At 62.2% G+C, this 114,340-nt stretch carries 101 protein-coding genes and 3 pseudogenes (1 of these 104 cut by a window edge); 57 read left to right on the top strand and 47 right to left on the bottom strand.

Going from position 1 to position 114,340, the window contains the following annotated elements:
• Window positions 1-523: 523 nt before the first annotated feature.
• Window positions 524-1,411, top strand: coding sequence for a threonine/homoserine exporter RhtA (rhtA, locus tag HBO05_RS20760; protein ID WP_170042854.1), 888 nt, complete (start codon window positions 524-526; stop codon window positions 1,409-1,411).
• A 169-nt stretch (window positions 1,412-1,580) separates the two neighbouring features.
• Complete coding sequence (locus HBO05_RS20765; protein ID WP_169957217.1) at window positions 1,581-1,862, top strand: hypothetical protein; 282 nt, start codon at window positions 1,581-1,583, stop codon at window positions 1,860-1,862.
• Window positions 1,863-1,866: 4 nt separating this feature from the next.
• On the opposite strand, the gene HBO05_RS20770 is transcribed toward HBO05_RS20765, so the two are convergent.
• Window positions 1,867-2,427: a TetR/AcrR family transcriptional regulator gene (locus HBO05_RS20770; protein ID WP_170042867.1), complete on the bottom strand. Its 561-nt coding sequence runs from the start codon at window positions 2,425-2,427 to the stop codon at window positions 1,867-1,869.
• Between the two features lie 90 nt (window positions 2,428-2,517).
• On the opposite strand from HBO05_RS20770, the gene HBO05_RS20775 reads away from it, so the two are divergent.
• Window positions 2,518-3,249 (top strand): SDR family oxidoreductase, encoded by a 732-nt coding sequence (locus HBO05_RS20775; protein ID WP_172313906.1) that lies wholly within the window; start codon window positions 2,518-2,520, stop codon window positions 3,247-3,249.
• A gap of 36 nt (window positions 3,250-3,285) precedes the next feature.
• Entirely contained in the window at window positions 3,286-3,876 is a 591-nt protein-coding gene (locus HBO05_RS20780; protein WP_169957220.1) for a 2-hydroxychromene-2-carboxylate isomerase, read from the top strand.
• Between the two features lie 44 nt (window positions 3,877-3,920).
• On the opposite strand, the gene HBO05_RS20785 is transcribed toward HBO05_RS20780, so the two are convergent.
• The 3 genes from HBO05_RS20785 to HBO05_RS20795 form a co-directional block, all read right to left on the bottom strand.
• Window positions 3,921-5,729: an aminopeptidase P family protein gene (locus tag HBO05_RS20785; RefSeq protein WP_172313908.1), complete on the bottom strand. Its 1,809-nt coding sequence runs from the start codon at window positions 5,727-5,729 to the stop codon at window positions 3,921-3,923.
• A 37-nt stretch (window positions 5,730-5,766) separates the two neighbouring features.
• Window positions 5,767-6,927 carry an aminotransferase class V-fold PLP-dependent enzyme gene (locus HBO05_RS20790; protein ID WP_172313910.1) on the bottom strand — a complete coding sequence of 387 codons (1,161 nt, stop codon included), beginning with the start codon at window positions 6,925-6,927 and terminating at the stop codon, window positions 5,767-5,769.
• A 221-nt stretch (window positions 6,928-7,148) separates the two neighbouring features.
• Complete coding sequence (locus tag HBO05_RS20795; RefSeq protein WP_172313912.1) at window positions 7,149-7,418, bottom strand: hypothetical protein; 270 nt, start codon at window positions 7,416-7,418, stop codon at window positions 7,149-7,151.
• 254 nt (window positions 7,419-7,672) lie between these two features.
• Here HBO05_RS20795 and ssuD point away from each other — a divergent pair, with 254 nt between their 5' ends.
• From ssuD to HBO05_RS20855, 12 genes are all read left to right on the top strand, one after another.
• A complete protein-coding gene (gene ssuD / locus HBO05_RS20800) occupies window positions 7,673-8,818 on the top strand; it encodes an FMNH2-dependent alkanesulfonate monooxygenase (protein ID WP_170057079.1) in 1,146 nt (381 codons plus the stop codon).
• A 119-nt stretch (window positions 8,819-8,937) separates the two neighbouring features.
• Window positions 8,938-10,125, top strand: a complete 1,188-nt coding sequence (locus tag HBO05_RS20805; RefSeq protein ID WP_170042847.1) for an acyl-CoA dehydrogenase family protein — start codon at window positions 8,938-8,940, stop codon at window positions 10,123-10,125.
• A gap of 8 nt (window positions 10,126-10,133) precedes the next feature.
• The gene (locus HBO05_RS20810; RefSeq protein ID WP_170042846.1) at window positions 10,134-11,237 is read left to right on the top strand and encodes a sigma-54 dependent transcriptional regulator; all 1,104 of its coding nucleotides are present in this window, start codon (window positions 10,134-10,136) and stop codon (window positions 11,235-11,237) included.
• Window positions 11,238-11,392: 155 nt separating this feature from the next.
• Window positions 11,393-11,848 (top strand): VOC family protein, encoded by a 456-nt coding sequence (locus HBO05_RS20815; RefSeq protein ID WP_169957228.1) that lies wholly within the window; start codon window positions 11,393-11,395, stop codon window positions 11,846-11,848.
• A gap of 272 nt (window positions 11,849-12,120) precedes the next feature.
• Window positions 12,121-13,329 carry a PepSY domain-containing protein gene (locus HBO05_RS20820; RefSeq protein ID WP_172313914.1) on the top strand — a complete coding sequence of 403 codons (1,209 nt, stop codon included), beginning with the start codon at window positions 12,121-12,123 and terminating at the stop codon, window positions 13,327-13,329.
• Window positions 13,329-13,868 (top strand): thiamine pyrophosphate-binding protein, encoded by a 540-nt coding sequence (locus HBO05_RS20825; protein WP_169957231.1) that lies wholly within the window; start codon window positions 13,329-13,331, stop codon window positions 13,866-13,868. The genes HBO05_RS20820 and HBO05_RS20825 overlap by 1 nt, the downstream gene beginning before the upstream one ends.
• Window positions 13,865-14,194, top strand: coding sequence for a hypothetical protein (locus HBO05_RS20830; RefSeq protein ID WP_169957232.1), 330 nt, complete (start codon window positions 13,865-13,867; stop codon window positions 14,192-14,194). The genes HBO05_RS20825 and HBO05_RS20830 overlap by 4 nt, the downstream gene beginning before the upstream one ends.
• On the top strand, window positions 14,191-14,766 hold the full coding sequence (locus HBO05_RS20835) for a DUF6162 family protein (protein ID WP_172313916.1): 576 nt from the start codon (window positions 14,191-14,193) through the stop codon (window positions 14,764-14,766). Before HBO05_RS20830 ends, HBO05_RS20835 begins: the two co-directional genes overlap by 4 nt.
• Window positions 14,767-14,800: 34 nt before the next feature.
• On the top strand, window positions 14,801-15,721 hold the full coding sequence (locus tag HBO05_RS20840; RefSeq protein ID WP_172313918.1) for a metal ABC transporter substrate-binding protein: 921 nt from the start codon (window positions 14,801-14,803) through the stop codon (window positions 15,719-15,721).
• On the top strand, window positions 15,718-16,464 hold the full coding sequence (locus HBO05_RS20845; protein ID WP_170042844.1) for a metal ABC transporter ATP-binding protein: 747 nt from the start codon (window positions 15,718-15,720) through the stop codon (window positions 16,462-16,464). The genes HBO05_RS20840 and HBO05_RS20845 overlap by 4 nt, the downstream gene beginning before the upstream one ends.
• On the top strand, window positions 16,461-17,360 hold the full coding sequence (locus HBO05_RS20850; RefSeq protein ID WP_169957238.1) for a metal ABC transporter permease: 900 nt from the start codon (window positions 16,461-16,463) through the stop codon (window positions 17,358-17,360). The genes HBO05_RS20845 and HBO05_RS20850 overlap by 4 nt, the downstream gene beginning before the upstream one ends.
• Window positions 17,360-18,283, top strand: coding sequence for a zinc ABC transporter substrate-binding protein (locus HBO05_RS20855; RefSeq protein ID WP_172313920.1), 924 nt, complete (start codon window positions 17,360-17,362; stop codon window positions 18,281-18,283). The genes HBO05_RS20850 and HBO05_RS20855 overlap by 1 nt, the downstream gene beginning before the upstream one ends.
• Window positions 18,284-18,879: 596 nt before the next feature.
• Here HBO05_RS20855 and HBO05_RS20860 read toward each other — a convergent pair.
• The 5 genes from HBO05_RS20860 to HBO05_RS20880 all read right to left on the bottom strand — a co-directional run bounded on the left by HBO05_RS20860 (window position 18,880) and on the right by HBO05_RS20880 (window position 23,648).
• The gene (locus HBO05_RS20860; RefSeq protein ID WP_032862749.1) at window positions 18,880-19,104 is read right to left on the bottom strand and encodes an MbtH family protein; all 225 of its coding nucleotides are present in this window, start codon (window positions 19,102-19,104) and stop codon (window positions 18,880-18,882) included.
• Window positions 19,105-19,183: 79 nt separating this feature from the next.
• The gene (locus HBO05_RS20865) at window positions 19,184-20,596 is read right to left on the bottom strand and encodes an aspartate aminotransferase family protein (RefSeq protein ID WP_169952533.1); all 1,413 of its coding nucleotides are present in this window, start codon (window positions 20,594-20,596) and stop codon (window positions 19,184-19,186) included.
• 155 nt (window positions 20,597-20,751) lie between these two features.
• The gene (locus tag HBO05_RS20870) at window positions 20,752-21,525 is read right to left on the bottom strand and encodes an N-acetylmuramoyl-L-alanine amidase (protein WP_172313922.1); all 774 of its coding nucleotides are present in this window, start codon (window positions 21,523-21,525) and stop codon (window positions 20,752-20,754) included.
• Between the two features lie 123 nt (window positions 21,526-21,648).
• Entirely contained in the window at window positions 21,649-22,968 is a 1,320-nt protein-coding gene (locus tag HBO05_RS20875) for an ATP-binding protein (RefSeq protein WP_172313924.1), read from the bottom strand.
• Window positions 22,968-23,648: a response regulator gene (locus HBO05_RS20880; protein ID WP_169952538.1), complete on the bottom strand. Its 681-nt coding sequence runs from the start codon at window positions 23,646-23,648 to the stop codon at window positions 22,968-22,970. The genes HBO05_RS20875 and HBO05_RS20880 overlap by 1 nt, the downstream gene beginning before the upstream one ends.
• A 170-nt stretch (window positions 23,649-23,818) precedes the next feature.
• Here HBO05_RS20880 and dsbD point away from each other — a divergent pair, with 170 nt between their 5' ends.
• The 3 genes from dsbD to dsbG are packed head-to-tail and all read left to right on the top strand — an operon-like array spanning window position 23,819 to window position 27,155.
• Window positions 23,819-25,549 carry a protein-disulfide reductase DsbD gene (gene dsbD / locus HBO05_RS20885; RefSeq protein WP_172313926.1) on the top strand — a complete coding sequence of 577 codons (1,731 nt, stop codon included), beginning with the start codon at window positions 23,819-23,821 and terminating at the stop codon, window positions 25,547-25,549.
• Window positions 25,549-26,418, top strand: coding sequence for a TlpA disulfide reductase family protein (locus HBO05_RS20890; protein ID WP_170042838.1), 870 nt, complete (start codon window positions 25,549-25,551; stop codon window positions 26,416-26,418). The genes dsbD and HBO05_RS20890 overlap by 1 nt, the downstream gene beginning before the upstream one ends.
• On the top strand, window positions 26,394-27,155 hold the full coding sequence (gene dsbG, locus HBO05_RS20895) for a thiol:disulfide interchange protein DsbG (protein WP_169952544.1): 762 nt from the start codon (window positions 26,394-26,396) through the stop codon (window positions 27,153-27,155). Before HBO05_RS20890 ends, dsbG begins: the two co-directional genes overlap by 25 nt.
• A gap of 92 nt (window positions 27,156-27,247) precedes the next feature.
• On the opposite strand, the gene HBO05_RS20900 is transcribed toward dsbG, so the two are convergent.
• The 3 genes from HBO05_RS20900 to HBO05_RS20910 all read right to left on the bottom strand — a co-directional run bounded on the left by HBO05_RS20900 (window position 27,248) and on the right by HBO05_RS20910 (window position 44,582).
• A complete protein-coding gene (locus HBO05_RS20900) occupies window positions 27,248-30,622 on the bottom strand; it encodes a hypothetical protein (RefSeq protein ID WP_172313928.1) in 3,375 nt (1,124 codons plus the stop codon).
• Window positions 30,623-30,808: 186 nt separating this feature from the next.
• The gene (locus HBO05_RS20905) at window positions 30,809-43,753 is read right to left on the bottom strand and encodes a non-ribosomal peptide synthetase (RefSeq protein ID WP_172313930.1); all 12,945 of its coding nucleotides are present in this window, start codon (window positions 43,751-43,753) and stop codon (window positions 30,809-30,811) included.
• Window positions 43,754-43,823: 70 nt separating this feature from the next.
• On the bottom strand, window positions 43,824-44,582 hold the full coding sequence (locus HBO05_RS20910; RefSeq protein WP_169952550.1) for an alpha/beta fold hydrolase: 759 nt from the start codon (window positions 44,580-44,582) through the stop codon (window positions 43,824-43,826).
• A 312-nt stretch (window positions 44,583-44,894) separates the two neighbouring features.
• On the opposite strand from HBO05_RS20910, the gene HBO05_RS20915 reads away from it, so the two are divergent.
• Entirely contained in the window at window positions 44,895-45,446 is a 552-nt protein-coding gene (locus HBO05_RS20915; RefSeq protein ID WP_029298131.1) for an RNA polymerase factor sigma-70, read from the top strand.
• A 177-nt stretch (window positions 45,447-45,623) separates the two neighbouring features.
• On the opposite strand, the gene HBO05_RS20920 is transcribed toward HBO05_RS20915, so the two are convergent.
• The 3 genes from HBO05_RS20920 to HBO05_RS20930 all read right to left on the bottom strand — a co-directional run bounded on the left by HBO05_RS20920 (window position 45,624) and on the right by HBO05_RS20930 (window position 48,237).
• Window positions 45,624-46,637 (bottom strand): GNAT family N-acetyltransferase, encoded by a 1,014-nt coding sequence (locus HBO05_RS20920; RefSeq protein WP_172313932.1) that lies wholly within the window; start codon window positions 46,635-46,637, stop codon window positions 45,624-45,626.
• A gap of 81 nt (window positions 46,638-46,718) precedes the next feature.
• Window positions 46,719-47,516, bottom strand: coding sequence for a transporter substrate-binding domain-containing protein (locus tag HBO05_RS20925; protein ID WP_170042834.1), 798 nt, complete (start codon window positions 47,514-47,516; stop codon window positions 46,719-46,721).
• Between the two features lie 97 nt (window positions 47,517-47,613).
• Window positions 47,614-48,237 carry a TetR/AcrR family transcriptional regulator gene (locus HBO05_RS20930; RefSeq protein WP_169952556.1) on the bottom strand — a complete coding sequence of 208 codons (624 nt, stop codon included), beginning with the start codon at window positions 48,235-48,237 and terminating at the stop codon, window positions 47,614-47,616.
• A 157-nt stretch (window positions 48,238-48,394) separates the two neighbouring features.
• Here HBO05_RS20930 and HBO05_RS20935 point away from each other — a divergent pair, with 157 nt between their 5' ends.
• The 8 genes from HBO05_RS20935 (at window position 48,395) to HBO05_RS20970 (ending at window position 57,663) form a co-directional block, all read left to right on the top strand.
• Window positions 48,395-50,173, top strand: coding sequence for an acyclic terpene utilization AtuA family protein (locus tag HBO05_RS20935; RefSeq protein WP_172313934.1), 1,779 nt, complete (start codon window positions 48,395-48,397; stop codon window positions 50,171-50,173).
• Window positions 50,174-50,185: 12 nt separating this feature from the next.
• Window positions 50,186-51,058, top strand: coding sequence for an SDR family oxidoreductase (locus tag HBO05_RS20940; RefSeq protein WP_170042832.1), 873 nt, complete (start codon window positions 50,186-50,188; stop codon window positions 51,056-51,058).
• Window positions 51,059-51,061: 3 nt separating this feature from the next.
• Window positions 51,062-52,678, top strand: coding sequence for a geranyl-CoA carboxylase subunit beta (atuC, locus tag HBO05_RS20945; protein ID WP_170042831.1), 1,617 nt, complete (start codon window positions 51,062-51,064; stop codon window positions 52,676-52,678).
• Window positions 52,679-52,698: 20 nt separating this feature from the next.
• Window positions 52,699-53,856: a citronellyl-CoA dehydrogenase gene (gene atuD / locus HBO05_RS20950; protein ID WP_172313936.1), complete on the top strand. Its 1,158-nt coding sequence runs from the start codon at window positions 52,699-52,701 to the stop codon at window positions 53,854-53,856.
• Window positions 53,853-54,635, top strand: coding sequence for an enoyl-CoA hydratase/isomerase family protein (locus HBO05_RS20955; RefSeq protein ID WP_172313938.1), 783 nt, complete (start codon window positions 53,853-53,855; stop codon window positions 54,633-54,635). The genes atuD and HBO05_RS20955 overlap by 4 nt, the downstream gene beginning before the upstream one ends.
• 147 nt (window positions 54,636-54,782) lie before the next feature.
• Entirely contained in the window at window positions 54,783-56,717 is a 1,935-nt protein-coding gene (locus HBO05_RS20960; protein ID WP_172313940.1) for an acetyl/propionyl/methylcrotonyl-CoA carboxylase subunit alpha, read from the top strand.
• Window positions 56,718-56,787: 70 nt separating this feature from the next.
• Entirely contained in the window at window positions 56,788-57,330 is a 543-nt protein-coding gene (locus HBO05_RS20965) for an exonuclease domain-containing protein (protein WP_169952571.1), read from the top strand.
• Between the two features lie 48 nt (window positions 57,331-57,378).
• Window positions 57,379-57,663, top strand: coding sequence for a pyrimidine/purine nucleoside phosphorylase (locus HBO05_RS20970; RefSeq protein WP_169952573.1), 285 nt, complete (start codon window positions 57,379-57,381; stop codon window positions 57,661-57,663).
• A gap of 63 nt (window positions 57,664-57,726) precedes the next feature.
• Here the strand turns inward: HBO05_RS20970 and HBO05_RS20975 are convergent, their stop codons facing one another.
• The gene (locus tag HBO05_RS20975) at window positions 57,727-58,533 is read right to left on the bottom strand and encodes an MOSC domain-containing protein (protein WP_172313942.1); all 807 of its coding nucleotides are present in this window, start codon (window positions 58,531-58,533) and stop codon (window positions 57,727-57,729) included.
• 91 nt (window positions 58,534-58,624) lie between these two features.
• Entirely contained in the window at window positions 58,625-59,560 is a 936-nt protein-coding gene (locus tag HBO05_RS20980) for a chemotaxis protein CheV (RefSeq protein ID WP_169952578.1), read from the bottom strand.
• 551 nt (window positions 59,561-60,111) lie between these two features.
• Between HBO05_RS20980 and HBO05_RS20985 the strand changes: the two genes are divergently transcribed.
• From HBO05_RS20985 to HBO05_RS20995, 3 genes are all read left to right on the top strand, one after another.
• Window positions 60,112-60,561: a hypothetical protein gene (locus HBO05_RS20985; protein ID WP_169952581.1), complete on the top strand. Its 450-nt coding sequence runs from the start codon at window positions 60,112-60,114 to the stop codon at window positions 60,559-60,561.
• Window positions 60,562-60,893: 332 nt separating this feature from the next.
• A complete protein-coding gene (locus HBO05_RS20990) occupies window positions 60,894-61,787 on the top strand; it encodes a sensor histidine kinase (protein WP_169952583.1) in 894 nt (297 codons plus the stop codon).
• A complete protein-coding gene (locus tag HBO05_RS20995; protein WP_169952586.1) occupies window positions 61,784-62,443 on the top strand; it encodes a response regulator transcription factor in 660 nt (219 codons plus the stop codon). Before HBO05_RS20990 ends, HBO05_RS20995 begins: the two co-directional genes overlap by 4 nt.
• Here HBO05_RS20995 and yegS read toward each other — a convergent pair.
• From yegS to moaB, 3 genes and pseudogenes are all read right to left on the bottom strand, one after another.
• Window positions 62,405-63,329, bottom strand: a pseudogene (yegS, locus tag HBO05_RS21000) (lipid kinase YegS); the annotation flags it as partial. The gene HBO05_RS20995 and the pseudogene yegS sit on opposite strands and share 39 nt — an antisense overlap.
• Before the next feature lie 87 nt (window positions 63,330-63,416).
• Window positions 63,417-64,643: a gephyrin-like molybdotransferase Glp gene (gene glp / locus HBO05_RS21005; RefSeq protein ID WP_169952592.1), complete on the bottom strand. Its 1,227-nt coding sequence runs from the start codon at window positions 64,641-64,643 to the stop codon at window positions 63,417-63,419.
• On the bottom strand, window positions 64,627-65,166 hold the full coding sequence (moaB, locus tag HBO05_RS21010) for a molybdenum cofactor biosynthesis protein B (protein ID WP_029298095.1): 540 nt from the start codon (window positions 65,164-65,166) through the stop codon (window positions 64,627-64,629). The genes glp and moaB overlap by 17 nt, the downstream gene beginning before the upstream one ends.
• A 76-nt stretch (window positions 65,167-65,242) precedes the next feature.
• Between moaB and mobA the strand changes: the two genes are divergently transcribed.
• Complete coding sequence (gene mobA / locus HBO05_RS21015; protein WP_170058942.1) at window positions 65,243-65,845, top strand: molybdenum cofactor guanylyltransferase MobA; 603 nt, start codon at window positions 65,243-65,245, stop codon at window positions 65,843-65,845.
• Between the two features lie 81 nt (window positions 65,846-65,926).
• Window positions 65,927-66,148 carry a YgdI/YgdR family lipoprotein gene (locus HBO05_RS21020; protein WP_029298091.1) on the top strand — a complete coding sequence of 74 codons (222 nt, stop codon included), beginning with the start codon at window positions 65,927-65,929 and terminating at the stop codon, window positions 66,146-66,148.
• 68 nt (window positions 66,149-66,216) lie between these two features.
• On the opposite strand, the gene HBO05_RS21025 is transcribed toward HBO05_RS21020, so the two are convergent.
• The 3 genes from HBO05_RS21025 to HBO05_RS21035 form a co-directional block, all read right to left on the bottom strand.
• Window positions 66,217-67,107, bottom strand: a complete 891-nt coding sequence (locus HBO05_RS21025) for a pseudouridine synthase (RefSeq protein WP_172313944.1) — start codon at window positions 67,105-67,107, stop codon at window positions 66,217-66,219.
• 48 nt (window positions 67,108-67,155) lie between these two features.
• Window positions 67,156-67,491 (bottom strand): transcriptional regulator, encoded by a 336-nt coding sequence (locus HBO05_RS21030; RefSeq protein WP_169952600.1) that lies wholly within the window; start codon window positions 67,489-67,491, stop codon window positions 67,156-67,158.
• 75 nt (window positions 67,492-67,566) lie between these two features.
• Window positions 67,567-67,803 (bottom strand): glutaredoxin family protein, encoded by a 237-nt coding sequence (locus tag HBO05_RS21035; protein ID WP_169952603.1) that lies wholly within the window; start codon window positions 67,801-67,803, stop codon window positions 67,567-67,569.
• Between the two features lie 148 nt (window positions 67,804-67,951).
• Between HBO05_RS21035 and HBO05_RS21040 the strand changes: the two genes are divergently transcribed.
• On the top strand, window positions 67,952-69,688 hold the full coding sequence (locus tag HBO05_RS21040) for a monovalent cation:proton antiporter-2 (CPA2) family protein (protein WP_172313946.1): 1,737 nt from the start codon (window positions 67,952-67,954) through the stop codon (window positions 69,686-69,688).
• On the opposite strand, the gene HBO05_RS21045 is transcribed toward HBO05_RS21040, so the two are convergent.
• Window positions 69,675-70,883, bottom strand: coding sequence for an ammonium transporter (locus HBO05_RS21045; protein WP_172313948.1), 1,209 nt, complete (start codon window positions 70,881-70,883; stop codon window positions 69,675-69,677). The two genes, HBO05_RS21040 and HBO05_RS21045, sit on opposite strands and share 14 nt — an antisense overlap.
• 355 nt (window positions 70,884-71,238) lie before the next feature.
• Between HBO05_RS21045 and HBO05_RS21050 the strand changes: the two genes are divergently transcribed.
• From HBO05_RS21050 to HBO05_RS21085, 8 genes and pseudogenes are all read left to right on the top strand, one after another.
• Complete coding sequence (locus HBO05_RS21050) at window positions 71,239-71,553, top strand: YqjD family protein (RefSeq protein ID WP_029298079.1); 315 nt, start codon at window positions 71,239-71,241, stop codon at window positions 71,551-71,553.
• A gap of 2 nt (window positions 71,554-71,555) precedes the next feature.
• Complete coding sequence (locus HBO05_RS21055) at window positions 71,556-71,942, top strand: phage holin family protein (RefSeq protein ID WP_169952610.1); 387 nt, start codon at window positions 71,556-71,558, stop codon at window positions 71,940-71,942.
• Complete coding sequence (locus tag HBO05_RS21060) at window positions 71,939-72,280, top strand: hypothetical protein (protein ID WP_170042825.1); 342 nt, start codon at window positions 71,939-71,941, stop codon at window positions 72,278-72,280. Before HBO05_RS21055 ends, HBO05_RS21060 begins: the two co-directional genes overlap by 4 nt.
• Window positions 72,281-72,374: 94 nt before the next feature.
• Window positions 72,375-73,538, top strand: coding sequence for an EAL domain-containing protein (locus HBO05_RS21065; protein WP_170042824.1), 1,164 nt, complete (start codon window positions 72,375-72,377; stop codon window positions 73,536-73,538).
• 72 nt (window positions 73,539-73,610) lie between these two features.
• Entirely contained in the window at window positions 73,611-74,942 is a 1,332-nt protein-coding gene (locus HBO05_RS21070; protein ID WP_169952616.1) for a deoxyguanosinetriphosphate triphosphohydrolase, read from the top strand.
• Window positions 74,943-75,189: 247 nt separating this feature from the next.
• On the top strand, window positions 75,190-75,591 hold the full coding sequence (locus HBO05_RS21075) for a response regulator (RefSeq protein WP_169952618.1): 402 nt from the start codon (window positions 75,190-75,192) through the stop codon (window positions 75,589-75,591).
• A gap of 355 nt (window positions 75,592-75,946) precedes the next feature.
• Window positions 75,947-76,573: a response regulator transcription factor gene (locus HBO05_RS21080; RefSeq protein ID WP_169952620.1), complete on the top strand. Its 627-nt coding sequence runs from the start codon at window positions 75,947-75,949 to the stop codon at window positions 76,571-76,573.
• Between the two features lie 8 nt (window positions 76,574-76,581).
• Window positions 76,582-80,204: pseudogene (locus HBO05_RS21085) on the top strand (transporter substrate-binding domain-containing protein).
• A 99-nt stretch (window positions 80,205-80,303) separates the two neighbouring features.
• Here the strand turns inward: HBO05_RS21085 and HBO05_RS21090 are convergent.
• A complete protein-coding gene (locus HBO05_RS21090; RefSeq protein WP_172313950.1) occupies window positions 80,304-80,786 on the bottom strand; it encodes a GAF domain-containing protein in 483 nt (160 codons plus the stop codon).
• On the bottom strand, window positions 80,783-81,673 hold the full coding sequence (locus HBO05_RS21095; RefSeq protein WP_170042821.1) for an ATP-binding protein: 891 nt from the start codon (window positions 81,671-81,673) through the stop codon (window positions 80,783-80,785). The genes HBO05_RS21090 and HBO05_RS21095 overlap by 4 nt, the downstream gene beginning before the upstream one ends.
• Before the next feature lie 166 nt (window positions 81,674-81,839).
• Here HBO05_RS21095 and HBO05_RS21100 point away from each other — a divergent pair, with 166 nt between their 5' ends.
• The gene (locus tag HBO05_RS21100; protein WP_169952863.1) at window positions 81,840-84,164 is read left to right on the top strand and encodes a response regulator; all 2,325 of its coding nucleotides are present in this window, start codon (window positions 81,840-81,842) and stop codon (window positions 84,162-84,164) included.
• Here HBO05_RS21100 and HBO05_RS21105 read toward each other — a convergent pair.
• From HBO05_RS21105 to msrB, 3 genes are all read right to left on the bottom strand, one after another.
• On the bottom strand, window positions 84,148-84,609 hold the full coding sequence (locus tag HBO05_RS21105; RefSeq protein ID WP_169952628.1) for a MarR family transcriptional regulator: 462 nt from the start codon (window positions 84,607-84,609) through the stop codon (window positions 84,148-84,150). The two genes, HBO05_RS21100 and HBO05_RS21105, sit on opposite strands and share 17 nt — an antisense overlap.
• The gene (locus HBO05_RS21110; RefSeq protein ID WP_169952630.1) at window positions 84,606-85,091 is read right to left on the bottom strand and encodes a glutathione peroxidase; all 486 of its coding nucleotides are present in this window, start codon (window positions 85,089-85,091) and stop codon (window positions 84,606-84,608) included. The genes HBO05_RS21105 and HBO05_RS21110 overlap by 4 nt, the downstream gene beginning before the upstream one ends.
• A 134-nt stretch (window positions 85,092-85,225) precedes the next feature.
• A complete protein-coding gene (msrB, locus tag HBO05_RS21115; protein ID WP_029298046.1) occupies window positions 85,226-85,618 on the bottom strand; it encodes a peptide-methionine (R)-S-oxide reductase MsrB in 393 nt (130 codons plus the stop codon).
• Window positions 85,619-85,821: 203 nt separating this feature from the next.
• Here msrB and HBO05_RS21120 point away from each other — a divergent pair, with 203 nt between their 5' ends.
• Both HBO05_RS21120 and htpX read left to right on the top strand, forming a co-directional pair.
• Entirely contained in the window at window positions 85,822-87,033 is a 1,212-nt protein-coding gene (locus HBO05_RS21120) for a pyridoxal phosphate-dependent aminotransferase (protein ID WP_029298044.1), read from the top strand.
• 313 nt (window positions 87,034-87,346) lie between these two features.
• Entirely contained in the window at window positions 87,347-88,234 is an 888-nt protein-coding gene (htpX, locus tag HBO05_RS21125; RefSeq protein WP_172313952.1) for a protease HtpX, read from the top strand.
• A gap of 57 nt (window positions 88,235-88,291) precedes the next feature.
• On the opposite strand, the gene HBO05_RS21130 is transcribed toward htpX, so the two are convergent.
• On the bottom strand, window positions 88,292-88,948 hold the full coding sequence (locus HBO05_RS21130; protein WP_172313954.1) for a thiopurine S-methyltransferase: 657 nt from the start codon (window positions 88,946-88,948) through the stop codon (window positions 88,292-88,294).
• Between the two features lie 103 nt (window positions 88,949-89,051).
• On the opposite strand from HBO05_RS21130, the gene HBO05_RS21135 reads away from it, so the two are divergent.
• Complete coding sequence (locus HBO05_RS21135) at window positions 89,052-89,819, top strand: class III extradiol ring-cleavage dioxygenase (protein ID WP_172313956.1); 768 nt, start codon at window positions 89,052-89,054, stop codon at window positions 89,817-89,819.
• 97 nt (window positions 89,820-89,916) lie between these two features.
• Here the strand turns inward: HBO05_RS21135 and HBO05_RS21140 are convergent, their stop codons facing one another.
• Complete coding sequence (locus HBO05_RS21140; RefSeq protein ID WP_017136163.1) at window positions 89,917-91,590, bottom strand: DEAD/DEAH box helicase; 1,674 nt, start codon at window positions 91,588-91,590, stop codon at window positions 89,917-89,919.
• Window positions 91,591-92,012: 422 nt separating this feature from the next.
• Between HBO05_RS21140 and HBO05_RS21145 the strand changes: the two genes are divergently transcribed.
• The gene (locus tag HBO05_RS21145) at window positions 92,013-92,804 is read left to right on the top strand and encodes a crotonase/enoyl-CoA hydratase family protein (RefSeq protein WP_169952637.1); all 792 of its coding nucleotides are present in this window, start codon (window positions 92,013-92,015) and stop codon (window positions 92,802-92,804) included.
• Window positions 92,805-92,926: 122 nt separating this feature from the next.
• On the opposite strand, the gene HBO05_RS21150 is transcribed toward HBO05_RS21145, so the two are convergent.
• Window positions 92,927-93,682, bottom strand: a complete 756-nt coding sequence (locus HBO05_RS21150) for a spermidine synthase (protein ID WP_169952639.1) — start codon at window positions 93,680-93,682, stop codon at window positions 92,927-92,929.
• A gap of 142 nt (window positions 93,683-93,824) precedes the next feature.
• Here HBO05_RS21150 and HBO05_RS21155 point away from each other — a divergent pair, with 142 nt between their 5' ends.
• Window positions 93,825-95,171, top strand: coding sequence for a 3-deoxy-7-phosphoheptulonate synthase class II (locus HBO05_RS21155; protein ID WP_169952641.1), 1,347 nt, complete (start codon window positions 93,825-93,827; stop codon window positions 95,169-95,171).
• Window positions 95,172-95,260: 89 nt separating this feature from the next.
• Here HBO05_RS21155 and HBO05_RS21160 read toward each other — a convergent pair whose 3' ends face one another.
• Together HBO05_RS21160 and HBO05_RS21165 are read right to left on the bottom strand one after the other, a co-directional pair.
• A complete protein-coding gene (locus HBO05_RS21160; protein ID WP_172313958.1) occupies window positions 95,261-96,493 on the bottom strand; it encodes a winged helix-turn-helix domain-containing protein in 1,233 nt (410 codons plus the stop codon).
• 43 nt (window positions 96,494-96,536) lie between these two features.
• Entirely contained in the window at window positions 96,537-96,743 is a 207-nt protein-coding gene (locus HBO05_RS21165; RefSeq protein WP_169952645.1) for a DUF1127 domain-containing protein, read from the bottom strand.
• A 70-nt stretch (window positions 96,744-96,813) separates the two neighbouring features.
• Between HBO05_RS21165 and HBO05_RS21170 the strand changes: the two genes are divergently transcribed.
• Window positions 96,814-97,695, top strand: a complete 882-nt coding sequence (locus HBO05_RS21170; protein ID WP_172313960.1) for a LysR family transcriptional regulator — start codon at window positions 96,814-96,816, stop codon at window positions 97,693-97,695.
• Here HBO05_RS21170 and HBO05_RS21175 read toward each other — a convergent pair.
• Window positions 97,685-98,434, bottom strand: coding sequence for a sulfite exporter TauE/SafE family protein (locus HBO05_RS21175; protein WP_169952650.1), 750 nt, complete (start codon window positions 98,432-98,434; stop codon window positions 97,685-97,687). The two genes, HBO05_RS21170 and HBO05_RS21175, sit on opposite strands and share 11 nt — an antisense overlap.
• Before the next feature lie 110 nt (window positions 98,435-98,544).
• On the opposite strand from HBO05_RS21175, the gene HBO05_RS21180 reads away from it, so the two are divergent.
• Together HBO05_RS21180 and HBO05_RS21185 are read left to right on the top strand one after the other, a co-directional pair.
• Window positions 98,545-99,495 (top strand): LysR family transcriptional regulator, encoded by a 951-nt coding sequence (locus HBO05_RS21180; protein ID WP_170042816.1) that lies wholly within the window; start codon window positions 98,545-98,547, stop codon window positions 99,493-99,495.
• A 44-nt stretch (window positions 99,496-99,539) separates the two neighbouring features.
• Window positions 99,540-99,719: pseudogene (locus tag HBO05_RS21185) on the top strand (organic hydroperoxide resistance protein); the annotation flags it as partial.
• A gap of 61 nt (window positions 99,720-99,780) precedes the next feature.
• Here the strand turns inward: HBO05_RS21185 and HBO05_RS21190 are convergent.
• Both HBO05_RS21190 and earP read right to left on the bottom strand, forming a co-directional pair.
• Window positions 99,781-100,353: an elongation factor P gene (locus tag HBO05_RS21190; protein WP_169952655.1), complete on the bottom strand. Its 573-nt coding sequence runs from the start codon at window positions 100,351-100,353 to the stop codon at window positions 99,781-99,783.
• A 49-nt stretch (window positions 100,354-100,402) separates the two neighbouring features.
• Window positions 100,403-101,536, bottom strand: coding sequence for an elongation factor P maturation arginine rhamnosyltransferase EarP (gene earP / locus HBO05_RS21195; RefSeq protein WP_172313962.1), 1,134 nt, complete (start codon window positions 101,534-101,536; stop codon window positions 100,403-100,405).
• Window positions 101,537-101,668: 132 nt separating this feature from the next.
• Here earP and HBO05_RS21200 point away from each other — a divergent pair, with 132 nt between their 5' ends.
• Together HBO05_RS21200 and HBO05_RS21205 are read left to right on the top strand one after the other, a co-directional pair.
• Entirely contained in the window at window positions 101,669-102,037 is a 369-nt protein-coding gene (locus HBO05_RS21200; protein ID WP_170057057.1) for a hypothetical protein, read from the top strand.
• Window positions 102,038-102,050: 13 nt separating this feature from the next.
• A complete protein-coding gene (locus HBO05_RS21205) occupies window positions 102,051-102,533 on the top strand; it encodes a GreA/GreB family elongation factor (RefSeq protein WP_172313964.1) in 483 nt (160 codons plus the stop codon).
• 5 nt (window positions 102,534-102,538) lie between these two features.
• Here HBO05_RS21205 and cysB read toward each other — a convergent pair whose 3' ends face one another.
• The 5 genes from cysB to HBO05_RS21230 all read right to left on the bottom strand — a co-directional run bounded on the left by cysB (window position 102,539) and on the right by HBO05_RS21230 (window position 106,410).
• Entirely contained in the window at window positions 102,539-103,513 is a 975-nt protein-coding gene (cysB, locus tag HBO05_RS21210) for an HTH-type transcriptional regulator CysB (protein ID WP_010176165.1), read from the bottom strand.
• Between the two features lie 104 nt (window positions 103,514-103,617).
• Entirely contained in the window at window positions 103,618-104,118 is a 501-nt protein-coding gene (locus tag HBO05_RS21215) for a universal stress protein (RefSeq protein WP_169952663.1), read from the bottom strand.
• A 70-nt stretch (window positions 104,119-104,188) separates the two neighbouring features.
• Window positions 104,189-105,106: a 5'-nucleotidase gene (locus HBO05_RS21220; RefSeq protein WP_169952665.1), complete on the bottom strand. Its 918-nt coding sequence runs from the start codon at window positions 105,104-105,106 to the stop codon at window positions 104,189-104,191.
• A 9-nt stretch (window positions 105,107-105,115) separates the two neighbouring features.
• Window positions 105,116-106,078, bottom strand: a complete 963-nt coding sequence (locus HBO05_RS21225) for a putative 2-dehydropantoate 2-reductase (RefSeq protein WP_172313966.1) — start codon at window positions 106,076-106,078, stop codon at window positions 105,116-105,118.
• Window positions 106,075-106,410, bottom strand: coding sequence for a thioredoxin (locus HBO05_RS21230; protein ID WP_346266478.1), 336 nt, complete (start codon window positions 106,408-106,410; stop codon window positions 106,075-106,077). The genes HBO05_RS21225 and HBO05_RS21230 overlap by 4 nt, the downstream gene beginning before the upstream one ends.
• Window positions 106,411-106,597: 187 nt before the next feature.
• Here HBO05_RS21230 and HBO05_RS21235 point away from each other — a divergent pair, with 187 nt between their 5' ends.
• Window positions 106,598-107,674, top strand: coding sequence for a 3-deoxy-7-phosphoheptulonate synthase (locus HBO05_RS21235; RefSeq protein WP_099169512.1), 1,077 nt, complete (start codon window positions 106,598-106,600; stop codon window positions 107,672-107,674).
• Window positions 107,675-107,730: 56 nt separating this feature from the next.
• Here the strand turns inward: HBO05_RS21235 and HBO05_RS21240 are convergent, their stop codons facing one another.
• Window positions 107,731-108,012 (bottom strand): GNAT family N-acetyltransferase, encoded by a 282-nt coding sequence (locus tag HBO05_RS21240; protein ID WP_029297992.1) that lies wholly within the window; start codon window positions 108,010-108,012, stop codon window positions 107,731-107,733.
• A gap of 614 nt (window positions 108,013-108,626) precedes the next feature.
• Between HBO05_RS21240 and oprI the strand changes: the two genes are divergently transcribed.
• Window positions 108,627-108,878 carry an outer membrane lipoprotei OprI gene (oprI, locus tag HBO05_RS21245; protein WP_003172710.1) on the top strand — a complete coding sequence of 84 codons (252 nt, stop codon included), beginning with the start codon at window positions 108,627-108,629 and terminating at the stop codon, window positions 108,876-108,878.
• 134 nt (window positions 108,879-109,012) lie between these two features.
• On the opposite strand, the gene HBO05_RS21250 is transcribed toward oprI, so the two are convergent.
• Genes HBO05_RS21250 through HBO05_RS21260 form a run of 3 tightly spaced genes read right to left on the bottom strand, consistent with a single transcriptional unit; the run spans window position 109,013 to window position 110,999 of the window.
• Entirely contained in the window at window positions 109,013-109,981 is a 969-nt protein-coding gene (locus tag HBO05_RS21250) for a L,D-transpeptidase family protein (RefSeq protein ID WP_169952671.1), read from the bottom strand.
• 59 nt (window positions 109,982-110,040) lie between these two features.
• Complete coding sequence (locus HBO05_RS21255) at window positions 110,041-110,337, bottom strand: hypothetical protein (protein ID WP_029297976.1); 297 nt, start codon at window positions 110,335-110,337, stop codon at window positions 110,041-110,043.
• A gap of 56 nt (window positions 110,338-110,393) precedes the next feature.
• The gene (locus tag HBO05_RS21260) at window positions 110,394-110,999 is read right to left on the bottom strand and encodes an arylesterase (RefSeq protein ID WP_169952673.1); all 606 of its coding nucleotides are present in this window, start codon (window positions 110,997-110,999) and stop codon (window positions 110,394-110,396) included.
• Window positions 111,000-111,009: 10 nt separating this feature from the next.
• On the opposite strand from HBO05_RS21260, the gene HBO05_RS21265 reads away from it, so the two are divergent.
• Together HBO05_RS21265 and HBO05_RS21270 are read left to right on the top strand one after the other, a co-directional pair.
• Window positions 111,010-111,693, top strand: coding sequence for an ABC transporter ATP-binding protein (locus tag HBO05_RS21265; protein WP_029297972.1), 684 nt, complete (start codon window positions 111,010-111,012; stop codon window positions 111,691-111,693).
• On the top strand, window positions 111,693-114,203 hold the full coding sequence (locus tag HBO05_RS21270) for an ABC transporter permease (RefSeq protein WP_172313968.1): 2,511 nt from the start codon (window positions 111,693-111,695) through the stop codon (window positions 114,201-114,203). Before HBO05_RS21265 ends, HBO05_RS21270 begins: the two co-directional genes overlap by 1 nt.
• Before the next feature lie 70 nt (window positions 114,204-114,273).
• Here HBO05_RS21270 and greB read toward each other — a convergent pair whose 3' ends face one another.
• Window positions 114,274-114,340, bottom strand: the 3' end of a protein-coding gene (gene greB / locus HBO05_RS21275; protein ID WP_172313970.1) for a transcription elongation factor GreB. 407 nt of this gene lie beyond the right edge of the window; 67 of the gene's 474 nt are visible here — the last part of the coding sequence; the start codon falls outside the window, past its right edge; the stop codon is at window positions 114,274-114,276.

The raw sequence follows: 114,340 nt of genomic DNA on the forward strand, positions 1-114,340 counted from the left end.
CTCCACAAGCACCCACACGAATTGCTTGATTCAGTTGTTAAAGAGCGGTTGGTTAAGATCTTTCGTCTCAACCGAGGCGCGCATTCTACAGCAGCCTCATTTGCTGTCAAGTGATTATTTTCAGAAGTTTCGAGATTTTCCTCAACAACTTCAACCACTTGCGCTTTCGATCTCTCGTCAGCGGGAGGCGAATTCTACAGCGTTACACGCTGCTGTCAACACCTCTTTTTCAACTTCCTTTTGGCTTCGATGAACTGAAGCAACCCACTGCCGAAAACTACATAACTCTTTGTTTACCAAGGAGTTTTCCGTTTCGACTGCGCCGGAAGTGGGGCGAATTATAGACTTCTAGAATCTGCCGTCAACCATTAATTCAATTTATCTATCGAAGACCCCGAACCCCCTCAGAACCCTCTCTTTATAGAGAGAAGAACCCACTAATTGAGCAATATATTGCTCAATTAGTGGCAGTTGATCATCATAGTGCCTTCTGCCTCTATATGAACCTGGACGAACACCCCCAATGACCACTTCATCCCGCAGCCTGGGCTCGGCACTATTCCCCGTCGGCCTACTGCTGATTGCCATGGCCTCGATCCAGTCGGGCGCCTCACTGGCCAAGAGTATGTTCCCGATTGTCGGCGCCCAAGGCACCACCACGCTGCGCCTGGTTTTTGCCAGCATCATCATGCTGCTGTTGCTTCGTCCCTGGCGCGCAAAACTCACCGCCAAATCACTGCGCACCGTCATCGTGTATGGGATGGCGCTGGGCGGCATGAACTTCCTCTTCTATATGTCATTGCGCACCGTTCCCCTGGGTATCGCGGTGGCCCTGGAATTCACCGGCCCACTGGCCGTAGCCATCTATGCTTCGCGCCGCGCTGTCGACTTCCTGTGGATAGCCCTGGCCATCGTAGGCCTGCTGCTATTAATACCGGTTGGTGAAGCCAGCCAAGGCATCGACCTGACCGGCGCCGCCTACGCACTGGGCGCGGGCATCTGCTGGGCCCTCTATATTTTGTTCGGGCAGAAGGCCGGCGCAGACAACGGCGTCCAGACCGCCGCCCTCGGCGTGATGATCGCCGCGCTGTTCGTGGCCCCTATCGGGATCGTTCACGCCGGTAGCGCACTGCTGACACCCTCGCTGATTCCAATCGCCATTGGCGTGGCGATTCTTTCCACCGCCCTCCCCTATACCCTGGAGATGGTCGCCCTGACCCGACTGCCCGCACGCACCTTCGGCACCCTGATGAGTATCGAGCCCGCATTCGGCGCGCTTTCGGGGCTGTTTTTCCTCCAGGAATACCTGTCCCTGGCGCAATGGCTGGCGATCGCCTGCATTATCATGGCCTCCGTCGGCGCTACCCTGACCATGCGCAGCCAGTCGAAGCCAATCGTCGCGGCAGATTGAGACAGGATTTAACGAAGCTCTGGTATTTGCCGCTCAATTAGGCCATGTTTAGTCTGTAACTCAGTGTCAGTCATGGAGATTTTCGAATAGGGACATCCACGGACGCTACACTTGAGAGCGAGCAAAGCCAGCATCGGGCATTCCAACGGCGCGGCTATTAAGGATGGTAATGAAGCGAATTTTGATAGTGTTTGTCGTGATCGCCCTGGCTGGGTGTGCCGCGACCACCAAGACAGAAGTCAAACGCGGAAAGAAAGGGTTGCATATCAACTGCTCTGGCCTGTCCTCCTCCTGGGACCAGTGCTACACCAGCGCAGCCAATTCGTGCGGCAAGAAGGGCTACCGGGTCATCGCCAAGTCCGGCGACAACACGGAAGAACCGGGTGATTATCCCTTCGGTATCAACCCTGCCGGCTATACCAGCCGCAGCATGATAGTGCTCTGCAAGTAAGAGCTCATTGCTGGGTGATTCTCTGGCTGAGCTCTTTATAGCTCGATGAAAGCACCTGCGCTTGAACGTGCGGGTCAACCATCATCCTGGCAACCACCAGCGCCCCCACACACTGGGACAAAATGGCCCAGGCCAGGCTGTCACTCTCCAACGTCCGCGCCCAGTTGGCCTGCAGCCGACAGATCCACGCTTGCGCCTGCTGGCGTACAGCTATATCCGCACGCGCAATATCCGCCCCCATGCTTGGCAACGCACACCCGTCCTGCACCTGCTCTACGTGGGCCATGCTCAAATAGATCTTCAGGCACCGCCCCAGGCGCTCGCGACTCTGCACCTCCCCCGCCCCCAAACGCTCAAGGCTTTGGCTCAATTCGCGCTCGACGATTGAACCGAACAGCGCATCCTTGGAGGAAAAGTGGCTATAGAACGCGCCCCCACTCAAGCCAATGGCTTTCATCAAGCCGTCTACACCAACGCTGGCAAACCCTTCTTTCTTGGCCAGTGCCGCGCTGCTCTGCAGAAGCTTGTCTCTGGTTTGCTGCTTGTGACTGACTGAATAGCGCATTGCCTCTACCCCAAAATACATGACCTTGACGCCTGTCGAATCGTAGCATAACGTTCGTTTAGTTAACGATCGTTTACCCAAGGATCTGCCATGACTGAGAATAAGAAAATCGTACTGGTCGTCGGCGCAGGCGATGCTACAGGCGGCGCCATCGCCAAGCGTTTTGCCCGTGAAGGTTATGTCGCCTGCGTCACCCGACGCAGTGCCGACAAGCTGCAACCCCTGGTGGACAGCATCCAGGCGTCCGACGGCGAAGCCCATGGCTTTGCCTGCGATGCACGCAAGGAGGACGAGGTGATCGCGCTGATCGAGCAGATCGAACACGAGCTGGGTCCGATTGAGGCCTTCGTGTTCAACATCGGCGCCAACGTGCCGTGCAGCATCCTCGAAGAAACTGCGCGCAAATATTTCAAGATCTGGGAGATGGCCTGCTTCTCAGGCTTCCTCAATGCCCGGGAAGTGGCCAAGCGCATGGTGACGCGCCGACGCGGGACGATCCTGTTTACCGGTGCCACCGCCGGGCTGCGCGGCGCAGCGGGATTTGCCGCCTTCGCCGGGGCCAAGCACGGCATCCGCGCCCTGGCCCAAAGCATGGCGCGCGAACTGGGCCCGATGAACATCCATGTGGCCCACGTGGTGGTGGATGGCGCCATCGACACTGACTTCATCCGCGACAACTTCCCCAGCAAATACGCCCTCAAGGACCAGGACGGCATCCTTGATCCCGCGCATATTGCCGACAACTATTGGCACCTGCACAGCCAGCCACGGGATGCCTGGACCTTCGAGCTGGACCTGCGCCCCTGGAACGAAACCTGGTAAGCACGCCTACATAACAATAAGCAGCGAGCATCCGACATGAGCAAAACCCTGGAATTTTTCTTCGACCTCGGCAGCCCCACCACCTACCTGGCGTACACCCAACTGCCCGGAATCTGTGGCGAAACCGGCAGCCAACTGGTGTACCAGCCCATCCTCCTGGGCGGCATTTTCAAGGCCACCGGCAACGCCTCGCCCATCACCATCCCGGCCAAGGGTCGCTACATGCTGCAAGACCTGGCACGCTACGCCAGGCGCTACGATGTGCCCCTCAAGTTCAACCCGCACTTCCCCATCAACACCTTGACGCTGATGCGCGCCGTCACCGGCATTCAGCTACGCCAGCCAGAGCGCTTTGTCGACTTCATCGACTGCCTGTTCCAGGCGTTATGGGTGGAGGGGCGCAACCTCGGTGATCCGGCCGTCGTCGCGCAAGTCCTGACGGAACACGGCTTCGATCCGGCAAAGGTATTGGAGCTGACTCAGGATGAGGACGTAAAGGACGCCCTCAAGCGCAAGACCGAAGAGGCGATTGCCCGTGGCGTGTTTGGTGCGCCGAGCCTGTTTGTCGATCAACAACTGTTCTTTGGCCAGGATCGCCTGGACTTTGTCCGCGAAGCCTTGAGTTAAAATCTGCAAGCCGCTCGCAGGCCACACCTGCGAGCGGCCGGTCCTTATATAGCGGCCGTGCGCAGCTGCAACCATTCCAGCGCAGCGCCACTGAGCAACGGGCTCAGACGTTGACGCACCTCGCCATGGTAGTCGTTGAACCACTGCCGCTCCTCGGTCGTCAGCAACGACGGCACCAGGCAACGGGTATCGATTGGGCACAGCGTCAGGGTTTCGAACTTGAGGAACTCGCCAAACTCGGTCTTGCCCGCCTCTCGGTTGAGCACCAGGTTCTCGATACGTACGCCCCAACGTCCCGGGCGGTAGGTACCCGGTTCAATGGAGGTGATCATGCCCGGCTGCATTGCGGTTTGCGGCGCGGCTGCGGCTTGGTACGCAATCACCTGCGGGCCTTCATGGACATTGAGGAAGTAACCCACCCCATGCCCGGTGCCATGGCCATAATCCACGCCTTCGGCCCAGATCGGCGCGCGAGCGATGGCGTCCAGCAAAGGCGAGAGGATGCCCTTGGGGAATTGCGCACGCGACAGGGCAATCACCCCCTTGAGCACCCGCGTGCAATCGCGCTTTTGCTCCTCGCTCGGCGTACCGATGGGCACCATCCGCGTGATATCAGTGGTACCACCCAGGTACTGGCCGCCCGAGTCGATCAACAACAGGCCATCACCTTCGATGACTGCATGCTCTTCTTCGGTGGCGTGATAGTGCGGCATTGCGCCATTACTGTTGAAGGCGGCGATGGTATTGAAGCTCAACGACACGTAATCCGGGCGCCGCGTACGCGCGGCCGTCAGGTGTTCGTCAATCGTCAACTCGGTGATGCGCTCGCGGCCCAGGGCCGAGTCCAGCCAGGCGAAAAACTCGCACAAGGCCGCGCCATCCTGCTCCATGGCCCGGCGAATATGCTCGGCGTCCGCCAGGCTTTTACGGGACTTGGCCAGCGTGGTCGGGTTGAGCCCTTCCACCAGCTTGACCCCACTGGCCAGGTTATCCAGCAACCCTGCGGTCACGCGTGCCGGATCAACCTGCAGGCTGGCACCGCTCGGCACCTCCCCCAGGGCCGCAGCCACTTCGCTGTAGTCACGCAGCGTCACGCCATCGCGCTCCAGCACCCCACGCAACTGGGTATCGACCTTGTCGAGGGCCACAAACAGGGTGGCCCGCTGCTGGTTGATCAGGGCAAATGATACAAACACCGGGTTGAACGAAACATCTGCACCGCGCAGGTTGAACAGCCAGGCGATGTCGTCCAGGGTGGCAATGAAATGCCAATCCGCGCTCTTTTCTTTGAGGCTGGCGCGCAGTGCCGCGAGCTTTTCGCCACGGCTGACCGTGGCCTGGGGTGGCAGGTGCTGATAGATCGGCTGGTTTGGCAGGGCCGGACGGTCGGTCCAGACCTCGTTCAACAGATCGATATCGGTCCGCAGGCGCGCCCCCCGCTCAGCCAGTTTGCCGCCCAGGGTGCGGGCGGACGCAACGGCCATCACCGCGCCGTCCACCGCCACTACGCCGCCTTCCGGGGTTTGCTCACCCAGCCATTCCAGCGGGCCGGGCTGCCCTGGTTGCAGCTTCACCAGCTCGATGCCGCTGCCGTTGAGTTCCTTGCTCGCCTGCTCCCAGTAACGGCTGTCAGCCCAGACCCCGGCAAAATCAGGCGTGACGATCAGCGTACCGACCGACCCATGAAACCCCGACAACCACTGCCGCCCCTGCCAGTAGCCCGGCAAGTATTCGGACAGGTGCGGGTCGGCCGATGGCACCAGCAAGGCATCGATGCCCTCCCGTTTCATCAACTCGCGGGTATGCGCCAGGCGCTGGGGAACCGTTCCATGGGTCAAAGGCTGCGTAGTCATCATGTCTCCTGCTAACCACTCATAATTGTTATGTGTTTCAAACTGCCCAGAAGGCCGGTGCGCTGGCCAGCGAGCGCTTGATCAATTGCACCGCCTGATCGATATCCTGCGCGGTGGTAAACCGCCCAAGGCTCAGGCGAATGGTGCGACCGGCGCTGCGCGCATCATGCCCGAGGGCAAGCAGAACATGGGACGGCGCATTGCTTGCCGAATTGCAGGCAGAGGTCGCCGAAAACGCGATACCGGCGCTCAAGGCCGCCGAGTTGAACTCGCCTTCGCTGAACGTCAGGCTCAAGGTGTGAGGAATGCGCTGGGTGGCGCTGCCGTTCAGGCGCACACCGGGAATGCTCAGCAATTGTTCAAGCAGACGCTGGCGCAGGGCGACAATACCCGCCGACTCTTCGGCAAAAAATTGCCCCGCCAACGCGAAGGCGCTGCCCATGCCGGCGATCTGGTGGGTTGCCAGGGTGCCCGAACGCAACCCGCCTTCATGGCCGCCGCCGTGGATCTGCGCCGTGACGTTCTGCTGCGCCCGCGGCCCGACATACAACGCGCCGATCCCCTTGGGGCCATACAACTTGTGTGCAGAAAACGACATCAGGTCGACCGGCCAGCGCGCCAGGTCGATCTCGACCTTGCCGGCGCCCTGCGCCGCATCCACATGCAACAGCGCCCCATGCTCACGCACCCGCGCGCCAATGGCCGGGATGTCGTTGAGCGTACCCAATTCATTGTTGACCAACATCAACGACACCAGGAACGTGTCTTCCCGCAGTGCCTGGCTGACGGCCTCGGCGGTGATCAGGCCCTCGGTGTCCGGCACCAGGTAGGTCACGGCAATCCCGGCTTCCTGCAACTGCCGCGCGGTATCCAGGGTCGCCTTGTGCTCGATCTGGCTGGTGATGATATGGCCACCGGCCACACCCCGCGCCTGGGCCACACCCTTGAGCGCAAGGTTGTTGGATTCGGTAGCGCCTGAAGTCCAGACGATCTGTTCGGCCTGGGCCCCCACCAGTTCCGCCACCTGCCGGCGCGCCTGCTCGACCGTGTGCCGGGCCTGTTGGCCAAAGGCATGGGAGCTGGACGCAGGGTTACCAAAGTTGGCGTTGAAACCCAGGCACTCAACCATGACCTGGATGACCCGCTCATCCACCGGTGTGGTGGCGGCGTAGTCGAAATACAAAGGACGTTTATTCATGACGTTAAAGACCCGCAGAGCATGTTCCCGAGAGCAGCGTCCCAGGGGCAGCGATCAGTACAGAGATCGTCAGGTTAACCCGATCGGATGCCGTTAAAGAATTTAAAAGTGCGTAGGAACGCTCCTGAAATTGAGCTTAACAGGCTCGATGAAAAGGATGGAAAACAAAAAGCCCGAAGTTCCTGCGGGGAACCTCGGGCTCGGGACCACAGCCAATGCTTTTAGCTGGGGCGGTCATGCAACATCACGTTGCGTTCGGCATTCATTGCGCCCTGGCGATCAAAGCCAAACGGCTTCTGCGACCGGCCAGCGAGCTCGGCTTTCTTCTGTTGATATTCGTCAAACGACAGACCACGACGATTGAGCCCCTCCATCGCCAACTGCCTGGTTTCCTCGGCGGTATACGGGCGCAGTTCGGGGCCTGGCTGGACGGCACAACCGGCAAGGAAAGAGGCAACCAGTAACAAGACAACAGAGAGGGAGTGGTTCATGGCGAAGGTCCGGCGAATGGGGCGTCAAGGCAATGAACACAGGCTACTCCTGCCCCCTCCCAGGGAAAAATCATCCGCTGTGATAGTCGCTATCAGCCAATCCCGCATATTCTTTACAGATCTATAAATAGAGAAATACGTTCGTTTACGGAATAAACAAGACGCTCTATAACGGTCCCCCAACGCCGCAACTGTTGTTTACACAACTGTTGGCCAGGCGACACCCCCTGTTGAACATCGCTCAAGGACTTGTCATGGATGTTTTCTGGTTCCTTCCGACCCATGGCGACGGCCATTTCCTCGGTACCACCCAAGGCGCTCGCCCGGTCACCCTCAACTACCTGAAACAAGTAGCCCAGGCCGCCGACAACCTCGGTTACCACGGCGTGCTGATTCCCACTGGCCGTTCCTGCGAGGACTCCTGGGTGATTGCCTCGGCGCTGGTGCCCCTGACCGAACGCCTGCGTTACCTGGTGGCAATCCGCCCTGGAATCATCTCGCCCACCGTGTCCGCGCGCATGGCCGCCACCCTCGACCGCCTGTCCAATGGCCGCCTGCTGATCAATGTGGTGACCGGCGGCGACCCCGATGAAAACCGTGGCGACGGCAGCTTCCTCGACCACAGTGAGCGTTACGAGGTGACCGATGAGTTCCTCAAAATCTGGCGTCGGGTATTGCAGGGCGAATCCGTCGACTTTGAAGGCAAACACCTGAAGGTGCAGAACGCCAAGGCCCTCTATCCGCCGGTCCAGAAACCCTACCCGCCGCTGTACTTCGGTGGTTCGTCCGATGCCGCCCACGACCTCGCCGCCGAACAGGTGGACGTGTACCTGACCTGGGGTGAACCACCGGCAGCTGTCGCGGAAAAACTCGCCGATGTACGTGAACGCGCGGCGCGCCATGGGCGCACCGTCAAATTCGGCATTCGCCTGCATGTGATCGTGCGCGAAACCGAAGACGAGGCCTGGAAAGCGGCAGCCAGGCTGATCGAGCACATCAGCGACGAAACCATTGCCGCCGCGCAAAAATCCTTCTCGCGCTTTGACTCCGAAGGCCAGCGCCGCATGGCCGCCCTGCACGATGGGCGGCGCGACAACCTGGAAATCGCCCCCAACCTGTGGGCCGGCGTCGGTCTGGTACGCGGCGGTGCCGGCACCGCCCTGGTGGGCAACCCGCAGCAAGTGGCCGAGCGGATCAAGGAATACGCCGACCTGGGCATCGAGAGCTTTATCTTCTCCGGCTACCCGCACCTGGAAGAGGCGTATCGCTTTGCCGAACTGGTGTTCCCGCTGCTGCCCGAACCCTACGCCAGCCTGGCCGGACGCGGCATCACCAACCTCACCGGGCCGTTCGGCGAAATGATTGCCAACGATGTACTGCCTGCCACCGCCAAAGCCTGAACCAACCTTTGTAGGAGCCGGCTTACCGGCGATGGCGATTTGTCAGTTACGCCGCTATCGCCGGCAAGCCGGCTCCTACAGTGGGTCCTCAGTGCATTTGATTTTTTCAGGAGCTGCGCGTGACAGCCAAACCCCATAGCGTCCTGCCGTCCCCCTTGCAGACCGCCAAGCTGCTGGCCGCCGAGTTCGCGCTCAGCGCCGTGGAGCGTGACGAGCGCGGCGGCACGCCCAAGGCTGAGCGCGATGCCCTGCGCCACAGTGGCCTGCTGGCCCTGAGCATTCCCACCCAGTACGGCGGCCTTGGCGCACGCTGGAGCGAAACCCTGGAGATCGTGCGCGAGTTCGCCAAGGTCGACAGCTCCATCGCCCATGTCTTCGGCTTTCATCACCTGATGCTGGCCACCGTGCGCCTGTTTTCCCGCCCGGAACAATGGCAACCCTGGTTCGAGCAGACCGCCCGCAAGCACTGGTTCTGGGGCAACGCCCTCAACCCGCTGGACACCCGTACGGTGGTCAAGGACTTTGGCGGCTGGCGCGAATTCTCCGGCAAAAAAAGCTTCTGCTCCGGCGCCAGCGATTCACAAATGTTGATCGCCTCGGCGGTGGATGAAAGCGCCGGCGGCAAGCTGTTGATCGCCGCCATCCCTAGCGGGCGCAGTGGCATCACCGTGCACAACGATTGGAACAGTATCGGCCAACGCCAGACCGACAGCGGCAGCGCCAGCTTCGAACGCGTGCGGGTCGAAGAATCTGAACTGCTGCTCGACCCCGGCCCCCTGAGCACGCCCTTTGCCTGCCTGCGCCCGTTGATTGCGCAATTGACGTTCACCCATATGTTCCTCGGGATTGCCGAAGGCGCGTTTGAAGAAGCGCGCAACTACACCCTCGCCGAGACCCGGCCCTGGCACAAATCCACCGTCCAGGATGTGCGTCAGGACCCATATGTGCTCAACCACTACGGCGAGTTCTGGGTCGCGCTGGAAGGCGTGCGCCTGCTGGTGCAGCGGGCCGCCGAGCTGCTGGACCAGGCCTGGGACAAGGGCCCGGCCTTGAATGAACAGGAGCGCGGGCAACTGGCGATTGCCATCGCCACGGCCAAGGTCGCCGCCACCCGCAACGGCCTGGAGCTGTGCAGCCGCCTGTTTGAAGTCACCGGCGCCCGCTCCACCCATGCCTCGCTGCGCCTGGATCGCCATTGGCGCAACCTGCGCACCCAAAGCCTGCACGACCCGGTGGACTACAAACTCCACGAACTGGGCGACTGGGCCTTGAACCAGTCCCTGCCCACGCCAACGTTCTATTCCTAGAGGTGCCCATGCAGCTTTTGACCCTCCCGCCCTCGCCCGCCCTCGCCACGTCGATTCGCGCCACCGCGCAAGTCTTCGAAGACCCGAAATCCCAGGCCTTGCTCGCGCATATCCAGCAAGTGGCCCCCAGCGAAGCCAGCGTGCTGATCATCGGCGAGACCGGCACCGGCAAAGAGCTGGTGGCCCGCCATATCCACAACCTCAGCGCCCGGCGCAACCGGCCCTTCGTGGCGGTCAATTGCGGGGCGTTTTCCGAATCCCTGGTGGAAGCGGAGTTGTTCGGCCATGAAAAAGGCGCGTTCACCGGTGCCCTCAGCGCCAAGGCCGGCTGGTTCGAAGAGGCCGACGGCGGCACCCTGTTCCTCGATGAGATCGGTGACCTGCCCATGGCCATCCAGGTCAAGCTGCTGCGCGTTTTGCAAGAGCGCGAAGTGGTGCGCCTGGGCTCACGCAAGAGCATTGCCATCGATGTGCGAGTGCTGGCGGCGACTAACGTGCAATTGGAAAAGGCCATCAACGCCGGGCATTTCCGCGAGGACCTGTATTACCGCCTGGACGTGGTCAGCCTGGAACTGAGCCCGTTGCGCGAACGCCCCGGCGATATCCTGCCCCTGACCCGGCACTTTATCGACGCCTACAGCCAGCGCCTGGGCTACGGCCCCATCACCATCAGCCCCGAGGCCGAGCAAAAGCTCAAGAGCTACAGTTGGCCGGGCAACATTCGCGAACTGGAAAACGTCATTCATCACACCTTGCTGATATGCCGCAATGGCGTGATCGAGCGCGATGACCTGCGCCTGTCGAACATGCGCATCGAGCGCCAGGACGATAGCCAGCACGGTGTCGACAACAGCGCCGAAGCCTTGTTGGAGCGGGCCTTCCAGAAGCTATTCGACGAACAGGCCGGCGCCCTGCATGAGAAGGTCGAAGACGCATTGCTGCGCGCAGCCTACCGCTTCAGCCACTACAACCAGGTACACACCGCCAACCTGCTGGGCCTGAGCCGCAATATCACGCGCACCCGCCTGATCAAAATCGGCGAACTGGCGGTCAACAAGCGCCGCCCAGGGGCAAACCTGCAGGGCGAACGCATGTTGCACCTATCGATATAGGTTGGCGCTGCGCTCGGTGCATTCGTGCGCGCCGCTGCTTGATGAAATGTTCAGGGAGCCGTGACAGTCGTCGGCTAGCCAGAGGCCACGAAAGACCTGGCCTATAGTGAAAAGACCGGAAAAACCGGCCCCTGGCAACCTTCAAGGAGAGCGACATGAGCGTCAAACCTATCCCCGAGGGCTATCACAGCATCACGCCCTACCTGGGCATCGACAAGGCCGCGCAAGCCATCGAGTTCTACAAAAAAGCCTTCGATGCCACTGTTTTCATGCGCCTGGACATGCCCGACGGCAAGGTCGGCCATGCCGAGCTGCGCATCGGCGATTCACCGATAATGCTGGCCTCGCCCTGCGATGAAATGGCCTTCGCCAGCCCAGGAGCGCACCCCACCAGCGTTGGCCTGCACCTGTATGTGAAGGACGTCGACGCCCAGTACAAACAGGCGATCGCGGCAGGCGCCATCGCGATTTCCGAACCCAAGGATCAGTTCTACGGCGACCGCTCTGGGACACTCAAGGACCCGTTCGGGCATGTCTGGTTCCTCGCCACCCATATAGAGGAGTTGACCGAGGAACAGATTCGCCAGCGCGCCAAGGATCTGTTCGCATAACCCCCATCACCTGTAGAAACCGGCTTGCCGGCGAAAACCCGGGAACAACGCGGGGCAGCCAATACCCAGCGTTATCGCTGGAGTTTTTCCCTGGCGAGCCAGCGCCTACAGGGCGCTTGTTGCGCATCGGAAACATTTGCTTTCATTTGCGTCTTAGGGTTTTGCGATTCTCATCCGTCTTAACTTAGATACAGCCCGTCGCGTAAGCAAAAGCTACGACCGGCCTTTCCCGGGCCTCCTCTGCCCCTCCTCCGATCAAGACCCCCATAGACATGTCGAAGAAGTCACGCTCCAAACTCTGGTTTCTCGTACACAGCTGGCTGGCGTTGCCCATCTGGTTCTTCGTACTGATCGTGTGCGTTACCGGGACCCTGGCGGTGGTCAGCCAGGAAATCGTCTGGCTGGTCAACCCGGAAATGCGCGCCAGCAAGCCGTCGGACGATGCCGAACTGCTCACCTACGACCAGATCCTCGCCGCGATCAAGCAGGCCGAGCCCAAGACCATTGTCGAGTCCATCGTCCGCCCGGACGAGTCGCACTTTGCCCTCGACGTCGACATCAGCTACCCCGACGGCCGCTCCGTAGCGGTCTACGTCAACCCGTACACGGGGGTTATCCAGGGCATCAGCCCGTCGTTCAACTTCCGCCAGTTCACCCGCGCCCTGCATGGCTGGTGGCTGGTGCCGTTCACCAATGGGTTTAGCTGGGGCTGGTACCTGGTGTCGTTCCTCGGGCTGCCCATGCTCGCGTCGCTGGTCACGGGCCTGGTGGTCTACAAACGGTTCTGGAAGGGTTTCTTCAAGCCGACCCTGCGCTTCAAGCATGGGGCGCGGATTTTCTGGGGCGATTTCCACCGCCTGAGCGGCATCTGGTCGATCTGGTTTATCGCGGTGATTTCCATCACCGGCACCTGGTTCATGATCCAGGCGATTCTTTCGGACAACCAGATCACCATCTCCAGCGAGGCCATCGTGCCGGTGATTTCCCGGGACAAGGTGCCGCTGTCGGCCCCAGGCGTACCGCCGCCCATGATTGCCCTGGACGATGCCATCAACATCGCCACCCAACGCATCCCAGGGTTCGAAGTCAGCTTCGTCGGCCTGCCGAGCAATGCCTACAGCCACTTGAGCATCGGCGGCCGCGGCTGGTACCCGCTGATGTTCCAGACCGCCGACATCAACCCATACAACGGTGAAATCGCCGCCACGCACCTGCTGTCGGACCGCTCGGGCCTGGAGTTCGTCACCGAATCCATGCGCCCGCTGCACACCGGCGACTTCGGCGGGATCTGGATCAAGCTGGTGTGGTTTTTCTTCGGCCTGTTGCTGAGCATGATGGTGCTCAGCGGTCTGTTGATCTGGAGCAAGCGCACCGCCCTGGCCACGTTGCACGCTCTCAAGCGCAGCGCCAAGGCCCCGCGCAACACGGCGCCGGCCAATCCTGTCGGCGCCATGCAGGCTGAAACCTCGGAGGGCAAATAATGAGCAAGGCCACCACCGTTCAGGCGCCCTCGCCGCTGCGCGCCTTCTGGCTCAAATGGCGCTTCCACATCAATATCCTGCTGTTGCTGGTACCCCTGGGCTTTATGCCCAAGTACTTTGCCGACGCCGCGCTGTTTCGCGGCGACAGTGGCCTGGGCGAGCGCGAGGTCGGCGAAGTGCAGGTCGGCCCGTGGAGCATCACCCTGGCCGAGCTGCGTAATGAAGCGCCCCGCCCCAATCCGGCCGGGCCGATGAAATCCTTCAATGCCGCCCTGTGCGCCACCTGTGGCGAGCAGGTCAAGGCCACCTACCTGCGCATCGGCAAGCCTCGCAGCCTGCGGGCCGCCGGGGTGATTTTCTTCGGCACCCCGTACCGCATGGGCGCCGCCCTGCCCATCCCTGAACGCACCCCGCCCGACGCCGAACTGTGGATCACCATGGAAGGCTGGGACGGCAGCATGCAGCAGGCCTCCATTCCCTTGAGTCAGGCATCGCCTGCCACCGTCGCCTGGTTGAACAAGCAAGGAGTTAAACCATGACTTTACTGCGCCTGACCCGCGCCTGCGCCGCGCTGATCCTCAGCCTGGGTGCGAGCAACTACGCCCTGGCCCACAACCCGATGTGCGAATGCAAGGAAATCCCCGGCGAGCAGATCCAATGCACCGGCGGTTTTTCCGACGGCAGTGGCGCGCCCGGCGTGACCCTGGATGTGATCGGCTACGACGAGACCATCCTGGTGCCCGGCAAGCTGGGGGCCGACTCGACGCTGACCTTCAAGAAACCTGCCAGCGAGTTCTACGTGCTGTTTGACGCCGGTCCCGGCCATGTTGTCGAGATCGACCAAGCGGATATCCAGGCACCATGACCGGCACGAGCCCAGGCAGCACCCAGGTGGTCCGGCCCGCCGGCGCCGGCCATGAAACCCTCTACGTCCTGCTGCTGTGCCTGATCATCCTGGCCGTCGCCGGCACCGTGGTGTCCCTGCATGGCGAAACCCAGGCCGTCGAGGCCGTGGCCAGCCACCAACTGGACGCGCGCCGTGACCTGAGCGCCGCCGAGCAAGGTATCTACGCCGACCTGCGGGTGACCCTGGATGAAATCCAGTTGCTGGCGCAGGAACACAGCGCCCTGCCGACGCCCGCGCAACTGGCCGAAGAAGGCTTCGCGCCCTTCGCCCAGGACGCCAGTTCGGTCAGCCGTGGCGACCATCGCTGGCAGTTGCTGGCGCCTTCGGCGTACCTGGGCTTGAGCCAGGCCAATGACACCAGCGGTTCGCTGCTGATGCGCGTCAACGGAGCCGAGCCGGATATCTGGCTCAACCGCAGCGCCAACCTGGCTGCCCCCACCGACCTGAGCGACCAGGGGTTGATCGCCGCTGGCTGGCAGCAGGTCGTTGCGCAATTCGACGCTGGCGTCACCCGCCAGCATCGCCACTGAATTCACGCTGTTTCCGAGAGAAGATCGATTACCCATGTCTATGTCATCTCCCTTGCTCCGCCTGCTGCTGGTGGGCCTGTTCAGCGTCCTGCTGACACCCCTGGCCAATGCCGAGGCGGCCAAGCGCCTGCGTATCGGTATCACCCTGCATCCTTATTACAGCTACGTGGCCAATATCGTCGGCGACAAGGCCGAAGTGGTGCCGCTGATTCCGGCCGGTTTCAACCCCCACGCCTACGAGCCGCGCGCCGAAGACATCAAGCGCATTGGCACCCTGGACGTGATCGTGCTCAATGGCGTGGGTCATGACGACTTTGCCGACCGCATGATCGCCACCAGCGAGCGCCCGGACATCCCGGTGATCGAAGCCAACGCCAACGTGCCGTTGCTGGCCGCCACCGGCAACGCGGCCCGCGGCGCCGGCAAGGTGGTCAACCCGCACACCTTTCTGTCCATCAGCGCGTCTATCGCCCAGGTCAACAACATCGCCCGGGAACTGGGCAAGCTCGACCCGGACAACGCCAAGACCTACACCCAGAACGCCCGCGCCTATGGCAAGCGCCTGCGCCAGATGCGTGCCGATGCCCTGGCCAAGCTCACCAGCGCGCCCAACGCCGACCTGCGCGTGGCCACGGTGCATGCCGCCTACGACTACCTGCTGCGTGAATTCGGCCTGGAAGTGACCGCCGTGGTCGAACCGGCCCATGGCATTGAGCCAAGCCCGAGCCAACTGAAGAAGACCATCGACCAACTGCGTGAACTGGACGTGAAAGTGATTTTCTCGGAGATGGATTTCCCGTCCTCCTACGTCGATACCATCCAGCGTGAGTCGGGGGTCAAGCTGTATCCGCTGTCGCATATTTCCTACGGTGAATACAGCGCCGAGAAGTACGAAGTGGAAATGATCGGCAACCTCAACACCGTGGTCCGGGCCATCCAGGAGTCGGGGGCATGACGGCGGCTGAACACCTGAGCGTGGCCAGCATCGGCCCGACGCTTGAATTCGATAACGTCTCGCTGACCCTGGGCCGTACCGCGATCCTCGATAACGTCAGCTTCCAGGTGCGACCGGGCAGTATCCACGCCTTGGTCGGCCCCAACGGCGGCGGCAAGAGTTCACTGATCAAGACCCTGCTGGGGCAGACACCACACCAAGGCCAACTGAGCCTGCACTGGCCGAACACTCCCGGCACCATCGGCTACGTGCCCCAGGCCCTGGAGTTCGACCGTGGCCTGCCGATGACCGTTGACGACTTCATGGCTGCCATGTGCCAGCGGCGCCCGGCGTTTCTCGGTGTGTCCCGGCATTACGCCGGGGCGATTGGCGAGGCGCTGGAGCGCGTGGGCATGCAAGACAAGCGCAAGCGCCGGATGGGCGCGTTGTCCGGCGGCGAGCGCCAGCGTGTGCTGCTGGCCCAGGGCTTGATCCCGGCGCCGCAACTGCTGGTGCTCGATGAACCGATGTCGGCCCTCGACGAAGCCGGGATCCAGGTGTTCGAACGCCTGCTGGGCGACTGGCGCCAGGCGGGGATTACCGTGCTGTGGATCGAACACGACCTGGAGGCCGTGGGCCGCCTGGCAGATCGCGTCACCGGCCTGAACCGCCGCTTGTTGTTCGACGCCACGCCCAAGGAGGCACTGACCCCGGAGCGCCTGCTGACGCTGTTTTCCACCCACCCACGGAGCGCAGCCCAATGAGCTACGAAGCCTTTCGCTTGATGGTCCAGGGCTGGGCCTCGTCCGGCTACCTGCCGGAAGCCCTGGCCTATGGGTTTGTGGTCAACGCCCTGCTCGCCGGCCTGCTGATCGGCCCGGTACTCGGTGGCCTGGGCACACTGGTGGTGGTCAAGCGCTTTGCGTTCTTCTCCGAAGCTGTCGGCCACGCCGCACTCACCGGCGTGGCCGTGGGCATTCTGCTGGGGGAACCCTACACCGGGCCTTATGGCAGCCTGTTCGGCTACTGCCTGTTGTTCGGCATCCTGCTCAACTACCTGCGCAACCGCACCGGCCTGGCCCCGGACACGCTGATCGGCGTGTTCCTCTCGGTGTCCCTGGCGCTGGGCGCGAGCCTGTTGCTGATCCTGGCGGGCAAGATCAACGTGCACATCCTGGAAAACGTGCTGTTTGGTTCGGTCCTGACCGTCAACGGCAATGACCTGCTGGTGCTGGCCGTTGTCGGCTCACTGGTGATGGCCCTGGCGTTGCCGCTGTACAACCGCATCATGCTCGCCAGTTTCAACCCGCAACTGGCCGCCGTGCGTGGCGTGGCGGTGAAGACCCTGGACTACCTGTTCGTGATCCTCGTCACCCTGATCACCGTGGCGGCGGTCAAGGTCATCGGCGCGATCCTGGTGGGTGCCCTGCTGGTGATCCCGGCCGCTGCGGCCCGCCTGTTGAGCCAGTCGCTCAAGGGTTTTTTCTGGATCTCGGTGGTGATCGCCACACTCAGCACCCTGTGCGGGATTCTGCTGCCGATCATCTTCGACCTGCCCATCCCGTCCGGCGCCGCGATCATCCTCGTCGCCGGCATCGCCTTCGCCCTGGCCGCCATCGCGCGCGGCACGGTCCCCAGCCTGAAAGGGAATCTCGGATAATGCGCCCTGTTCTACGCCCCCTCGCCCTGGCAATCGCCTGCCTGATCAGCCCCCCGCTGCTGGCGGCCGGCACCGCCAAACCGCTGCCGGTGGCAGCTCAATCCGCCAAGCCGGTCAAAGTCCTGGCGGCCCTGCCCGTGACCTTCGGGCTGGCCGAAACCCTGCTCAAGGGCACCCAGGTCAAGCTTGAACGCGCGGCACCGGCCAACCTGCCGGGCTCGCGCCAGACCTCGTACTTTACCGGGCGTGGCGCGCCGGCCTTGCATACCCTGGCGCTGGATGCCGACGCGGCCATCGGCCTGCGTTCGCTGTGGCCGGACGACCCGCTGTACCCGGTGGCCCGGCGCAGCAATATCCGCATCGTCGAAGTGGACGCCGCCCGCCCGGTAGACGGCGGTTTGCCGGGCGTGGCCCTGCAACCGGGGACGGTGGATGGCCTCAATAGCCAGCCGTGGCAATCGAGCAACAACCTGGGGCGCATGGCCGATGTCATGGCCGCCGACCTGAGCCGCCTGGCGCCCGGCGCCAAGGCCCAAATCGACAGCAACCTGGCCAGCCTCAAGCAACGCCTGCTCAAGCTGACGGCTGACAGCGAGGCGCGCCTGGCCCAGGCCGACAACCTGAGCGTGGTCAGCCTGAGCGATCATTTTGCTTATCTGGTGAGTGGGTTGAACCTGGAGTTGCTCAGCACCGATCCACGACCGGATGTCGAGTGGTCTGCGCAGGCGCTACAAACACTGACGACCAGCCTGAAGGACAACGACGTGGCGTTAGTGCTGCACCATCGTCAACCGGCTGAGGCGGTAAAAGCCGCGATCAGTGCAGGGGGGGCGAAGTTGCTGGTGCTGGCTACTGACGGCGCGGACCCGGTAGCGGAATTGGAAGGGAATGTGGATCAGGTGATCAAGGCCTTGGTGCCCTGAAAGCAACGCAATACCCCTGTGTGTGCGAGCTTATGTGGGAGCGGGGTTGCCCGCGATGGCGGTGTATCAGTCAACTAATGTATCGACTGACACTCAGCCATCGCGGCATAGGTATCTACACAACTCTTTTATCTAGTGCTTATTGGGTTTGTGTACATATCCGTTGCTGCGGTCACGGCGGCTTAGGGTTCCGCCCTTACGGCGGCTCACTTTTGTAAAGCGCAAAAGTAAGCAAAACACTCTTGCCCCACCACTCGGTGCCTCGCCTAGGCTCGGCATGCCCGCAGTCAGGCATTGCTCCGTGGGCCCGCCGCGATCGGCCATCCATGGCCGTGTCGCGGCTACCCCGGCATCCATGCCGGGGTGCCCACTGCGCAATACCTGCCTGCGGCCAGCGTGGTTTAACGGGGCGCCTAAGATCAAAAGCCAGATCAAAAACAGAGCAACAACAGCAAAGCCAGAGCGCGAAGCTGCATTCCCCTGTAGGAGCTGGCTTGCCTGCGATGACGCCCGAAAGAACACATCAGAGTATCTGGTATTCATTCGTCATCGTTAACGACCATCGCAGGCAAGCCAGCTCCCACATTTGCTTGTGTTCAGCCAGCAACAACCTGCGCATCCATCTTCTGGCGCAAGCTCAGCGGGCGCATATCAGTCCAGACTTCTTCGATATAGGCCAGGCACTCTTTCTTCATCCCGCTTTTACCCACGGTGCGCCAGCCTTCTGGCACGGCCTTGTAGTCGGGCCAGATGGAGTACTGTTCTTCATGGTTGACCACCACCTGGAACAGGATGTCTTCGCGGTCAAATACTGAGGTCATTGCGGTTCTCCGTCACTTAAAGGCTGCCACGCACTGCGCGTGGCTGATGTATGTAGGAACGTATAGCGGTGCAGGAAAATTAGAGGCTCGCCACAGCCGCCGCCAAAGCCCGACCGAAGATCTCTGCCACGCGGTCGATTTCTGCCCCGGTGATGACCAGCGGCGGCAGGAAACGCACCACGCCGCCATGGCGCCCGCCCAGCTCCAGGATCAACCCGCGCTTGAGGCATTCGCGTTGCACCAGCGGCGCCAATTGCCGATGGACCGGCGGGTGGCCCTGGACGTCGAGCGTGCCGTTGGGGTTGACCAGCTCTACCCCGAGCATCAGGCCGCGCCCGCGGATATCCCCCAGTTGCGGGAAGTCCCGCTGCAGGATGCGCAGGTGTTCAGCCAGGCGCTCGCCCATGGCCGCCGCGTGGTCGGCGACGTTATGTTGCTTGAGGTAGCGCATCACCGCCGAGCCGGCCGCCATGGCCATCTGATTGCCGCGGAAGGTCCCGGCATGGGCGCCCGGCAGCCAGGTGTCGAGCCACTCGCGATACACCACCACCGCCAGCGGCAAGCTGCCACCAATGGCTTTGGACAACACCACCACATCCGGAACAATGCCGGCATGTTCAAAGGCAAACATCTTGCCGGTGCGAGCGAAACCGCTCTGGATCTCGTCGACGATCAACGCCACGCCGGCCTGCTCGGTAATGCGTCGCAGGCCGCGCAGCCAGTCGAGGTCGGCCGGGATCACGCCGCCTTCGCCCTGCACCACTTCGACGATCACCGCCGCCGGCAGCAAAACGCCGGCCTCCGGGTCGTTGAGCAGGTTTTCCAGGTAGTGCAGGTTGACCTTGACTCCCTCTGCCCCACCCAGGCCGAACGGGCAGCGGTAGTCATAAGGGAATGGCAAGAATTGCACGCCATTGGCCAGCAAGGCGCCCAACGGCTTTTTCGGCCCCAGGCTGCCCATCAGGCTCAATGCGCCCTGGCTCATGCCGTGATAACCGCCCTGGAACGACAACACCGTGCTGCGCCCCGTGGCGGTACGCACCAGTTTCAGCGCGGCTTCCACCGCGTCGGTGCCGGTGGGGCCGCAAAACTGGATCTTCGCCTCCCGCGCCAGTTCCGCTGGCAGCAGGCCGAACAGGTCCTGCACAAACTGGTCCTTGACCGGCGTGGTCAAGTCCAGGGTATGCAGCGGCAACTCGTCGAGCAGCACCTGCTGGATCGCCTCGATCACCACCGGGTGGTTGTGCCCCAGCGCCAACGTGCCGGCTCCGGCCAGGCAGTCGATGAAGCTGCGACCTTCAACGTCCTCGACATAAATACCCTTGGCCCGCTTGAGCGCCAGGGGAATGCGCCGTGGGTAGCTGCGGGCATTGGATTCCTGCTGGCGCTGGCGGGCCAGCAGCGGCGATTCATCGAACTGGTAAAGCGCTTCCGCAGGCGTCGGGCTGGCCGACACCTGCAAATCTTCAATGCGACTGGTAGCGACTGACATCTCTAGATCCCTCAATACGCTGATGATGGTGACCAAACTGCCAACCCGTTGACGTCTGGCCCCCAAAGGGCGTGCGCACGGATTTCCTGTTCTGGAAACGCTTCAGCGGCGTGAGGATTTACACCCGGCTCAGTGAAAAACCGGCAAATGGCCGGTCACTCGCCGGCACTGGTGTACTTTTCATTCAGTGCATACAGAATCGCGCAGGTCTCGATATCCAGTTGCCCACGATAATCGGCGGGCCGGAAGTGCATCTGGAACGCACGCAGGCGCTGCTGGAACGCCTGGCGGTTTTTCGCCGGGGCGTAGCCGTAGCGCTGGAAGGCCCGTTCGACCTCCACCTCCTGGGGCAACCCCATGCGAAAGCGCCGCTCATAGGCACTTTTGGCCTGTGCATCGAACCAGGCGCCAATGCCCGCTTCGAATAAACCGTGCCAGGGCAAGCGTGGCCCCGGGTCACTCTTGCGCCAGAACGCCACATCCGAATGGCCGACGATATCGGTGGCGCCGATCTGCGGATGACGGGCGCAAATGTCGCGCAGCAGCGCGATCAGCACGGCGATCTGCTGCGGATCATAGGCAGGAAAGGTAAACACCCCACCCTCATCGCGGGCCAGGTTGACGATCTCGATGCCGATGGAGCGACTGTTGACGTTATCGCGACCCGCCCAATGACTGGCGCCTGCATGCCAGGCGCGCTGGCGTTCATCCACCAGTTGGAACACCCGCAATTCGTCGTAGCCGGCACTTCGATAGCTGGCCTCATGGGGGTCGGGCAACAGGTAATGGGCACTGACACCCTGCTGCGTCAGGGTGCGCAGGGAGGAGGCAAAGGGCGCGGCGGTGTAATGCACCACCACCTGGCGCACGGCTTCGCCATTGCGTTGATTAAAATCTTTGGCTGGATAAGTGGAATCGATGACCAACATAGGCGCTGTCCTTTTCAATACAGGCTGAGTCATTCAGCCGGCAAACCTGCAAACACAAAAATTGCCGCCATCCTGAAGCGTCGGGCCCCAGGATGGCGGTAGTTATGTGTATGCAAGCAAGGATCAGCGCCGCAGCGGCATCCCCAGGTCGACCCGCAGGCCGTCGGGCTGGCTGTCGAAAGCCAGGGAACAAGAGCATCGCTGGACAATCGCCTGCACGATGGCCAGGCCCAGGCCACAACCGCCGCTGTTGCCATTGCGCCAGAAACGCTGGGTCAGGTGTTGCAGGTCTTCGCTGGAGATCGGCGCGCCATGGTCGCGCACGCGAAACACCACTTGATTGCCCAGGGTGAACACGCTCAACTCCACCCGCGTATCGGCCGGGGTATGGCGCAGGGCGTTATCCAGCAGGTTACGCAAGGCCGCCACCGCCAGGCCCACGGGCATTTCCACCGGATCCTGGGGCAGGTTGTCCGGCAGGATCAGGTCGATGCGGCGGTTGTCGCCGGCGTTGGCGTCCTGGATCGCCAGGCGCGCCACCTGTTCGGCACTGGACTGCAAACCGTCATCAAACGACAGGCTGCCCTCGACCCGCGCCAGCAGCAGCAACTGCTCAAGGGTGCGATGCAGGCGGTCGGCGCCCTCCTCGGCATGGGCCAGGGATTGATCGCGGGCGGCGCCGTCGGTCATGCGTGCCACTTGCAGGTGGGTCTTGATGGCCGTAAGCGGGCTGCGCAGCTCGTGAGCGGCATCGCCGGTCAGCCGGCGCTCGCGCTCGATGGTCTTGGCGATGCGTTGCAACAGTTGGTTCTGGGTGTCGAGCAGCGGCTTGAGCTCGCTGGGCAACGGGTGAATCTGCAACGGCTCAAGGGAGTCGGCACTGCGCCGCATCAAGGCATCGCGCATGCGGTTGAGCGGCACCAGGCTCTGGCCGATCCCCAGCCACAACAGGCACAGGCAACCCAGCAAGGCCACGCCCACCGGCACTGAGGCCGCCAGCAGGATCGACATGTTCAGCGCCTCGCGCTCCACCTGACGGTCGGCGGTGGTGATGAACAAATCACCCCGGGCCAGGGTAAAGCTGCGCCAGGCAGCGCCGTCGATGATCTGGTCGCGAAAGCCACTTTGCCGCGATTCCAACCCCTGATCCGGCGTGGTGTGGCTGCGGGCCAGCACTTCACCCCGCAACGAGCTGACCTGGCACGCCATGCCACCGGGCACATTCAGTTGTTCGGCGCCAAAACGCTTGCCCTCGCCCACGCTGGCCAGGCCCGGCATCTGCTCCATCAGCCCGGCCACCATGCGCGCCGAGGCCACCAGGCGCTGGTCCAGGGAAAACATCATCTGGTTGCGCAGGTCGTTGAGCATCCAGGCCGCCGCCAGCGCCCAGATCAGCACAAAAGCGGCGCCCAGCTTGAAGGTCAGACGCAGGCGCAGGCTCATCACGAGGCGTCGTCTCCAGTATCCGCCGGGCCCAGGCGGTAGCCCAGACCGCGCACGGTCTCGACAATACCGTTGCCCAACTTGCGGCGCAGGTGGTGGATATGCACGTTGAGGGCGTTGCTTTCCAGTTCATCGTTGAACCCGTAGACGCTGTCCTTGAGCTGCTCGCTGGACAGCACCCGGCCACGGTTGTGCAGCAATGCCTGCAACAGGGCCTGTTCGCGGCGAGACAAGTCCACCGGCTGGCCGCCGAGCAAGGTTTCGCGGCTGCTGGGGTTGTAGCTCAGCCGGCCATGCTCGATCAGGTTGACGCTGCGCCCGGCCACCCGGCGCAACAGGGTTTGCAAGCGTGCAGCCAGCTCGCGCAGGTCGAAGGGCTTGAGCAGGTAATCGTCGGCACCGGCTTGCAGGCCGTCGACGCGGTTGGTCACCGAGTCGCGCGCGGTGAGGATCAGCACCGGGATCTCCAGCCCCGCACTGCGCTGTTGCTGCAGCAATTTGAGGCCGTCTTCATCCGGCAGGCCGAGGTCGAGCACCATGATGTCGAACTCCGCCGCCTTGAGCATCGCCCGCGCCGCCGCGGCCGTGGCTACGCGCTCGACCGTAAAGCCCTGGGCGCCGAGACCGGCAACGATGCCACTGGCAATCAGGTCATCGTCTTCACAGACCAGTACGTGCATGCTGAACCCTTTGCAAAAATGCTGATTTAAAGGAGGGCGGATTAAGCACGCATTATGCCGGCAAAAGATGCGCGCCTTGAAAATCCCTACACTCTAGAATAGCCCGGTTAATCATCGGTTAATCAGCGCCACACATTGTGTGCCCACTTGCATCGAACTAAGGCTTGACCATGCGGCATCTGTTTATCTTCCTGTTGGTGTTGTTCACCGGATTGGCCCAGGCCGCGCCTGGCAACAATCCGTTCGAGACCAAAGCCGAGTTCCTGCCGGTAGGCAAGGCCTTCACCTTTACCTCCGAGCGCCTGGCTTCCGGTGAAACCCAGCTGTATTGGCAGATTGCCGACGGTTATTACCTGTACCAGCAACGCATGAAATTCGAGGGCCTGGCCGAACAGCCCGTGCTGCCCCAGGGCGAGGCCCACAGCGACGAGTTCTTCGGCGAGCAACAGGTGTACCGCCAGGGCCTGGAAGTGAAGCTCCCGGCCGGCGCCACCGGCAAGATCAAGCTGGGCTGGCAGGGCTGCGCCGATGCCGGCCTGTGCTACCCGCCGCAATCGCTCACCGTCGACCTGGGCGGCAACCCCGCCGTGGCCGCCACCGCCGAGGCCCAGGATGAAAGCCTGGCCAGCGGCCTGCAACAACGCAGCCTGGGCTGGAGCCTGCTGGTGTTCTTCGGCCTGGGCCTGCTGCTGGCGTTTGCCCCGTGTTCGCTGCCGATGCTGCCGATCCTCGCCGGCCTGGTAGTGGGCAGCGGTGCCAGCCCACGCCGTGGTTTTGCCCTGGCCACCAGTTATGTGGTGTGCATGGCGCTGGTGTATGCCGCCCTCGGCGTACTGGCCGCGCTGGCCGGCAGCAACCTGGCTGCGCTGCTGCAAACCCCGTGGATCCTCGGCAGTTTCGCCGCGCTGTTTGTGATCCTCGCCCTGCCAATGTTCGGCTTCTTTGAACTGCAACTGCCGGCCTTCCTGCGCGATCGCCTGGACAACGCCAGCCGTCGGCAAAACGGCGGCAGCCTGGTCGGCGCCGGCGTGCTCGGGGCCTTGTCCGGCCTGCTGGTAGGCCCGTGCATGACCGCGCCCCTGGCCGGCGCCCTGCTCTACATCGCACAAAGCGGCAATGCCGTGCACGGCGGCCTGATCCTGTTTGCCATGGGCATCGGTATCGGCGTGCCCTTGCTGTTGCTGGTGACGGTGGGCAATCGCTTCCTGCCCAAGCCAGGCACCTGGATGAATGTGCTCAAGGGCGTGTTTGGCTTCCTGTTCCTCGCGACCGCCGTGTTGATGATCCGCCCGGTCGTCGACGAAAGCCTGTGGCTCGGCCTGTGGGGCGTGCTGGCACTGGTGATGGCCTACTGCGGCTGGAGCCTGGCCCGCGAGTACGGGCTGGTCGCCAAGGCACTGGGCGCAGGTTCCCTGGTCCTGGGCCTGTGGGGCGCGATCCTGGTGATCGGCGCAGCCGGTGGCAGCGATGACCTGTGGCAACCGCTCAAGGTGTTCGGTGGCTCGCCGGTGGCCGGCGCGCCGACCGCCCATGACAGCTTTACCACCATCAACGACCCGTCAGCCCTGCAAACCCAGCTCGACAGCGCCAAGGCCCAGGGCCAATGGGTGCTGCTGGACTACTACGCCGACTGGTGTGTGTCGTGCAAGATCATGGAAAAACAGGTGTTCGGTAAACCCGAAGTCATGGAGGCCCTGAAAAACGTGCGCCTGCTGCGCCTGGACGTCACCGCCGACAACGCCGCCAGCCGTGAGCTGCTGGGCCGCTACAAAGTCCCCGGCCCACCGAGCTTTGTGTGGATCGGCCCGGACGGTGCAGAGCGCCGCGCCCAGCGCATCACTGGCGAAGTGGACGCCGCAGCCTTCCTGCAACGCTGGACCCAGACCCGGGACGCACCCTGATGCTGACCTTGACCATCGGCACCTTTGCCATTGCCTTGAACCATCTGCTGCTGATCAGTGCGCTGGTCCTCGCCACAGTGGTGGGCTGGCGCGTGGCCAAGCGTGGCGGCGAGAACCCCGAGTCGGTGCTGTTCAGCCTGTTCCTGCTGGGCATGCTCAGCGCGCGCATCGGTTTTGTATTGATGTACTGGTCGTACTACCGCGATGACCCGCTACAAATCGTCGACCTGCGCGACGGCGGTTTTCTCGTCTGGCCGGGGGTGATCGTGCTGATCATCGCCGCCCTGCTCTGGAGCTGGCGCCGCCCGGCCCTGCGCAAGCCGTTGACCGCCGGCGTGGTCAGTGGCCTGGCGTTCTGGGCGCTGGCCAGTTTCTCGTTGAACATCTATGAAAAAGGTACGCGCCTGCCGGATATCGCCCTGCGCAACGCCGATGGCGAAACCGTGCAACTGGCCGACTACCAGGGCGGCCCGTTGGTGATCAACCTGTGGGCCACCTGGTGCCCGCCCTGCCGGCGGGAAATGCCGGTGCTGGAAAACGCCCAGAAACAACGGCCTGACGTGACCTTCCTGTTCGTCAACCAGGCCGAAAGCATGCAAAGCGTCAGCACCTACCTGGCCACCCAGGGCCTGAACCTGGACAACGTCCTGTTCGACGCCAGTGGCCGCCTGGGCCAAGCCGTGGGTTCGATGGCGCTGCCGACCACGCTCTTCTATCAAGCCGATGGCCGGCTGATCAACAGCCACCTGGGCGAGCTGTCCCAGGCCAGCCTGGCCCGCGCCATGGAATATTTCGACCCCACGGACTCGACCGCCGCCAAGACGGCCCCTTCAAGGAAACCCTTATGCCCCGCCTCCGCCACCTGCTGACCCTGCTGCCCCTGGCACTCGCCGCCAACCTCGCCCACGCCGAAGAATGGCCGGCGCCGATCAAACAGATCGAAGCCAAGGGCGCCAAGATCATCGGCAGCTTCGATGCACCGGGCGGGCTCAAGGGCTATGCCGCGCAGTACCAGAACCGTGGCATGGCGCTGTACCTGACCGCCGACGGCCAGCACGTGCTGGCCGGCAACCTGTACGACGCCAAGGGCAATGACCTGAGCACCGCGCCCCTGGAAAAACTGGTCTACGCGCCGATGGCCAAGGAAATCTGGGCCAAGATGGAACAGAGCAGCTGGATCCAGGATGGCGATAAAAACGCGCCGCGCACCGTCTACCTGTTCAGCGACCCCAACTGCCCGTACTGCAACATGTTCTGGGAACAGGCGCGGCCCTGGGTCAAGGCCGGCAAGGTGCAGTTGCGCCACATCATGGTCGGGATCATCCGCGAGGACAGCCCCGGCAAATCGGCGGCGCTGCTGGCCAGTAAAGACACGGCCCAGGCCCTGCAAGAACATGAGTCTGCGGGCAAAGCCAGCAAGCTCAAGGCCCTGGCCAAGATCCCGGCCGAGATCCAGGCCAAGCTCGATGCCAATATGAAGTTGATGGAAGAGCTGGAATTGTCGGCCACCCCGGCGATTTTCTACCTGGATGACAAAGGCCAGTTGCAGCAACAGCAAGGGGCGCCGTCGCCGGATAAACTGGGGAAAATCCTCGGCCCGAAGTAATCGCTCGACGCTGGCCGGACAAGGCCTCCAACGGTTGGAGGCCTTGTTGCGCAGCTTACATCTCTGTCACAGTCAAGCCAGTCACGTCGTAGTCATTGCCCGGTCCCCCCCCCCATCTGCAGGTTGTCCAAGGTGAGCCGCACCGTAGCGGCCTTGGCCTGGAACACGCCCTGGAGCAAGTACCAAGTGGCAGGAGGTAACATTTCCGCTGAGATTGGCACCCCCTGGGCCGTGAGGATCAAGCGCGGCCTGTTCACTAACAGCGGAATATCACGGATCCACGCACTGAACCGATAGGAACGCCCCACCTGCAGCCCGCTGAAGTCCTTGAACAGTTTCACACGCTGCGTGGCTGGATCGCTGGTATCGGTGTACCCCCAGTCCTGCAAGTAATACCCGTTCGCCGCTCCAGGCACAGCACCTAGCTTGAGCACCAGATCGCCAGGATTGGTGGCACCGGGTCCTCTGTTCCAGCCATTCCAGCCTTTGCCGGCAGGATCGAAGTCGGTGTGGTCGGAGAATGCCTTACTTAACAGCAGCTGCAACGCCGGAAACACCACCGCCGTACTTTCCTGGCTGCTTCCATCAGCAGTGACTTTGCAGGTGAACGTCAAGGTGCTGAGATCCTTCAAAAGCTCAAGCTCGATTCGCCTCAACGCTTGCTTGAGCCCGACGCTGACTTCTGCCTCCGTCACGACCTTGCCCAGGTAAACATTAAAAATGTACGGGCTGCCATCCTCCCTGGTCCCAATCCCGCGCAGCCAGACTCTCTGGTTCGGCAAGATAAACCACCAGGGTTGCACGGTAATGTCCGCATCGGCGCTGAAAGTGCGCAAATCCAGAATGTTGTTGGTAGCCTGCGGCACCACCGGCGTCGGCAAACGTACGGGCACACTAATCTGCAGGTCGAGGTCCGGGGAAGTTGCCACCTTGCACAGACTGGTGACGGTGTAGTTGATCTTCACCGTCTTGCCGATCCCATGGATCACTGCTTCCCGGGGAATATGGAAATCCACGTAGCCTGGATCACTGCTGCCAGGCTTCGACATCAGTGGTAGGCAAGTACCGTCTGTGCGCGTCCAGCACACACTGATTGTATGACTAGGGTTGATCAGCGCGTAGGCCACGCGCACCGTCACGCCATCCCGGCCGTTGTAAACCGTGAGCTGGGTGCCCACCGCTTCGCACACCGTGGGCGCCTTGAGCTCCAGCCCCTCCTGTGCGATGTCCAGAGGCAATACCGGGAATCTGTGGGCACTGTCCTTGTCCAGCTGGCCGTTGAAATTCACCGCAAAATGCACTTCAAAGGCGCTGCAATCCGCCAGTTTTTGCAGCTCGTGGCGCGGTAACGGCGCCTCCACACCGGTCAACCACTGCTCGGTGACCGGTACCCCCTCCAGCACCTCAAAGCTATATGGGCTGCCGTCTTCCAACTCTCCGGTCACCCACAACCAGCAGGGCTGGCCCAGGGCAATATAGGGCCAGGCAACCACCGTTGCGCTAGCATCGCCGCCGAATGTACTGAGGTCCAGGGTGCTGCCCGTCGCCTGTTCCACCGCCAGGTTGGGCAGGCCGCTGATATCCAGGACATGCACCTTTTGTGGCGGCGACTCCCATTCGCCGCCACACACACGTGACACGCTGTAGCCCAGCAATATCTGCTGGCGCAGGTTGGCGCTGATCGCCGACGGCGCAACGGCGAATACCAGGCTCTGCTCCCCCTGCGCCACAACGCGACACTCCAGCCCCGGCGACCCAGGCCCAGGCGTGCCGATGAACGTGGGGCAAACCATATCCCCCGGGCACATACGCTCGTACGCCACCTGGATATGCGCGCCGTCCTGCGTGTTCACCGGGTTGACGATCCAGCCGTCGGCGCCGCAGTCCACCGCCTCGACAAGATGGGGCTTGGGCAACTCCAGGTGCGGTTCGGTGAGCAGGTTCACCAGCAGCGAAGGAAACGCACGATAGACCGGCCGCGAATCCCTGGGTGGCAGAAACTCAACGCTGAACAGGATGTACAACTCGCTGTCATGCTTGAGCGCCGCCAGTTCGGCCCGGGGCAAGGTCCGGGTCCAACCGTTGCGAATCTCCTCTTCACTGACCGGCTCCCCGTCAAAAAGGTACAGCCGGGCTTTTGAGCCATCCGGGTAGACACCACCGATATACAGCTGCACACGTTGCGTGGTGCCGATAAATGGCCAAGGCGCAACATGGATCGTGACCGGGTCATCACAGCACATCTGCCCAAGGTCCAGGCTGTTGAACGGGGCTTCGAGGATCTGCGGCCGGGGCAGGTTGGACGGCAGCGGGATCCAGACCACGCCATCAGGCGACGCTTGCTCGCCGCCATCACGGGTCACGGTGTAGCTGAAATTCGCGAAGTTATCCAGGCGCATACCCACGAACTGCGGCGGGATATGGAAGTCGATACAGCCTTCGTCCATACCGTTCTGTGGGGGGATAGGGGCACAATCGCCGTGGGTCGATTCCCAGCACAGGGAGATACTGTCAGTGCTGCGCATATCCTCGTAACAGACACGTACCGTTGCGCCCTCCAGCAATTTGAGCGGGTCCACCTCAGCCTGGCCTTGCGCCTCGACCAATTTCGGTTCGGGCAAGTGCAACGACGCATCCACAAACAACAGCACGGTTGTACGGGGATGAAACTCGTGGGCGTTTTCCGGAAGCTGGGTTTCGTAGATCGGATCAACCGGCACCGGCGGCTGGGGTGAGGTGCCATCAAAGATCACGGCCATGTGGATGGTCAGGGCCGAGTAGTCCTCGCGCCGTGCCATCCAACTGCGCGCGAGCTTGAACTCAAAGATATGCCCGGCAATGGCCTCGGCGGCCGTCACCACATGGTCCCGAGCGACCCAGCTAAACGCGAACGGCGGCTTGTGCTGATCGCCTGCTACATTGATAAACAGCCGCTGCCCGGCCTGGATCATCGGCCACGCCTTGACCCTGATGGTCTCATCGCCGCTGAATGCCTTCATATCCAGTTGCCAGGTGCTATGGATGTATTGCGCATGGGCAAACACCGGCAGCGATGCCTGGAGGTCCTGCTCGCGGATCTGTTGGACCTCCAGTTCCAGCACCAGCGACTGCTTGAGTTGACCGCCCACAGACGCTGTGTACCAGATCAACACGGTATGCCCGATGCAGGTACTGACCCACTGCCATGGAATGGGAATGTCAATGCTGCCAGTGGTACTGCCTGTTCGCACAATCGGCTCGAACACCGGCTCGTCCTGATCCCGGATGGCCCAGTACAACGTCACCGGTGTCGCGCCCATCCCGGCAAATGCAATAGTTGCGCGCGTGCCGTCGATGGCGTCGATGGGATACAGGATGTTGTTGTTGGCGGCGTATTGAATCTGCGGATAGGGTAATTCGACGGTGGCTTCAACAAGGGGCTGGGCAGCGGCCGGTGACGAACTTTGGGGCGCAGTTTTTTTAACCATGACAGGACCTCCAGTCCAGGGAAAGTTAACCAGCAGGCCTGACCGCCAGGCCAAAAACTGCTGTTATCTAACGCTTGGAATACAAGCCTTGCCTACTGTCAGAATTGACAGTTCACACGCCGACAATGCGCATAACCGACCAACGGCGGAACGCCCGCAGCATCTGCGGGCGCCGCCTTTGCCGGCTTAAAGCCCCTCCAGCTCAGCCATCAAATCACTCAGCCGGTCCACTGTGCCGGCGCTGATATCATGGGCCGCCAAGCCCTCGATGTACGTCGCCAGTTCTGCCACCGTGCTGCATTCGAACATCGCCCGCAGCGGTACATCCCGTTGCAGGCTCTTCTGCACCCGCGAGGCGATTTGCGTGGCCAGCAGCGAGTGCCCACCCAGCTCGAAGAAGTTATCCAGCACGCCCACCTGCTCGACCTTCAGCACCTGGGCCCAGATCGTGGCCAGGGTCTGCTCCAGTTCGCTGCGCGGCGCGAGGTAGTCCTGGCTGTGCAACTGGCCAATCTCCAGGGCCGGCAGGGCCTTGCGGTCGAGCTTACCGTTGGCGTTCAGGGGCAGGCGCTCCAGCCACAGCCAGTGCAACGGCACCATGTACTCCGGCAGTTCGCTGCGCAGGCGCTGCTTGATGCGGTCCAGGCGCTCGCCAGGGTTAAGGCTGGCATCGCTCGCCACCAGGTAACCCACCAGGTGTTTGCCATTGACCCCCTCCTGCACGCCCACCGCCGCATCACGCACCTCGGGCTGCTCATGCAGGCGCGCCTCGATTTCACCCAGTTCGATGCGGTAGCCGCGAATCTTCACCTGATGGTCGATACGCCCGACGTACTCCAGCACCCCATCACTGCGCCGCCGCGCCAGGTCGCCGCTGCGGTACAGGCGTTCGCCCGGCGCGCCAAACGGATCCGGCACAAACACTTGGGCGGTGCGCAGCGGATCGCTGACATAACCGCGCCCGACCCCGGTGCCCGCCACGCACAGCTCGCCCACCGCACCTTGCGGCACCAGCTCCAGCGCGCCGTCGAGCAAGTACAAACGGTTGTTGTCGGTCGGCGTGCCAATCGGCAGGTAGGTGCCACGGGTCGAGGCCAGGTCGACATGGAAGAACGCCACGTCATCCGAGCATTCCGCCGGGCCGTAGGCGTTGACCAGGCCGATGTCCGGATAACGCAGCAGCCATTGGTGCGCCAGCGCAGGCAACATCGCCTCGCCGGTCGGCAGCATCCAGCGCAGGCCGTCCAGGCTGATGTGGTCCTGGGCGAGCATGCCCTGAATCAGCGACGGCACGCTTTCCAGCACCGTGATGCCCTGGGCCTGCACATGCGCCAGCAAGCCCTGCGGGTCATGGGCAATGGTGTTGGGCACGATATCCACCCGCGCGCCAAACAAGGGCGCGGCAAGGAACTGCCACACGGAGATATCAAAGCTTTGCGAGGCGGTCTGGGCGATCACATCCTGCTCGCTCAGATGCAGGTACGGCACCTTGCTCAATTGGTTGTTGAGCATGCCGCGCTGCTCGACCATCACGCCCTTGGGCAGCCCGGTGGAGCCGGAGGTGTAGATCACGTAGGCGAGGTTGTCCGGGGCGCTGTAGATCCCAGGATTGCTGTCGACACCTGCCAACTCCTCCCACACCAGCAACTTCGGCCGCGCACCACAGGCAAAATCCTCGAGCAACGCCTGCGCCTGCTCGCGGCAGGCCGCAGTACACACCAGCAACGGCGTGCGGCTCAGGTCGATGATCCGGCTCAAGCGCTGGCTCGGCAGCCCGGGATCCAGGGGCAAGTAACCGGCACCGGCCTTGAAGCTGCCGATGATCATGCCCAACAGATCCAGGCCACGCTCGGCCAGCAGCGCCACCGGCTGGTCGAGGCCGACACCCGCCGCGACCAGGGCATGGCCCAGGCGATTGCTGCGCTGGTTCAGCTCGGCATAGGTCCACTGCCGGTCCAGGCAACTGGCGGCAATGCGCTGCGGATGCTGCGCCACCTGCGCCTCGAACAGTTCGACGTAGCTGCGCTCAAGCGGGTAGTCATGGGCGCTCTGGTTGCAAGCGTCCACCAGGAACTCACGCTCCTGCGCGCCAATCAGCGGCAGGTCGGCCATATCGCCATGGAAGCCCTGCACCAACGCCAACAGCAGGCGCTTGAACTCGGCGAGCATGCCTTGCACGGTGCTTTGATCGAAATAACGCTGGTCATAGGACAAGTGCAAGCCCAGGTCATCGCCCGGGTAGCACACCGCCGTCAGCGGGAAGTTGGTGTGGGTGCGGCCCGAGTCCGAGGTCGCGTTCAGGCTTTGCGCGCGGTCCAGCACCGAGACTTCCACTGGAGCGTTTTCAAACACGAACAGGCTGTCGAACAGCGGCTGGCCCTTGGGCAGTTCGCTGTGCTCCTGGATGGTCACCAGCGGCAGGTACTCGTATTCGCGCAGTTGCATATTGCTGTCGAGCAAGCCACTCAACCACTGGCGCACGCTGCACGGCTGATCGTCCTCGGGCAACTTGACCCGCAGGGCGATGCTGTTGATAAACAGGCCGACCGTGCGCTGCATGTGCGGCATGTCCACCGGGCGCCCGGCCACGGTGACGCCGAACAGCACGTCACGCTCGCCGCTCAAGCGCCGCAGCACCAAGGCCCACGCCGCCTGGGCGAAGGTATTGACGGTCAGTTGATGAGCCTGGGCCAACTCGCGCAATTGCGCCCCATCGCGCTCATCCAGGCGGGTATAGCAGTCCCCCACCACCATGCCGCCGCTATGGCCGGCGTGTTCCCGCAGGAATGGCCGGTCGCTGGGGATCGGTGTGGTGCGCTCGAACCCTTGCAGGTTCTGCTGCCACCACTGCCGCGCCTCGTCCAGGTTCTGGCGTTGCAGCCAGGCAATATAGTCGCGATAGCGCGGCGGCGCGGCCAGTTGTGCCTCGCGGCCCTCACCCAGGGCGGTGTAGATATCGAAGAAGTCATTCATCAGCAACGAGCGGCACCAGGCATCGATCAGGATGTGGTGGTTGCTCATCATGAACCAGTAGCGAGCCTCGCCGACGCGGATCAGGCGCAGGTGGAACGGCGCCTGGTTGAGCAGATCGAAACCGGCCTCGCGCTCGCTTTTCAGCAGGGCTTGCAGGCGTGGCTCCTGTTGCTCGGCCGGGGTGCCGGTCCAGTCCAGGTACTCGATCGGCGTGCTGCCGGGCTTGTGGATCACCTGCAACATATCTTCGCCGACGTTCCAGCAGAACGACGCACGCAAGGCTTCATGCCGGGCGATCACGGCCTTCCAGGCCAGGGCAAAACGCTCGGGGTTGAGCTCGCTGTTGATGCGGTAGCGATCCTGCATGTAATAGAGGCCGGTGCCCGGCTCCAGCAGGGTATGCAACAGCAGGCCTTCCTGCATGGGCGTCAGCGGGTACACGTCCTCGATGGCGCTGGCCGGCACCGGCAACGCATCCAGCTGCGCCTGGGTCAGGTGCGCCAGGGGGAAGTCGGACGGCGTCAGGCCACCGGCATCGTCACGCAGGCAATGGGCGATCAGGCTGTGCAACTCGCCCAGGTAGGCATCGGCCAGTTCGCTGATGGTCTGGTGGTCGTGGCGCTCGCGGCTGAAGGTCCAGCGCAGCACCAGTTCGCCGCCGTACACCTGGCTGTCCACACTCAAGGCGTTGGGCAGCGGTGCGGCCGGGTCATGGGCCGGGCCGGCAGACACGTCCAGCGGGTGGAACAGCGCCTGGCTGTCGAAGCTCTGGTCGAACTGCCCGAGGTAGTTGAACGTAATCGAAGCGCTCGGCAACGCCGCCATGGCCTGGCGACAAGTGCTGTCGGCCAGGTAGCGCAGCACGCCATAGCCCAGGCCCTTGTGGGGCACCGCACGCAGTTGCTCCTTGATCGCCTTGATCGACGCGCCCTGCCCGCTGGCCTCCTCGATATCCACTGGGGTCAGGCGCAGCGGGTAAGCGCTGGTGAACCAACCCACACTGCGGGTCAGGTCGATTTCATCGAACAGCGCTTCGCGGCCATGACCTTCCAGTTGGATCAGGGTCGATGCATGCCCGCTCCAGCGGCACAGCACGCGGGCCAATGCCGTCAGCAGCAGGTCGTTGACCTGGGTGCGATAGGCGCTCGGCGCCTGCTGCAGCAACTGCCGGGTGCGCTCGGCATCCAGGCGCACGCTGACCGTCTCGGCGTCGCGATTGCGCAGGCTGCCGTGCGCCCGGTCCACCGGCAGCGCAACCGGCGGGCCGGCCAACTGTTGCTGCCATAGGCTCAGTTCTTCGCGCAGGGATTCGCTGCTGGCGTAGGCCTGCAAACGGGCGGCCCAGTCGCGCACGGCACTGGTCTTGGCCGGCAGGCTGACCGCCTGGCCGTCGCCCAATTGGCGATAGACGTTTTGCAGGTCTTCAAGCAAGACGCGCCAGGACACGCCGTCCACCACCAAGTGATGGATCGCGATCAGCAAGCGTTGCTGGCCAATCGGCCCGTCCACCAGCAAGGCGCGCAGCAGCGGGCCGTGCTCCAGGTCGAGGCTGCGCTGGGCATCGGCGAACAGCGCCTCGCACTGCTGCATATCCGTCACCTGGGCCAGCCACAACACGCCGCCTTGCGGCACGGCCAGATGCTCGGCATGCCATTGCGCGTCGCGCTGGGTGAAACTCAGGCGCAAGGCGTCGTGGTGTTCCAGCACGGCCAACAGCGCCTGCTCCAGGCGACGGGGATCGAGGGCCTGCACCGGCGCCAGCACCAGGGCCTGGTTCCAGTGCTGACGCGCCGGGATCTCGCTGTCAAAGAACCACTGCTGGATCGGCGTCATCCCCGAGGGGCCAGTCAACACACCTTGCTCGGCAGTGATCTGCTCACTGCGCGTGGCCACTGCGGCCAGGGCCTGCACGGTCTGGTGCTGGAACAGGTCGCGGGGGCTGAAGTGAATCCCCGCCTGCCGCGCCCGGCTGACTACCTGGATCGACAGGATCGAATCGCCACCCAGCTCGAAGAAGTTATCGTGCAGCCCGACCTGCTGCACGTTGAGCACCGCACACCAGATCGCGGCGAGGCTCAGCTCCAGCTCATTGCTCGGCGCCACGTATGCTTGCCGATTGGCATCGGGGTCCGGTTGCGGCAAGGCGCGGCGGTCGAGCTTGCCGTTGGCGGTCAGCGGCATGCTGTCGAGCACCATCAGGTGCGCGGGCACCATGTAGTCCGGCAGTTGCGCCTTGAGGTGGGTCTTGAGTGCCTCGCGCAAGGCGGTGTGGTCGCTGGCATCGCTGACCAGGTACGCCGCCAGTTGCTTGCCACTCGGCGCATCCAGGGCCAGGACCACCGCCTCACGGACCGCTTCATGCTCAAGCAGGCGGGTTTCGATTTCGCCCAGCTCGATGCGAAAACCACGGATTTTCACCTGATGGTCGATCCGCCCCAGGTACTCCACCAGGCCATCGGCGCGTTGGCGCACCAGGTCGCCCGTGCGGTAGAGCCGCCCGCCATCGGCATACGGGTCGGCCACAAAACGTTCGGCGGTCATGCCCGCACGCTGGTGATAACCCTGGGCCAGGCCAGCGCCGCCCACGTACAGCTCGCCAGTCGCGCCTTGGGGCACCAGCGCCAGGTCGGCATCCAGGATGTAGGCAACGCGCGCGCCGATGATGCTGCCGATCGGCACACTGGCGGCACCCTCCTCCAGCACCTCGGGGGCCAGGCTGGCCAGGGGCATGACCACCGTTTCGGTCGGCCCATAGGCATTGAAGAACAGCGCCGGCTGGAACGCCGCGCGGATGCGCTGCAGGTGTTCGCCAGTCAGCGCCTCGCCGCCGGTGATGCACATGCGCACCGGTAGGGTCTGGTTTTGCGTGGCCAGCCACTGCGCCAACTGGCTGCCATAGCTTGGGGTAAAACCGAGGATATTGATGCGATGCTCACGGATCAGCCCGCAGATTTCTTCGGCATCCCATTGACCCTGGGCGCGCAACACCACCTGCGCGCCACTGAGCAACGGCACCAGCAGGCGCTCGGTGGCGGCGTCGAAGTTGATCGAATAGAAGTGCAGCTCGCAATCGTCGGGGCGCATGCCAAAGCGCTCGACCACCGCCTGGCAATGCATGGCGATTTCACCGTGGGACACCACCACGCCCTTGGGCTTGCCGGTGGAACCGGAGGTGTAGATCAGGTACGCCTGATGCTGCGCCAGGCTGATCGCCGGCAGGTCGCTGGCCGGGTAGTTGGCGAGCACTGGCAGGTCATCTTCCAGGCACCAGCAACTGACGCTGGCGGGCAACTCGCCGAGGGCCTCGAACATCGCCGCATCGCTGAGCAACAGGCCGATGCCGCTGTCTTCGATCATGTAGTGCAGGCGGTCCAGCGGGTATTCCGGGTCCAGCGGCACATAGGCGCCACCAGCCTTGAGGATCGCCAGCAGGCCAATGACCATTTCCAGGGACCGCGGCAGCGCCAGGCCGACCCGCACCTGCGGGCCCACCCCACGCTCGCGCAGCATCCAGGCCAGGCGATTGGCGCGGCTGTCCAGCTCGCGGTAGCTGAGGGTGTGGCCGGCGAACGTCAGCGCAGGCGCATCCGGACGGGCTTGCACCTGGGCGCTGAACAGATGATGGATGCACTGGTCGAGACGATGCTCGCCGGCCTCGATGCCGAGGCTGTCTTGCAGGGCGCGCTGTTCATCGACTTGCAGCAGCGGTAGCTCGCTCAGGCGCTGTTGCGGATCGGCGATCAGCGCCTCCAGCAGGTTGCACCAATGGGCGGCCATGCGCGCAATGCGCGGCTCGTCGAACAGGTCGGTGCTGTAGGTCAGGCAGCAACCCAGGCGATGGTCGAGGTCGGTGACTTCCAGGTTGAGGTCGAACTTGGTGGCACGCGCGTCGTTGGCCAGGTATTCGACCGTCATCCCGGCCAATTGCCGGCTTTGCTGGAACTCCCAGCGCTGCACGTTGCACATCACCTGGAACAGCGGGTTATACGCAGCACTGCGCGGCGGTTGCAGGGCTTCCACCAGGTGGTCGAACGGCAGGTCCTGATGGGACTGGCCTTCGATCACGGTGTGACGCACGTGCTCAAACAACTCAGCGACACGCATCTGCCCGTCGAGCTGGCAACGCAGTACCTGGGTGTTGAGGAACGCACCGATCAGCCCTTCACTTTCCGGGCGGATGCGGTTGGCCACCGGCGCACCGATGCGCAAGTCGGTCTGGCCACTGTAGCGGTAGAGCAGCGTCGCCAGGGTCGCGGTCATGGTCATGAACAGGGTCAGGCCATGCTCGGCATTGAAGGCGCGCACCTTGGCGGCGAGTTCATCGCCAAGGTCAAAGCGGTACAGCTCGCCCTGGTGACTTTGCACCGCCGGGCGTGGCCGGTCGGCGGGCAGTTCCAGTAGCGGGTGCTCGTTGCCCAACTGCGTGGTCCAGTAGTCGAGCTGGCGCTGGCGCTCACCGGCCTCCAGCCATTGGCGCTGCCACACGCTGTAGTCCAGGTACTGCACCGGCAACGGCTCCAGGGGCGATTCGCGCTCATCGATAAAGGCTTCGTAGAGCGCGCTGAGTTCACGGGCAAAGATGTCCATGGCCCAGCCTTCGGTGACGATATGGTGCAGGGTCAGCACCAGGTAGTGTTCCTGCTCGCCCGCCTTGACCAGGCAGGCGCGCAACAACGGCCCGGTTTCCAGGTTGAATGGGCTGTGAGCTTCCTGATCGGCCAGTTGCTGCAGGCGCTGTTGACGCTCAGCCTCGTGCAGCGCCGAAAAATCCTGCCAGCTCATGCGCACGCTGCTTTGCGCGGCGACTTTCTGCTGGGCCACGCCATTGACACTTGGGAAGGTCGTGCGCAGGGTTTCGTGGCGCATGATCAGGGCTTGCAACGCTGCCTCGAAACGCCCCACATCCAGCACCCCGCGCAAACGCGCCATGCCGCCGACGTTATAGGCCGGGCTGTCCGGCTCCATTTGCCAGAGGAACCACATGCGCTGCTGGGAATAGGACAACGGCACCGCCTGGCGGCGGTCCACCTTGCCAATCGCGGTCTGCTGGTTGCGTTGGCCGCTGGCCTGGATCAGCCGCACCTGCTCGACAAAATCCCCCAGCTCACTGGCTTCGAACAAGGTGCGCAGCGCCAGCTCCACATCACAGGCCTGGCGTGTGCGGGAGATGATCTGCGTGGCCAGCAGCGAATGGCCGCCAAGGGCAAAGAAGTCGTCGCGCAGGCCGATGCGCGGCAGGCCCAGGACCTGGCGCCAGATCGCAGCGATTTGCTGTTCCAGGGCGGTGTGCGGCTCCACATGTTCACGCACCTGCCACACCGGTTCCGGCAAGGCACGGCGGTCCACTTTACCGCTGGGGCTCAAGGGCATGACGTCGAGGCGGATCAGTTGCGCCGGCACCATGTACTCCGGCAACTCGGCGGCCAGGGCGGCTTTCACGTCCGGCTCATCCAACTCGCCGCTGGCCGTGTAGTAACCGATCAACTGCGCACCGCCGGCGGTGTCGCGGATAAGCACCAGCGCCTGGGCGATGCCTTCCTGGGCCAGCAACCGCGCCTCGATTTCTTCCGGTTCGACCCGAAACCCGCGCAGCTTGACCTGCTGATCCAGGCGCCCGAGGTACTCCAGCACGCCATCAGCCGCCCAGCGCACGCGGTCGCCGGTGCGGTACAGACGTGCGCCGGCCGCGCCCAGTGGGTCGGCGACAAACCGTTCGGCGGTCAGCCCCGCACGCCCCAGATAACCGCGCGCCAGGCCGATGCCGCCAATGCACAGCTCACCCGGCACACCTGCGGGCAGCAGGTTGAATTGCTCGTCCAGCACCCGGCAAATCACATTGCCCAAGGGGCGGCCAATCGGCGAGCGTTCGCCATCGGCACGCTGGCAGTGCCAATGGGTGACGTTGATCGCGGTTTCGGTGGGCCCATAGCGGTTGTGCAACTGCACCGCCGGCAGTAGCGCCAGGAGTCGATTGCGCAATTGGGCGGGCAAGGCTTCGCCACCGGAGAATACCCGGCGCAGGCTGGTGCACTCGGCCGCCAGCGGCTCATCGACAAACAGCTGCAACAGGGGCGGCACAAAATGCAGGGTAGTCACCCCATGTTCCTGGACCAGTTGCGCAATCCGATGGGGGTCACGATGTTCGCCGGGGCCGGTCAGGACCAGGCGGCAACCAATGATCAGCGGCCAGAAGCATTCCCATACCGACACGTCGAAACTGATCGGTGCCTTTTGCATCAGCACATCGCTTTCATCCAACTGGTAGGTGGCCTGCATCCACTGCAAACGCTCCGCCAGGGCCCCATGGGTATTGCCCACGCCCTTGGGCTGGCCGGTGGAGCCGGAGGTGTAGATCACATAGGCGAGGTTGTCGGCATTGAGGTGCAGGCCCGGCGCCTGGGTGGGCCAACTGTCAAGCTTGAGGCTGTCCATGGCGATCACCGACACGCCCGCGGCCACCGGCAACTGGTGCAGCAGGTGGGTCTGGGTCAGCAGCAATTGCACGCCGCTGTCGGCCAGCATGTAGGCCAGGCGGTCGGCTGGGTAGTCCGGGTCCAGCGGCACATAGGCGCCGCCGGCCTTGAGGATCGCCAGCAAGCCAATCAGCAATTGCGGCGAGCGCTCGGCGGCAATCGCCACGCACACGTCCGGGCCGACGCCTTTGTCACGCAGGTAATGGGCCAGGCGGTTGGCCTGGGTGTGCAGTTGGCCAAAGGTCAGGCTGGCGCCGTGCCAGACCAGGGCGGTGCGCTCGTCGGTGTGCTGGTTGAGTTGCTCCGGCACCAGGCACTGCGCCGGCGCGCAGGGTGCCTCGCTCCAATGGCGTTGCTCGGCGTGTTCGTCGGCCTGCAACAGTGCCAGGTCGCCCACGGCCTGCTGCGGTTGCGCGCAGACCGCCTGCAACAGGTTGACGAAATGCGTGGCCAGACGCGCGATGGTGCTGGCGTCGAACAGTTCGTCAGCGTAGTCGAACGACAGGCTCAGGCGCCCATTGCGGTCTTCTTCGCTGTGCAGTTGCAGGTCGAACTTGGCTTCGCGGCTGTGCCATGGCAGTTCTTCGGCCAGCAGGCCCGGCAGGCGGCGCAAGGCGCCGAGATCACGCTGCTGATGGTTGAACATCACCTGGAACAGGCCTTGCTCACGGGCTTGCGGGAAGGCTTCCAGCAGTTGTTCGAAGGGCAAGTCCTGATGGGCCTGGGCCTCGGTGGCTGCCAGGCGGGTGGCCGCCAGCAGCTCGCTGAACGGCAGGCGCCCATCCACTTCGGCGCGCATCACCAGGGTATTGATAAAGAAGCCGATCAGGCCCTGGGTTTCATGGCGCCCCCGGTTGGCGTTGGGCACGCCGATACGGATATCGCGCTGGCCGCTGTAGCGGTGCAACAGGCTCTGGAACGCCGCCAGCAACAGCACGAATGGCGTGGCCTGGTGGGCCTGGGCGGTCTGGCGGATGGCTGCGCCGAGGCTTACATCCAGGCGCACGCTGTAGCGTGAAGCGCTGCGTCGGTGCTGGGCCGAGCGCGGGTGGTCGGTGGCCAGGCTCAGGGTGGGATGGTCGTGCGACAGTTGCTGCTGCCAGTACGCCAACTGTCGCTGGCCCTCGCCTTCGGCCAGCCATTGGCGCTGCCAGCTGCCGTAGTCGGCGTACTGCACGGCCAGGGCCGGCAGCTCGAGGGCCTGGCCCTGGGACGCGGCGGCGTAGAGGCGCGAGAATTCGTCGAGCAGTACATTCAGCGACCAGCCGTCCGCAATGATGTGGTGCAGGGTCACCAGCAACTGATGATCTTCATCGTCCAGGCGCAACAGGGTGACCCACAGCAGCGGGCCCTGTTCCAGGTCGAACTGGGTGCGCGCCTCGTCCTCGCGGATCTGCGCGGCGCGGGCTTCACGCTCGGCCACGGGCAAGTCGCGCAGGTCGATGACTTGCACGGCAAACTCGCGCTGGGCATCGACACACTGCATGGCCTGGCCGTCGCGCTCATAGAAACGTGTGCGCAGCGCCTCATGGCGCTGGACCAATTGCGCGAAGCTTGCGTGCAGCGCGTCTTCGTCCAGCTCGCCGCGCAGGCGCAGGGCACCGGGGATGGTGTAGGCGCTGCTGTGCGAGTCCAATTGCCAGGTGATCCACAGGCGGTTCTGCGCCAGGGATTGCGGCATATCCTGCTGGCGTGACAAAGCGCTGATTGCGCCTTGGGCCACGCCACCGTCCTGTTGCAATTGGCCGACGCTGGCGGCGAAATCAGCCAGCACCGGCGCCTCGAACAGCAGGCGCAAATTGAGTTCCAGGCCCAGGGTCTCGCGCAGGCGGGCGACTACCTGGGTGGCGCTGATGGAGTTACCGCCGAGCAAGAAGAAGTGATCATCGGCCGCCACTTGTGCGACCTGCAACTGTTCGCACCAGATCGCGGCGATCTGCTGTTGCAACCCCGACGCAAGCGCCTCATCACTCGCCTGCACGGCCTGGCCAGGGAACTGCGCGTAGCTGTCGAGGCTGCCATCGGCCAAGCGGGTGCGGCAGGCCGAGCGCTGGACCTTGCCACTGGAGGTTTTCGGCAAAGCGCCGGGATTGAGCAGCACCACCACGCACGGCGCTTCTTGATAGGCCTCGGCCACGGCCTGGCGAATGGCTTTGACCAGGGCCTCGGGCGGCAGGATTTTCTGCACGCTGCGGCTGATTTCTGCGGCGATGCCGATGCCTTCCAGGCCCTGGTCATTCACCGCAAACGCGGCGACACGGCCCTTACGCACCACTTCCACTTCGCGCTCGACGGTTTGCTCGATGTCCTGGGGGTACAGGTTGTGCCCGCGCACGATCAGCAGGTCTTTCAGGCGCCCGGTGATAAACACCTCGCCGCCGCGCATAAAGCCCAGGTCACCGGTACGCAACCAGGTGCGACCGGCGTGCTGCACGAACGTCTTGGCGGTGGCTTCGGGGTTGCGCCAGTAACCGTGGGCAATGCTCGGGCCGGTGGCCCAGATTTCGCCGATGCAGTTGTCGGCCAGTTCGGCCAGGGTATGGGGCTCGACGATCAGCACCCCATGTTCGGGCTGGCTGCTGCCGCAGCTCATGATCGCACTGCCCAGCCCAGGCTCCGCCCGGTTGGCGGCCAGCGCCTGTTCGTCCAGGCGCAAGGCCGGAATGCCCTGGCCACGGGTACCACCGGCGACAAACAGAGTCGCCTCGGCCAGGCCATAGGAGGCAAAGAAGTTGCTGGGGGTAAAGCCGCATCGGGCGAATTTCTCGGCGAAGCGTTCCAGGGTGTCCAGGCGGATCGGCTCGGAGCCGGAATAGGCCACGCGCCAATGGCTCAGGTCGAGGCGCTCGAGGGCCGAGTCGCTGACCCGCTCGCTGCACAGGCGGTAGGCGAAATCCGGGCCGCCGCTGATGGTCCCGCGGTATTGGCTGATCGCTTCCAGCCAGCGCAAGGGGCGGCCGAGGAAGTATGCGGGCGACATCAACACACACGGCACGCCACTGAAGATCGGTTGCAACAGACCGCCGATCAGGCCCATGTCGTGGTACAGCGGCAGCCAGCTGACAATCACGTCATCGGGGTTGAGGTCGATGCCAAAGCCGCGACGGATCAGCAATTCGTTGGCCACCAGGTTGCCGTGGCTGACTTGCACGCCTTTGGGCAAGGCGGTGGAGCCGGAGGTGTATTGCAGGAAGGCGATATCGTCGTCCTGCAGGTGTGGCGCAACCCAATCGGCGGCGAGTTCGCTGTGCAGTTCATCCACGCAGAGCAACGGCGGCGCTGCCTGGATCTGCCCCAGGGCGTCGCGCAAGCCGCTGCTGGTCAGCAACAGGGTTGGCTCGGCATCGGCGATGATCGACAGCAACCGCTCCTGGTGATGACGGCGGGTGGACTCCGGCGGATAGGCCGGCACCGCGATCACCCCGGCGTACAGGCAACCAAAGAACGCCGCGACATAATCCGGGCCGCTGGGGAACAGCAGCACCGCACGCTCGCCCGGGCCGGCCGAGGCCTGCAAGGCGGCGGCGATGGTGCGGGCGCGCAGGTCCAGGTCACGGTAGCTGAGCACCACGGTGTCGTCGGCGGACTCGGCCAGGAAGCGCAGGGCCACCTGGTCCGGGGTCTGCGCGGCACGGCGCTGGAGGGACTGGACCAGGGTACGGGGAAGTTCGAAGGCGTCCATCATGAGGGGTTCCTGCCTGAAATCGGCTTACGGGGAAATCGGGGATAGAGGGCGTGGGCGTGTGGCGGCGTGTTCAGCCGGTCGCCAGGGCCGCCCGCCGTGCAGCGCCATGGCGCCAGCGGGTCAAATGTTCGTCGGCGTAGCGCCGCACGCAGCGCAGCAGCGAGCTTTGCTGCTGCACCAGGAAGAAGTGGTGCCCCTCGAACATGTCCAGGGAGAAACCGCTGGCAGTGTCTTCCTGCCAGTCGAGCAATTCGTCGGCGCGCACGTCATCCTGCTTGCCACCAAATACATGGATCGGCATCGACAGCGGCTCGCGCTCGCCGTACTGGAAGCTGCCGCACAAGAGGAAGTCGGCGCGCAGGATCGGCAATGTCAGCTGCATCAACTCGCGGTTGGCCAGGGCGTCCTCGGGGGTGCCCTTGAGCGTGCGCAGGCGCTCGATCAGTTGGGTGTCGTCTTTTTCCTCGGCGTATTCACTGACATCCCGGCGCGCCGGGCCGGCGGTGGCCGAGGCAAACAACGCCAGCGGCGCAGGCAGGCCGCGTTCGCGCAGGGCGTGGGCCAGCTCGAACGCCAGCAGGCCACCGAGGCTGTGGCCGAACAAGGCATAGGGGCCATCGAGTTCGGCGCTGATCTCGCCGGCCAATTGCGCGGCGAGCGCCTTGATATCGCGCTGCAAGGGTTCGTCCATGCGCATGCCACGCCCTGGCAACTCCAGCGGGCACACCTGCAACCACTCGGGTAACGCCCGGCGCCAGCGGCTGTAGAACATGGCGCTGGCGCCCGAATAGGGCAGGCAAAACAGGCGCAAGCGGGTCGACGTGCTCATCTCAGACCACCCCTGCCTGGAACGCTGGGTTCTCGCGATACAAACGCATGTCGTCGTCCTCCGGGTGCAAATCCATGGCCGGCGTGTTGGCTGGCCTGTCACCAATGAGAACGGATGGCACGGCAAAATAATTAGTCTGCAGGCCGGGGCCCGCACACAAAGAGATGCACCTCACAGTTTGCATTTCGGTATAAGATTAGTTCCACTTCTCATTTGACAATCATTATCATTAAGAATAATTTGTTGCCCGATGTGTAGGAGGCCTCAGCAGGGATGCCCTCCACTAACCTCATTTGCAGCAAGGTGATTTCCATGACGGAACAAGTATCCACAAGCAGGTGCGATTCACCGTTACTCCAGGCGTTTGTCGATAACCGGCTGATCCTGGTCAAGATCGCGGCGCGCATTACCGGCTGCCGTTCCCGCGCCGAAGACGTAGTGCAGGACGCCTACTTCAGACTGCAATCGGCGCCGCAGATCACCTCATCGTTCAAGGCGCAGCTGAGTTATCTGTTCCAGATCGTGCGCAACCTGGCTATCGACCACTACCGTAAACAGGCCCTGGAACTGAAATATTCCGGGACGGAAGAGGAAGGCTTGAATGTGGTTATTCATGGCGCTTCACCGGAAACCTCGCACATCAATTTTTCCACCCTGGAAAACATCGCCGACGCCCTGACCGAACTGCCCCAGCGCACGCGCTACGCGTTCGAGATGTACCGCCTGCATGGCGTGCCGCAGAAGGACATCGCCAAGGAACTGGGCGTGTCGCCGACCCTGGTCAACTTTATGATCCGCGATGCGCTGGTGCACTGTCGCAAGGTGTCGGGAACCCATAGCGATACCTTTGCCCGACGGGTCTGACCACCGGGCAAATGCAATGAGGGGTGAGCTTGTGTGGGAGCGGGCTTGTCGGATCGCCGCATCGCCGCGAAAGCAGTGGGTCAGGCAACATCAATGTTTGCTGGGCCGACGTCTTCGCGGCGATGCGGCGATCCGACAAGTCCGCTGCCACAGTTGATCTTCATTGCCCCGAAGATCTCAAGCCAACCCACACCGCTCAAAAAACCGCTCCCGCCCCAGAATCATCAGCGCCGCGCGCTTGTGGGGGAAATCGAATTCCTTCTCGCAGTGGAAGCACTGGTTCTGCATATGCCCGATCATCTTCCCATTGTCGGCCCTGGGCTCGGCTACCACGCGCTGGGTGCGCGGGTCGTCGAGAAACAGGTAGTGCACCAGCGCCGACAGCCAACTGGCAACCTTGTGCGGCCCGCGATGATGCTCCTCCCCCACCAGCATGTGGATACCGCGGTCGTAGTCGTCCACCTCATAGAACGGCGCGATGCGATCTTCCTTGGCCCAATACGCCTCGAAATAGGCAAAGGGCTCATCGTCGAAACAGCCGATCAGGGTCAGGGTATGCGGGTCGGCGGCAAGCTTGTGCAGATAGTCCCGGTGTTGCTCCAGGCTGCCGCTTTCCTGCCAGAAGTTGGCGACCCGCGTACTGTTCTGCCAGCGATTGAAGCGAGCCAGGTCCACATCGATCTCAAGCGTGCGCAGTGAGATCCACGCGCCCAGGCGTGCGTCAAAACGTCGGTAGACTTCACCCTGCGGCTTGGGCGCACGCAGCGGGTGGCGCTTGCCCATGCTGAAGATCATCTGCTGTGGATAGGCACCGCTCGACGGCTGGCCCAGCCAGGGCTGTGGCAATTGCCAGAACAGCGTGCGCTCGCAACGCAACTGCCCCGCCACGTCCGTGGCCAGCAGCAGGCCGCTGCGCAGGGCCTCATCCGGGGCGTGTTCGAGGTGCCAGAAGAGTTGCTGGCGCCCAGGCTCCCGTGCAAACAGCCAGTAACACGCGGCCCACACGGCCTGTACCGACGGCACCTCAGCGGGGTTTTGCAAATGCAGGTGCAACGCGTCGCCGCGCTCCAGGCGCAGGCGCACCAGGGGCTGGCCTGCAAGGGTCAGGGTCAGGCGGCTATCGCTTTCATCTGCGTTCAGGGCGGGCCCTGCCGGCAGTGGCAGGGCTGACAAATCTTGGAGATTGGGCATGGAAGGGGCTCACGGTAATCGTCGACAGTTAGACGAAGTGACGTGAACCAGCCGCAAAAATTTAAGACGCAGGTGTCGCGATCAGGGCGCGTCAGCCACCGGCAGCACATCGATGCGGTACGGTTCAAAGATCTTCACCAGTTCGCCGCTGTCGCGCAGGCCCTTGAGCAACGCGGCAAACGCCGGGCCGCTGATCGCCGCCTTGGGCCGCAGCAATGCGTAGTGGTGGTAGACCTGATCAATGCGCTCCGACACCAGGAACTGCCCGGCGGTGTCGACATTGCGCACCATGAAGTCGCTGAGGTAGGAGCGCGTCACCAGGGCGATATCCGCACGGCCCCGGGTGACCATCAGCAAGTTGCTGTCATGGGAATAGGTCAACGTGGCGTTGAACTGCGCGGCCATGGCCTTGGGGTCGGGGTTGAAGTTGGCAAAGGCGTAGTGATAACCGCTGAACACCGCCAGGCGCTTGCCCTTGAGGTCGGCGAAATACGCCTGGTCACGACCGGACTGGCGCTGGGCGACGAAAATCTCGGCGTCCTCCAGGCCCATGTCAACGCTGGTATGGGCAATATCCTGCCATCCCCACTGCGGGTTCTCGAAGATGGCCATGTCGACCCGACCCTGCTCGAAATCACGAAAGCGCCGGGGGATGGAAGTGGGTACCAGTACAAACTGGTAGTCACTCTGCGCACGGTTCAGTGCCTCCAGCAGTTGCGGCAGCAACCCGGTGTCGGCACCCTGCTCCGGGCGCACGGTATACGGCGGAAAATGCGCGGCACCGATCCGTACCAATTGGGCCGCCCAAACCTGCGTCTGCCACAAGGTGCCCATCGCCAACACTGTAAGTCCTGCAGCCAGCCGCCATGGCGAAAACATCAGGCACGCACCGTTCAAATCTGAATCTCGCTAAGCTAGGCGTTTTTGTCTGTAGAGACAACTTTCTACCCGACAATTAATGACCTGCGCTCCCCGCCTAATCGGCCTTGAGCACCAGCAGCAACGCCTCGTCGGCCAATTGTTCGAGGGTCATGCTGCCCTGGGCGCGGAACCAGGTCGTGGTCCAGGACAACGCCCCGGTCAGGAAACGCCGGGTGATAAACACGTCGCCCTTGATATAACCCGCCTGCTTGGCCTCGCCCAGCACTTGCAGCCAGATGTCTTCGTAGACATCGCGCAACGCCAGCACCTGGGCCTGCCCTTCTGCCGACAGCGAACGCCATTCGTACACCAGCACCGCCATGGCTTCGCCGCTGCCCCCCATGATCGACTGCAACTCGCAGCGAATCAGCGCCAGCACCCGCTCGCGCACATTGCTCGCTTGGGCCAGGGAGGCGCGCATCATCGCGGTGTTGTAGTGGATGGTTTCCTCCATCACCGCCCGCAGGATTTCGTCCTTGCTCTTGAAGTGGTGAAAGATGCTGCCGGACTGGATCCCCACCGCACTGGCCAGGTCACGCACGGTGGTGCGTTCAAAACCCTTGTTGCGAAACAGGTGAGCCGCGGTCTGCAGCAGCTTGCCCCGGGCGCTGTCGGGGTCGGTCAGTTGCCCGCCATCCACCATGCTGCGCATTACCTCCAGGGCTTTTTGCTCGTCCATGCTGCTCTCCTCAACTACTTTGATTGCGTCATGGCCGGCAATTTAGGCCGTGACAGCCACCCAAGCAAGCGCTTGGGCAGAAGTTGTGCTCCCAGTTTACAAACCAAGCGCTTGCTTGGTAGTCTCGACCCAGCGATTTTCCAGAGAAGGACTTTCCATGGACAAGACCGTTCGTATCGGCTGCGCCAGTGCATTCTGGGGCGACACCAGCACCGCCGCCGCGCAGTTGGTGCAAGGCGGCGCGCTGGACTACCTGGTGTTCGACTACCTGGCGGAAGTGACGATGTCGATCCTCGCCGGGGCGCGGATCAAAGACCCCCAGGCCGGCTACGCCACGGATTTCATCGAAGTGCTGGCGCCCTTGCTCGGCGATATCCAGCGCCAGGGCATCCGGGTGATCAGCAACGCCGGTGGCATCCACCCCCAGGCCTGCGCCGCCGCCTTGCAGGCCGCCTGCGACCAGGCCCGGGTGCCACTGAAAATCGCCGTGGTGCTGGGCGACGACCTGCAACCGCAGTTCAAGCAACTGCAGGGCATCGAGGATATGTTCAGCGGCGCGCCGTTGCCGGCGATGTGCGTGTCGACCAACGCCTACCTTGGCGCGCCGGGCATCGTCCAGGCCCTGCAACTGGGCGCCGATATCGTCATCACCGGGCGCGTGGTGGACAGCGCGGTGGTCAGCGCGGCCCTGGTGCATGAATTCAACTGGGCGTGGCAGGACTACGACCACCTGGCCCAGGCCGCGCTGGCCGGGCATATCATTGAATGTGGCGCGCAGTGCACCGGCGGCAACTTCACCGATTGGCGCCAGGTGCCGGACTACGAGCACATCGGTTTCCCGATTGTCGAAGTCAGCGCCGACGGCCAGTTCACCGTCAGCAAAGTGCCGGGCACAGGCGGCCTGATCAGCCAACTGAGCGTCGCCGAACAACTGCTGTATGAAATCGGCGACCCGCGCGCCTATCTGCTGCCGGATGTGATCTGCGACTTCAGCCAGGTCACCCTGGAACAACAAGGCGAAAACCGCGTGCGCCTGCGCGGCGCCAAGGGCCTGGCACCCACCGACCAGTACAAAGTCAGCGCCACCTACCCCGACGGTTTTCGCTGCACCGCCAGTTGCCTGCTGGCCGGCATCGATGCGGTGGCCAAGGCCGAGCGGGTCAGCCAGGCGATCATCAACAAGACCTCGCAGCTGTTCAGCCAACGCGGCTGGGCGCCCTACAGCGAGGTCAACATTGAATTGCTCGGCAGCGAAGCCACCTACGGCGCCCACGCCCGGCGCCAGGACTGCCGCGAAGTGGTGCTCAAGCTGGCGGTGCGCCACCCCAGCAAACAGGCGCTGGTGCTGTTCGCCCGGGAAATCGCCCAGGCAGCCACCGGCATGGCGCCGGGCCTGACCGGCATTGTCGGCGGCAGGCCCACGGTGTACCCACTGATCCGCCTGTTTTCATTCCTGATCGACAAGAGCGCGTGCCGTCTGAGCGTCGACTTCCAGGGCCAGTCCCACCCCTGCGAACTGCCTGCCAGCGCGGCCCTGGGTACGCCCCGCGCGCCCCTCGACCCGCCCAAGCCCGAAGGCCGCGCCGATGCCAGCGTGCCCCTGGTCAAACTGGCCGTGGCGCGCTCCGGTGACAAGGGCAATCACAGCAATATTGGCGTGATTGCGCGGCGGCCCGAATACCTGCCGTGGGTCGCCGAAGCATTGACCCCGGAGGTGATCGTCGACTGGATGAGCCATGTGCTCGACCCACTGCACGGGCGCGTCGAGCGCTGGTACCTGCCCGGCAGCCACAGCCTCAACTTCCTCCTCGAAAACGCCCTGGGCGGCGGCGGTATCGCCAGCCTGCGCATCGACCCGCAAGGCAAGGCCTTTGCCCAGCAACTGCTGGAAATCCCGATTGCCGTGCCCCGTCACCTCGCCGATCAACTCACCTAAGGAACTCCTGCCGTGGCCTTCGACTCGATCTTCAAAGCCGACCTGTTCCAGGGGCAAACCATTATCGTCACCGGCGGCGGCAGCGGGATTGGCCGTTGCACCGCCCATGAGCTGGCGGCACTCGGCGCCCATGTGGTGCTGGTGGGGCGCAAGCCGGAAAAACTGCAACAGGTCACCCAGGAAATCAGCGAGGACGGTGGCCGCGCCAGTTGGCAGGCCTGTGATATTCGCGATGAAGAGGCAGTGAAGGCACTGGTCAGCCAGGTCATCGAAGCGCACGGGCCGATCCACGGCCTGGTGAACAATGCGGGCGGCCAATACCCCTCGCCCCTGGCGTCGATCAATCAAAAAGGTTTTGAAACCGTGTTGCGCACCAATCTGGTGGGCGGTTTCCTGATGGCGCGGGAAGTGTTCAATCAGTCGATGAGCAAACACGGCGGTGCCATCGTCAACATGCTCGCCGACATGTGGGGCGGCATGCCCGGTATGGGCCACTCGGGCGCGGCGCGCGCGGGGATGGACAACTTCACCAAGACCGCCGCGTTCGAGTGGGGTTACGCCGGGGTGCGGGTCAACGCAGTGGCGCCGGGCTGGATCGCCTCCAGCGGCATGGACACCTACGAAGGCGCATTCAAGGCAGTGATCCCGACCCTGCGCGAACATGTGCCACTCAAGCGCATTGGCACCGAATCGGAAGTCAGCGCGGCGATTGTGTTTTTGCTCAGCCCCGCCGCCGCGTTCGTCAGCGGCAGCACGCTGCGCATCGACGGTGCGGCCAGCCTCGGCAGCCGCGCCTGGCCGCTGCACAAGGCCCAGCCGCCGAGCCCGTCGTTCAATGGTTTTCACCGCGCCTACCTGCCGGATGTGCTCAAGGAGGGCCAATAAACCATGCCGGTCATCGACTCCCAACTCGACACCCACAGCCCGCAGTTCGCCCAGAACCGCGAGGCCATGCTCAGCGCCATCAACCACCTGCGCCAACTGGAACAGAACCTGTTGGACAAGGCCGCCGAGGCCAAGGGCAAGTTCGACAAGCGCGGTCAACTGCTGCCCCGTGAGCGCCTCAACCTGTTGCTCGACCCCGGCGCTCCCTTCCTCGAACTGGCGAGCCTGGCCGGCTATAAGCTGCACGACGACAAGGACGGCAGCGCCGCCGGTGGTGGGCTGATTGCCGGTATCGGTTATGTCAGCGGCGTGCGCCTGCTGGTGGTGGCCAATAACAGCGCAATCAAGGGCGGGACGATCTCCCCCAGCGGCCTGAAGAAATCCCTGCGCCTGCAACAGATCGCCATGGAGAACAAACTGCCAGTGGTGACCCTGGCCGAAAGCGGCGGCGCCAACCTGAATTACGCAGCGGAGATTTTCGTCGAAGGCGCGCGCAGCTTTGCCAACCAGGCGCGGATGTCGGCCATGGGCCTGCCGCAGATCACCGTGGTGCACGGCTCGGCTACGGCCGGCGGGGCCTATCAGCCAGGGCTTTCGGATTACGTGGTGGTGGTGCGCGGCAAGGCCAAGCTGTTCCTGGCCGGCCCGCCGCTGCTCAAGGCCGCCACCGGCGAAGTGGCCACCGATGAGGAACTGGGCGGCGCCCAGATGCATGCGCAAACCGCCGGCACCGCCGAATACCTGGCACAAAACGACGCCGATGGGGTGCGTATCGTGCGCGAGATTGTCAGCCTGCTGCCCTGGGACGACCGGCTGCCGCCCCAGCCGGCGCGGGCCTATGCCGAGCCGCTGTATGCGATTGAGGAACTGCTGGGCTTGATCCCCGAGGACCCAAAAAAACCCTACGACGTACGGGAAATCATCGCGCGTATCGCCGACGCCTCCAACTTCCTGGAGTTCAAGGGCGAGTTCGATGCCCACACCGTCTGCGGCCACTTGCAGATCCAGGGCCGGGCCTGCGGGTTTATCGGCAACAACGGCCCGATCACGCCCAAGGGCGCGAGCAAGGCCGCGCAATTTATCCAGCTGTGCGACCAGAGCCAGACGCCGCTGCTGTTTTTCCACAACACCACCGGGTTTATGGTGGGCACCGAATCCGAACAGCAAGGCGTGATCAAGCACGGCGCGAAGATGATCCAGGCGGTGGCCAATGCCCGCGTGCCCAAGCTCACGGTGGTGGTCGGCGGTTCCTACGGCGCCGGCAACTATGCGATGTGCGGCCGTGGCCTGGACCCACGCTTTATCTTCGCCTGGCCCAACAGCCGCACCGCCGTGATGGGCGGCGCCCAGGCCGGCAAGGTGCTGCGCATTGTCACCGAGGCCAAGCAGTTGAAAGACGGCCTGGTGCCCGACCCCAAGGTGCTCGACATGCTCGAACAGGTCACCGCGCAGAAACTCGATAGCCAGTCCACGGCCCTGTATGGCAGCGCCAACCTGTGGGACGACGGGCTGATTGACCCGCGGGACACCCGCACGCTGCTGGGCTACCTGCTGGATATCTGCCAGCAAGCCCAGGTGCGCCAATTGCAACCCAACAGCTTCGGCGCCGCGCGCTTTTAACGATCAGGAGAACAATAAAAATGATCTTCACCCAGGAACACGAAGAGCTGCGCCGTACCGTACGGGGTTTTGTCGAACGCGAGATCAACCCCCACGTCGACGACTGGGAAAAAGCCGGGCGCTTTCCCATCCACGAGATTTTCCGCAAGGCCGGCGACCTCGGCCTGCTGGGCATTTCCAAGCCTGAGAAGTTCGGCGGCATGGGCCTGGACTACAGCTACTCGATTGTCGCCGCCGAAGAGTTCGGCACCATCCGCTGTGGCGGTATCCCCATGTCCATCGGCGTGCAGACCGATATGTGCACCCCGGCCCTCGCACGTTTTGGTTCCGATGAGCTGCGCGATGAGTTCCTGCGCCCGGCCATCAGCGGCGAACAAGTGGGCTGCATCGGCGTCTCGGAAACCGGTGCCGGCTCCGACGTGGCCGGCTTGAAAACTCACGCCCGCAAGGACGGCGACGACTACGTGATCAACGGCAGCAAGATGTGGATCACCAACTCCCCCAGCGCCAACTTTATCTGCCTGCTGGCCAATACCTCGGACGGCAAGCCCCATATCAACAAGTCGCTGATCATGGTGCCGATGAACACCCCCGGGATCAGCGTCAGCCCGCCCCTGGAAAAACTCGGCATGCACAGCTCGGAAACCGCCCAGGTGTTTTTCGATGATGTGCGCGTGCCCCAGCGCAACCGCATCGGCCATGAAGGCGCGGGGTTCATGATGCAAATGCTGCAATTTCAGGAGGAACGGCTGTTTGGCGCGGCCAATATGATCAAGGGCCTGGAGGCCTGCGTCGACAGCACCATCGCCTACTGCAAGGAACGCCAGACCTTCGGCAAGGCCCTGATCGACAACCAGGTGATCCACTTTCGCCTGGCCGAGCTGTCCACCGAGATCGAATGCCTGCGCGCGCTGGTCTACCAGGCCACCGAGCAATACATCAAGGGCCAGGACGTGACGCGGCTGGCCTCGATGGCCAAGCTCAAGGCCGGGCGCCTGGGCCGCGAAGTCAGCGACAGCTGCCTGCAATACTGGGGCGGCATGGGCTTTATGTGGGACAACCCGGTGGCCCGCGCCTATCGCGATGTGCGGCTGGTTTCGATTGGTGGCGGCGCCGACGAGATCATGCTGGGGATCATCTGCAAACTGATGGGCACGCTGCCGGGGAAAAAGTCGTGAACGCCTGTGAAACCCTGGTGCTGGAACCGCACAACGGCGTGCTGCACATCACCCTCAACCGCCCGCAGAGCCGCAATGCCATGAGCGTGCAGATGGTCAGCGAACTGCGCGCAGTACTGGCGGATGTCGCGCCTGACGAGCAGGTGCGGGCATTGGTGATCAGCGGCGCCGGCGGGCACTTCTGTGCAGGCGGCGATATCAAGGACATGAGCGGCGCGGGTAGCCGTGAAGGCTTGCGCGATCTGAACCGGGTGTTTGGCGCGCTGTTGCAGGAAGTCGAAGCGCTGCCGCAGGTGGTGATCGTGGTGTTGCAGGGCGCGGTGCTGGGCGGTGGGTTTGGCCTGGCGTGTGTCAGTGACATCGCCATCGCCGATCACCAGGCGCAGTTCGGCTTGCCGGAAACCAGTTTGGGCGTGCTGCCGGCGCAGATTGCGCCGTTTGTGGTGCGCCGCATCGGCCTGACCCAGGCCCGGCGCCTGGCGCTGACTGCGGCGCGGTTTGACGGGGTCGAGGCGCAGCGCCTGGGGCTGGTGCATTTTGTCGAGCATGACCCCCAAGGGTTGGCGCAGCGCCTGGATGAGGTGTTGGGGCAGGTATTGCGTTGTGCACCGCGCGCCAATGCGCAGACCAAGGCGCTGTTGCTCCAGAGCCTGGATCAACCGTTGGAACTGCTGCTGGATCAGGCTGCCGATTGGTTTGTTGAGGCGGTGACGGGGGAAGAAGGAATCGAGGGGACGCGGGCGTTTGTTCAGAAGCGCAAGGCCAGGTGGGTGAGTTGATCTTGAAAACACCACATTCCCTGTGGGAGCTGGCTTGCCTGCGATGCGGGCACCTCGGTCTGTCAGGGATACCGAGATGATGCAATCGCGGGCAGCCAGCTCCCCCACAAGCCAGCACCTGCGCAACCAATCAAACAGGGACCGAAAATGCCCAGTTTCAATAAAATACTGATCGCCAACCGCGGCGAAATCGCCTGCCGGATCCAGCGCACCGCCCAAGCCCTGGGCTACCGCACCGTGGCGGTCTATAGCGAGGCCGACGCCGACGCCCTGCACGTACACATGGCCGACGAAGCCGTGAACATCGGCCCAGCCCCGGTGCAGCAGTCGTACCTGAACATCCCGGCCATCCTCGAGGCCGCACGCCTCACCGGCGCGGACGCGGTGCACCCAGGCTATGGCTTTCTCTCGGAAAACCCGGAGTTCGCCAAGGCCTGCCTCGCCGCCGGCCTGGTGTTCATCGGGCCCAGTGCCCACGCCATCGAGTTGATGGGCAGCAAGCGCCTGTCGAAAATCGCCATGCTCGCCGCTGGTGTGCCGTGTATTGCCGGCTACCAGGGCAGCACGCAGGACGACGCCACCCTGCAAAGCGAAGCCGAGCGCATCGGTTACCCACTGATGATCAAGGCCAGTGCCGGCGGCGGCGGACGCGGCATGCGCCTGGTGCACACGGCTGCGCAGTTGCTCGAACAACTGCACACCGCACGCTCCGAAGCCCTCAATGCCTTTGGCAGCGACGAGTTGATTCTGGAGCAGGCACTGATCGCGCCGCGCCATGTGGAAATCCAGCTGTTCGGCGACGCCCACGGCAACCTGATCTACCTGGGCGAGCGTGATTGTTCGGTGCAGCGCCGCCATCAGAAGGTCATCGAAGAAGCGCCCTGCCCGGTCATGACCAGCGAGCTGCGCCAGGCCATGGGCGAAGCGGCGCTCAAGGCCGGGCGCGCCGTGGAGTATGTCGGCGCCGGCACCGTGGAGTTCCTGCTGGACCGGGACGGACGCTTCTATTTCCTGGAGATGAACACCCGCCTGCAGGTGGAACACCCGGTCACCGAACTGATCACCGGCCTGGACCTGGTGGACTGGCAACTGCAAATCGCCGCCGGCCAGCCCCTGCCCTTGCGCCAGGAACAAGTGACGCTGAGCGGGCACGCCATGGAGGTGCGCCTGTACGCCGAGGACCCGGCCCAGGGTTTCCTGCCACAAACCGGCGAGGTACTGCGCTGGGAGCCGGCTGCCGGGGTGCGGGTCGATCATGGCTTGCTGGCCTCCCAGCGCATCAGCCCGTTTTATGACCCGATGCTGGGCAAGATCATCGCCCACGGCGCCACCCGCGAAGAGGCGCGGCGCAAGCTGCTGCGCGCGGTGCAGGACTGCGTTCTGCTGGGGATCGCCAGCAATCAGCGCTTACTGGTGGACTTGCTCGAGCACCCGCAGTTTGTCGCGGCGGATTTCAGCACCGGGTTCATCGCCGAACACTTCAGCGACATTGCCCGCCCCGCCATCAGCGACGAACAACTGGCAGTGGCCGCCGCACTGTTCTATCGGCACAGCGCGGCAGCGCATCACCCTGCCCTGGCGGGCTGGCGCAACAATGCCAGCGTGCCCTGGACCTATCGCCTGGGTGTTGATGAGCAGCGTCATGAGGTCAGCGTGCGGGTATTGGCGCAGGATCACGTGCAAGTCGGCGCTGTCGATATCCACATCAAGGGCAGCGACGGGCGCTGGGCCAGCCTGGTCATCAACGGCATCCGGCGGCGGCTTGCCTATCACCTGCACGGCTCCCAGCTCTGGCTGTTGTACTCAGGTCACAGCCTGTGCGTGAGCAACCAGACGCAAACCGTGGCCAGTCGGGAAGAGGCCGCCAGCAGCGGCACGGTCAAGGCGCCGATGGACGGTGCCATCACCCTGCTGCAGGTGCAGGAGGGGGATGTGGTGAGCAAGGGCCAACTGTTGCTGGTGCTTGAAGCGATGAAAATGGAGCACCCGCTCAAGGCAGGGATCGATGGGGTGGTCAAGGCCATTGCAGTCACCGCCGGCGATCAAGTGCGTAATCGCCAGGTATTGCTGCAGATCGAGTAGCCCTGGGCGGAACTACCAGGCTTGGCTACGCTCTATCCCCATCAGAAAGGGATGAGTACGGGAACCTGCGATGCCTGATTGGCTGATTATTGATCTTGAAGCCACAACGGATGACGGCGGCTGGCCCGTGTCAGAGATGGAAATCATTGAGATCGGCGTGAGCCTGGTCAACCGCCAGGGCCGCGAGCTGGACCATTTCCAGCGCTTCGTGCGGCCCTTGCGCCGGCCGTTGTTGACGCCGTTCTGCCGCCAGTTGACGCACATCAGCCAGGCCAATATCGACAGCGCGGCGCCCTTGACCGAGGTCTGGCCACTGTTTGAGCGCTGGCTGGGCCAGCATCATCCGCGCCTGGAAAGCTGGGCCAGTTGGGGTGACTATGATCGCCAGCAACTGGAACTGGAGTGGCAGCGCCATGGCCTGGCCAGCGTGCTGGCCCAGACGCCCCATGTGAACCTCAAGCAACGCTTCGCCAAGGCCCGGCGCCTGGACAAGCCATTGGGGCTCAATGGCGCCCTGCAACTGGCGGGCATGCAGTTCAACGGCCAGCAACACCGGGCACTGGAAGATGCGCGCAATACGGCGCGTTTGCTGCCGTTGATTTTGCCCGTGTAGAAGGCATACTGGCCGACCTTTCTTGCCCCTTTTTTCGAGGATTCACCCATGTTCAAAGTCAATGAGTACTTCGACGGCACCGTCAAGTCGATCGCCTTCGGCACCCCAGAAGGTCCGGCGACCATCGGCGTCATGGCCCCGGGTGAATACGAGTTCGGCACCGCCCAGCGTGAAATCATGCACGTGGTCTCGGGCGCGCTGACCGTCAAGCTGCCAGGCAGCGACAGTTGGGAAACCTTCGCCGCCGGCAGCCAGTTCAATGTGCCTGCCGACAGCAAGTTCCAGCTCAAGGTGGCTGTAGACACCGCCTACCTGTGCGAATACCGCGGCTAAGCCTTTCCCGCGCACAAAAAAATGCCCGTCTCGCTGAGACGGGCATTTTTCATGGGGCCTGGGTTATTCGAGGATCGTCACCGGCATACCGACTTCCAGGTGGCCCACCCCGTCATTGACCAGGTTCTGGCCGAACATCACGCCATCGGGCTCCTTGCGGTAGGTTTCCAGGGTCGCCAGCGGCTGGCGGTCGGCGCTGCGCTCACCCGTTGCCGGGTCGATGGTGGTGAGGATGCACCGCGAGCAGGACTTGACCACCCGGAACTCCACCTCCCCGATGCGCAGGCGCTTCCAGCCGTCCTCGGCAAAGGCCTCACTGCCTTCGATCACCAGGTTGGGGCGAAAGCGCAGCATTTCCATGGGCCGGCCGATGCGCTGCGACAAGTCGTCGAGGGACGCCTGGCCGATCAGCAATAGCGGGAAACCGTCGGCGAATGCCACCTGGTCATCATCCTTGCCATAGCCGGCCGCCGTAGTGCGCGCGCGCTCCAGGGGCACCTGCACCAGGCGGGTCGGTTTGCCGATAAAGTCGCTGACCCAGCGCGCGGCTTCATCGCCGGCATCGGGAACCCGCAGGGTGTCGCGCCAGATGGTCACACCGCGCAACTCGGCGTCAGCGCCGGGCAATGCCACGTCCAGGGTGGGCTGGCCAGCAGCACTCAAGGTCAGGCCTCCAGCGCCGTTCCAGAGGGCCGACAACTGGCTCATCTGCGCTGCCGCGCGCTGGGTCAGGAAGCGCCCGCTGGCCTCGTCCACCAACATCCAGCGTCGATCCCCGTCCAGCCCCAGTTTATCCAGGCCGATATGCGCCAAGGTCTCTGCCTTGCCCGACTTCAAGGGGTACCGATACAACGCGCTGAGACGAAGCATGAGCCTGGGTTCCTGTGAACAAAAACGTCACCCTATACGAGCACGCTGCCAGAATCAAAACTTCCCCGGTCGGCAACGTGGCCAGAAGGTATCAGGCTGGGACTTCGTCCAGCATCAGGCGCTGGCGCACCACATCCACCAACTTGTCGGGCTGGAATTTGGAGAGGAAGTTGTCGCAACCGACCTTCTTCACCATCGAATCGTTGAAGCTGCCGGACAACGAGGTATGCAACACCACATAGAGGCCACGCAGGCGCGGGTCGTTGCGGATCTCGGTGGTCAGGCGGTAGCCGTCCATCTCGGGCATTTCGGCGTCGGTGAAGATCATCAGCAACTTGTCGGTCATTACCTGGCCGGTGTCCGCCCACGCCTTGAGCATGTTCAAGGCCTTGAGGCCATCACTGGCGATATGCATCTTCACCCCCAGTTGACCCAGGGTGTCACGCAGTTGCGACAGGGCCACGTTGGAGTCATCCACCAGCAACACTTCGCGGCCACGGGCACGTTCGAGGACCGGGTCCTCGAGTTTTTCCCGGGAGACCTTGGCGTTGTAGGGCACGATCTCGGCGAGGACTTTTTCCACGTCGATGATTTCTACCAACTGCTCATCCACCTTGCTGATGGCCGTGAGGTAATGCTGGCGACCGGCGCTGGCCGGCGGAGGCAGGATCGACTCCCAGGTCATGTTGACGATGCGGTCGACGCCGCCCACCAGGAAGGCCTGCACCGAGCGGTTGTACTCGGTAACGATAATGGTGCTGTTGGGCCCCGGCACCAGCGGACGCATGCCGATGGCCTGGGACAGGTCGATCACCGGCAGGGTCTGGCCGCGCAGGTTGACCACGCCGCAGACAAACGGGTGGCGCTGTGGCATCAGGGTCAGCTTGGGCAACTGCAGGACTTCCTGCACCTTGAACACGTTGATCGCGAACAACTGACGCCCGGCCAGGCGAAACATGAGGATCTCCAGGCGATTCTCACCCACCAATTGCGTGCGTTGATCTACCGTGTCGAGAATGCCAGCCATTGAAGACTCCTGGGTGTGCTGAAAGATTTGCTGCCTACTGGAGAAGGTTATCGGCAGACGGCGCCAGACCTTGACCCTGGGTAAAATGCCACGTAAATGCATTGATGTCACACTGACATCATGCTTTACTGGCATCACCTCCCATCCGGGAGTCAAGCGGCGCCGCCAGACCCTCAAACGGTCACAAGGTTCCGTCATATAGGGGATTCCCCTAGTCGCAATCAGGTCCAACCTGATATTCGCAATATCCAATAGCCATTAATGTGACGCCATTCTCATTGCATGAATGGAGTCAGGCTTTTGTTTGCTATCGCAAGCCCGCGGCCCAAGGGCCTTCCAGGCGTTATCGCCTGGGCAATCGAAGTCATGCGAACACCCCTGGTTGTTTCCACTGCACGCAGCGCCAGCCATCGCGACGCTGATCACTCAAATAAAAGTACTACTCAAAATTCAGAAACGAACTACAGATTCCGGTCATATTTCGGCGCTAGTTTGAAGCCGTTGCTACGGTGCTACATCTCATTATCTGACCGTATGTTGTGGAGACTTTCATGATGAACGACGGTAAAGAGTGGCAAGACGCACTTCCCGAGTTCCTCCTGGAGGCAGAAATGCTGCTGGCCAAGTCAGAGGAATGCCTGAGCCACCTGCATTTGATCCGCAACGATAACGACGCCATCGATTGCATGAAAAGCAGCTTGGTCAAACTTGCCGAAAAAGCCGATGCCATGGCGCTGCCAGCCATTGGCAATTTTTCCCGGCACATCCAGGACCTGATCAGCAACGCCCAAAGCCCGATGCAACTCCACGACGCGGCACTTGCCGCCCTGCATGACTGCCTGACGCTACTGGCCTGGCAGTTGGAATTGATCGATATCAAGACCGGTAAACTCAGCCTGGATGACGCCGAGCAAACCATCTTGATTGAAACCGTTGCCCAGCAGATTCCCCAGAAGGACGCTGGCACGCACTTTCGCCAATCCTTGCACTGCGCCTCCTAAACCTTTCGTGCGATTAAGCCAGGCCGCCAGCGGGCGACCAACTAAGTCTGCGGAAGGTATTTAGCCAGCCAACTATCAATAAGCCTGTATTGGTAATAACGATGCAAGTCTCGTTTAATAGTACAACTTGAGCTCGCTGAACTAAGTACTGCACAGGCGACCAACGGTAATTGTTGGTGGTACTATTACCGCGCTCGACGTGGCTGCCCCAGATGTAAGAAAATCCGAGAAGCCCCTCGAACCAACACCCAACTCACTCGCTTTCCAAACAGAGCCCGGCCAGCGGTCATGACCGGTCTACCCGCAGCGAACCTCCATCGGCTCCATCTGCTATGTACGCCAGCCCCAAGTCACTTATCGCCAGGTTCGTCTCCCCGGGCACTACCCGTTGGGTCACGCTTGGCCTGTGCCTGTGCGCGACCCTGGTCAGCCTGTGGGTGTATGCCCACGAAGCGCCGCTGCCGATATTTTTGCTGCTGCTCAACCTCGCCGCCCTGGCCGCAGCGGGCCTGCAGCGATGGCGCTCGCGTAAATCGATCAAGTTCCAGCCCCAGGAGTTGGCCGACCGCCTGTTGCAGGTCCAGGAAAACGAGCGTCATCGCCTCAGCCGCGAATTGCACGACGATATCGGCCAATTGCTGACCGCCGCCAAGCTGCAAAGCGATTGGCTGCAGCGCCGCCTCCCGAAAGAATTGCAGGAACAGTGCGGCGTACTGTGCAACACCCTCAACGAAACCCTGGCCAAAGTGCGCGACGTGTCGGCCATTCTCAACCCACGGCAACTCACCAGCCTGGGCCTGGAAGCGAGCCTGCGCGCGCACCTGCTCAAGACCCTGGAAAACACCCCGGTGCACTGGAGCCTGGAATGCCAGCAACGCCTGACCGGGATTCCGGAAGAGATGGCCGTGGCAGCCTTCCGTATTACCCAGGAGGCCGTGACCAACATGCTGCGCCACGCCCAGGCGCGCAACCTGCTGGTGCGCCTGCGACGCTTGCCCCAGGGGCTCTCGCTGTTTATCAGCGATGACGGCCAGGGCTTCTCGCCCGCCACCGACCCAGGCCTTGCAGGGCAAAGCGGGATGGCGGGCATGTCCGAGCGCATTGATCAACTGGGCGGCCTGCTGACGGTCAATAGCCAACCCGGCTTTGGCACGCGGATCGAAGCGCTGTTCCCCTGGGCGCCGCGCACCCTCGAGCGGGCCAGTCCCCCTAAGGTTCTAGAGTGACCTGCAATTTACTCCTGGTAGATGACCACGCACTGATCCGCGCCGGCGTGCGCGCGCTGATCCTCGACATCCCCGGCTATGCGGTGATTGGCGAAGCCAACGACGGCGCGCAAGTGCTCGCACAATTCGACGCCTTGCAGCCCGATATCGTCCTGCTGGATTTGTCGATGAAGCACACCAGCGGCCTGGATGCGCTGCAGCAACTCAAGCACGCCTACCCCAAGAGCAAGGTGCTGATCCTTTCGATGCACACCGACCCGCAATTGATCATGCGGGCCCTGGAGGCCGGTGCCCACGGCTACCTGCTCAAGGACACCACCGCCAATGAGCTGGAACACGCGCTGCTGGCACTGCGCAACAACGAGCGCTACCTGAGCCCGGCGATCGCCCACACGGTGATCAACCAGGCCTTGATCCACAGCCAGTCCCACCCGGCACCTCCTACACAGCGCCACAACCTGACGGCACGCCAGCTGGAAATCCTGCGCCTGATCGTGCGCGGCAAGTCCACCCGGGAAATCGCCCACGGCCTGGGCCTGAGTATCAAGACCGTGGAAGCCCACCGCTCGCAGATCATGAAGCGCTTGCAGATTTTCGATGTGGCCGGCCTGGTGCTGTTTGCCGTGCGCGAACAAATCATCAGCCTGGACGATTAGCCAGCAACGGCGAATCCACCGGCAAGTGCACCTGCAAGGCCTTGGGCAAGGCGCAAAAACGCAGGTCATCGCCTTTGAGCGGCTCGCCATCGAGGTTGATGTCCAACCCTTCGGCCACCTTGATCTCCACCCACGGCAGGCGTGCCCGTACGAACAGGTTGTCCAGGCCCCAGCCGTCGGTCATCAGGCTGCGCAAGGTGCCGACCACTTCCTGGGGCGCGGGCAGGATGCTGATATCCAGCAGGCCATCATCGGCCAGGGCGCCCGGGCACAGCTCATGCCCGCCCCCGGCCTGGCGACCGTTGCCGATGCCCAGGGCCAGCAACTCGCCGCGCCAATGGAAGTCCGGGCCCACCAGTTCCCCATAGGCGGCCCGCAGCTCGCTGAAACGCGACAGGCCGGTGAACAGATAGGCCGCGCCACCCAATACCTTTTTCAGGTCTTCGGAGGTGTTGGCGGTAACCTGGCTGCCAAAGCCGCCGGTGGCCATATTGAGGAACACCTGCCCGCCCACCTCCCCCAGGTCGATGGCTTGCGGCGCCACGTCCAGCAGCTCCAGCGCCAGGCGCGGCTCCAGCGGCACCCCGGCCGCCCGGGCGAAGTCATTGGCGGTGCCCAGGGGCATCAGCACCAGGCTGGCGTCAGTCTTGGCGCGTGCCATGGCCTCGGCCACGTCGCGCAAGGTGCCGTCGCCGCCGCCCGCGATCAGGCGTGTGTAGCCGGCATCCAGGGCTTCACCTACCAGGCGCTGGGCATCGCCGCCCTCCCAGGTGACACGCACCGCCAGCTCCCACCCCTGCTCGCGCTTGCCTTGCACTGCCGCCCGCACGTCTTCGTTGAGGGCTTGCTTGCCGTGCAGAATCAACAGTGCCTTGGGTTTGCTCATGGGGTGAAGCTCCTATCTTTGGAGGGGACCTGAGGGATGTTGACCTTCAGCAGTCAGAAAAAAGCCATTGGGCTGTAAATTAATTCTTCAGCCCAACACTTCACTCAGGGGAATGAAATTCACCCGGTCACCGATGGCCAAGGTGCTGCCCTCCCGTACTTCCACCAAACCCTCGGCCCAGGCGGCGCTGCGCAATACACCAGAACTCTGGTTCTGGTAGATCACCGCCCGCCCTTGCTCCAGGCGCCCGCGCAGGTATTCGCGACGGTTGCCCGGCTTGGCCCAGACGAACCCTACCGGCACCTCGAAACGCAGGGGCTGCACCACCTCGACCCCCTGGCGGCGCAACAGGTATGGCCGTGCCAACAGGGCGAACGTGACCAGGGTGGACGCCGGGTTCCCCGGCAGACCGATCACCGGCACGCCGCGAAAGTGGCCGAAAGTCAGCGGTTTGCCAGGCTTGATCGCCAGCTTCCACAAGGCCAGTTCGCCCTCCTCGCGCAGTGCGATACCGAGGAAATCCGCCTCTCCCACCGAGACCCCGCCGGTGGACAAAATCAGGTCCACCGAACCCAGTGCGCCGAGGCGGGTACGGGTCAGTTCCAGGTCATCGGGCAGGATACCCGCGTCGATCACCTCGCAACCCAGGCGTTGCAACCAGCTGCACAACACCCGCCGGTTACTGTTGTAGATCTGCCCCGGCCCCAACGGCAGGCCGGGCTCGATCAATTCATCGCCCGTCGACAGCACCGCCACACGCACGCGCCGCACCACCGCCAGGCGGTCGCGCCCCAGGGAGGCCGCCAGGCCCAGTTCAATCGGGCCGAGCCGCGTACCCGCCGTCAGGACTTCTTCGCCGACCGTAGTCTCCTGGCCCTTGGGCCGGATGTTTTGCCCTACGTGCAGCGCCTGGGTGAAGCGCACGCGCTGGTCGGCTTGCACCTCGGCGTTTTCCTGCATTTCTACGCAGTCGGCGCCTTGCGGGACCGGGGCGCCGGTGAAGATCCGCGCGCAGGTCCCCGCCGCCAGGGGCTCCGGGGCTTGCCCGGCGAAAATACGCTGGCTCACCGGCAGCGGCTCACCCGTCCAATCGGCAGTGCGCAAGGCGTAGCCGTCCATCGCACTGTTGGGCCAGGGCGGCAGGTCAAGGGTGGAGACCAGCGCCTCGGCCAATACGCGCCCGTCGCACTCAGCCAATGGCAGGTATTGCTGCTCACGGATTGGCGCGGCCTCGGCCATGTTCAACAAGCGCTCAAGTGCTTCTTCTACCGGCATCAACGCGCCGGTCTTGCCCGGCTTATCCACGGGATTCACACGGTTCGGCCAGCTTGAGGTGCGGCACAAAATTGCACGGGCGATGGCGGGCATCCAGTTGTTCGGCGAGAATCCCGTCCCAACCGGTACGCACCGCGTTGGTGGAGCCCGGCAGGCAGCACACCAGGGTGCCATTGGCCAGGCCGGCCAGGGCGCGGGACTGCACGGTGGAGGTGCCGATATCGGCCACCGAGATCTGCCGGAACAGCTCGCCAAACCCATCCACCTGCTTGTCCAGCAGGCAACTGACAGCTTCCGGGGTGCTGTCGCGGCCGGTAAAGCCGGTACCGCCGGTGATCAACACCACTTGCACCACGTCCTCGGCGATCCAGTGCGCCACTTGCGCACGGATTTTGTAGAGGTCATCTTTGAGCAGTACCCGCTCGGCCAGGCGGTGGCCGGCCGCGAGCAGGCGGTCAACGAAGACTTGCCCGGAGGTATCGGTTTCCAGGGTGCGGGTATCGCTGACGGTCAGTACAGCGATGTTAAGAGGTACGAAAGGCGCATCAGCCTTGGCTTTCATGGCTCGGTCCGGTTGTCTAAGAAACAGCCCGATGTTATATCACAGGCCCCTATTTCACTGCCTGCGCGGAGCCGTCATGCCATTCAATTCTTCGCCCCTGCCCTGCTCGATCCTGTTGCTGGCCGGCGGTCGCGGCCAGCGCATGGGCGGCCTGGACAAGGGCCTGCTCGACTGGCACGGGCAACCGCTGATTGCTCACCTGCACCAGTTGGTGCGGCCGTTGACCGATGACTTGATCATCTCCTGCAACCGCAACCAGGTGCAGTACGCCGCCTATGCCGACCAGTTGGTAAGCGACGACAGTCCGGACTTCCCGGGCCCCTTGGCCGGTATCCGCGCCGGGCTGACCGCCGCGCGCCATGAACATCTATTGATCTTGCCCTGTGATGTGCCGCACATCGATGGGCAGTTGCTGGCAGACCTGCTCGACACCGCACGGCAACACCCACAGGTGCCGGTGATGATCCGCCATGGCGAGTTCTGGGAGCCTTTGCTCTGCGTCATACCGACGCGCCTGCGCGGTGATGTGGAGCGCGCCTGGCAGGCTGCAGAGCGCAGCCCGCGCCAGATCCTGCTGAAACTGGGGGCAAAGGCGCTCGAATGCGCCGAAAACGATCCGCGCCTGGCCAACCTCAATACACCAGAGTTGTTGCACCCACGCCCCGGCGTGTCAGAATGAGTGCTAGAACAAGGAACTTTGCCGACGTTGCACACGTCACAAGGTCAGAACTCAACACAGCATTACTCTCGGAGAAGACTCATGACTCAACGGACCATCGCCGCTCTCATGCTTGCACTGGGCCTTGCCACCCTCGCCGGTTGCGCCTCGCCAACAGTGATCACCCTGAATGACGGTCGCGAAATCCAGGCTGTCGACACCCCTAAATTCGATCAGGATTCGGGCTTCTACGAATTCGAACAACTGGATGGCAAGCGTACCCGCATCAACAAGGATCAGGTTCGCACCGTTAAAGACCTGTAAGTCTTAACGCCAGATACAACAAAGCCCGCTTTTGAGCGGGCTTTGTTGTATCTGGCGCGTGGGAAATATCACCAGTCCAGCACGATTCTGCTGCTGAAACTGCGCTGCTCGCCGGTTACCGGGTCGATAAACCGTACACCCTGGGCCAGCAACTTGAGCGGGTTGGCGTAGTCATCCACGGCATCCTTGATGACCTCGGGATAAAACGGGTCGTTGCAGATGCTCGCGCCCAGCGCCGTCATATGTACGCGCAGTTGATGCTTCTTGCCGGTCACCGGAAACAGGCCATAGCGCCACAGGTCGCCGTTTTTTTCGCGCACCTGCACCGCCGTTTCCGTGTTGCTTGCACCGGGCCCTTCCTGCATGCGGAAGAACGGTTCGCCCTCCACCAGGCGACTCTTGTGCACCAGCGGGAATGTCAGCGCAGGCAAGGCAGGGGCAATGGCTTCGTAGATTTTATCGATCTGGCGGGTGGGGAACAGTTGCTGATACGCCGAGCGGCTTTGCGGGTTGGCCGAGAACAACACCAGCCCTGCGGTATGGCGATCAATGCGATGCAGCGGCACCAGCGACGGGTTATCCAGGCGGCGGATCAGGCGGCGCAGTAAAGTCTGCTCGACATATTCGCCGGCGGGCGTCACTGGCAGGAAGTGCGGCTTGTCGACCACCACCAGATGCTCATCGGCGTACAGGATGGTTTCCTGCACCGGGATCGGCTTTTCATCCGGCACTTCGCGAAAGTAGTGGATGCGCAAGCCTTCCTTGTAGGCCAGGTCCACGCCGATGGGCTGGCCGTTGCCATCCAGCACCCGGCCACGGGCGATGCGGTCCAGCCACTGCTCGCGGCCGATGGCGCGAAAATGCTCGCACAGGCAATCGAGTACCGTCACCCAGGGGCCAGGCGGCAGGTACAAGGTACTGGCTTGGTTCTGGGCAGCGGAAAAACCGGTATCGGACATGCGTACGCTCAAGGCCTGGAAACAAAGGGGGCATTATCCCCCAGAAGCTCAAGCCCTGACCAATTCGGCCCGCAACACCGGCGAAGCACTGGCAGCCTCGGTGAATTCCTTGAGCCAGCGCAGCACGTCCACCGCCTCCCAGCGGCCAGGGTCGTACAAGGCGTACAGCAAGCCCTGGTATCCCACCACGTCCAGTTGCTTGTGATAACCGGCGCGCTGGAACAATGCTTCGATTTCGGCAAAGCAGGTATTGAAATGCACTTTGTTGAACGGCGTCTTGCCTTCCGTGACCAGGCCATCGAGCCGCAGCTCATTCACAGCATCGCGCACGACGTCGACGGACATGCGGTTGACGCTGCTTTTCAGTTGTTCGACATTCACCACGGGCGTTCCCTCTCACTCAATCGCTGTACAAACATACAGTAACCGAATAATCAGCAACCTGCCATGGGGATGGCGCTAGATTAGAAAGGCGACCACCTGTTCAGTGTCGAACGGCCAACCCAGTTCCGCCCCGGTATCCACCCGGCGCAGCACCGGAATACTTAGGCCGTAGGCTTCGAACAGCGCTTCGGAATCAGCGATATCCACCAACTCGACCAACAGCCCATGTTCGACCAACGGCATGATTTCATCTTCGGCAAGCTCACACAGATGGCAGCCCAGGGTGCCGAACAACTGGCATTCAGGAGGCATGATGTACAGACCCGATAAGAAACAGGTCCTCATTCTAGGCCGCGGGAAAAACCTCGTCGAGTCATGCCAAAGACCTGATCCAGATCACCATGGCCTATAACTGATTCAGCGATTCTCGCGGCTTTTTTCCTGCAACACCCCGACGGAGATGTCTGTGTTTGCCAACCTGCTGATCATTCTTGCCTCATCCCTGGTCGTCATTGCACTGTTCCGCCGGCTGCAACTGCCGCCGGTGCTCGGCTACCTGTGCGTGGGCCTGGCCGTCGGGCCAACCGCCCTGGACTGGGTCAATGACAGCGAAGACCTGCCAGACCTCGCCGAACTGGGCGTGGTGTTCCTGCTGTTTTCCCTGGGCCTGGAGTTTTCCCTGTCCAAGATGCTCAGCCTGCGCCGGGTGGTGTTTGGCCTCGGCAGCCTGCAAGTGTTGTGCTGCGCCGTGGTGCTGGGCGCCTTGCTGCTGTTGATGGGCATGTCGCCGGTGGCCGCATTGCTGCTGGGGGCAGGGCTCGCGCTGTCATCCACCGCGATTGTGAGCAAGGAGCTGACCAGCCTGGGGGAGATTTTCAGTAGCCATGGGCAAAACGCAATAGGCGTGCTGTTGTTCCAGGACGTGGTCGCGGTGCTGTTGCTGACCCTGGTGCCGGTGTTCGCCGGCAGCAGCGAGCAGGCCTGGTATTGGGCTCTGCCGCTGACCCTGGGCAAGACCGTGGTGCTGTTCCTCGGCCTGCTGCTTGCAAGCCGTTGGCTGCTGCCGCGCCTGTTCCACGAAGTGGCCGCCTCGCATTCGGCGGAGCTGTTCGTACTGCTGGCCCTGGTGATCGTGCTACTCACGGCCTGGCTCACGCACCTGCTGGGCCTGTCGCCAGCCCTCGGCGCGTTCCTGGCGGGCATGCTGCTGGGGGAAAGCCATTACCGGCACCAGATCGAAGCGGATATCCGACCGTTTCGCGACATTCTCCTGGGGCTGTTCTTTGTCAGTATCGGCATGCTGATCGACTTGCAGCTGTTCATCAGCCACAGCCTGCAGATCCTCGGGCTGACCCTGGCGCTGATGTTGATCAAGGGCTGCATCGTCGCCGCGCTGGTCAAGCTGCGCGGCAGCGACAGCGAAACCGCCTGGCGCAGTGGCCTGGCGCTGGCCCAGGGCGGCGAGTTCTGCTTTGCGCTGATGGCGCAGATGCAATTGAGCAATATGCTGCCCGGCGAAATCAGCAGCCTGCTACTGGCAGCGACGTTCTGCTCCATGCTGCTCACGCCCTTGCTGCTGCGGGCCGCGCCCGCGATCGCGCTGCGCCTGCATCGCAAACCCAACCAGCAAGTGCAACTGGAGGCCATCACCGCGCTCAATGCTGAGCTACGCGGGCATGTGGTGATCTGCGGCTATGGCCGGGTCGGTCAATCCATCGGGCGCTTCCTGCGCCGTGAACAACAAGCGTTCATTGCCCTGGACGATGACCCCGAGCGCGTGCAGGAAGCCGCCACCGAGGACAGCAGCGTGCATTATGGTGATTGCCGGCGCGGTGCCCTGCTCAGCGCCGTCGGCCTGGAGCGCGCGCGCCTGGTGGTGATTGCCGTGGACAATAGCGACGTGGCCCTGGCGGTGCTCAAGGAAGCACGGCGGATCAACCATAAAGTGCCGATCCTGGTGCGCACCCGCGACGACAGCCAGCTGACTGAACTGAAAGCCGCCGGGGCCAGTGAAGTGGTGCCCGAGCTACTGGAGTCAAGCCTGATGCTCGCCTCGCACGCGATGATCATGCTCGGCCTGCCCGACCAGCAGGTGCGCGACCGGGTCGACGAAGTGCGGCGCAACCGCTACCGCTTGCTCCACGGCTTCTACCAGCACACCGACGACAACCGTGCAGCCCCGATCAATCCTGACTGACGGCGCCAATCTTATGGATCGACAAGTCCGCGCCGTAGTACTCCTCTTCCTGGCTCAAGCGCAGGCCGCAGATACGCTTGAGCACGCCGTACACCAGCAACCCGCCAGCCAGGGCCAACACCACTCCCAGGGCGGTGCCGATCAACTGGCTGATCAGGCTTACGCCGCCCAACCCACCCAAGGCGCTCTGGCCGAAAATCCCGCAGGCAATCCCGCCCCACACGCCACACAGGCCATGCAGCGGCCAGACACCCAGCACATCATCGATCTTCCACCGGTCCTGGGCCGCGATAAAGCACCAGACGAACAAGCCGCCAGCCACCACACCGGTAACCAGCGCGCCCACCGGATGCATCAGGTCGGAGCCCGCGCAGATCGCCACCAGCCCGGCCAACGGGCCGTTGTGCAGGAAGCCTGGGTCATTTCGCCCGATCACCAGTGCCGCCACGGTGCCGCCCACCATGGCCATCAGCGAATTGACCGCCACCAACCCGCTCACCCCGGACAAGGTCTGCGCGCTCATGACGTTGAAACCGAACCAGCCGACGATCAATATCCACGAACCCAGCGCCAGGAACGGGATGCTCGAAGGCGCGAACGCCACCAGGCGCCCATCGCGATAGCGGCCCTGGCGTGGGCCCAGCAGCAACACCGCCGCCAGCGCCAGCCAACCACCCATGGCGTGCACCACCACGGAACCGGCAAAGTCGTGGAACGTCGCACCAAAGGTCGCCAGCAACCAGGCTTGCAGGCCGAAGTTGCCATTCCACACCATGCCCTCGAAAAACGGGTAGATGAACGCCACGATCAACGCCGTGGCGCACAGCTGTGGAACAAAGCGCGCCCGCTCGGCAATCCCCCCGGAGATGATCGCCGGGATGGCCGCTGCGAAGGTCAGCAGGAAGAAGAACTTCACCAGGCCGTAGCCATGGTCGGCACTGAGCACCGCGGCCGGCTGCATAAAGCTGACCCCATAAGAGATCCAATAGCCTATAAAGAAATAGGCCAGGGTCGAGACCGCAAAGTCACTGAGGATTTTCGACAACGCGTTGACCTGGTTCTTCTGCCGTACCGTCCCGACTTCCAGGAACGCGAAGCCGGCATGCATCGCCAGGACCATCACCGCGCCGATCAGAATAAACAGCGTATTGGAGCTGTGGACCAAGGTGTCCACCGCGCTTTGCACATTTTCCATGGGGATTGGCAGGCCTGCAGTTGAGGAAAAAGCACCAAAGCAGTTCATCGCCCTACGATCGCGCACTAAATTGGCACTGCGTGCTCTACCCTTCTACAGAGGATATGAACCGCTTTGGCGCGACGACTGTTGAAGACAGCAATGACTTGCGGGTTTTTCCACGGGTTTTAGTGATTTAGGGTAAGGTTTTTCAAGGCTTTGGCCGAAACCGCCCGCATTGCGCGCAAACCTTTGGGCTGGCGCACCATGGCAAAGCAAAAGCTGTACCAGACAATTGCAGTGAACCTTCAGCAATGCCGGCGACTCTCAAGCAAAACCCCGTTCAAGCACCAGACAGCCACTCACGGAGATAACCATGGCCAGAAAAACGGCGAAGACTGCTCAAGAAATACTGATGGAAGATTTCCAGACCCTGGTCAGCGACACCGAAAAGCTGCTGGATGACACCGCGATTCTGGCCGGTGACCAGGCTGATGAACTGCGCTCGAAGATCCACGACAGCCTGCTGCAGGCCCGGGAAACCCTGAAATTGACCGAAGATTCCCTGCGCGAACGCGGCAAGGCGGCGGTCACCGCCACCGAGGACTATGTACAGGCCAACCCTTGGCAATCCGTTGGCATCGCTGCCGGCGTGGGCTTTCTGATCGGCCTGCTGGCTACAAGGCGCTAATCATGTCTATCGGCGAAACCGGCTCGTCCACGGGCCCAAGTTCCTCATCGCGGCGCCTCGGCGCGGCTGTCCTGGGCTTGCTGCACAGCCATGTCGAGCTGTTCGGCATCGAGTTGCAGGAACAGAAGGCACGCACCGTCAGCCTGCTGCTGTTTGCCGGACTGGCATTGGTGTTCGCCCTGTTGCTGCTGGTGGGGTTGTCGGCGCTGGTCATGATCCTGGTCTGGGATACCTATCGCCTGACCGGGATCATCAGCCTATGCGTGTTTTACGTACTCGCCGCAGCGTTCTGCGGGTTGCGCTTGAAGGCCGCGGTGTTCGATGAATCCACGCCTTTCCACGCCACCCTCGAAGAGTTGGCCAACGACCGGGAGCGCCTGCTGCCATGAGCCTGACTGAACTGCCGCAAACCAATTCCCGGCGGGAAATGCGCAAGGCCTTGATCCGCCTGCGCATGGAAATGCACCGCCAGGAAATTCGCCACGAGTCCCAGCAATTGCTGCTGCCCTTGCAAAAAGTGCGCAACCTGGGCCAAAGCTGGCAGGACGGGTTCGGGATCAAGCATGCGCCGCTGTGGGGCGTCGCCGCTGTGACCCTGCTGGGATTCTTCACCGGCAAAGGCGCCAAGGGTGGCAGCATCGGCACCATGACCCGCCTGGTAAGGCTTGGTGCAGGGCTGATCCCCTTGATCAAGCTCGCGATGCAGGGTGCCTCCCGCAAGTCCTGAGACAATTGGCTGCATTCTTGCAAACGGATCAGGCCCGGTTCCCTCCCTACAGGTACCGGGCTTTTTTCATGCCGAAGCACCCTAAGGAGGCTCTGTGATTGACGGGCAACCGCTCGCCTGTTTCCAACCATTTATCGACACCGCCACCGGGCGCATTGCCGGGGTGGAAGCACTGGGCCGCCTGCGCCAGGCAGATGGTCAACTGCACTCGGTCGGCCCCCTGTTCGCCGATGCCCGCACGCCCACTTCGGCGCTGCGGCGCCTGGATCGCAAGATCCGCGACAACGCCCTGAGCCGCCTGCATGAGGCGCCTGAAGACTGGTTCCTGAGCCTCAATATCTCGCCACGCTGGATCACCCTGCTGCGACCGGGTCAAGCCCTGCCCAGCCTGAAACAGCTACAAGCCCATGACGTCGATCCAAAGCGCATCGTGTTTGAGATCACCGAATTGGGAGGCGACAGCCAGCGCCTGGCCGAGGTCGTCGCCCGCTACCGCGAGGCGGGAGCGCGGATTGCCATTGATGACTTTGGTGCCGGGTATTCCCAACTGGATCGGGTCCTTGCCCTGCGCCCGGATATCCTCAAGCTGGATATGCGCCTGTTCCAGGCAGCGGCCCTCGGCGGACCCAGCGGTGAGGTGGTGCGCGCCCTGGCGCAAATGGCGGAAAAAACCGGATGCTGGATCATTGCCGAAGGCGTGGAAACCGAAGCGCAACTGCGCTTTGCCCTTGAATGTGGCGCGCGGTATGTCCAGGGCTACCTGTTTGCCCAGGCGCAACTGGAGTGGTTCGCCGCCGACGCATTCGTCCCGCGTTTCGCCGTGCTGCGCCAGGCTTACGTGCAGCACAAACTGGCCGAGCGCGGGCGGATCATGCTGCTGCGCCAGCAACTGATCGAACTGATGCAGATCCTGCAGGGCTGGGCGCTGGCCCAGGAGCCTCTCAGTCAATTGCCCTGGCTGCCGGGCTTTCCCCGGCTGCTGCGGTTTTATCAGTGCGATCGCCACGGCACCCAACTGACCCCCAACTTCGAGTGGCGCCAGGATGCCTGGCAAGCCGACAGCCACTACCTGGGCCACAACTGGTCATGGCGCCCTTACTTCTATCACCTGCTGGCCGAAGGCTGGGAGGAACGCCGCTTGATTCTGTCCAGTACCTACCGCGATGCCACGACCAATCAATACTGCCTGACAGCAGGACAATTCTTCGATAACGGTCAGCGCCTGCTGTTAATCGATATTGACGCCGCCGGCCTGTAGTTTTTCGCTTGCTCCAGGCCCGCCGAACCGGGAAGCTGGGGGTCGACATTCATCCCACGGAGAGCCCTCGCCTTGGATTGGCCTACCCTGCTTACCCGCGAACGCCTTGGAAAACCGCTGCACAGCCCAGAAGAGCTGGGCCGCAGCCCGTTTCACAAAGACCATGACCGGATCATCTTCTCCGGGGCCTTTAGGCGCCTGGGCCGCAAGACCCAGGTCCATCCGGTGACCAGCAACGATCATATCCACACCCGGCTGACCCATTCGCTGGAAGTCAGTTGCGTGGGGCGCTCCCTGGGCATGCGCGTCGGCGAAACCATTCGCAGCGCCCTGCCTGACTGGTGCGACCCCAGCGACCTGGGCATGGTGGTGCAATCGGCCTGCCTGGCCCATGACATCGGCAACCCGCCGTTCGGCCATTCCGGCGAAGATGCGATCCGCCACTGGTTCCAGCAGGCAGCCGGCCGTGGCTGGCTGGACGACATGAGCAGCGCCGAGCGCAATGACTTCCTCAATTTCGAAGGCAACGCGCAAGGGTTCCGCGTGCTGACGCAATTGGAATATCACCAGTTCGACGGCGGTACGCGCCTGACCTACGCCACCCTGGGCACCTACCTCAAATACCCATGGACCGCCCGCCACGCCGACTCCCTGGGCTACAAGAAACACAAGTTCGGCTGCTACCAGAGTGAATTGCCGATCCTTGAACAGATCGCCCAGAAACTCGGCCTGCCGCAACTCGAGGAACAACGCTGGGCACGCCACCCACTGGTGTACCTGATGGAGGCCGCCGACGACATCTGCTACGCCTTGATCGACCTGGAAGACGGCCTGGAGATGGACTTGCTGGAGTACGCCGAGGTCGAGTCGCTGCTGCTGAACCTGGTGGGCGATGACCTGCCGGAAACCTACCGGCAACTGGGGCCCCAGGACTCCAGGCGACGCAAACTCGCGATCCTGCGGGGCAAGGCCATCGAGCACCTGACCAACGCCGCCGCGCGGGCGTTCGTCGAGCAACAGCAGGCGCTACTGGCCGGGACCTTGCAAGGCGACCTGGTGGAACATATGCATGGCCCGGCCAAACGTTGTGTACTGAATGCCAAGGACATGGCACGCAAGAAAATCTTCCAGGACAAGCGCAAGACCCTGCATGAGATCGGCGCCTACACCACCCTGGAGATCCTGCTGAACACCTTCTGCGGCGCTGCCCTGGAACAGCATGGCGGCCGTACTCCATCCTTCAAGAATCGACGCGTCCTGGATTTGCTGGGCAACAGCGCACCCCATCCTGACTGGCCGCTGCATCGCTCATTCCTGCGCATGATCGACTTCATCGCCGGCATGACCGATAGCTACGCCAGTGAGATGGCCCGGGAAATGACCGGGCGCTCCTACCCTCAATGAGCCATGGCCCAGGCAGGTTTTCCTGCCTGGGCGCTTGCCTCGAAGAATCGACCTACGCAAGCACCAGAGCAGCCTGATCGAATTTGCCCCAACACCCGATGAATAATCACCCCTCTCTTATCCACCCCAGCGCTCAGCTCCTACATTCACGCAAACCCAAGATAGCCCGACGTCTTGCTCACAGGGCAAACAGACACAGGCACTGGCTGGCATCTTTGCGCCTACAGCTACTTCCACGGAACTTCCTATGCCCGAACGACAATTGCGCATCCTGCTGGTGGAAGATCACCCGTTTCAACTCCTGGCCATTCAGTGCCTGCTCAAGAGTTTCGGCTACGACCAACTGACACCCGCCGCAAATGCCGAGCAGGCAATCAAGTTGATGCGTACAACCGAGGTCCCCTTCGACGTGATGTTATGTGACCAATGCCTGCCCGACCTCACCGGGTTGGAGCTGGTGGAGATAGCCAGCCATGCAGGCTTTGTCAAAAGTGCTGTATTGCTAAGTGGCCTGCCCGCCCTCGAACTGGAATATTTGAAAACCCTGGCAATACAACGTGACTTGCGCCTGCTTGGATATTTGGCTAAGCCCTTGAACAAAGAAGCCTGGATCGAATTGATCAACCAATCAGCGCTAGCCCACGACTAACGAGTCCCCATCTGGCATTTACCCCCAAATCACCCGGCAAAGCTGAAGTACCCTACTGCATCAACATACCGAGAGCTGCCAAAGTAACTTTTCAAAATTTAACGTAGGACATTAAACGCATTCACAAATGAAATATCGCCCCCATCCCTCTTACAAATAACACTGCACAGCTTTCAAACCTTTCACCTAGGAAACTCTTACAACACGGCCAACAAAGCCTTAGCGCGTTGTAGTCCAATACCTTTTTTATGGTAGGAATTTTCCTGTTTTATATCTGCTCAGCCTTCCCTTCATGCTCCTACCCTACCTTCTGAGCTAATGTGCGCGCTTATTTTCACTAGTATGGAATTGGCTCATGAATACAGTCTTTATTATTGACGACCACCCGGTTATTCGACTTGCAATCCGAATGTTGCTGGAACATGAAGGTTACAAAGTTGTCGGCGAAACAGATAACGGTTGTGATGCAATACAAATGGTCCGCGAATGTCTGCCAGACCTCATCATACTTGATATCAGCATCCCCAAGCTCGACGGACTGGAGGTTCTCTGCAGGTTCAATGCAATGAGTACTCCAATGAAAACGTTGATTCTGACCGCCCAGTCCCCGACACTTTTTGCCACACGCTGCATGCGTTCAGGAGCCGATGGTTATGTCTGCAAAGAAGGTGATCTGAGTGAACTACTAAGTGCCATCAGGGCTGTACTTTCAGGTTACAACTATTTCCCAAGTCAAGCATTGAACACCACCGGCGCCGAACTCGGCGAAAATGAAGAACTGAATCTTTTCAAGTCAGTCAATGACCGAGAACTTATGGTCTTACAACTTTTTGCACAAGGCCGTACAAACAAGGAGATTGCCAAAGGTATGTTCCTCAGCAATAAAACGGTCAGCACTTATAAAAAACGACTAATGCAAAAACTCAAGGCCAAGTCCTTGGTAGAACTTATCGAGATGGCAAAACGCAACGCGTTAGTGTGAGAAACAGGATGCCAAGGCGTTTAAAGGACTATCTAATCATTTTGAGTGCCGGGCTGTGCTTGAGTACAGCCGTGTCAGCCACTCAAACCGCTCCAGAACGCTACTCATTGCTGAGTCGTGCCGGTACCGTTCAGTTGGACACCCAACTGAACCCCACGCAGCGCCAATGGCTACAAAACAAACGTGAGTTGGTGCTGGGAACCTCGACACCCGACTACCCGCCCTTCGACATAACCGCCAGCGGCCACGATTACGAAGGTATTACTGCCGACTACGCGGGGATCCTGGCCAAAGCCCTGGCATTGCCCGTCACGGTGTTGCGCTACCCCTCGCGGGAGGCGGCCATCCAGGCGCTGGAAGACGGGAAAATCGACTTGCTGGGCAGCGCCAACGGATTTGAAGCGAGCAACGCCGACATTGTCCTGTCAACGCCCTACGCGGTCGACCAGCCGGTACTGGTCACCCGTGACGCAGAAACCCGCCCGCTCAATGACGGGCTGGCGGGCATGCGCTTGAGCCTTGTCTACCACTACCTGCCGCTAAAGGACGTCGAAGCGCTGTACCCGAATGCGATCATCCAGGTCTATCCGTCTTATTTGAATGCGCTGAACGCCGTGGCCTTCGACCAGGCCGACGTGTTCCTCGGCGATACTATTTCCACCCATTACATGATCAACAAGGGCTACCTGAAGAACATCCGCATGGCCACTTTCGGCAAGCACGAAGCCTACGGCTTCAGCTTTGCCATACACCGCAACCAGCAAACCCTGCTGGGCATCGTCGATGCGGTCCTGGCAGGCGTAGGGACCTACGAGCGGGAAAACATCGCCAAACGCTGGAGTGCGGGTAGCGATATCCTGTTGACCGACCACAAGCTGCAGTTGAGCCAACGTGAAGAGCGCTGGCTTAAGGACCACCCGGTGGTAAAAGTGGTCATCAACGGAACCCTCGCGCCACTGACGTTCATCGATTCCGACGGCCAGTTGCGTGGCATGACCGCTGACCTGCTGGAGTTGATACGGCTACGCACGGGCTTGCACCTGGAGTTCCAGAACACCCGCAACGTCAACCAAATGATCGAGCAGGTCGAAAACGGCAACGCCGATATTATTGCCGCCATCAGTCCCAGCCGCGAACGCGAAGCCAAGCTCGACTTCAGCCGTCCCTACCTGCAGAACTCCTACGTTCTACTGACACGCAAGGAGCCTGGAGCGCCCTCGACTCTTGAGCAACTAGCGGGAAAAAACTCGCGATCACCGAAGGCAACCCCTTGGTGGACTATCTGCGCCGGGAGTATTCGCAGATCACCCTGGTGGAGGCCAGCGATACCTTCAAGGCCTCGGAAATGCTGGCCCAGGGGCATGTGGATGGGGCCGTCAACTCATTGGTTATTGCCAACTACTTCCTCTCATCTCATTTCTTCCAGGGCCAATTGCAGATCAGTTCGAGTATCGGTACACAACTGGCCTCGTTCTCCCTGGCCACCTCACGCAGCGCCACCGAACTGGCCTCGATCCTCGACAAAGCACTGCTGAGCATCGCGCCGGATGAACTTGGGGTGATCAACAACCGCTGGCGTGGCTACACAGCCGCATCCGACAGCTACTGGCGCAACTACCACCGCTTGATTATCCAGATCATCAGCGCCGCCGGGCTGCTGCTGCTTACATCCCTGGCCTGGAACGGCTATATGCGCCGGCAAATCAAGCACCGGCAGATGGCAGAGCGGGCCCTGAGCGATCAATACGAGTTCATGCGTGCCCTGGTCAATGAAACCCCGCACCCGATCTACGTGCGCGATCGCAACGGTTTGCTGCAGACCTGCAATGACAGTTACCTGCAGGTCTTCGGCGTCAAGCGCGAGGAGGTCATCGGCAAGAGTGTCATGCAGAGCAGCCTGGCCAGCGAGGCGCAAGCCAACCAGTATCATGCCGACTATCTGCGGGTGGTGGCCGAAGGCAAGCCGCTGATCGTTGACCGCCCGCTGCATATTCGCGGGCAACACCTGACGATCTACCACTGGATCCTGCCTTACCGTAACTCCGTTGGTGAGGTCCAGGGCATCATCGGCGGCTGGATCGACATCAGCGAACGTCGCCAATTGTTCGATGACCTGCGCGCAGCCAAGGACCGCGCCGATGAGGCCAATCGCGCGAAAAGCACGTTCCTGGCAACCATGAGCCATGAGATCCGCACCCCCATGAACGCGGTGATCGGCATGCTGGAGTTGACCCTCAAGCGTGCCGACCACGGGCACCTGGACCGCCCGGCCATCGAGGTGGCCTACAACTCGGCCAAGGACTTGCTGGAGTTGATTGGCGATATTCTCGACATCGCGCGCATCGAGTCGGGCCGCCTGAGCCTGACGCCGGAGCGCGTCAACCTGCGCGAACTGATCGAGTCGGTAGTGCGGGTGTTCGATGGCCTGGCACGCCAGAAGAATCTCAACCTGCTGTTGGCGTTCAATCCCGGCGTCGACGAGCGTGACGTACAGATCGATCCGCTGCGCTTCAAGCAGATCCTCTCCAACCTGGTGAGCAATGCCATCAAGTTCACCGAACAGGGCGAGGTAAAGATCAAGGTGGATATCCAGGCCACCGGGCAGCCGCAGCAAATCCAGATGAAACTGGTGGTCGAGGACACCGGCATCGGTATCAGCCGCGACGACCAGCAACGCCTGTTCGAACCTTTTTCCCAAGCCGACAATTCCGGGCACCTGGCCAGGAGCGGCGCGGGTCTTGGACTGGTGATCTGTCGCAGCCTGTGCGAGATGATGGGCGGGCAACTGGCCTTGAGCAGCGTGCCCAGTGTCGGCACCCAGGTATTTGTCTCGCTGCAGATGACCAGCCTGGCACCTGCCTACCCGCTGATCGAGTTCAAGCCTGCGCCCCAGGATGCGGCGGCAATCCTGAATGTGCTGGTGGTGGACGACCATCCGGCCAACCGCCTGCTCATGTGCCAGCAACTGGGCTTCCTCGGGCACCGGTTCACCGCGGTCCAGCACGGCGCGGCGGGGTTCCAGGCCTGGCGCCAGGAACACTTCGACCTGATCATCGCCGACTGCAACATGCCGGTCATGAATGGCTATGAGCTGGCCCGTGCGATCCGTGAACATGAACAACGGGAAAACATGCCGCCCTGCATCATCCTGGGCTTCACCGCCAATGCCCAGCCGGAGGAAAAACAGCGCTGCCGGGATGCGGGGATGAGTGACTGCCTGTTCAAGCCCATCAGCCTTACGACACTGGAGCGCCACCTGGCCGAGATCACCCCGACGGCGCCAGCGCGGATCTTCGACCTCGATAGCCTGAACGCCCTGACTGGCGGAGATCCGTTGTTAAGCCGGCGCCTGCTGGAAGAACTGTTGAGCAGCAGCCGTCGTGATCGCGAGGAACTGATGGCATTGCTCGCACAAGGCGCTCACCAGGACCTGATCGACCAGGCCCATAAGATCAAGGGCGCCGCCAGGATCGTCCAGGCCCGCACGCTGGCCGAGCAATGCGAGATGCTGGAGCAGGCTGGCGAGGATGCGGATCGGGCCCAACTGGCCATCTGGGTCAAGGCCATCGAAAACGCCATGTGCGATCTTGAGCAAGTGCTGCAAGAGCAACTGGATACCCTCACCCTGTAGGAGCCGGTTTGCCGGCGATGGTCGCTAACGAAGACGTGGGGCACCTGACGCCCCCACGCCATCGCAGGCAAGCCAGCTCCCACAGGCAATGCAGCTCATTCAGCAGGCAGTCAACCGCAGAAAAATTGCCGCCAGCCGCTCAATGCCCGCCTGATCCTCTGGCCTGAAACGCTCCAGTTTCGGACTGTCTAGGTCCAGCACCCCAATCAACCTCCCATCCTTGACCAAGGGCACCACCAACTCGCTGTTGGACGCACTGTCGCAGGCAATATGCCCAGCAAACGCATGTACATCCTCCACCCGCTGGGTTTGCCGTGAAGCCGCCGCCGCACCACACACCCCTCGACCAAACGGAATCCGCACACAGGCGATCTGCCCCTGGAAAGGCCCGAGGACTAGTTCCTCATCACGGTTGAGATAAAAGCCCGCCCAGTTCAAGTCATCTAGCTGGTTGAACAGGAACGCCGAAAACTGCGCCGCGTTGGCGATAAAGTCACGCTCATCGGCCAGCAGCGATTCCAGTTGCGCACAAAGCATGGCGTAGCCATCAAGGCCGCTGCCCGCCTTCTGTAAATCGATCATGGCTGGCGCTCCAGCAATTTAAGGCCCACCCAGTACCGGGCGAATTGGTAGGCGCACCGGCCGTTGCGATTGCCGCGACCCGTGGCCCAGCGCACCGCAAGGATGTCGAGGGCTTCATCGCGCTGCCACGGCAAACCCGCCTTGTTCGCCAGCTCGCCGATCCAGTGCTCCACCACGTCCAGGAAGTGTTCCTGGGTGAACGGGTAGAACGACAACCACAGGCCAAAACGGTCGGACAAGGCGATCTTGTCTTCCACCGCCTCACTGGGATGCAACTCACCATCCACACGTTTCCAGTTGTCGTTGTCGCTCTGGTTTTCCGGCACCAGGTGACGACGGTTGGAGGTCGCGTACAGCAACACGTTTTCCGGGGCCTGCTCCAGCGAGCCGTCGAGCACGCTCTTGAGCACACGGTAGTCGCCTTCGCCAGCCTCGAACGAGAGGTCATCGCAGAACAGGATAAAACGCTGTGGCAGCTTGAGCAGTTGCTCGACCACACGCGGCAGGTCGGCCAGGTGGTCACGCTCGATTTCGATCAGGCGCAAGCCGGCCTTGGCATGCTGAGCCAGCAAGGCGCGGACCATCGACGATTTGCCCGTGCCACGCGACCCCCAGAGCAACGCATGGTTGGCGGGCAGGCCGTCGAGAAACTGCTGGGTATTGCGCGCCAATTGCTCGCGCTGTTTGTCGACACCGATCAGGTCGGACAGGCGCATATCCAGGCTGACTTCCAGGGGCAGCAAAAAGCCGCTGCGCCCCTCGCGCTGCCAGCGGGCCGCCAGGCAGTGGTTCCAGTCAACCGCCACGCGAGGTGCGGGCAAGAGGGGTTCCAGACGAGCAAGCACCGCATCGGCCCGCTCAAGAAAGGCATTCAATCGAGAATCCATGACTATTCCTGTGGCAAGTTCTTGAAAAAGATGGCGTATTGGCAACCCTGACGCAGTTGCCAGACGGCTGCACCTTAAAAAACGATTCATACCGGGCAAGGCTGGCGCTGAGGATGTTCAGCTATGCTTGCCGGGCGAAGGGAAACGTGAAGTGGCTCAGCACCCAATGGATATCAAGTTCGCCCACCGCTTGTCTTATAAACAAGCCAGACTGACTGTGCTGGTTGGTTTCGTGTTGGGAACCTTACTCAGCCTGATCCAAATCGGCATTGATTATGCCAGCGAAGACGCGTCCATCAACCGTGAAATACATGCGCTGCTTGAAATCAGTCACAACCCCGCCTCACGCATTGCCTACAACATCGACGCCGAACTGGCCCAGGAGTTGACCCTGGGCCTGCTGCACTCCCCCGCCATCACGCGGGCACAGTTGGTCGACAACAATGGCCTGGTGCTGGCTGACGTTGATCGGCCCCGCAAGGAGAGTAGCTACCGTCCTATCAGCGACTTTTTGTTCGGCGCCAACCGCCAGTTCGAAGACCGCCTGTACCTCACCCATATGCCCGGCGAATCCCTCGGCGTGTTACGCCTTGACGTCGACACCTACGCATTCGGCAGCCGATTCCTACGTCGAGCAGAGATCACCCTACTCAATGGCTTTGCTCGTAGCCTGATCCTGACCGGCATCCTCCTGGGCCTGTTCTACGTGATGCTGACCCAGCCCCTGGTGCGGATCATCCGTGAGTTGAGCACGCGCAGCCCCGGCAGCGCGCCCCTGGCTCGCCTGGATTGCCCGCCGGGGCACGAACATGATGAGATCGGCGTGCTGGTCAACGTCGCCAACCAACAGTTCGAGAACATGGAGACCGAAATCCAGCAGCGGCGCCACGCCGAGGACCGCCTGACCGAGTACCTTGGCCAGTTGGAAGACATTGTTTCGGCGCGTACCACCGAACTCAAGGCGATCAACCACCGGCTAAGCCAATCCAACGAAGAGCTGGAGGCCTCGAAAATCAACGCCCTGGGCATGGCCCAGGCGCGCGCCGCGTTCCTTGCCAACATGAGCCATGAAATCCGCACCCCGCTCAATGGGCTGCTTGGCATGATCGCGCTGTCTCTGGACAGCGCGCTGAACGCCGAGCAGCGCCAACAATTGTCGATCGCCCATGACTCCGGCAAGGTTTTGGTAGAACTGCTTAACGATATTCTCGACCTGTCCAAGTTTGACGCCGGGCAACTGGAACTCGAAAGCATCCCCTTCGACCTCGGCTCCCTGGTGGAAGACACCGCCAACCTGTTGTCGCAGAACGCTGCGCCCAGCGTGGAGTTGACCTGCCTGATCGATCCGCAGTTTCCTGCCCAGGTCGTGGGTGATCCGACGCGGGTCCGGCAGATTGTCAGTAACCTGCTGTCCAATGCCTTGAAGTTCACCCGGTTCGGTCGCGTCGATGTGCGCCTCAGTGCGCAACCCGATGGCGTGCGCATCGAAGTGTGCGACACCGGCATCGGCATTGCGCAGGAAGCCCAGGCGCGGATCTTCAAACCCTTCACCCAGGCGGGCGCCGGCATTACCCGCCAGTTTGGCGGGACCGGCCTGGGGTTGGCGCTGACCCACAATCTTTGCGAAGCCATGCGCGGTCGGCTGACCATCAGTTCGGAAACCGGCTTCGGCAGCCAGTTCTGTGCCGAACTGCCACTCCCCGCCCACACCCCGGCGACACGACTGGCGCCGTTGAGCGGCGAAGTCGCGGTGATTACCGGGGCCAGCAGCGGGCTGGCAGAACTGCTGCACACCCTGTTGCCGCACTGGGGGCTGACGCCGCACTGCTACACCATCGACGATGACTTGACGGGCCTGGCACCGGACATCCTGATCACCGACTGCCCCGAATGCCTGTTCCGCCTGCGGCCGACCGTCAGCGCTCCGATCCTGCTGGTCACCGCCTACGGCAATTTCATGCCCAGCGAAGAAGTGGCCGCCCTGGCGCCGCTGCAACAGCAGGCGCGCCCGCTGAGTCGCACGGCGCTGTATCAGGTCTTGCACCGTACCCTGCGCGCCGACAGCGAAATCGTCCTCGACCTGGCCCAATTGGAGACCAGCCCGGTTGCCCATCGGGCGCGTATCCTCTTGGTGGAGGACAACCCGGTCAATCAACTGGTGGCCAAGGGCATGCTCGGCAAGCTGGGCTGCGAGGTGGTGGTCGCGGCCCATGGCGGCGAGGCGCTGAAGCAGCTGGAAGAACAACGTTTCGATATGGTGCTGATGGACTGCAACATGCCGGTCATGGATGGCTACGAGGCGAGCCGGCAGATTCGCCGCAGCGGGCGCTGGCCGCAGCTGCCGATCGTCGCGCTGACCGCCAATGCCCTGGCCGAGGAACGCGAACGGTGCCGGGCCGCCGGCATGAACGACTACCTGGCCAAACCCTTTCGCCGCGAAGAACTCAACGCCCTACTCGACCTCTGGGTGCCGACTACGACAAATCTGTGATCTGCCGGAGCAACTGGTCCAGGCCATGGCGCAGGGTGTCCGCCTGGCTCAGGTCCACGCCGCTGTCGCACAACAAGCGAGCCTTCAGCGGCTGGACGCGCTCACGCAGCGCCTGGCCCGCTTCGGCAAGGCTCAAGTGCACTTCACGCTCATCATGGGTACTGCGCCGGCGCGTGATCAACGTCAGTTGCTCCAGGCGTTTGAGCAGCGGCGTCAGCGTCCCGGAATCGAGCAACAGCCGTTCCCCCAGCGCCTTGACCGTCGGCTGCGGCGGGGCAGCGGCATGCCACTCCCACAACACCAACATCACCAGATATTGCGGATACGTCAGGCCCAACTGGTCGAGCATTGGCTTATAGGCTCGTGTCACCGCCCGGGAGGCGGCGTACAGCTTGAAGCACAGCTGGTCATCCAGGGCCAGGGATACGGCAGGCAAGTCAGTCATTTGAGCAGCGCTTCGATCTCTTGGGTCAATTCCTGGGGTTTGGTGGTCGGGGCAAAACGCTGGACCACCTGGCCGTCGCGGCCGATCAAGAACTTGGTGAAGTTCCACTTGATGCCCTTGGAACCCAGCAGGCCCGGCGCGCGCTGTTTGAGTTGCACAAACAGCGGATGGGCCTCGCCCCCGTTGACATCGACCTTCTTGAACAGGGGGAAACTGACGCCGAAATTCAGCTCGCAAAACTCGGAAATAGCCCCCTCGTCACCCGGCTCCTGCTTGCCGAACTGGTTGCACGGGAAGCCCAGCACCACCAGGCCCTGGTCCTTGTACTGCTGCCAGAGCTGCTCCAGGCCTTTGTACTGTGGAGTGAAGCCGCACTTGCTGGCGGTGTTGACCACCAGGATCGCCTTGCCGGCGAAATCCGCCAGGGTCTTTTGCTCGCCCTTGATGGTGGTGCAAGGGATGGACAGCAGGTTATCGCTCATGGGATCGCCTCGGACACAAAGAAGAACATGAAACATAGTGTGCAATTGAATTGCATGCAATTTAATTGACCAGACTAATGACTCGACATCACCCCGCAGGAACCGGCTTGCCGGCTCCTACGAGGGGCATGGTGTCAGCGCGGAACCAGGTCCAGGCACACCGAGTTGATGCAATAGCGCAGGCCTGTAGGCGGCGGGCCATCAGGGAACACATGGCCCAAATGCGCATCGCACTTGGCACAGGTCACTTCCGTACGGATCATCCCGTGGCTCACGTCACGAATCTCAATCATCGCGCTATCAGCAATCGGCTCATAAAAACTGGGCCAGCCACAACCGGCATCGAACTTGGTCTTCGAGTCGAACAGCGGCTCATTGCAGCAAATGCAGTGATACACGCCATCGGTCGTAGTGGCGTTGTACTTGCCAGAAAACGGCCGCTCGGTGCCCTTGAGACGGCACACCTGATACTGCGCCGGGTCGAGCATTTCCCGCCATTCATCCAGGGTTTTATCCAACTTTTCCATCAATGCACCTCGACAACTGAAAAAGCCTGATCTGTGTCTTTTCCATGGATCAGGCGGCACGTATGATTGCGCCTCTTCAAAGCGCCAGTCTGGCACCCGCGTTATCGGCATTCAAACGTATTTATGGGTCAGGCCACACGCAGGATTCCCAGCACGGTAGTCTTCACATCGTCTGGATCGTTCATTTTCGGGATCACATCGCCATGCAGGTCAGCAAATCGAACAAGCTCGCCAACGTCTGCTACGACATTCGCGGCCCAGTGCTCAAGCACGCCAAGCGCCTGGAAGAGGAAGGCCATCGCATCCTCAAGCTGAACATTGGCAACCCGGCGCCCTTTGGTTTCGAAGCACCGGACGAAATCCTCCAGGACGTGATCCGCAACCTGCCCACCGCCCAGGGCTACAGCGACTCCAAGGGGTTGTTCAGCGCGCGCAAGGCAGTCATGCAGTACTACCAGCAAAAGCAGGTAGAAGGGGTTGGTATTGAAGATATCTACCTCGGCAATGGTGTCTCCGAGCTGATCGTGATGGCCATGCAGGCCTTGCTCAACAACGGCGACGAAGTGCTGGTGCCGGCGCCTGACTACCCGCTGTGGACCGCTGCCGTGACCCTGGCCGGTGGCCATCCGGTGCATTACCTGTGTGACGAGCAAGCCAATTGGTGGCCGGACCTGGCCGATATCAAGGCCAAGATCACGCCCAACACCAAGGCGCTGGTGATCATCAACCCGAACAACCCGACGGGCGCGGTGTACTCCAAGGAAGTGCTGCTGGGCATGCTCGAACTGGCGCGCCAGCACAACCTGGTGGTGTTCTCCGACGAGATCTACGACAAGATCCTCTACGACGACGCCGTGCACATCTGCACCGCCTCCCTGGCCCCGGACCTGCTATGCCTGACCTTCAACGGCCTGTCCAAGTCCTACCGGGTCGCGGGCTTCCGTTCCGGCTGGGTCGCCATCTCCGGGCCCAAGCACAATGCCCAGAGCTACATCGAAGGCATCGACATGCTGGCTAATATGCGCCTGTGTGCCAATGTGCCGAGCCAGCACGCGATCCAGACCGCCCTGGGCGGCTACCAGAGCATCAACGACCTGGTGCTGCCCGCCGGCCGCCTGCTGGAGCAGCGCAACCGCACCTGGGAGTTGCTCAACGATATTCCCGGCGTCAGTTGCGTCAAACCCATGGGCGCCTTGTACGCGTTCCCGCGGATCGACCCGAAAGTCTGCCCGATCCACAACGACGAGAAGTTCGTCCTCGACCTGCTGCTCTCGGAAAAGCTGCTGGTGGTCCAGGGCACGGCGTTCAACTGGCCGTGGCCTGATCACTTCCGCGTGGTGACCTTGCCCCGTGTGGATGACCTGGACATGGCCATCGGCCGCATCGGCAACTTCCTGAAGTCCTATCGCCAGTGACCTCGCTTTCGCTGTACGACCCACAAGAGGTCGTACAGCGAGTATCTGGCAACACATCTACGCGCCACACTGGCAGAAACACCCGTTGGCTTCACTCTCTTCCCTTCTACCCTGCACTTTCCAGTAATCACGGGGCCCAACGGCTTATGGAGGGGAATTTCCATGGGCATAAAGCCTCGGAAAATCCCTGCAAGGTTCTACATTCGCGCTGTAGGACACAGTTTGAAATAGTCGCCCGGTTGAATAGCCCACTGCCGCACCTTATATACCCCGCAGTACGCGACATATTAAGCATGAGGAGAATTCTACAACCATGATGCGCATCCTGCTGTTCTTGGCCACTAACCTGGCGGTCGTGCTGATTGCCAGCATCACCCTGAGCCTTTTCGGCTTCAACGGGTTCATGGCGGCCAACGGGGTTGATCTGAACCTCAATCAGCTGCTGGTTTTCTGTGCCGTCTTTGGTTTTGCCGGCTCGATCTTCTCGCTGTTCATCTCCAAGTGGATGGCGAAGATGAGCACCAGCACCCAGATCATCACCCAGCCGCGCACCCGGCATGAGCAATGGCTGCTGCAAACGGTCGAGCTACTGTCCCGCGAAGCCGGGATCAAGATGCCTGAAGTCGGGATCTTCCCGGCCTACGAGGCCAACGCCTTTGCCACTGGCTGGAACAAGAACGATGCTCTTGTTGCCGTCAGCCAGGGTTTGCTCGAGCGTTTCTCGCCCGACGAAGTGAAGGCCGTGCTGGCCCACGAGATCGGCCACGTCGCCAACGGTGACATGGTTACCCTGGCACTGGTGCAGGGCGTGGTGAACACCTTTGTGATGTTCTTTGCGCGGATCATCGGCAACTTTGTCGACAAGGTGATCTTCAAGAACGAAGGCGGCCAGGGTATCGCCTACTACGTGGCGACCATCTTTGCTGAACTAGTACTGGGCTTCCTCGCCAGCTCCATCGTGATGTGGTTCTCGCGCAAACGCGAGTTCCGCGCCGACGAAGCCGGTGCCCAACTGGCCGGTACTGCCGCGATGATCGGTGCCCTGCAACGCCTGCGCTCCGAACAGGGCCTGCCAGTGCACATGCCTGACACCCTGAATGCCTTCGGCATCAACGGTGGCGTCAAGCAAGGCCTGGCGCGGATGTTCATGAGCCACCCGCCACTGGAAGAGCGGATCGACGCACTGCGTCGTCGCGGTTGACAGCCAAAGGGTAGAAAAAGGGGCGACTGAATCGCCCCTTTTTTGTGGGTGCGTGTTTTACCGCTGCGCCAACTGGTAAACCCGCTCCTCAAGGCGCGTGACACCGCCCTGGGCGAACTTCGGGCTCTCGGCCAGGATATCCCGCTGCTCCAGGACGCTCAGGCGCCAGCGTCCTGCCAGCAGCCTCCGGACTTCCTCATCACTGACCGCAAACGGCGGCCCGGCCTTCAGGGCCTGCTCATAATCCAGGCTGATCAACAGGCCACTTTGCACCTGGGGCGCAATCGCCTGCAAATGCGCGGCATAGCGCTCACGCATCAACGGCGGCAAGGCAATCAGCGCCGCACGGTCATACAGGGCGGCGCACCCTGCCACATCTTCACGGCTCAATTCGAAGAAATCGCCGCACCACAGCTCGATAGTGCCAGCCTGATAAACCTTGAAACTGCCCCGCTGGCTGACTTGTGCAGCCAGGCCCTGCTCCTGGAAAAACTCCTCCACGGCCTTTTCCGACAGTTCCACACCCAGGACCTGGCAGCCCTGCTGCGCCAGCCACATCAGGTCCAGGCTTTTGCCGCACAGCGGCACGAGCACCCGGGCCCTGCCAACCAACCCCAGCCCCGGCCAGTGTCGCTGCAAATAGGGATTGACCTCAGGCAGGTGAAAGCCGATCTGATTACGTGCCCAGCGGTCATGCCAAAAGGTGGATTCCATGAATAGCCCAGAAAATTCGATCAAATGGCGCTAAAACTTATATTAGATTTAGATCAATGATCTGATTAAAGATGGTCCCATCTTAACCTTGAGGACCCTGCTCATGCTGCCCAGCCTGTTTATTTCCCACGGCTCGCCCATGCTTGCCCTACAACCTGGCGCCAGCGGGCCGGCTCTTGCACGCCTGGCCGCCGCCCTGCCCCGCCCCAAAGCAATCGTGGTGATGTCCGCACATTGGGAAAGCCGTGAACTGCTGGTCAGCGCCAGCCCTGCCCCAGAGACCTGGCACGACTTCGGTGGTTTCCCTCGCGAGCTGTTTGCGGTGCAGTATCCAGCGCCCGGCGATCCGGCACTGGCGCAACAGATCGTCGAGCTGCTCGCCGCCGATGGCCTGCCCGCCCGCCTAGACCACCAGCGCCCGTTCGACCATGGCACCTGGGTGCCGCTGTCTTTGATGTACCCGACGGCCGATATCCCTGTGGTGCAGGTCTCCCTGCCCAGCCACATGGGCCCGGCGCTGCAAACCCGAATCGGCCAGGCATTGCGCAGCTTGCGCGAACAAGGCGTGTTGTTGATCGGCTCGGGCAGCATCACCCATAACCTCGGTGAGCTGGACTGGCGGGCCGGCCCGGAAAGCATCGAGCCCTGGGCACGAGAGTTCCGCGACTGGGTCGTCGACAAACTCGACACCCAGGATGAAGCCGCCTTGCACGACTACCGCCACCAGGCGCCCCACGCGGTGCGCAGCCATCCCAGCGATGAGCACTTATTGCCGCTGTACTTCGCCCGCGGCGCGGGTGGGCAGTTCAGCGTGGCCCATCAGGGGTTCACCCTGGGCGCGCTGGGGATGGATATCTATCGCTTTGATTAGCCGCGGCTTTTTGTAGGGGCCCGGTAAAACCCAGGCATAAAAAATCCCCGAACCAGTCGGGGATTTTTTATGTTCGATCAATCAACCCAAGGGTCGATCAATCTTCGCGATAGCGACGCAGCTTGAGCTGCTTGCCAGCAACACGGGTGTCCTTCAGCTTGGCCAGCAACTTCTCCAGGCCATCTTCCGGCAGCTCCACCAGGGAGAAGCTGTCACGCACCTGGATGCGACCGATCGCTTCACGTGCCAGGCCACCCTCGTTGAGGATAGCGCCCAGCAGGTTCTTGGCAGCGATGCCATCACGCGCGCCCAGCGCGGTACGGCAGCGAGCACGGCCTTCGGCCAATGGAACCGGAGCACGACGCTCACGATCGCCACGGTCTGGACGATCACCGGTACGCTCTGGACGATCACCGCGCGGAGCGTTGTTCGGCACCAGTGGACGTTCTTTCTCGATCGCGGCCAGAGTCAGTGCCTGACCGTTGGTAGCCTTGCGCAGCAGGGCCGCAGCCAGGGCACGCGGGGTGCAACCGATATCGGCGGTCAGGCGGTCCAGCAGGTCGCCGTGGGTCGATTCAGCGTCAGCCACCAGCGGCGACAGGCTGTTGGTCAGTTTCTTGATGCGCGCATCGAGAACAGCCTGGGCATCCGGCAGACGGACTTCGGCAACTTTCTGACCGGTTACACGCTCGATCACTTGCAGCATGCGGCGCTCACGTGGAGTCACCAGCAGCAGTGCACGACCTTCGCGACCGGCACGGCCAGTACGGCCGATACGGTGAACGTAGGACTCTGGATCGTACGGCATGTCCACGTTGAACACGTGGGTGATACGCGGAACGTCGAGACCACGAGCCGCTACGTCGGTCGCCACAACGATGTCCAGACGGCCATCCTTGAGGGAGTCGATCACGCGCTCACGTTGGTTCTGGGCAATGTCACCGTTCAGCGCAGCGGCTTTGTAGCCTTTGGCTTCCAGGGCACTGGCCAGGTCCAGGGTCGCTTGCTTGGTGCGCACGAACATGATCAGGGCGTCGAAGTCTTCGACTTCCAGCAGGCTCAATACAGCCGAGGTCTTCTGGTCAGCGTGAACCAACAGGTGAGCCTGTTCGATCGCGGTAACGGTTTGGGTCTTGGTCTGGATCTTCACGTGTTGCGGATCGCGCAGATGGCGTTCGGCAATGGCACGGATAGACTGTGGCAGGGTGGCCGAGAACAGTACGGTCTGACGGGTCGGTGGCAGTGCCTTGAAGATGACTTCCAGGTCATCCATGAAGCCCAGCTTCAACATTTCGTCAGCTTCGTCGAGAACCAGGTGGTTCACGGTCGACAGTACTTTTTCGTCACGGCGCAGGTGGTCGCACAGACGGCCCGGGGTGGCGACAACGATCTGTGCGCCATTACGGATTGCTTTCAGTTGTGGGCCCATAGGCGCGCCGCCGTAAACGGCCACAACGGTAACGCCTGGCATTTGCTTGGCGTAGGTTTCGAAAGCGGTTGCTACTTGCAGCGCCAACTCACGGGTTGGCGCCAGGATCAGGGCTTGCGGCTCGCGCTTGGCAGGATCGATGCAGTGCAGGATAGGCAGGGCGAACGCGGCGGTTTTACCGGTACCGGTTTGCGCCTGGCCAATCATGTCTTGGCCGGCCATGATGATCGGGATCGATTGCTGCTGAATAGCCGAAGGTTCTTCGTAGCCGGTCGCAATGACGGCAGCAAGAATGTTCGGGTTAAGATTAAAAGCGGCGAAGCCGCCGGTTTCCTGGGTCATGGGTCTGCCTCTAAGTGCATCCGCAAAGACCCATGCTCCAAAGCTGCGCATGCCGTGTTGAGACTCAAGAGTCGCCCTGGCTGCTTTGTCGGCGGGGATTTGCGAAAACGAATGAATGAAAAAGATTCGTCAAGGGAGAGTCCGCTGTGCGGACGTGCAGCCGAAGCTGACTTCGGGGAATTGCGCTACCTAAACGCGGCCCGGTTAAAGGCCGGCGCGCACTATACCGGAAATCCCTGAAAAAGGGAGCTTTTTTTATCGGAAAAGACCATTCGACTGCTCTGCGTCACAGGCTTTGCGCATCCTCGCAGGAGCGTCTATTTTTCAAAGGCCCGGCCCTGTTGGTCATTGCGCTTAAACGCTTCACCTTTTGCAGCGGGCCCTTCGGTCCGAAACTGCCTTTCGCGCCCGAGGATCCAGCCATGAGTCAAGCCAGCAGCAGCCGCGTCAGCCGTGAACTACAAGGGCATGTCCTGCTGCTGGGGCTCGATCGGGTAGCCAAGCGCAACGCCTTTGATCTCGACCTGCTCAACGAACTGAGCCTGGCCTATGGCGAATTCGACCGCAACGAAGAAGCACGGGTGGCCGTGGTGTTCGGGCATGGCGACCACTTCACCGCCGGGCTGGACCTGATCAACGTCGCGCACACCATGGCCCAAGGCTGGCAACCGCCACTGGGCGGCTGCGATCCGTGGGGTGTGTTCGCCGGGCCCAGGGTCAGCAAACCGGTGATCGTGGCCGCCCAGGGCTACTGCCTGACCATCGGTATCGAATTGATGCTCGCAGCAGACATCAACCTGTGTGCCAGCAATACGCGCTTTGCGCAGATGGAAGTACAACGTGGGATCTTTCCTTTTGGTGGCGCCACCCTGCGCCTGCACCAGATTGCCGGCTGGGGCAACGCCATGCGCTGGCTGCTCACGGGTGACGAGTTCGATGCCCATGAGGCCCTGCGCCTGGGGTTGGTGCAGGAGGTCATGGCCAGCGAAGACCTGCTGCCCCGGGCGCTGGCGCTGGCCAACCGGATTGCCAGCCAGGCGCCGTTGGGCGTGCAGGCGACGTTGACATCGGCACGCCAGGCGCGGGATGAGGGCGAGACCGCTGCGGCGGCCGGGTTGCCGGCGCTGGTGGAGAAACTGCTGGGCAGCGAGGATGCCAAGGAAGGGGTACGGGCGATGCTGGAGAAGCGGCCGGGGGTGTTCAAGGGGTTGTGAACAGACAGTGATGGCCTCATCGCCGGCAAGCCCGCTCCCACAGGGGGAGATCTTGGCCATGCAGAATAGCCACAGAACAAATGTGGGAGCGGGCTTGCCCGCGATGAGGCCAGTGCAGGCACCTAAGTCGCCGGCCGAACCGCCTTGATCAACGCCTGCAACGAATACCCCAGGCGCGGCGCCAGCGCCTCGGCCCGCGCAGAAACCGCCGCCAGGTCCAGCGTCTGGTCCAGGTCCGCCGGCACGATCAGGATCACATTGCCCTCCTTCACCGGCAACTCCCAGTAATGTCGATGATAAAGCCCACGCAACAACGCAGCGCCCAGGGGCTTGCCATCATCGGTGGCCCACTGGTTGATCACCAGCCAGCCACCCGGATTGAGCTTCTTCTGGCAGTTTTCCAGGAAAGTCCAGGCCAGGTGACCAACCCCCGGCCCGACATCGGTATACAAGTCGACGAAAATCAGGTCCGCCGGCTCCGCTGTCTCCAGCAATTCCAGGGCATCGCCAACACGGATGTACAGCCGTGGATCATCATCCAGCCCCAGGTATTCAATGGCCAGGCGCGGCACATCCGGGCGCAGCTCAATGGCCTCGACGTCTTCCAGCGGCAGGAACTTGAGGCAGGCCTGGGTCAGCGTCCCAGCCCCCAGGCCAAGAAACAGCGCACTTTCTGGCTGCTCATGGCACAAGGCGCCAATCAACATGGCGCGGGTGTAGTCGTACTCCAGCCAGCTGGGGTCGGCAGTGAACACACAGCTCTGTTCGATGGCATCGCCAAACTCGAGAAAGCGGTAGTCAGCCACTTCCAGCACACGGATCAAGCCGAAGTCATCATGGACCTCAGCCAACAGGCGCTCGACGCGCTCCTCAGTCATTTCATCTCCTAATGGGCCCGGGCACGGGTTCAAGCCGCCTGGTAGCAAGCGGGAAAGGCGCGATTGTCGGCCAAGCGGCGCCAGCAGGTCACGCACTAATTGCTGATAACATGCACGCTCCCGACATTCATTCGAGTTCACGATGAGCCAACCCTGGAGCCCCGACAGCTGGCGCGCCCTGCCGATCCAGCAACAACCCCGCTACCCCGACGCCGCGCACTTGCTGCAGGTCGAGCAGAGCCTGGCCAGCTACCCGCCGCTGGTGTTCGCCGGCGAAGCCCGGGAGCTGCGCCGCCAGTTTGCCGAGGTGACCCAGGGTCGCGCGTTCCTGCTGCAAGGTGGCGACTGTGCCGAGAGCTTTGCCGAGTTCTCTGCCGCGAAAATCCGCGACACCTTCAAAGTGTTGCTGCAGATGGCCATTGTCATGACCTTCGCCGCAGGCTGTCCGGTGGTCAAAGTCGGGCGCATGGCCGGCCAGTTCGCCAAGCCGCGCTCGGCCAACGATGAAACCATCGATGGCATCACCCTGCCTGCCTACCGTGGCGACATCGTCAACGGTATTGGTTTCGACGAGAAAAGCCGCGTCCCGGACCCCGACCGCCTGTTGCAGTCCTATCACCAGTCCACCGCCACCCTGAACCTGCTGCGCGCCTTCGCCCAGGGCGGTTTTGCCGACCTGCACCAGGTGCACAAGTGGAACCTGGACTTTATCGCCAACTCCGCCCTGGCCGACAAGTACAGCCAACTGGCAGACCGTATCGACGAGACCCTGGCCTTCATGCGCGCCTGCGGCATGGACAGCTCGCCACAATTGCGCGAGACCAGCTTCTTCACCGCCCACGAAGCACTGCTGCTCAATTACGAGCAAGCCTTCGTCCGTCGTGACAGCCTGACCAACGATTACTACGACTGTTCGGCCCATATGCTGTGGATCGGCGACCGCACGCGCCAGCTCGATGGCGCGCACGTCGAGTTCCTGCGCGGGGTGAACAACCCGATCGGGGTCAAGGTCGGCCCGAGCATGAACCCCGACGACCTGATTCGCCTGATCGACATCCTCAACCCGGATAACGACCCCGGCCGCCTGAACCTGATCGCGCGCATGGGCGCCAACAAGGTCGGCGATCACCTGCCCGACCTGATCCGCGCCGTGCAGCGCGAAGGCAAGCAGGTGTTGTGGAGCAGCGACCCGATGCATGGCAACACCATCAAGGCCAGCAGCGGCTACAAGACCCGGGACTTCGCGCAGATCCTTAGCGAAGTGAAGGAATTCTTCCAGGTCCATGAAGCCGAAGGCACTTATGCCGGTGGGATTCATATCGAAATGACCGGGCAGAATGTCACCGAGTGCATCGGTGGCGCGCGGCCGATTACCGAGGATGGCTTGTCGGACCGCTACCACACCCATTGTGACCCGCGGATGAATGCCGATCAGTCGCTGGAGCTGGCGTTCTTGATTGCCGAGACGCTCAAGCAGGTCAAACGCTAGGGCAGGCGCGGCCTGATCCACCGCTATCGCGGGCAAACCCGACTCCCACCGCGGTCAATGTGGGCGCCGGGCGTGCCCGCGATAGCGCCCTATCTGCCAGCCTCCATTGCCAGCATCGCCACCCGCAACCGGGTCGCGCTATGCCGCTGACAATTGATCTGCACCTGCTCCAACCCCAGCCAATCCGCCATCTGCCGCAAGCTCAATGCCAACGCCAACATCCCCGCCTCGTCCAACCCCGGCTCTTGCTCGTGCAAGGCATGTACCGCCAGCCGGCCATTGGCCCGCTCGGCGCGCAAGTCCACCCGTGCGGCGATCCGTTCGTTATGCAGGAACGGCAGCACGTAATAGCCGTACACCCGCTTGTCCTGCGGGGTGTAGATTTCCAGGCGATAGCGAAAGTCGAACAGGCGCTCGGTACGGCTACGCTCCCAGATCAATGAATCAAAGGGCGACAGCAAGGCACTAGCCGCGACCTTGCGCGGGACGGTTGGCTCGGGCAGGCAATACGCTGGCTGTTTCCAGCCCTGGACCTGGCACACCTGCAATTGCCCGTCCTCGACCAATTCGGCGAGGCGCCCACGACTGTCTGCTGGGTCCAGGCGAAAGTAATCGCGCAGGTCCTTTTCCGTAGCGATACCCAGCGCCGTCGCGGCATGCCGCAGCAGGCCACGCTGGGCGCTGTGTTCGCTCAAGGGCACCTGTTGCAGAATCGCCGCCGGGATGACCCGCTCCGGCAGGTCGTACAGGCGCTCGAAACCACGGCGCCCGGCCACCGTCACCAGGCCTGCGGCAAACAGCCATTCCAGCGCGTGCTTTTCATCACTCCAATCCCACCATGGCCCGGCGCGCTCTTCCCGGGTCGACAGGCTGCCCGCGCCCAACGCGCCCTGCTGCTCGACGATGGCCAGCACGCGGCGGATAGTGGCCTGTTGCTCGCGACCAAAACGCGCCATCTGCTGATAGATCCCCTGCCCCTCGGATGCGCGCTGCATGCGCCAGCGCATCAGTGGATAAAGGGCCATGGGCAGCAGCGAGGCTTCATGCCCCCAATACTCAAACAACGTGCGCTGGCGCCCCTGGCTCCAGGCCGCCTGCTCGAGCAACAACGGCGAGTAACTGCCCAGGCGGGAAAACAGCGGCAGGTAGTGGGAGCGCACCACGGCATTGACCGAATCAATCTGCAACACGCCCAGGCGCTCGATCACACGGTTAACCTGGGCGGCCTTGATCTGCGCGGGCGGCTGGCGCCCGGAAAAGCCTTGGGCCGCCAGTGCCAGGCGGCGCGCCTGCTTGAGGGAAAAACTCAGTTCTGCGGGCATGTGCATCTCCTGATTGCGCCCGCGAACTGTAGCGCGATGCCGGTCATTTACCCAACGGGTCGTTCCAGAAATGGCGGTGGCGTTCCTGCTCGACATCGGCCCGGGTCAAGCCAATATCCTTGAGTGAGTCATCGCTCATTTGCGCCAGCACCTGACGCTCGCGCTGCATGGCGTACCAACGAAATACCCTTTGAAACAGCCCGGCGAATGGACGTCTCACCAGCAACACATAACCTTTTTGGCCTTTCATCATCTCGCCCTCCAGTGGGGATGACTAAAGTCTGTGCCCAGGACTATGATCAATCCAACGAATGTTTCTTATGCGATACATCTCTGAGATTGATCAATTGAACCACTACCCGAGCATCGATACCGACGTGCTGCGCACCTTCGTCGCCATCGCCGACCAAGGTGGCTTCACCCGCGCCGGCGAGAAAGTCAATCGCACCCAGTCGGCGGTGAGTATGCAAATGAAGCGCCTGGAGGAGGACGTGCTGCAACGCAAGCTGTTCGAGCGCGACGGCCGGCAGGTCCGGCTCACGCCCGAGGGCCAGGTGTTGCTGGGGTATGCGCGGCGCATCCTGAAGCTGCACAGCGAGGTGTTCAATACCTTGCGCGAGCCGCATATGGTCGGGCTGGTGCGCATCGGCACGCCGGACGACTACGTGATGCGCTACCTGCCCGGTATCCTCAAGCGCTTTTCCAAGGCCTACCCGCTGATCCAGATCGAGATGCACTGCGAAGGCACGCCAGTGCTGATGCAGCGACGTGACCTGGCGTTGACGGTGGTCAGCCGCGAACCGGGAAATGAAATCGGCGAACTGCTGCGCAACGAGCGCATGGTCTGGGTAGCGTCACCGTGCTTCTGCGTGGATGAACACGAGACCCTACCCCTGGCGATCGCCGGCCTGGACAGCTTTTGCACGCAATGGGCCCGCGCCTCGCTGGACGCCGTGGGGCGCGAGTACCGCCTGGCCTATCACAGCTCCAACGGCGCGGCGATCCAGGCAGTGGTCGGTGCCGGGCTGGCGGTGACGGTCATGATGGAAAGCCTGGTCACCGAAGACCTGCGCATACTTGGCAGCGACGAAGGTTTCGGCCCGCTGCATACGGTCAACCTGCGCCTGCTGCGCAACCCGAACATGAGCTCGCCCATCACCGAATGCCTGGCCGAGTACATCCTCGACGGCTTCAGACTTTAAAGGTCAACATCACCGCGCACACCACCAGGAAGCCGCAGAACAGACCGCGCAGCAGGCGCTCTGGCAATGCGTGGGCGATTTTCACCCCCCAACTGATACTCAGCAGCCCGCCGACCGCCAGGGGCACGCCGATCAGCCAGTCCACTTCCTGGTGCCATGCGTAGGTCACCAGGGTCACGCCGGTACTGGGCAAGGCCAGTGCCAGGGACAGGCCCTGGGCAACCACCTGGGTGGTGCCGAACACACTGGTCAAGACCGGCGTTGCAACCACCGCGCCGCCGACACCGAACAGGCCTCCCATGGATCCCGACGCCGCGCCCAACACACCCAGCCATGGCCAGGAATAGCGCATCTGCGCAGAAGGTGGCGCATTGCTGGTGACCATGCGCAACAGGTTGTATGCCGACAGGGCCAGCAAAAATGCGATAAAGCCAATGCGCATCACGCCCGCATCGATGCCCACCGCCCAGATCGACCCCAGCCAGGCAAAGCAAAAACCCGTGATTCCAAGAGGCAAGGCATGGCGCAGCTCAATGCGATTGCGCTGGTGATAACGCCACAACGCCAGCATCACATTGGGTACGACCATCACCAGCGCCGTGCCTTGGGCAATCTGCTGATCCAGGCCAAACAGCACGCCCAGCACCGGAATCGCGATCAGCCCGCCACCAATGCCAAATAGCCCGCCCACGGTACCCAGGGCTATGCCCAGCACCACATACATCGCCATATCCACCACAACCACACCCCTGCACTGTCTCAAGCCCTGCATGCTACGCAGTCCACTCTGGCATGGATACGCATAGCAACGCACAATGGCTATGCCAAATCCGCACAAGCGAGCGCCCTATGAGCCCCACTACCCTGACCGATCAACTGGGCCTGTTTCTCGATGTGCTGGAGGCCGGCAGTTTTTCCGCAGCGGCGCGACGCCATCCGCTGACCCCCTCCGCCGTGGCCCGGCGCATCGACAGCCTGGAAAGCGCCTTGGGCAGCCAACTGTTCCTGCGCAGCACCCATGCGGTATTGCCCACCCCTGCCGGGCTCGCGTTTGCCGAGCGCGCGCGGCGGATTGTGCGAGAGCTGCAATTGGCTCGGGCCGAGGCCGTGTCGCTGAGCCACGCGCCCGAAGGCCTGATTCGCGTGGACGCACCCGCCGCGTTTGGCCGGCGACACCTGGCGCCGGCAATTGCGGACTTCCTGACGGTCTACCCGGGCCTGGACGTACACCTGCATCTGATCGACAGCTTTGTCGACATGCAGGGCGAGCACCTGGGCAAGGTGGACCTGGTGCTGCGCGCGGGGCATATCGTCGACACACGGTTGATCGCCACACCCTTGGCCAGCATTGTGCGAATCGCCTGTGCCAGCCCGACCTACCTGAAAAACCGTGGTACACCGACCCATCCCAGCCAGCTCAACGAACACGACGGCCTGGATTGGGAAGGCCTGGCGCCGATGTTCGCCTGGCGCTTTGAACTTGATGGGCGCAAGAACATTTACCGTCCGCAGCGTATCCGCATGAGTGCCAACAATGCCGAAGCCTTGCTGTCCGGTGCCCTGGCCGGGCTGGGCATCGCTCACCTGCCTACCTGGCTGGCCAGCGAATACCTGGTTCGCGGAGAACTGGTGCCGTTATTCTGCGAAAATGGCCTACCGACCGCAGAAAGTGCCGGCATCTACGCCCTGCGCCTGGAGCAGCAGGCCAACGCCCGCAGCCGCCTGCTGCTGGAGTACCTCAAGAGCCGTTTCAGCCCCGTCCCACCGTGGGATCTGGCGTTGCAAAGTGGCTGGGGCTGACTGCTGCTATAGCCACCGCCATCAACCCGGAGCAACTGTTCGCCGCTCATGCAGGCATCGGCCAGATTCCCGGTGGTTTTGGCCTGGATATCGACCTTTACGTATCCCTCCACGGACGGGAGTAAAACGAAGCGCAAAGCCTGGTGGACGCCGCGCATCAGGTCTGCCCGTACTCCAACGCGACCCGTGGCAATGTCGATGTGCGTTTGCATATCACCTTGTGACTGGCCAGCAGGCATAAAAAAACCCGACTCTTGGCCGGGTTTTTTATCAGTAACGCCAGAATTACTTCTTGGCGCGACCTTTGTACGAACCACCTTCACGGGTGTCGATCTCGATCATGTCGTCGATTTCGATGAAATCAGCAACTTGCAGTTCGGTACCGTTAGCCAGCTTGGCAGGCTTCATCACTTTGCCCGAAGTGTCACCGCGAGCGGAACCTTCGGTGTAGGCAACCTTACGCACGATGGTGGTCGGCAGCTCTACGGAAACCAGACGATCTTCGAAGAAAATAGCTTCGCAGACGTCGGTCATGCCTTCTTCGATAAACGGCAGAACGCCTTCGATATCTTCAGCGTTCAGTTCGTACATGGTGTAGTCGGTGGTGTCCATGAACGTGTAGGTGTCGCCGCTGATGAAGGACAGGGACGCTTCCTTGCGGTCGAGGATCACGTCTTCCAGCTTGTCATCGGCACTGTAAACGGTTTCGGTCTTGTAACCGGTCAGCAGGTTCTTCAGCTTGGTCTTCATGATCGCGCTGTTACGGCCCGATTTGGTGAACTCAGCTTTTTGAACCAACCATGGATCGTTGTCGATCTTAATTACGGTACCGGGTTTCAGTTCTTTACCAGTTTTCATTGCATATATCCGAAATTTGGATGGGATTGACAAAAATCAAGGTGGCGTATCATATCCAATTTTCATAAAACTGTACCAGCGCCGTCGCAAGATCAGCCTGCGAGGCCTGTTCCAGACACCATTTCTCGGCATGCACGGTCAGTTCCGGCCAATGTTCAAGCACGGTTTCCCAGCTTGAGGCCATGTCGCTATCCGTGTTCCAGGCCTGCCATAGGGCAATCAGCGCAGTTTTCGCAGGCGCAGACAGGTCCTGGGTGTACAGCGCGAGGAACGCATCGAGCTTGTCCAGGTGAATGTCTTCATCCTGGCGGTAGATATGCCATAGCAACGGGCGCCCAGCCCATTGCGCGCGCACAAAGGAGTCTTCACCGCGCACGGCATTGAAGTCGCAGCACCACAGCAAGCGGTCGTACTGCTCCTGGCGCACGAACGGCAGCACCTGCACCGTCAGCATACCGCGCACATGAATATCCCCTACCGCCAATGCCTCCACTCCCAGCCAGCGCTGCACATCGCCGAGGATGCGCCCTTCCGGCACGAGCAGATGGGTGGCTTGCCCGTCCGCTGCCAATACCTGCAGCCAACTGGCCAGGCCGGCATTTTCGTAGGCAAACAGCGAGATCAACCGCGCGCCCACCGCCGGAAAAACACCCAAGCACTGTAGGAACTGTTGCTGGGCCTGGGGATCACCCTGAAACGCCTGACGCCGCTCGATCAACCCGGCCTCACGCAGCAAGCCGCCTGTGCCCGGACGGAAGCCTGGAAAGAAGAAGTACTTTTGCACGCCCTTGAACTTGACCGATGGCAGACCGTGACAGCCTACCACCCACTCCTCGGCACTCAGGTAATCCAGGTTCATCCACAACGGCATGCGCTCGCGGGCTGCCATGGCCTCCATATAGTCCGGTGGCAATTGGCAGGCGAAGGCGGCGATCACCACGTCCGCCGTCGGCGTGGCCGGCCAGTCTGCGGGCCAGTGGCGCACATCCACACCCTCGCGCCACTGCTGCGCCAACTGCACATCCACCTCGGGGCACATGCGCTCGAATGCCCGCAGATCATCGACCCACAGTCGCACCGCACAGCCCTGTTCTGCCACCAGTTGCCGGGCCAGGCGCCAGGTCACGCCAATGTCGCCGTAGTTGTCGACGACGCTGCAAAAAATATCCCAGCGGGCTTTCATTCCGGGCTCCATCAGTCAAAGGCTCGATTGTCCGCATAAATGCCGCCAGGCAGAAGGGTTGATCGCGATTATTCTGCACACAGGCTGTGCGACAATCCAAAGCTTGCCGCAACCGCCCGCCAGGAGGCCGTCATGTCCGATCGTCCGTTGTCGATGTTCAAACTCAGTATTGCCGTGGCCCTGGGCCTGTGGCTGGGCTTTGTCGCCATCGCGCTGACAGGCTGGCTGGCCTCGCGCTACCTGCTTGAACAACCCGTGGCCGCCGTCACCCAGGCCGTTCAACAACTGGGCAAGCCGCCAGCCGCAACCCCAGAGCCGCCAAACCGGATGTTCGAGCAATACCAGCAAAACCTGCACAAGCAGGAACAACAACAGGCGCTGGATCAGGCCCGGGACAACCCGCGCAACCTGGCCAACCCCAAATGCCAGTTCTGGCTCCAGCAGGACCAGAACGCCCCCAACGACAAGAGCCGGGCCAACGTCCTGCAATTTTGTGATTGAGCTGTAAGCCCCCATGAATAAACACGCCGTCCTCCAGTTGATCCTGGAAAAACTCGCCGCCGACCTGGATGTGGCGCAACGCGCCGCGCAAACCGCCTACGAAACCGCAACCCACGAAGAAAACATCGCCGAGAACAAGTACGACACCCTGGGCCTGGAAGCCTCTTACCTCGCCGCCGGGCAAGCCAAGCGCGTCGAGGAAATCAAGCAGTCACTGGTGGTGTGCCAGAACCTCAACCTGCGGCCCTACGAGGAACAACGGGGGATCGAGGTGGGCGCCCTGCTCGGCCTGGAAGATGACAACGGCCGTCAGCAATGGCTGTTCCTCGCGCCGGACGCGGCAGGCCTGAAAGTCTATGTAGTGGGGCAGTTGGTGACCGTCATCACCCCTCGCTCGCCGCTGGGCAAAAGCCTGCTGGGCAAGTTCGAGGGCGATGAGGTGGAGATTCTGGTGGCAGGCACCCGGCAACAATTCGTGGTGACCGAGGCCCGCTAGGCCGATCAGTGAACCGGCAGTTCAACGCCGTCGAACAGTTCTTCGAGTTCCTGCTTGTTATGGCACTGGATCGCCTTGGCCATGACTTCACGGGTCAGGTGCGGGGCGAACTTCTCGATGAAATCGCACATGAAGCCGCGCAGGAACGTGCCCCGACGGAAGCCGATCTTGGTCACGCTGGACTCGAACAGTTCGCTGGCATCCAGCACCACCAGGTCGCTGTCGAGCTTGGTGTCGACGGCCATCTTGGCCACGATGCCGACGCCCAGGCCCAGGCGCACGTAGGTCTTGATCACGTCGGCATCAGCCGCAGTGAACACTACTTTTGGCGTGAGGCCGCGATGGCTGAAGGCTTCGTCGAGTTTGGAGCGGCCGGTGAAGCCGAACACATAGGTCACAATCGGGTATTCCGCCAGCGCTTCTAGGGTCAGCTTCGGCAGTTTGGCCAGTGGGTGGCCCTGGGGCACCACGACGCAGCGGTTCCAGCGATAGCACGGCATCATCACCAGGTCACCGAACAGCTCCAGGGCTTCGGTGGCGATGGCGAAGTCGACGGTGCCATCAGCCGCCATCTCGGCGATCTGCATCGGCGACCCCTGGTGCATGTGCAGGGCCACGTCCGGGTACTGCTTGATGAACGAACTGATCACCGGCGGCAGCGCGTAACGGGCCTGGGTGTGGGTGGTGGCAATCGACAGGGTGCCTTTTTTCTCGTTGGAAAATTCCTGGGCGATCTGCTTGATGCTTTCGACCTTGCGCAGGATTTCGCCGGCAGTAGTGATGATGCGCTCACCGGCAGGCGTGACGCGGGTCAGGTGCTTGCCGCTGCGAGCGAACACTTCGACGCCCAATTCATCTTCGAGCAGGCGGATCTGTTTACTGATACCCGGTTGCGAGGTGTAGAGGCTTTGAGCCGTGGCGGAAACGTTGAGGTCGTGGTGCGCCACTTCCCAGATGTAGCGCAGTTGTTGAAGCTTCATATGTGTCCCTCAAAGCAGATAGACGCCACGGATATCAGCGACGGTATATAACTATATTAAAGGTTGGATTGATAAATCTAGAACTTTTTATCGTTTACGCCCCATCACACATCTTCACTGCGTCGACGCTGCAACAAAGGCACCAGATACACCGGCACCTGGGACAACTGCAACACCCGCGCCGCCGTCCGCCCCAACGGGGTCGAGATTCCTGCGCCCTGGCTATGACTTCCTACGATCAACAAATCCACCGAGAGTTTCTGCGCCTGGTCGAGAATCACTTGGGCGGGGTCCCCCTGGATCACCCGCACCGAACGAATCGCCTGCAAGTCCTGCTCGCCGTCCTGCAACTCTTCACGAAAACTGTCCAGCACCCGCTGTTCGATGTTCGCCATTACCGTGTTCAGCCCCTGGCTCTGCCATTCGCTCAAGGCCTGCTCATCAAGATAGGTTTGCAGCACCGATTCTGCGAACAGTCCGATCGGCTCCACCACATGAATCACATACAGGTCCGCCTTGAACGTACGCGCCATCGCCAGCGCATGTTGCATCACGTAAGGCGCATACACACCCAGGTCTGAGGCATACAACATCGACCGAATCATAGAACCTCCTGGACTGCCAGGATGGCGGGGATTGTTTCAGCTTAGCAGCGCCTCCGCGACTGCGATGAACTTAGCTCTGGACCTGGACTTTGGGCTCATTGCTCACGCCATGGGGCACATGTCCGGTGGCCACGACCTCCCTGGCTTTTTCGCAATGGCCGGCCTGGTCGTCAAAAAAAACATCGGCAGCGAACGCTTCAAGGAACGCTGATTTTTCCAGGCCGCCGAGAAACAGCGACTCGTCCAGGCGGATATCCCACTCACGCAAGGTGCGGATCACCCGCTCGTGGGACGGCGCCGAACGTGCCGTCACCAGCGCCGTGCGGATTGGGCATGACTCATCGGGGAACTCGCGCTGCAACAGATTGAGGGCCGCCAGGAATCCCTTGAATGGCCCACCCCGTAGCGGTTCGCGGGCTGCTTGCCGCTCGCTGGCCTGGAAGGCTTCCAGGCCGCCACTTTGGTAGACGCGCTCGGACTCGTCGGAAAACAGCACCGCGTCACCATCAAAGGCAATCCGCAGCTCGGCACTGGACGCGCGACGGGCGCCGCCGGACAAAATGGTTGCTGCCGCAAAACCGGCATCCAGCGCGCTGCGCACATCCTCGGCGTGAGTCGAGAGAAACAGGTGGCTGCCAAACGCCGCCAGATAAGGGTGGGGGTTACGCCCACCGACAAAGGCTGCGCGGGAAATATCCAGGCCGTAGTGCTGGATCGAATTGAACACGCGCAGGCCGGTATCGGCACTGTTGCGCGACACCAGCACCACTTCGACCCGCGCACGGCCGAGGCTGGCATTGAGGGTCAGGAGTTTCTTGACCAGGGGGAAGGCATCCCCCGGCTCAAGGATTTCTTCCTCGTGGTCGATCTGGTATTTGCGGTAGGCCTCGACGCCCTGGGCCAGGTAAACCTTATGGCTTTCGCCCAGGTCGAACAGGGCCCGCGAGGAAATCGCCAGTACCAGTTTGTCGCTCATGCCTTTGGCCATGTCTGCTCCTCAGCTCTTGCGTCGATCAATAAAGCCCAAGGCCTGATACAGCGCCTGCATCCGCGGCAATTGGCAGCCGGCGGCCCGGGCGGCGGCCAGCGGGCGGGCGTAGATCGCGGCCAGTTCCAGGGGGCGCTGGTGCAGGTGATCGTGATACATGCTGGGCCAGTAGTCCGTCAAACGCTCGGTCATGCTGAACATCTGCTCAGCGTAGCCCGGCGCGATCTCATGGCCGCACGCGTGGGCGCCCTGCACCACTTCGGCCATCAGGCCCTGGATCAACTCCCGGCTGGATTCGTCGGCCATCAACTGCGAGGTATTGGCACCGAGCAACACCGACAGGCCGTTGTACGGCACATTCCACACCAGTTTATGCCAGCGCGCCTGGTCCAGGTCTGGCATGGCCTGGGAGTCGATCCCGGCCTGACGGAACAGGCCCGCGCCCTCCTCGACAATCGCCTGGCGACGTACAGCATCATCCGTCGCGTTGCCGCTGTGATAGCCAAGGCTGACCCGGCCCATGGCCTGATGCTCGACGATCCCCGGCCCGGAACGGTGCACGCAGATGTAACAAAGCCCGCCAAGCAAATGCAGGGACGGCGGCAGATGCTCGCGCAGGCCATCTTCGACACCCAGGCCATTTTGCAACAGGACAACCTTGGCATCGGGCGCCGCCACCTGGGCAATGGTTGGCGCCAGTTCAACGTTGCCGGTGGTCTTAGTGCCCACCAACAGCCAGTCGCAAGGCGGCATGTCGGCCGCATTGGCGTAGGCCTGGACCGGCTGCAGGCTCAACGCGCCATGCACCGCGCTATTAAGTTGCAAGCCGCGCTCACTGACCGCTGCGAACTCACTGCGCAGCAGGAAATGTACGTCGAACCCGGCGCGCGCCAGCATCAACCCGTAAAACCCACCGATGGCACCGGTGCCGATAATCCCAATGCGTGGCCCTGGCTCAACTGCATTCGTCATGGCAACTCCTCTGGTTCCTGTTTGAGCGCCTCATCTATAGCGGCACTGAGCTCGCCGGCGTTCAGGCCAACCTGTAGCGCACCGTGCAGTTGACCCTCGCACACTACAAATATGGCCGGCAAATGAAAGATCCCGTAACGCTGCACTGCGCCACCATTATGCCCAGCGTCGACCCAGCAGATGCGCGCAACCGGCAGGTTCCACCCCGGCATCTGTTGGCGTGCCCAGCGGCAACTGGCACAGCCAGCGCCGGTAAATACCAGCAGCGAAGCGCCAGGTAGCGCCAACAACTGCTGGTCGATATCCAAATCCGTCAATTCAAACGCTTTCACTCGATCTGCACCACGACCTTCAACCAGGCAACACACTATCAGGCCGCACGACAACGCGCGCAATTGCCCATTGTCGAGCAGGCTTGTACGCGCTAAGGTTCGGCTCCCCGCTGCATTTAAATCATGCTGTGCTCCGCCGCACGGGGTTCGCTGGCGGCCGGCACCCGTGACCCTGACGAGTAACACGATGGCTGATTTACCGATCAACGACCTAAACGTCGAATCCAACGAGACCCTGATCACGCCCGATCAGCTCAAGCGCGAAATCCCTTTGAGCGACGCTGCCCTGCAGACCGTCACCAAGGGCCGCGAAGTCATTCGTGACATCCTCGACGGCACTGACCACCGCCTGTTCGTGGTGATCGGCCCTTGCTCGATCCACGACCTCAAGGCTGCCCACGAGTACGCCGAGCGCCTCAAAGTGCTGGCGGCGGAAGTGTCCGACACCCTGTACCTGGTGATGCGCGTGTACTTCGAGAAGCCGCGCACTACCGTCGGCTGGAAAGGCCTGATCAACGATCCGTACCTGGACGACTCGTTCAAGATCCAGGACGGCTTGCACATCGGTCGCAAGCTGCTGCTGGACCTGGCTGAAATGGGCCTGCCAACGGCCACCGAAGCCCTGGACCCGATTTCCCCGCAATACCTGCAGGACCTGATCAGTTGGTCGGCGATCGGTGCGCGTACCACCGAATCGCAAACCCACCGCGAAATGGCCTCTGGCCTGTCCTCGGCCGTGGGTTTCAAGAACGGGACCGATGGCGGCCTGACCGTGGCGATCAACGCGCTGCAGTCGGTTTCCAGCCCGCACCGTTTCCTGGGGATCAACCAGGAAGGTGGCGTGTCCATCGTCACCACCAAGGGCAACGCCTATGGCCACGTGGTACTGCGTGGCGGCAATGGCAAGCCCAACTATGATTCGGTCAGCGTGGCCCTGTGCGAACAGGCCCTGAGCAAAGCGAAGATCAAGCCGAACATCATGGTCGATTGCAGCCACGCCAACTCCAACAAGGACCCGGCCCTGCAGCCGCTGGTGATGGAGAACGTGGCCAACCAGATCCTGGAAGGCAACCAGTCGATTATCGGCCTGATGGTCGAGAGTCACCTGAACTGGGGCTGCCAGGCGATTCCCAAGGATCTGGCCGACCTGCAATACGGCGTATCGATCACCGATGCCTGCATCGACTGGTCCGCCACCGAGACCACCCTGCGCAGCATGCACGCCAAGCTCAAAGACGTATTGCCCAAGCGCAAACGCACCTGACGCACACAAAAACGCCGGGCTAAGCCCGGCGTTTTTTTATGCCTGCATGCTGGCTTTTACAGCTTCGCGGCGTGGCGCTGGTGGCGCTCCATGTAGCGCTCCACGTAGGAGCAGGACGGGATTACTGTATAGCCCATGCTCTCGGCGTATTGCAGCGCCTCTTCGGTCAACGCAGCGGCAATGCCACGCCCACGCAGGGCATTGGGCACAAACGTGCGGTAGATATCCAGGGTCTGCTTCCCCAGGTCCATGTAGGTCAGATAGGCACGATGACCGTCCACATTGGTCTCGAACTGATGACCAGCCTGGTCATGGTGGATGGACAACGCCTCGCTCATCACTACTCCTCGCGGGTCTTGGTTTCTGACCCCTACCTTACCGATGTTTTTCCGGCGAAGGAACATCTACGCCACCCCGTGCCGGTTTCGACAACGAGAAAAGCCCTACAGTACTCACGCCCCGCACCAAGGAATAGTAGGCACCAATCCTGTCATTGCTCAAGAGACGCTCGTCATCCATCGGGCTGGCGGACATAGAAAGGGCTGATCGAACATCCTGTGGTCGATAGCCTGAACATTGCCGACAGTTGAAGCTTGAGACGAACCACCGCTTTTAAAGTCACCTCTACATGCGCGAAAGATGCCCATCAGCGTCTGGACAATCTGAACAATAGTATTGGCGCAGATATATAAATTGACATCGACTTACAACGTTTAACACTTGCCAGGCGGCGCTTTCAGCCTGGATCCAATCTTTGACCGCGCAGCACAAACTGGATAATTTTTATACAAACTCGCTAAAGATTAGCCAAAATAGATTCGGCACAAGAATTTTTTTTGCTTCTTGCGCTACGTCAGTTTACTTACTACAAGTAATGGGTAGTATGTACGCCGGCTATTAGCTCACTCTGAGATACTAGCCATTAAATAGAAAGTCCTTGAAGGGGAACACGATGAACAACGTTCTGAAATTCTCTGCTCTGGCTCTGGCCGCAGTTCTGGCTACCGGTTGCAGCAGCGTCTCCAAAGAAACCGAAGCTCGTCTGACTGCAACTGAAGACGCAGCAGCTCGCTCCCAGGCTCGTGCAGACGAAGCCTACCGTAAAGCTGATGAAGCTCTGGCTGCTGCTCAAAAAGCACAACAGACTGCTGACGAAGCTAACGAGCGCGCTCTGCGCATGCTTGAAAAAGCTAGCCGCAAGTAATAATCCTTCGGGGTTGTTATCAAGCCGATCCATTTTTGGATCGGCTTTTTATTGCCCGGGATTGGGCTTCAGATTCCAGGCAATAAAAAGCCCGCCAGGGGCAATCCGTGGCGGGCTTCGTCTGGCACCAGTCACTACTGCTGCAGATCGACCGGCATGCTGCTGACCATCGGCGCCGTGCCCGGCTCGCCGATTTGCGCGGGCAAGCCATCTTCGGCCGCCACCACATCACGCACCTCATCCCAGTTGACCCGCAGGTTATTGGCCAGGTCTTCACGCTTAAGCATGGCGTTGATCACAGCGGTGTGCTTGTCGACCACCGACGGCGTACCGTCGTCATTCAAGGGCGCGTGCGCCTCCAGGTAGACCTTGCCGCCGCTGATACCGAACTTGTAGGCATCATTGATGATCCGCACAGGCGTGCCTACCGGAACCATCTTGGCCATCTCCAGCACGTTGCTGTTGAACATGCGGAAGCAACCATGGCTGGTACGGGTGCCGATACCGAACTTCTTGTTGGAGCCATGAATCAGGTAGCCCGGCGTCCCCAGGGTGAACTTGAACGGACCCAGGGGGTTGTCGGGACCGGCCGGTACCACGTTGGGCAGCGGGTCGCCGTCTGCCGCGTGCTCGGCCTTGATCGACGCGGGCGGGGTCCAGGTCGGGTTGGGGGTCTTGGCAATGATGCTGGTATGGGCAATCGGCGAGCCCCAGCCTTCACGACCGATCCCCAACGGGAAGGTGTACACCACGTCCTGGCCCTTGGGGTAGTAGTACAGACGGTACTCGGCCAGGTTGATCACGATGCCTTCCCGGGGACCCGGTGGCAAAATGAAACGGGTCGGCAGCACAATCTCCGCCCCAGCCCCCGGCAACCAGGCATCCACGCCGGGGTTGGCCGCGACCATCTCCGAATAGCCCAGGTCATAGGTAGCACCGAGGTCGGCAAAGGTGTCTTCGTACTTGGCCTTGATCACCTGGACCTGGCCGACAATGTCTTCACCCGGCGGCGGCAGGGGCAGTTGCAGGGCCGCGACAGGACCGGCTGCACACAAGGCAGCGAGAGACAGGCAACGGGTGACGACAGGCAAGCGCGACAACATCCGGAAAATCCTTCGCAGATCGACGGGGGTAAAATGGCGATTGTAGCGTGTACCTGCCCTTAAAGCTCGAAGCGCAGCTCAGGCCAGATAGGCGGCGTACCACGTTTTTGCGATTCGAGAATCGCCCGGCACAAGGGGCACAGGCGCTGGTCCTGGAAGATCGAGCGATCCACCGAGGACCAGCGTGGCTGGGCTGGCAGCAATGTGCCGCAGAGCGTCCGGTCGATGGTACCGCCCAGTTCCAGCTGGCGCGTCACCAGGTGTACCTTCACTTCCTGGCAGGCGAACAGATCCAACTGCTCGTCGGGCTCGATCAGTTGGTAGGCAAACAGGGACCAGGCGGGACGCGACGACATCGGGGGCTCCAAATCGGGGGCGCCACCTTAGCCGAAAGGCCGCTGCTAGAAAAGCGTCATAACAGCGGTTTTAGCGTCGGCCAGACATTTTCCAGCAACTTGGCCTGGGCACCGACTGCCGGGTGCAGCTGATCAGCCTGCATCATGTCCGGATGGCCACCCACGCCCTCCAGGAAAAACGGCACCAGCGGGACGTTTTTTTCCTTGGCCAGCACACCATAGACCTCAGCAAATGCCGTGGTATATCGCGGGCCATAATTGGGCGGCAACTGCATCCCCAGCAGCAACACCTTGGCGCCACCGGCCTTGGACTGGTCAATCATCGACGCAAGATTTTGTTGCAATTGCGCTGGAGGCTGCCCGCGCAAGCCGTCGTTGCCGCCCAACTCGATCACCACCACGTCCGGCTTATGCTCTGCAAGCGCCGCCGGCAGCCGCGCCAAGCCTCCGGCGCTGGTGTCGCCGCTGATGGAGGCATTGACCACCTTATCGTCGAAACCCTCCTTCTTGAGCCGTTGCTCCAGCAGTGCTACCCACCCTTTGCTGGTATCCAGGCCGAAACCGGCACTGATACTATCGCCAACGATCAGGACAGTACCCGCCGCTGCGTTCTGGGCCATGCACATCAGGGCCAGGCCAGCACTCAAAAACCATATTCGCATCGGATTCTCCATGGGCGCATGCATTCTCACCGCGCAGAACCTTAGCAAAGTGGTTCCCAGCGCGGAAGGTGAACTGACCATCCTGCACGAACTGAGCCTGGAACTGAACAAGGGCGATAGCCTGGCTATCGTCGGCAGCTCCGGTTCCGGAAAATCCACGCTCCTTGGGCTGCTGGCCGGGCTCGACCTGCCCAGCAGCGGTGAAGTCACCCTCGCCGGCCAGGCCCTGAGCGTCCTCGATGAGGACCAACGGGCACGTATCCGCGCCGAACACGTCGGCTTTGTGTTCCAGTCATTCCAATTGCTCGACAGCCTCAATGCCCTGGAAAACGTCATGCTGCCCCTGGAGCTGGACGGTCGCAAGGATGCCCGCGAACGCGCCCGGCACTTGCTCGAGCGGGTCGGCCTGGGCCAGCGCCTGACCCATTCGCCCCGCCAGCTCTCCGGTGGCGAACAACAGCGGGTCGCGATTGCCCGGGCGTTCGCGGCCGAGCCGGACGTACTGTTTGCCGATGAACCCACCGGCAACCTCGACAGCCATACCGGCGAGCGCATCAGCGACCTGCTGTTCGAGCTCAATAAAGAGAACGGCACCACCCTGGTGCTGGTGACCCACGACGAGCGCCTGGCCCATCGCTGCCGACGCCTGATCCGCCTTGAAGCCGGCCTGATGGTCGAGCCCCTGGAGCCTTGATGGCACGATTGCCGCTGTTGCGTCTGTTCAGCCTTGCCCTACGCCAATTACTGCGCGATGCCCGCGCCGGTGAATTGCGTGTGCTGTTCTTCGCCCTGCTGGTGGCGGTGGCCGCCAGCACTGCCATCGGCTACTTCGGTGCACGGCTCAACGGTGCGATGCTGCTGCGCGCCACCGAATTCCTCGGTGCCGACCTGGTGCTGGAGGGCAGCTCGCCGGCTCGCCCCGAGCAGATAACCAGCGGCACACAACTGGGCCTGACGCACGCCAGGGTGGTGGAATTCTCCAGCGTTATCGCCACTGACAACGGCATTCAGTTATCGAGTATCAAGGCGGTCAACGAGCAGTACCCGCTGCGCGGCCAACTGAAAAGCGCGGCCGAACCCTTCGCCGAAGAAACCTCGGGCGGCGGGCCGAAAGCCGGCGAGGCCTGGGTCGAGGCACGCCTGCTGACGGCACTGGACCTGAAAGTCGGCGACAGTATCGATGTCGGCATGAAAACCCTGCGCCTGGCCCGGGTGCTCACCTATGAGCCAGACCGGGCCGGCAACTTCTATAGCCTCACCCCACGGGTGATGATCAACCTGGCCGACCTTGAGGCCACCGGCGTAGTCCAGCCGGGCAGCCGGGTCAGCTACCGCGAACTGTGGCGCGCGCCACAAGCCAGCACCGCCCTGCAAACCTACCGCGATCAGATCACCCCGGGGCTGGCCGCCAACCAGCGCCTGCAAGACGCACGGGACGGCAACCAACAGATCGGCGGCGCCCTGGGCAAGGCCGAGCGCTACCTGAACATGGCCAGCCTGGTCGCTGTGCTGTTGTCCGGGGTGGCTGTGGCCTTGTCGGCAAACCGCTTTGCCAGCCGCCGCTTCGACGCCAGTGCGCTGTTGCGCTGCCTGGGTCTGTCGCGCCGGGAAACCATGCTGCTGTTCAGCCTGCAACTGACCGTCCTGGGCTTGCTGGCCAGCCTCGCCGGTGCGGCGCTGGGTTGGCTCGCGCAACTGGGCCTGTTTTACCTGTTGCACGACCTGTTGCCGGCAGACGTACCACCCGGCGGATTGCTGCCCGCCGTCGCCGGGATCGGTACCGGGCTGGTGGCCCTGGCCGGCTTCGCTTTGCCGCCATTGGCCGCCCTGGGCCGAGTGCCGCCGCTGCGGGTTCTGCGTCGCGACTTGCTGCCGATCCCCTCCAGTACCTGGATGGTGTATGGCGCGGCATTGTTTGCCCTGGGCCTGATCATGTGGCGCTTGAGCCTGGACCTGGTGCTGACCTTCGCCCTGCTGGGCGGTGGGGTGATCGCCGCGCTGATCCTCGGTGGCCTGCTCCTGTTGCTGCTGCAAAGCCTGCGCCGCCTGCTGGCGCGCGCCGCCCTACCCTGGCGCCTGGGGCTGGGCCAGTTGTTGCGTCACCCGCTGGCGGCGGCGGGCCAGTCCCTGGCATTTGGCCTGATCCTGCTGTCGATGGGCTTGATCGCCCTGCTGCGTGGCGAGTTGCTCGACACCTGGCAGAACCAGTTGCCCAAGGATGCACCCAACTATTTCGCCCTCAACATCCTGCCGGCCGACAAGGATGCCTTCGGTGCTCGCCTGCTTGCACTGCAGGCCCAGGCCGCGCCCTTGTATCCGGTGGTGCCGGGGCGCCTGATCAGCATCAACGGTGAGCCGGTGCAGGAAATTGTCAGCAAGGATTCCAGTGGCGATCGTGCGATACAACGGGACCTGAGCCTGACCTGGGCGGCGGACCTGCCCCCTGGTAACACCCTGACATCGGGCGCCTGGTGGGCGGATCAGCCGGGCGATGAAATACCTGGAGTCTCGGTAGAAGCCAAGGTCGCCGAAAGCCTCAAGCTCAAGCTCAACGACCACCTGATCTTCACCGTTGGTGGGGAAAACCGTGAGGCTCGGGTCACCAGCCTGCGGGAAATCAACTGGGATAACTTCCAACCCAATTTCTTCATGATTTTCCAACCGGGCACCTTGAAGGACCTACCGGCCACGTACCTGACCAGCTTCTACCTGGCCGCCGGGCATGACCAGCAGATCGTCGATCTGTCCCGGGCTTTCCCGGCAGTGACCATCCTGCAGGTCGAAGCACTGCTGGCCCAACTGCGTAGCATCCTGGCCCAGGTCACGCTGGCTGTGGAATACGTACTGCTGTTCGTCCTGGCGGCGGGCATGGCGGTGCTGTTCTCCGGCCTGCAGGCCACCCTGGACGAGCGCATTCGCCAGGGTGCCCTGTTGCGCGCCCTGGGGGCGGAGCGCAAGTTGCTGGTCAAGGCCCGGCGTATCGAGTTCGGGCTGCTGGGGGCGGTCAGCGGACTACTGGCGGCGCTGGGTACCGAGTTGGTGACCCTGGTGCTGTATCGCTATGCCTTCGACCTGGTCTGGCACCCACACCCGTGGCTGCTGGTGCTTCCGCTGATCGGCGCCGTGCTGATCGGCGGTGCCGGGGTATTCGGCACCCGCCGCGCGTTGAACGCCAGCCCGCTGGCGGTACTGCGCGAAGGCTGAGGAAAAAACCGGCTCCCCTCTGGGAGCCGGGACGGCAATCTTGCAGGCGCCATCGCCGGCAAGCCGGCTCCTACGTGATGTACTCGATGCCGGTGATCCACCAGCACACTTCGCCGCCTGGCGTCTGCACAATGGCC

The sequence above is a fragment of the Pseudomonas sp. WS 5079 genome, from assembly GCF_012985465.1.
Classification (GTDB): domain Bacteria; phylum Pseudomonadota; class Gammaproteobacteria; order Pseudomonadales; family Pseudomonadaceae; genus Aquipseudomonas.

Excerpts from the sequence above, each read along its gene's own strand:
- HBO05_RS21220 (WP_169952665.1), bottom strand. The coding sequence starts at position 105,106 with ATGGCCAAAGGCATGAGCGACAAACTGGTACTGGCGATTTCCTCGCGG.
- HBO05_RS20840 (WP_172313918.1), top strand. The coding sequence starts at position 14,801 with ATGTCTATGTCATCTCCCTTGCTCCGCCTGCTGCTGGTGGGCCTGTTC.
- HBO05_RS20795 (WP_172313912.1), bottom strand. The coding sequence starts at position 7,418 with ATGAACCACTCCCTCTCTGTTGTCTTGTTACTGGTTGCCTCTTTCCTT.
- htpX (WP_172313952.1), top strand. The coding sequence starts at position 87,347 with ATGATGCGCATCCTGCTGTTCTTGGCCACTAACCTGGCGGTCGTGCTG.
- HBO05_RS20845 (WP_170042844.1), top strand. The coding sequence starts at position 15,718 with ATGACGGCGGCTGAACACCTGAGCGTGGCCAGCATCGGCCCGACGCTT.
- HBO05_RS20835 (WP_172313916.1), top strand. The coding sequence starts at position 14,191 with ATGACCGGCACGAGCCCAGGCAGCACCCAGGTGGTCCGGCCCGCCGGC.
- HBO05_RS21205 (WP_172313964.1), top strand. The coding sequence starts at position 102,051 with ATGAATAAACACGCCGTCCTCCAGTTGATCCTGGAAAAACTCGCCGCC.
- HBO05_RS20780 (WP_169957220.1), top strand. The coding sequence starts at position 3,286 with ATGAGCAAAACCCTGGAATTTTTCTTCGACCTCGGCAGCCCCACCACC.
- HBO05_RS20855 (WP_172313920.1), top strand. The coding sequence starts at position 17,360 with ATGCGCCCTGTTCTACGCCCCCTCGCCCTGGCAATCGCCTGCCTGATC.
- atuC (WP_170042831.1), top strand. The coding sequence starts at position 51,062 with ATGCCGGTCATCGACTCCCAACTCGACACCCACAGCCCGCAGTTCGCC.
- msrB (WP_029298046.1), bottom strand. The coding sequence starts at position 85,618 with ATGGAAAAGTTGGATAAAACCCTGGATGAATGGCGGGAAATGCTCGAC.
- HBO05_RS21255 (WP_029297976.1), bottom strand. The coding sequence starts at position 110,337 with ATGTCGTCGCGTCCCGCCTGGTCCCTGTTTGCCTACCAACTGATCGAG.
- HBO05_RS21050 (WP_029298079.1), top strand. The coding sequence starts at position 71,239 with ATGGCCAGAAAAACGGCGAAGACTGCTCAAGAAATACTGATGGAAGAT.
- HBO05_RS21080 (WP_169952620.1), top strand. The coding sequence starts at position 75,947 with ATGAATACAGTCTTTATTATTGACGACCACCCGGTTATTCGACTTGCA.
- HBO05_RS21040 (WP_172313946.1), top strand. The coding sequence starts at position 67,952 with ATGTCTGTGTTTGCCAACCTGCTGATCATTCTTGCCTCATCCCTGGTC.
- HBO05_RS21265 (WP_029297972.1), top strand. The coding sequence starts at position 111,010 with ATGGGCGCATGCATTCTCACCGCGCAGAACCTTAGCAAAGTGGTTCCC.
- HBO05_RS20860 (WP_032862749.1), bottom strand. The coding sequence starts at position 19,104 with ATGACCTCAGTATTTGACCGCGAAGACATCCTGTTCCAGGTGGTGGTC.
- HBO05_RS21235 (WP_099169512.1), top strand. The coding sequence starts at position 106,598 with ATGGCTGATTTACCGATCAACGACCTAAACGTCGAATCCAACGAGACC.
- HBO05_RS21200 (WP_170057057.1), top strand. The coding sequence starts at position 101,669 with ATGTCCGATCGTCCGTTGTCGATGTTCAAACTCAGTATTGCCGTGGCC.
- HBO05_RS21150 (WP_169952639.1), bottom strand. The coding sequence starts at position 93,682 with ATGACTGAGGAGCGCGTCGAGCGCCTGTTGGCTGAGGTCCATGATGAC.
- HBO05_RS21190 (WP_169952655.1), bottom strand. The coding sequence starts at position 100,353 with ATGAAAACTGGTAAAGAACTGAAACCCGGTACCGTAATTAAGATCGAC.
- HBO05_RS20920 (WP_172313932.1), bottom strand. The coding sequence starts at position 46,637 with ATGCCCAATCTCCAAGATTTGTCAGCCCTGCCACTGCCGGCAGGGCCC.
- HBO05_RS20790 (WP_172313910.1), bottom strand. The coding sequence starts at position 6,927 with ATGAATAAACGTCCTTTGTATTTCGACTACGCCGCCACCACACCGGTG.
- HBO05_RS20905 (WP_172313930.1), bottom strand. The coding sequence starts at position 43,753 with ATGATGGACGCCTTCGAACTTCCCCGTACCCTGGTCCAGTCCCTCCAG.
- HBO05_RS21090 (WP_172313950.1), bottom strand. The coding sequence starts at position 80,786 with ATGATCGATTTACAGAAGGCGGGCAGCGGCCTTGATGGCTACGCCATG.
- HBO05_RS20910 (WP_169952550.1), bottom strand. The coding sequence starts at position 44,582 with ATGAGCACGTCGACCCGCTTGCGCCTGTTTTGCCTGCCCTATTCGGGC.
- mobA (WP_170058942.1), top strand. The coding sequence starts at position 65,243 with ATGCCATTCAATTCTTCGCCCCTGCCCTGCTCGATCCTGTTGCTGGCC.
- ssuD (WP_170057079.1), top strand. The coding sequence starts at position 7,673 with ATGGATGTTTTCTGGTTCCTTCCGACCCATGGCGACGGCCATTTCCTC.
- HBO05_RS20825 (WP_169957231.1), top strand. The coding sequence starts at position 13,329 with ATGAGCAAGGCCACCACCGTTCAGGCGCCCTCGCCGCTGCGCGCCTTC.
- HBO05_RS20775 (WP_172313906.1), top strand. The coding sequence starts at position 2,518 with ATGACTGAGAATAAGAAAATCGTACTGGTCGTCGGCGCAGGCGATGCT.
- HBO05_RS21225 (WP_172313966.1), bottom strand. The coding sequence starts at position 106,078 with ATGACGAATGCAGTTGAGCCAGGGCCACGCATTGGGATTATCGGCACC.
- HBO05_RS20930 (WP_169952556.1), bottom strand. The coding sequence starts at position 48,237 with ATGGACGAGCAAAAAGCCCTGGAGGTAATGCGCAGCATGGTGGATGGC.
- HBO05_RS20970 (WP_169952573.1), top strand. The coding sequence starts at position 57,379 with ATGTTCAAAGTCAATGAGTACTTCGACGGCACCGTCAAGTCGATCGCC.
- HBO05_RS21060 (WP_170042825.1), top strand. The coding sequence starts at position 71,939 with ATGAGCCTGACTGAACTGCCGCAAACCAATTCCCGGCGGGAAATGCGC.
- moaB (WP_029298095.1), bottom strand. The coding sequence starts at position 65,166 with ATGAAAGCCAAGGCTGATGCGCCTTTCGTACCTCTTAACATCGCTGTA.
- HBO05_RS20890 (WP_170042838.1), top strand. The coding sequence starts at position 25,549 with ATGCTGACCTTGACCATCGGCACCTTTGCCATTGCCTTGAACCATCTG.
- HBO05_RS20870 (WP_172313922.1), bottom strand. The coding sequence starts at position 21,525 with ATGTTGGTCATCGATTCCACTTATCCAGCCAAAGATTTTAATCAACGC.
- HBO05_RS20960 (WP_172313940.1), top strand. The coding sequence starts at position 54,783 with ATGCCCAGTTTCAATAAAATACTGATCGCCAACCGCGGCGAAATCGCC.
- HBO05_RS21270 (WP_172313968.1), top strand. The coding sequence starts at position 111,693 with ATGGCACGATTGCCGCTGTTGCGTCTGTTCAGCCTTGCCCTACGCCAA.
- HBO05_RS20925 (WP_170042834.1), bottom strand. The coding sequence starts at position 47,516 with ATGTTTTCGCCATGGCGGCTGGCTGCAGGACTTACAGTGTTGGCGATG.
- dsbD (WP_172313926.1), top strand. The coding sequence starts at position 23,819 with ATGCGGCATCTGTTTATCTTCCTGTTGGTGTTGTTCACCGGATTGGCC.
- HBO05_RS21165 (WP_169952645.1), bottom strand. The coding sequence starts at position 96,743 with ATGAAAGGCCAAAAAGGTTATGTGTTGCTGGTGAGACGTCCATTCGCC.
- HBO05_RS21140 (WP_017136163.1), bottom strand. The coding sequence starts at position 91,590 with ATGACCCAGGAAACCGGCGGCTTCGCCGCTTTTAATCTTAACCCGAAC.
- HBO05_RS21250 (WP_169952671.1), bottom strand. The coding sequence starts at position 109,981 with ATGTTGTCGCGCTTGCCTGTCGTCACCCGTTGCCTGTCTCTCGCTGCC.
- HBO05_RS20880 (WP_169952538.1), bottom strand. The coding sequence starts at position 23,648 with ATGCACGTACTGGTCTGTGAAGACGATGACCTGATTGCCAGTGGCATC.
- HBO05_RS20765 (WP_169957217.1), top strand. The coding sequence starts at position 1,581 with ATGAAGCGAATTTTGATAGTGTTTGTCGTGATCGCCCTGGCTGGGTGT.
- HBO05_RS20985 (WP_169952581.1), top strand. The coding sequence starts at position 60,112 with ATGATGAACGACGGTAAAGAGTGGCAAGACGCACTTCCCGAGTTCCTC.
- HBO05_RS20980 (WP_169952578.1), bottom strand. The coding sequence starts at position 59,560 with ATGGCTGGCATTCTCGACACGGTAGATCAACGCACGCAATTGGTGGGT.
- HBO05_RS21215 (WP_169952663.1), bottom strand. The coding sequence starts at position 104,118 with ATGATTCGGTCGATGTTGTATGCCTCAGACCTGGGTGTGTATGCGCCT.
- HBO05_RS21075 (WP_169952618.1), top strand. The coding sequence starts at position 75,190 with ATGCCCGAACGACAATTGCGCATCCTGCTGGTGGAAGATCACCCGTTT.
- HBO05_RS21135 (WP_172313956.1), top strand. The coding sequence starts at position 89,052 with ATGCTGCCCAGCCTGTTTATTTCCCACGGCTCGCCCATGCTTGCCCTA.
- HBO05_RS20935 (WP_172313934.1), top strand. The coding sequence starts at position 48,395 with ATGGACAAGACCGTTCGTATCGGCTGCGCCAGTGCATTCTGGGGCGAC.
- cysB (WP_010176165.1), bottom strand. The coding sequence starts at position 103,513 with ATGAAGCTTCAACAACTGCGCTACATCTGGGAAGTGGCGCACCACGAC.
- HBO05_RS20810 (WP_170042846.1), top strand. The coding sequence starts at position 10,134 with ATGCAGCTTTTGACCCTCCCGCCCTCGCCCGCCCTCGCCACGTCGATT.
- HBO05_RS20785 (WP_172313908.1), bottom strand. The coding sequence starts at position 5,729 with ATGACTACGCAGCCTTTGACCCATGGAACGGTTCCCCAGCGCCTGGCG.
- HBO05_RS21045 (WP_172313948.1), bottom strand. The coding sequence starts at position 70,883 with ATGGAAAATGTGCAAAGCGCGGTGGACACCTTGGTCCACAGCTCCAAT.
- HBO05_RS20975 (WP_172313942.1), bottom strand. The coding sequence starts at position 58,533 with ATGCTTCGTCTCAGCGCGTTGTATCGGTACCCCTTGAAGTCGGGCAAG.
- HBO05_RS20770 (WP_170042867.1), bottom strand. The coding sequence starts at position 2,427 with ATGCGCTATTCAGTCAGTCACAAGCAGCAAACCAGAGACAAGCTTCTG.
- HBO05_RS21025 (WP_172313944.1), bottom strand. The coding sequence starts at position 67,107 with ATGTCCGATACCGGTTTTTCCGCTGCCCAGAACCAAGCCAGTACCTTG.
- dsbG (WP_169952544.1), top strand. The coding sequence starts at position 26,394 with ATGCCCCGCCTCCGCCACCTGCTGACCCTGCTGCCCCTGGCACTCGCC.
- oprI (WP_003172710.1), top strand. The coding sequence starts at position 108,627 with ATGAACAACGTTCTGAAATTCTCTGCTCTGGCTCTGGCCGCAGTTCTG.
- HBO05_RS21095 (WP_170042821.1), bottom strand. The coding sequence starts at position 81,673 with ATGGATTCTCGATTGAATGCCTTTCTTGAGCGGGCCGATGCGGTGCTT.
- HBO05_RS20875 (WP_172313924.1), bottom strand. The coding sequence starts at position 22,968 with ATGAGCCTGCGCCTGCGTCTGACCTTCAAGCTGGGCGCCGCTTTTGTG.
- earP (WP_172313962.1), bottom strand. The coding sequence starts at position 101,536 with ATGAAAGCCCGCTGGGATATTTTTTGCAGCGTCGTCGACAACTACGGC.
- HBO05_RS20815 (WP_169957228.1), top strand. The coding sequence starts at position 11,393 with ATGAGCGTCAAACCTATCCCCGAGGGCTATCACAGCATCACGCCCTAC.
- HBO05_RS20900 (WP_172313928.1), bottom strand. The coding sequence starts at position 30,622 with ATGGTTAAAAAAACTGCGCCCCAAAGTTCGTCACCGGCCGCTGCCCAG.
- HBO05_RS20915 (WP_029298131.1), top strand. The coding sequence starts at position 44,895 with ATGACGGAACAAGTATCCACAAGCAGGTGCGATTCACCGTTACTCCAG.
- atuD (WP_172313936.1), top strand. The coding sequence starts at position 52,699 with ATGATCTTCACCCAGGAACACGAAGAGCTGCGCCGTACCGTACGGGGT.
- HBO05_RS20990 (WP_169952583.1), top strand. The coding sequence starts at position 60,894 with ATGTACGCCAGCCCCAAGTCACTTATCGCCAGGTTCGTCTCCCCGGGC.
- HBO05_RS21105 (WP_169952628.1), bottom strand. The coding sequence starts at position 84,609 with ATGACTGACTTGCCTGCCGTATCCCTGGCCCTGGATGACCAGCTGTGC.
- HBO05_RS21100 (WP_169952863.1), top strand. The coding sequence starts at position 81,840 with ATGGATATCAAGTTCGCCCACCGCTTGTCTTATAAACAAGCCAGACTG.
- HBO05_RS21120 (WP_029298044.1), top strand. The coding sequence starts at position 85,822 with ATGCAGGTCAGCAAATCGAACAAGCTCGCCAACGTCTGCTACGACATT.
- HBO05_RS21055 (WP_169952610.1), top strand. The coding sequence starts at position 71,556 with ATGTCTATCGGCGAAACCGGCTCGTCCACGGGCCCAAGTTCCTCATCG.
- HBO05_RS21145 (WP_169952637.1), top strand. The coding sequence starts at position 92,013 with ATGAGTCAAGCCAGCAGCAGCCGCGTCAGCCGTGAACTACAAGGGCAT.
- HBO05_RS21240 (WP_029297992.1), bottom strand. The coding sequence starts at position 108,012 with ATGAGCGAGGCGTTGTCCATCCACCATGACCAGGCTGGTCATCAGTTC.
- HBO05_RS20850 (WP_169957238.1), top strand. The coding sequence starts at position 16,461 with ATGAGCTACGAAGCCTTTCGCTTGATGGTCCAGGGCTGGGCCTCGTCC.
- HBO05_RS20830 (WP_169957232.1), top strand. The coding sequence starts at position 13,865 with ATGACTTTACTGCGCCTGACCCGCGCCTGCGCCGCGCTGATCCTCAGC.
- HBO05_RS20965 (WP_169952571.1), top strand. The coding sequence starts at position 56,788 with ATGCCTGATTGGCTGATTATTGATCTTGAAGCCACAACGGATGACGGC.
- HBO05_RS21180 (WP_170042816.1), top strand. The coding sequence starts at position 98,545 with ATGAGCCCCACTACCCTGACCGATCAACTGGGCCTGTTTCTCGATGTG.
- HBO05_RS20820 (WP_172313914.1), top strand. The coding sequence starts at position 12,121 with ATGTCGAAGAAGTCACGCTCCAAACTCTGGTTTCTCGTACACAGCTGG.
- HBO05_RS21160 (WP_172313958.1), bottom strand. The coding sequence starts at position 96,493 with ATGCCCGCAGAACTGAGTTTTTCCCTCAAGCAGGCGCGCCGCCTGGCA.
- HBO05_RS21020 (WP_029298091.1), top strand. The coding sequence starts at position 65,927 with ATGACTCAACGGACCATCGCCGCTCTCATGCTTGCACTGGGCCTTGCC.
- HBO05_RS21155 (WP_169952641.1), top strand. The coding sequence starts at position 93,825 with ATGAGCCAACCCTGGAGCCCCGACAGCTGGCGCGCCCTGCCGATCCAG.
- rhtA (WP_170042854.1), top strand. The coding sequence starts at position 524 with ATGACCACTTCATCCCGCAGCCTGGGCTCGGCACTATTCCCCGTCGGC.
- HBO05_RS21035 (WP_169952603.1), bottom strand. The coding sequence starts at position 67,803 with ATGCCTCCTGAATGCCAGTTGTTCGGCACCCTGGGCTGCCATCTGTGT.
- HBO05_RS21110 (WP_169952630.1), bottom strand. The coding sequence starts at position 85,091 with ATGAGCGATAACCTGCTGTCCATCCCTTGCACCACCATCAAGGGCGAG.
- HBO05_RS21170 (WP_172313960.1), top strand. The coding sequence starts at position 96,814 with ATGCGATACATCTCTGAGATTGATCAATTGAACCACTACCCGAGCATC.
- HBO05_RS21130 (WP_172313954.1), bottom strand. The coding sequence starts at position 88,948 with ATGGAATCCACCTTTTGGCATGACCGCTGGGCACGTAATCAGATCGGC.
- HBO05_RS21260 (WP_169952673.1), bottom strand. The coding sequence starts at position 110,999 with ATGCGAATATGGTTTTTGAGTGCTGGCCTGGCCCTGATGTGCATGGCC.
- HBO05_RS20865 (WP_169952533.1), bottom strand. The coding sequence starts at position 20,596 with ATGTCAGTCGCTACCAGTCGCATTGAAGATTTGCAGGTGTCGGCCAGC.